At 60.7% G+C, this 115,343-nt stretch carries 96 protein-coding genes, 1 tRNA gene and 2 rRNA genes (2 of these 99 only partly in view); 60 read left to right on the plus strand and 39 right to left on the minus strand.

The window, feature by feature from the left end:
* From ACO6TG_RS15735 to hypF, 10 genes are all read left to right on the plus strand, one after another.
* Positions 1 to 1,230 (plus strand): 23S ribosomal RNA (locus ACO6TG_RS15735) (it extends 1,491 nt beyond the left edge of the window).
* A 179-nt stretch (positions 1,231 to 1,409) separates the two neighbouring features.
* Positions 1,410 to 1,524, plus strand: a 5S ribosomal RNA gene (gene rrf / locus ACO6TG_RS15740).
* Between the two features lie 207 nt (positions 1,525 to 1,731).
* A tRNA-Met gene (locus ACO6TG_RS15745) sits at positions 1,732 to 1,808 on the plus strand.
* A 796-nt stretch (positions 1,809 to 2,604) separates the two neighbouring features.
* Positions 2,605 to 2,946, plus strand: a complete 342-nt coding sequence (gene hypA / locus ACO6TG_RS15750) for a hydrogenase maturation nickel metallochaperone HypA (protein WP_422374062.1) — start codon at positions 2,605 to 2,607, stop codon at positions 2,944 to 2,946.
* The gene (gene hypB, locus ACO6TG_RS15755; RefSeq protein ID WP_422374063.1) at positions 2,946 to 3,803 is read left to right on the plus strand and encodes a hydrogenase nickel incorporation protein HypB; all 858 of its coding nucleotides are present in this window, start codon (positions 2,946 to 2,948) and stop codon (positions 3,801 to 3,803) included. Before hypA ends, hypB begins: the two co-directional genes overlap by 1 nt.
* Before the next feature lie 9 nt (positions 3,804 to 3,812).
* Positions 3,813 to 4,067 (plus strand): HypC/HybG/HupF family hydrogenase formation chaperone, encoded by a 255-nt coding sequence (locus ACO6TG_RS15760; RefSeq protein WP_422374064.1) that lies wholly within the window; start codon positions 3,813 to 3,815, stop codon positions 4,065 to 4,067.
* A complete protein-coding gene (gene hypD, locus ACO6TG_RS15765; protein WP_422374065.1) occupies positions 4,064 to 5,218 on the plus strand; it encodes a hydrogenase formation protein HypD in 1,155 nt (384 codons plus the stop codon). Before ACO6TG_RS15760 ends, hypD begins: the two co-directional genes overlap by 4 nt.
* Positions 5,215 to 6,252 (plus strand): hydrogenase expression/formation protein HypE, encoded by a 1,038-nt coding sequence (gene hypE, locus ACO6TG_RS15770; protein WP_422374066.1) that lies wholly within the window; start codon positions 5,215 to 5,217, stop codon positions 6,250 to 6,252. The genes hypD and hypE overlap by 4 nt, the downstream gene beginning before the upstream one ends.
* 2 nt (positions 6,253 to 6,254) lie before the next feature.
* Positions 6,255 to 7,949 (plus strand): hydrogenase maturation protein, encoded by a 1,695-nt coding sequence (locus ACO6TG_RS15775; protein ID WP_422374067.1) that lies wholly within the window; start codon positions 6,255 to 6,257, stop codon positions 7,947 to 7,949.
* Positions 7,946 to 10,276 carry a carbamoyltransferase HypF gene (gene hypF, locus ACO6TG_RS15780; protein ID WP_422374068.1) on the plus strand — a complete coding sequence of 777 codons (2,331 nt, stop codon included), beginning with the start codon at positions 7,946 to 7,948 and terminating at the stop codon, positions 10,274 to 10,276. Before ACO6TG_RS15775 ends, hypF begins: the two co-directional genes overlap by 4 nt.
* A gap of 15 nt (positions 10,277 to 10,291) precedes the next feature.
* Here hypF and maiA read toward each other — a convergent pair whose 3' ends face one another.
* The 6 genes from maiA to xdhA all read right to left on the minus strand — a co-directional run bounded on the left by maiA (position 10,292) and on the right by xdhA (position 19,200).
* Entirely contained in the window at positions 10,292 to 10,936 is a 645-nt protein-coding gene (maiA, locus tag ACO6TG_RS15785) for a maleylacetoacetate isomerase (protein ID WP_422374069.1), read from the minus strand.
* A gap of 494 nt (positions 10,937 to 11,430) precedes the next feature.
* Positions 11,431 to 12,804 (minus strand): guanine deaminase, encoded by a 1,374-nt coding sequence (gene guaD, locus ACO6TG_RS15790; protein ID WP_422374070.1) that lies wholly within the window; start codon positions 12,802 to 12,804, stop codon positions 11,431 to 11,433.
* A gap of 67 nt (positions 12,805 to 12,871) precedes the next feature.
* On the minus strand, positions 12,872 to 14,455 hold the full coding sequence (locus ACO6TG_RS15795) for a xanthine/uracil/vitamin C permease (RefSeq protein WP_422374071.1): 1,584 nt from the start codon (positions 14,453 to 14,455) through the stop codon (positions 12,872 to 12,874).
* Positions 14,456 to 14,521: 66 nt separating this feature from the next.
* Positions 14,522 to 15,376, minus strand: coding sequence for a xanthine dehydrogenase accessory protein XdhC (gene xdhC, locus ACO6TG_RS15800; RefSeq protein ID WP_422374072.1), 855 nt, complete (start codon positions 15,374 to 15,376; stop codon positions 14,522 to 14,524).
* 3 nt (positions 15,377 to 15,379) lie between these two features.
* A complete protein-coding gene (gene xdhB, locus ACO6TG_RS15805; protein WP_422374073.1) occupies positions 15,380 to 17,722 on the minus strand; it encodes a xanthine dehydrogenase molybdopterin binding subunit in 2,343 nt (780 codons plus the stop codon).
* A 14-nt stretch (positions 17,723 to 17,736) separates the two neighbouring features.
* Positions 17,737 to 19,200: a xanthine dehydrogenase small subunit gene (xdhA, locus tag ACO6TG_RS15810; protein ID WP_422374074.1), complete on the minus strand. Its 1,464-nt coding sequence runs from the start codon at positions 19,198 to 19,200 to the stop codon at positions 17,737 to 17,739.
* 201 nt (positions 19,201 to 19,401) lie between these two features.
* On the opposite strand from xdhA, the gene ACO6TG_RS15815 reads away from it, so the two are divergent.
* Positions 19,402 to 20,301, plus strand: a complete 900-nt coding sequence (locus ACO6TG_RS15815) for a LysR substrate-binding domain-containing protein (RefSeq protein WP_422374075.1) — start codon at positions 19,402 to 19,404, stop codon at positions 20,299 to 20,301.
* 693 nt (positions 20,302 to 20,994) lie between these two features.
* On the opposite strand, the gene ACO6TG_RS15820 is transcribed toward ACO6TG_RS15815, so the two are convergent.
* Positions 20,995 to 22,257 carry a urate hydroxylase PuuD gene (locus ACO6TG_RS15820; protein WP_422374076.1) on the minus strand — a complete coding sequence of 421 codons (1,263 nt, stop codon included), beginning with the start codon at positions 22,255 to 22,257 and terminating at the stop codon, positions 20,995 to 20,997.
* Positions 22,258 to 22,378: 121 nt separating this feature from the next.
* On the opposite strand from ACO6TG_RS15820, the gene ACO6TG_RS15825 reads away from it, so the two are divergent.
* The 4 genes from ACO6TG_RS15825 to ACO6TG_RS15840 all read left to right on the plus strand — a co-directional run bounded on the left by ACO6TG_RS15825 (position 22,379) and on the right by ACO6TG_RS15840 (position 26,328).
* Entirely contained in the window at positions 22,379 to 23,296 is a 918-nt protein-coding gene (locus ACO6TG_RS15825; RefSeq protein ID WP_422374077.1) for a LysR family transcriptional regulator, read from the plus strand.
* A 173-nt stretch (positions 23,297 to 23,469) separates the two neighbouring features.
* Positions 23,470 to 24,228, plus strand: a complete 759-nt coding sequence (locus tag ACO6TG_RS15830) for a DeoR/GlpR family DNA-binding transcription regulator (protein ID WP_422374078.1) — start codon at positions 23,470 to 23,472, stop codon at positions 24,226 to 24,228.
* Entirely contained in the window at positions 24,221 to 25,411 is a 1,191-nt protein-coding gene (locus tag ACO6TG_RS15835; protein ID WP_422374079.1) for an MFS transporter, read from the plus strand. Before ACO6TG_RS15830 ends, ACO6TG_RS15835 begins: the two co-directional genes overlap by 8 nt.
* Before the next feature lie 125 nt (positions 25,412 to 25,536).
* Entirely contained in the window at positions 25,537 to 26,328 is a 792-nt protein-coding gene (locus tag ACO6TG_RS15840; RefSeq protein ID WP_422374080.1) for a Stf0 family sulfotransferase, read from the plus strand.
* A 152-nt stretch (positions 26,329 to 26,480) separates the two neighbouring features.
* On the opposite strand, the gene uraH is transcribed toward ACO6TG_RS15840, so the two are convergent.
* Positions 26,481 to 26,834 (minus strand): hydroxyisourate hydrolase, encoded by a 354-nt coding sequence (gene uraH, locus ACO6TG_RS15845; RefSeq protein WP_422374081.1) that lies wholly within the window; start codon positions 26,832 to 26,834, stop codon positions 26,481 to 26,483.
* 226 nt (positions 26,835 to 27,060) lie between these two features.
* Between uraH and puuE the strand changes: the two genes are divergently transcribed.
* From puuE to ACO6TG_RS15860, 3 genes are all read left to right on the plus strand, one after another.
* Positions 27,061 to 28,455 carry an allantoinase PuuE gene (gene puuE, locus ACO6TG_RS15850; RefSeq protein WP_422378891.1) on the plus strand — a complete coding sequence of 465 codons (1,395 nt, stop codon included), beginning with the start codon at positions 27,061 to 27,063 and terminating at the stop codon, positions 28,453 to 28,455.
* Positions 28,452 to 28,949 (plus strand): ureidoglycolate lyase, encoded by a 498-nt coding sequence (locus tag ACO6TG_RS15855; RefSeq protein ID WP_422374082.1) that lies wholly within the window; start codon positions 28,452 to 28,454, stop codon positions 28,947 to 28,949. The genes puuE and ACO6TG_RS15855 overlap by 4 nt, the downstream gene beginning before the upstream one ends.
* Before the next feature lie 71 nt (positions 28,950 to 29,020).
* Entirely contained in the window at positions 29,021 to 30,457 is a 1,437-nt protein-coding gene (locus ACO6TG_RS15860) for a uracil-xanthine permease family protein (protein WP_422374083.1), read from the plus strand.
* A gap of 119 nt (positions 30,458 to 30,576) precedes the next feature.
* Here the strand turns inward: ACO6TG_RS15860 and ACO6TG_RS15865 are convergent, their stop codons facing one another.
* A complete protein-coding gene (locus tag ACO6TG_RS15865; RefSeq protein ID WP_422374084.1) occupies positions 30,577 to 31,791 on the minus strand; it encodes an ROK family transcriptional regulator in 1,215 nt (404 codons plus the stop codon).
* 97 nt (positions 31,792 to 31,888) lie between these two features.
* On the opposite strand from ACO6TG_RS15865, the gene ACO6TG_RS15870 reads away from it, so the two are divergent.
* Genes ACO6TG_RS15870 through ACO6TG_RS15890 form a run of 5 tightly spaced genes read left to right on the plus strand, consistent with a single transcriptional unit; the run spans position 31,889 to position 37,005 of the window.
* The gene (locus ACO6TG_RS15870) at positions 31,889 to 33,133 is read left to right on the plus strand and encodes an extracellular solute-binding protein (RefSeq protein ID WP_422374085.1); all 1,245 of its coding nucleotides are present in this window, start codon (positions 31,889 to 31,891) and stop codon (positions 33,131 to 33,133) included.
* Positions 33,134 to 33,161: 28 nt separating this feature from the next.
* Entirely contained in the window at positions 33,162 to 34,055 is an 894-nt protein-coding gene (locus ACO6TG_RS15875; protein WP_422374086.1) for a carbohydrate ABC transporter permease, read from the plus strand.
* Entirely contained in the window at positions 34,052 to 34,891 is an 840-nt protein-coding gene (locus ACO6TG_RS15880) for a carbohydrate ABC transporter permease (protein ID WP_422374087.1), read from the plus strand. Before ACO6TG_RS15875 ends, ACO6TG_RS15880 begins: the two co-directional genes overlap by 4 nt.
* A 30-nt stretch (positions 34,892 to 34,921) precedes the next feature.
* Positions 34,922 to 36,049, plus strand: a complete 1,128-nt coding sequence (locus ACO6TG_RS15885; protein WP_422374088.1) for an ABC transporter ATP-binding protein — start codon at positions 34,922 to 34,924, stop codon at positions 36,047 to 36,049.
* On the plus strand, positions 36,046 to 37,005 hold the full coding sequence (locus ACO6TG_RS15890; RefSeq protein ID WP_422374089.1) for an ROK family protein: 960 nt from the start codon (positions 36,046 to 36,048) through the stop codon (positions 37,003 to 37,005). Before ACO6TG_RS15885 ends, ACO6TG_RS15890 begins: the two co-directional genes overlap by 4 nt.
* A 3-nt stretch (positions 37,006 to 37,008) precedes the next feature.
* Here the strand turns inward: ACO6TG_RS15890 and pcaQ are convergent, their stop codons facing one another.
* The gene (gene pcaQ / locus ACO6TG_RS15895) at positions 37,009 to 37,929 is read right to left on the minus strand and encodes a pca operon transcription factor PcaQ (protein WP_422374090.1); all 921 of its coding nucleotides are present in this window, start codon (positions 37,927 to 37,929) and stop codon (positions 37,009 to 37,011) included.
* Positions 37,930 to 38,021: 92 nt separating this feature from the next.
* Here pcaQ and pobA point away from each other — a divergent pair, with 92 nt between their 5' ends.
* The 8 genes from pobA (at position 38,022) to ACO6TG_RS15935 (ending at position 45,186) form a co-directional block, all read left to right on the plus strand.
* Positions 38,022 to 39,191, plus strand: coding sequence for a 4-hydroxybenzoate 3-monooxygenase (pobA, locus tag ACO6TG_RS15900; protein WP_422374091.1), 1,170 nt, complete (start codon positions 38,022 to 38,024; stop codon positions 39,189 to 39,191).
* Positions 39,191 to 39,982, plus strand: a complete 792-nt coding sequence (pcaD, locus tag ACO6TG_RS15905; protein WP_422374092.1) for a 3-oxoadipate enol-lactonase — start codon at positions 39,191 to 39,193, stop codon at positions 39,980 to 39,982. Before pobA ends, pcaD begins: the two co-directional genes overlap by 1 nt.
* Positions 39,975 to 40,358 (plus strand): 4-carboxymuconolactone decarboxylase, encoded by a 384-nt coding sequence (gene pcaC, locus ACO6TG_RS15910; RefSeq protein WP_422374093.1) that lies wholly within the window; start codon positions 39,975 to 39,977, stop codon positions 40,356 to 40,358. Before pcaD ends, pcaC begins: the two co-directional genes overlap by 8 nt.
* A 40-nt stretch (positions 40,359 to 40,398) precedes the next feature.
* Positions 40,399 to 41,127, plus strand: a complete 729-nt coding sequence (pcaH, locus tag ACO6TG_RS15915) for a protocatechuate 3,4-dioxygenase subunit beta (RefSeq protein ID WP_422374094.1) — start codon at positions 40,399 to 40,401, stop codon at positions 41,125 to 41,127.
* Between the two features lie 3 nt (positions 41,128 to 41,130).
* Positions 41,131 to 41,751, plus strand: coding sequence for a protocatechuate 3,4-dioxygenase subunit alpha (gene pcaG / locus ACO6TG_RS15920; RefSeq protein ID WP_422374095.1), 621 nt, complete (start codon positions 41,131 to 41,133; stop codon positions 41,749 to 41,751).
* 172 nt (positions 41,752 to 41,923) lie between these two features.
* A complete protein-coding gene (locus tag ACO6TG_RS15925; RefSeq protein WP_422374096.1) occupies positions 41,924 to 42,760 on the plus strand; it encodes a 3-keto-5-aminohexanoate cleavage protein in 837 nt (278 codons plus the stop codon).
* A gap of 54 nt (positions 42,761 to 42,814) precedes the next feature.
* Complete coding sequence (locus ACO6TG_RS15930; RefSeq protein WP_422374097.1) at positions 42,815 to 44,128, plus strand: lyase family protein; 1,314 nt, start codon at positions 42,815 to 42,817, stop codon at positions 44,126 to 44,128.
* Positions 44,129 to 44,298: 170 nt separating this feature from the next.
* The gene (locus ACO6TG_RS15935) at positions 44,299 to 45,186 is read left to right on the plus strand and encodes a bifunctional allantoicase/(S)-ureidoglycine aminohydrolase (protein WP_422374098.1); all 888 of its coding nucleotides are present in this window, start codon (positions 44,299 to 44,301) and stop codon (positions 45,184 to 45,186) included.
* Positions 45,187 to 45,341: 155 nt separating this feature from the next.
* Here the strand turns inward: ACO6TG_RS15935 and bhcR are convergent, their stop codons facing one another.
* Positions 45,342 to 46,202: an HTH-type transcriptional regulator BhcR gene (bhcR, locus tag ACO6TG_RS15940; protein WP_422374099.1), complete on the minus strand. Its 861-nt coding sequence runs from the start codon at positions 46,200 to 46,202 to the stop codon at positions 45,342 to 45,344.
* 170 nt (positions 46,203 to 46,372) lie between these two features.
* On the opposite strand from bhcR, the gene bhcA reads away from it, so the two are divergent.
* The 5 genes from bhcA to ACO6TG_RS15965 all read left to right on the plus strand — a co-directional run bounded on the left by bhcA (position 46,373) and on the right by ACO6TG_RS15965 (position 51,984).
* A complete protein-coding gene (gene bhcA / locus ACO6TG_RS15945; protein WP_422374100.1) occupies positions 46,373 to 47,563 on the plus strand; it encodes an L-aspartate--glyoxylate aminotransferase BhcA in 1,191 nt (396 codons plus the stop codon).
* On the plus strand, positions 47,560 to 48,534 hold the full coding sequence (gene bhcB / locus ACO6TG_RS15950) for a beta-hydroxyaspartate dehydratase BhcB (RefSeq protein WP_422374101.1): 975 nt from the start codon (positions 47,560 to 47,562) through the stop codon (positions 48,532 to 48,534). The genes bhcA and bhcB overlap by 4 nt, the downstream gene beginning before the upstream one ends.
* A gap of 21 nt (positions 48,535 to 48,555) precedes the next feature.
* A complete protein-coding gene (bhcC, locus tag ACO6TG_RS15955; protein WP_422374102.1) occupies positions 48,556 to 49,719 on the plus strand; it encodes a 3-hydroxy-D-aspartate aldolase BhcC in 1,164 nt (387 codons plus the stop codon).
* A 299-nt stretch (positions 49,720 to 50,018) separates the two neighbouring features.
* Positions 50,019 to 50,984 (plus strand): iminosuccinate reductase BhcD, encoded by a 966-nt coding sequence (gene bhcD / locus ACO6TG_RS15960; RefSeq protein ID WP_422374103.1) that lies wholly within the window; start codon positions 50,019 to 50,021, stop codon positions 50,982 to 50,984.
* Positions 50,985 to 51,000: 16 nt separating this feature from the next.
* Positions 51,001 to 51,984 carry a type I glyceraldehyde-3-phosphate dehydrogenase gene (locus tag ACO6TG_RS15965; RefSeq protein WP_422374104.1) on the plus strand — a complete coding sequence of 328 codons (984 nt, stop codon included), beginning with the start codon at positions 51,001 to 51,003 and terminating at the stop codon, positions 51,982 to 51,984.
* A 153-nt stretch (positions 51,985 to 52,137) separates the two neighbouring features.
* Here the strand turns inward: ACO6TG_RS15965 and ACO6TG_RS15970 are convergent, their stop codons facing one another.
* The 8 genes from ACO6TG_RS15970 to ACO6TG_RS16005 all read right to left on the minus strand — a co-directional run bounded on the left by ACO6TG_RS15970 (position 52,138) and on the right by ACO6TG_RS16005 (position 60,483).
* A complete protein-coding gene (locus ACO6TG_RS15970; protein WP_422374105.1) occupies positions 52,138 to 53,193 on the minus strand; it encodes a sugar phosphate isomerase/epimerase family protein in 1,056 nt (351 codons plus the stop codon).
* Positions 53,194 to 53,227: 34 nt separating this feature from the next.
* A complete protein-coding gene (gene mgrA / locus ACO6TG_RS15975) occupies positions 53,228 to 54,280 on the minus strand; it encodes an L-glyceraldehyde 3-phosphate reductase (RefSeq protein WP_422374106.1) in 1,053 nt (350 codons plus the stop codon).
* Positions 54,281 to 54,292: 12 nt separating this feature from the next.
* Positions 54,293 to 55,414 carry a Gfo/Idh/MocA family protein gene (locus tag ACO6TG_RS15980; RefSeq protein ID WP_422374107.1) on the minus strand — a complete coding sequence of 374 codons (1,122 nt, stop codon included), beginning with the start codon at positions 55,412 to 55,414 and terminating at the stop codon, positions 54,293 to 54,295.
* Between the two features lie 9 nt (positions 55,415 to 55,423).
* A complete protein-coding gene (locus ACO6TG_RS15985) occupies positions 55,424 to 56,173 on the minus strand; it encodes a sugar phosphate isomerase/epimerase family protein (RefSeq protein ID WP_422374108.1) in 750 nt (249 codons plus the stop codon).
* A 26-nt stretch (positions 56,174 to 56,199) separates the two neighbouring features.
* On the minus strand, positions 56,200 to 57,291 hold the full coding sequence (locus tag ACO6TG_RS15990) for an ABC transporter ATP-binding protein (protein ID WP_422374109.1): 1,092 nt from the start codon (positions 57,289 to 57,291) through the stop codon (positions 56,200 to 56,202).
* 8 nt (positions 57,292 to 57,299) lie between these two features.
* Positions 57,300 to 58,202: a carbohydrate ABC transporter permease gene (locus ACO6TG_RS15995; RefSeq protein WP_422378892.1), complete on the minus strand. Its 903-nt coding sequence runs from the start codon at positions 58,200 to 58,202 to the stop codon at positions 57,300 to 57,302.
* 22 nt (positions 58,203 to 58,224) lie between these two features.
* Positions 58,225 to 59,115 (minus strand): carbohydrate ABC transporter permease, encoded by an 891-nt coding sequence (locus ACO6TG_RS16000; RefSeq protein WP_094073255.1) that lies wholly within the window; start codon positions 59,113 to 59,115, stop codon positions 58,225 to 58,227.
* Positions 59,116 to 59,250: 135 nt separating this feature from the next.
* On the minus strand, positions 59,251 to 60,483 hold the full coding sequence (locus ACO6TG_RS16005) for an ABC transporter substrate-binding protein (protein ID WP_422374110.1): 1,233 nt from the start codon (positions 60,481 to 60,483) through the stop codon (positions 59,251 to 59,253).
* A 222-nt stretch (positions 60,484 to 60,705) separates the two neighbouring features.
* Between ACO6TG_RS16005 and ACO6TG_RS16010 the strand changes: the two genes are divergently transcribed.
* The 3 genes from ACO6TG_RS16010 to ACO6TG_RS16020 all read left to right on the plus strand — a co-directional run bounded on the left by ACO6TG_RS16010 (position 60,706) and on the right by ACO6TG_RS16020 (position 65,825).
* Entirely contained in the window at positions 60,706 to 61,749 is a 1,044-nt protein-coding gene (locus ACO6TG_RS16010) for a LacI family DNA-binding transcriptional regulator (RefSeq protein ID WP_422374111.1), read from the plus strand.
* 367 nt (positions 61,750 to 62,116) lie between these two features.
* Positions 62,117 to 62,920 carry a PstS family phosphate ABC transporter substrate-binding protein gene (locus ACO6TG_RS16015; RefSeq protein WP_422374112.1) on the plus strand — a complete coding sequence of 268 codons (804 nt, stop codon included), beginning with the start codon at positions 62,117 to 62,119 and terminating at the stop codon, positions 62,918 to 62,920.
* A gap of 13 nt (positions 62,921 to 62,933) precedes the next feature.
* Positions 62,934 to 65,825, plus strand: a complete 2,892-nt coding sequence (locus ACO6TG_RS16020) for a bifunctional diguanylate cyclase/phosphodiesterase (RefSeq protein ID WP_422374113.1) — start codon at positions 62,934 to 62,936, stop codon at positions 65,823 to 65,825.
* A 7-nt stretch (positions 65,826 to 65,832) separates the two neighbouring features.
* Here ACO6TG_RS16020 and ACO6TG_RS16025 read toward each other — a convergent pair whose 3' ends face one another.
* The 3 genes from ACO6TG_RS16025 to ACO6TG_RS16035 form a co-directional block, all read right to left on the minus strand.
* A complete protein-coding gene (locus ACO6TG_RS16025) occupies positions 65,833 to 66,852 on the minus strand; it encodes a 2Fe-2S iron-sulfur cluster-binding protein (protein WP_422374114.1) in 1,020 nt (339 codons plus the stop codon).
* 33 nt (positions 66,853 to 66,885) lie between these two features.
* Positions 66,886 to 68,673, minus strand: a complete 1,788-nt coding sequence (locus ACO6TG_RS16030) for an ethylbenzene dehydrogenase-related protein (RefSeq protein ID WP_422374115.1) — start codon at positions 68,671 to 68,673, stop codon at positions 66,886 to 66,888.
* A gap of 400 nt (positions 68,674 to 69,073) precedes the next feature.
* Complete coding sequence (locus tag ACO6TG_RS16035; protein WP_422374116.1) at positions 69,074 to 70,186, minus strand: serine hydrolase domain-containing protein; 1,113 nt, start codon at positions 70,184 to 70,186, stop codon at positions 69,074 to 69,076.
* A gap of 286 nt (positions 70,187 to 70,472) precedes the next feature.
* Between ACO6TG_RS16035 and ACO6TG_RS16040 the strand changes: the two genes are divergently transcribed.
* The 7 genes from ACO6TG_RS16040 to ACO6TG_RS16070 are packed head-to-tail and all read left to right on the plus strand — an operon-like array spanning position 70,473 to position 77,994.
* The gene (locus tag ACO6TG_RS16040; protein ID WP_422374117.1) at positions 70,473 to 71,840 is read left to right on the plus strand and encodes a V-type ATP synthase subunit B; all 1,368 of its coding nucleotides are present in this window, start codon (positions 70,473 to 70,475) and stop codon (positions 71,838 to 71,840) included.
* Complete coding sequence (locus tag ACO6TG_RS16045; protein WP_422374118.1) at positions 71,840 to 72,466, plus strand: V-type ATP synthase subunit D; 627 nt, start codon at positions 71,840 to 71,842, stop codon at positions 72,464 to 72,466. The genes ACO6TG_RS16040 and ACO6TG_RS16045 overlap by 1 nt, the downstream gene beginning before the upstream one ends.
* Entirely contained in the window at positions 72,463 to 74,256 is a 1,794-nt protein-coding gene (locus ACO6TG_RS16050; protein WP_422374119.1) for a V-type ATP synthase subunit I, read from the plus strand. The genes ACO6TG_RS16045 and ACO6TG_RS16050 overlap by 4 nt, the downstream gene beginning before the upstream one ends.
* Complete coding sequence (locus ACO6TG_RS16055) at positions 74,253 to 74,702, plus strand: ATP synthase subunit C (protein ID WP_094073266.1); 450 nt, start codon at positions 74,253 to 74,255, stop codon at positions 74,700 to 74,702. The genes ACO6TG_RS16050 and ACO6TG_RS16055 overlap by 4 nt, the downstream gene beginning before the upstream one ends.
* Positions 74,703 to 74,711: 9 nt before the next feature.
* Positions 74,712 to 75,413, plus strand: coding sequence for a hypothetical protein (locus ACO6TG_RS16060; RefSeq protein ID WP_422374120.1), 702 nt, complete (start codon positions 74,712 to 74,714; stop codon positions 75,411 to 75,413).
* A gap of 2 nt (positions 75,414 to 75,415) precedes the next feature.
* Positions 75,416 to 76,162 (plus strand): hypothetical protein, encoded by a 747-nt coding sequence (locus ACO6TG_RS16065; protein WP_422374121.1) that lies wholly within the window; start codon positions 75,416 to 75,418, stop codon positions 76,160 to 76,162.
* Positions 76,159 to 77,994: a V-type ATP synthase subunit A gene (locus ACO6TG_RS16070; RefSeq protein WP_422374122.1), complete on the plus strand. Its 1,836-nt coding sequence runs from the start codon at positions 76,159 to 76,161 to the stop codon at positions 77,992 to 77,994. The genes ACO6TG_RS16065 and ACO6TG_RS16070 overlap by 4 nt, the downstream gene beginning before the upstream one ends.
* Before the next feature lie 212 nt (positions 77,995 to 78,206).
* Here the strand turns inward: ACO6TG_RS16070 and ACO6TG_RS16075 are convergent, their stop codons facing one another.
* Positions 78,207 to 78,902 carry a nitroreductase family protein gene (locus ACO6TG_RS16075; RefSeq protein WP_422374123.1) on the minus strand — a complete coding sequence of 232 codons (696 nt, stop codon included), beginning with the start codon at positions 78,900 to 78,902 and terminating at the stop codon, positions 78,207 to 78,209.
* 407 nt (positions 78,903 to 79,309) lie between these two features.
* Here ACO6TG_RS16075 and ACO6TG_RS16080 point away from each other — a divergent pair, with 407 nt between their 5' ends.
* From ACO6TG_RS16080 to ACO6TG_RS16105, 6 genes are all read left to right on the plus strand, one after another.
* Positions 79,310 to 80,305, plus strand: a complete 996-nt coding sequence (locus ACO6TG_RS16080; RefSeq protein ID WP_422374124.1) for an ABC transporter substrate-binding protein — start codon at positions 79,310 to 79,312, stop codon at positions 80,303 to 80,305.
* 391 nt (positions 80,306 to 80,696) lie between these two features.
* Positions 80,697 to 83,447 (plus strand): molybdopterin oxidoreductase family protein, encoded by a 2,751-nt coding sequence (locus ACO6TG_RS16085; protein ID WP_422378893.1) that lies wholly within the window; start codon positions 80,697 to 80,699, stop codon positions 83,445 to 83,447.
* Positions 83,444 to 84,190 carry a 4Fe-4S dicluster domain-containing protein gene (locus tag ACO6TG_RS16090; RefSeq protein ID WP_422374125.1) on the plus strand — a complete coding sequence of 249 codons (747 nt, stop codon included), beginning with the start codon at positions 83,444 to 83,446 and terminating at the stop codon, positions 84,188 to 84,190. The genes ACO6TG_RS16085 and ACO6TG_RS16090 overlap by 4 nt, the downstream gene beginning before the upstream one ends.
* Positions 84,190 to 85,065 (plus strand): dimethyl sulfoxide reductase anchor subunit family protein, encoded by an 876-nt coding sequence (locus ACO6TG_RS16095; protein WP_422374126.1) that lies wholly within the window; start codon positions 84,190 to 84,192, stop codon positions 85,063 to 85,065. Before ACO6TG_RS16090 ends, ACO6TG_RS16095 begins: the two co-directional genes overlap by 1 nt.
* 76 nt (positions 85,066 to 85,141) lie before the next feature.
* Positions 85,142 to 86,437, plus strand: a complete 1,296-nt coding sequence (locus tag ACO6TG_RS16100) for an SDR family oxidoreductase (RefSeq protein WP_422374127.1) — start codon at positions 85,142 to 85,144, stop codon at positions 86,435 to 86,437.
* Positions 86,437 to 86,910 (plus strand): DUF2269 family protein, encoded by a 474-nt coding sequence (locus ACO6TG_RS16105; RefSeq protein ID WP_422374128.1) that lies wholly within the window; start codon positions 86,437 to 86,439, stop codon positions 86,908 to 86,910. The genes ACO6TG_RS16100 and ACO6TG_RS16105 overlap by 1 nt, the downstream gene beginning before the upstream one ends.
* A 106-nt stretch (positions 86,911 to 87,016) precedes the next feature.
* Here ACO6TG_RS16105 and ACO6TG_RS16110 read toward each other — a convergent pair whose 3' ends face one another.
* Positions 87,017 to 88,528, minus strand: a complete 1,512-nt coding sequence (locus tag ACO6TG_RS16110) for a BCCT family transporter (RefSeq protein ID WP_422374129.1) — start codon at positions 88,526 to 88,528, stop codon at positions 87,017 to 87,019.
* Between the two features lie 177 nt (positions 88,529 to 88,705).
* On the opposite strand from ACO6TG_RS16110, the gene ACO6TG_RS16115 reads away from it, so the two are divergent.
* On the plus strand, positions 88,706 to 90,979 hold the full coding sequence (locus ACO6TG_RS16115) for a putative bifunctional diguanylate cyclase/phosphodiesterase (RefSeq protein ID WP_422374130.1): 2,274 nt from the start codon (positions 88,706 to 88,708) through the stop codon (positions 90,977 to 90,979).
* 76 nt (positions 90,980 to 91,055) lie between these two features.
* On the opposite strand, the gene preA is transcribed toward ACO6TG_RS16115, so the two are convergent.
* From preA to ACO6TG_RS16145, 6 genes are all read right to left on the minus strand, one after another.
* Positions 91,056 to 92,369, minus strand: a complete 1,314-nt coding sequence (preA, locus tag ACO6TG_RS16120; RefSeq protein ID WP_094073276.1) for an NAD-dependent dihydropyrimidine dehydrogenase subunit PreA — start codon at positions 92,367 to 92,369, stop codon at positions 91,056 to 91,058.
* Between the two features lie 36 nt (positions 92,370 to 92,405).
* Positions 92,406 to 93,752 carry an NAD(P)-dependent oxidoreductase gene (locus ACO6TG_RS16125; protein WP_422374131.1) on the minus strand — a complete coding sequence of 449 codons (1,347 nt, stop codon included), beginning with the start codon at positions 93,750 to 93,752 and terminating at the stop codon, positions 92,406 to 92,408.
* Between the two features lie 310 nt (positions 93,753 to 94,062).
* Positions 94,063 to 94,317: a hypothetical protein gene (locus tag ACO6TG_RS16130; protein WP_422374132.1), complete on the minus strand. Its 255-nt coding sequence runs from the start codon at positions 94,315 to 94,317 to the stop codon at positions 94,063 to 94,065.
* 222 nt (positions 94,318 to 94,539) lie between these two features.
* A complete protein-coding gene (locus ACO6TG_RS16135; protein WP_422374133.1) occupies positions 94,540 to 96,159 on the minus strand; it encodes a CRTAC1 family protein in 1,620 nt (539 codons plus the stop codon).
* 314 nt (positions 96,160 to 96,473) lie between these two features.
* On the minus strand, positions 96,474 to 97,901 hold the full coding sequence (locus ACO6TG_RS16140; protein ID WP_422374134.1) for a di-heme oxidoredictase family protein: 1,428 nt from the start codon (positions 97,899 to 97,901) through the stop codon (positions 96,474 to 96,476).
* On the minus strand, positions 97,898 to 99,073 hold the full coding sequence (locus tag ACO6TG_RS16145; protein ID WP_422374135.1) for an ROK family protein: 1,176 nt from the start codon (positions 99,071 to 99,073) through the stop codon (positions 97,898 to 97,900). The genes ACO6TG_RS16140 and ACO6TG_RS16145 overlap by 4 nt, the downstream gene beginning before the upstream one ends.
* A gap of 350 nt (positions 99,074 to 99,423) precedes the next feature.
* On the opposite strand from ACO6TG_RS16145, the gene xylF reads away from it, so the two are divergent.
* The 5 genes from xylF to xylA all read left to right on the plus strand — a co-directional run bounded on the left by xylF (position 99,424) and on the right by xylA (position 105,612).
* Complete coding sequence (xylF, locus tag ACO6TG_RS16150; RefSeq protein WP_094073280.1) at positions 99,424 to 100,455, plus strand: D-xylose ABC transporter substrate-binding protein; 1,032 nt, start codon at positions 99,424 to 99,426, stop codon at positions 100,453 to 100,455.
* Between the two features lie 134 nt (positions 100,456 to 100,589).
* A complete protein-coding gene (locus ACO6TG_RS16155) occupies positions 100,590 to 101,879 on the plus strand; it encodes a sugar ABC transporter permease (RefSeq protein ID WP_422374136.1) in 1,290 nt (429 codons plus the stop codon).
* Positions 101,880 to 101,903: 24 nt separating this feature from the next.
* Complete coding sequence (locus ACO6TG_RS16160) at positions 101,904 to 102,671, plus strand: ATP-binding cassette domain-containing protein (RefSeq protein WP_094073282.1); 768 nt, start codon at positions 101,904 to 101,906, stop codon at positions 102,669 to 102,671.
* Positions 102,672 to 102,818: 147 nt separating this feature from the next.
* The gene (xylB, locus tag ACO6TG_RS16165) at positions 102,819 to 104,270 is read left to right on the plus strand and encodes a xylulokinase (RefSeq protein WP_422374137.1); all 1,452 of its coding nucleotides are present in this window, start codon (positions 102,819 to 102,821) and stop codon (positions 104,268 to 104,270) included.
* Positions 104,271 to 104,292: 22 nt separating this feature from the next.
* On the plus strand, positions 104,293 to 105,612 hold the full coding sequence (gene xylA / locus ACO6TG_RS16170) for a xylose isomerase (RefSeq protein ID WP_422374138.1): 1,320 nt from the start codon (positions 104,293 to 104,295) through the stop codon (positions 105,610 to 105,612).
* Positions 105,613 to 106,213: 601 nt separating this feature from the next.
* Here the strand turns inward: xylA and ACO6TG_RS16175 are convergent.
* The 3 genes from ACO6TG_RS16175 to ACO6TG_RS16185 form a co-directional block, all read right to left on the minus strand.
* A complete protein-coding gene (locus tag ACO6TG_RS16175; protein WP_422378894.1) occupies positions 106,214 to 106,369 on the minus strand; it encodes a DUF2256 domain-containing protein in 156 nt (51 codons plus the stop codon).
* 2 nt (positions 106,370 to 106,371) lie between these two features.
* A complete protein-coding gene (locus ACO6TG_RS16180) occupies positions 106,372 to 107,925 on the minus strand; it encodes an FAD-binding domain-containing protein (RefSeq protein ID WP_422374139.1) in 1,554 nt (517 codons plus the stop codon).
* 323 nt (positions 107,926 to 108,248) lie between these two features.
* The gene (locus tag ACO6TG_RS16185) at positions 108,249 to 108,758 is read right to left on the minus strand and encodes an MmcB family DNA repair protein (protein ID WP_422374140.1); all 510 of its coding nucleotides are present in this window, start codon (positions 108,756 to 108,758) and stop codon (positions 108,249 to 108,251) included.
* A 171-nt stretch (positions 108,759 to 108,929) separates the two neighbouring features.
* Here ACO6TG_RS16185 and ACO6TG_RS16190 point away from each other — a divergent pair, with 171 nt between their 5' ends.
* Positions 108,930 to 109,361, plus strand: a complete 432-nt coding sequence (locus tag ACO6TG_RS16190; RefSeq protein ID WP_094074908.1) for a hypothetical protein — start codon at positions 108,930 to 108,932, stop codon at positions 109,359 to 109,361.
* Between the two features lie 33 nt (positions 109,362 to 109,394).
* Here the strand turns inward: ACO6TG_RS16190 and ACO6TG_RS16195 are convergent, their stop codons facing one another.
* The 5 genes from ACO6TG_RS16195 to ACO6TG_RS16215 all read right to left on the minus strand — a co-directional run bounded on the left by ACO6TG_RS16195 (position 109,395) and on the right by ACO6TG_RS16215 (position 113,600).
* Positions 109,395 to 111,179 (minus strand): SulP family inorganic anion transporter, encoded by a 1,785-nt coding sequence (locus tag ACO6TG_RS16195; protein WP_422374141.1) that lies wholly within the window; start codon positions 111,177 to 111,179, stop codon positions 109,395 to 109,397.
* Positions 111,180 to 111,305: 126 nt separating this feature from the next.
* The gene (locus ACO6TG_RS16200) at positions 111,306 to 111,716 is read right to left on the minus strand and encodes a TIGR01244 family sulfur transferase (RefSeq protein ID WP_422374142.1); all 411 of its coding nucleotides are present in this window, start codon (positions 111,714 to 111,716) and stop codon (positions 111,306 to 111,308) included.
* Positions 111,717 to 111,810: 94 nt separating this feature from the next.
* Complete coding sequence (locus tag ACO6TG_RS16205) at positions 111,811 to 112,704, minus strand: MBL fold metallo-hydrolase (protein WP_422374143.1); 894 nt, start codon at positions 112,702 to 112,704, stop codon at positions 111,811 to 111,813.
* A 28-nt stretch (positions 112,705 to 112,732) separates the two neighbouring features.
* Entirely contained in the window at positions 112,733 to 113,167 is a 435-nt protein-coding gene (locus tag ACO6TG_RS16210; protein ID WP_094073291.1) for a YeeE/YedE family protein, read from the minus strand.
* 4 nt (positions 113,168 to 113,171) lie between these two features.
* Entirely contained in the window at positions 113,172 to 113,600 is a 429-nt protein-coding gene (locus ACO6TG_RS16215; RefSeq protein WP_422374144.1) for a YeeE/YedE family protein, read from the minus strand.
* Positions 113,601 to 113,779: 179 nt separating this feature from the next.
* On the opposite strand from ACO6TG_RS16215, the gene ACO6TG_RS16220 reads away from it, so the two are divergent.
* Positions 113,780 to 114,844 (plus strand): DUF1176 domain-containing protein, encoded by a 1,065-nt coding sequence (locus tag ACO6TG_RS16220; protein ID WP_422374145.1) that lies wholly within the window; start codon positions 113,780 to 113,782, stop codon positions 114,842 to 114,844.
* On the opposite strand, the gene ACO6TG_RS16225 is transcribed toward ACO6TG_RS16220, so the two are convergent.
* A protein-coding gene (locus ACO6TG_RS16225; protein WP_422374146.1) for a VTT domain-containing protein crosses the window boundary here: on the minus strand, positions 114,825 to 115,343 show its final stretch. The gene runs 1,530 nt beyond the window's last position; the window shows 519 of its 2,049 coding nt (coding positions 1,531-2,049); the start codon falls outside the window, past its right edge; the stop codon is at positions 114,825 to 114,827. The genes ACO6TG_RS16220 and ACO6TG_RS16225 overlap by 20 nt on opposite strands.

The following is a 115,343-nucleotide window of genomic DNA, read 5'->3' on the forward strand; positions in this document are numbered from 1 at the left end:
TAGAGCATACCAAGGCGCTTGAGAGAACTATGCTGAAGGAACTCGGCAAAATGCTCCCGTAAGTTCGCGAGAAGGGAGACCTCAGTTCGGGCAACCGGATTGGGGTGGCACAGACCAGGGGGTGGCGACTGTTTATCAAAAACACAGGGCTCTGCGAAGTCGCAAGACGACGTATAGGGTCTGACGCCTGCCCGGTGCTGGAAGGTTAAGAGGAGGTGTGCAAGCACCGAATTGAAGCCCCAGTAAACGGCGGCCGTAACTATAACGGTCCTAAGGTAGCGAAATTCCTTGTCGGGTAAGTTCCGACCTGCACGAATGGCGTAACGACTTCCCCGCTGTCTCCAGCATAGACTCAGTGAAATTGAATTCCCCGTGAAGATGCGGGGTTCCTGCGGTCAGACGGAAAGACCCCGTGCACCTTTACTACAGCTTCACACTGGTATTCGTCACGACATGTGTAGGATAGGTGGTAGACGTCGAAGCAAGGGCGCCAGCTCTTGTGGAGTCACCCTTGAAATACCACCCTTGTCGTCATGGATATCTAACCGCGGTACAACAATATCCGGGACCGTGTGTGGCGGGTAGTTTGACTGGGGCGGTCGCCTCCCAAATGGTAACGGAGGCGCGCGAAGGTGGGCTCAGAGCGGTCGGAAATCGCTCGTTGAGTGCAATGGCATAAGCCTGCCTGACTGCGAGACTGACAAGTCGAGCAGAGTCGAAAGACGGCCATAGTGATCCGGTGGTCCCTCGTGGAAGGGCCATCGCTCAACGGATAAAAGGTACGCCGGGGATAACAGGCTGATGATGCCCAAGAGTCCATATCGACGGCATTGTTTGGCACCTCGATGTCGACTCATCACATCCTGGGGCTGGAGCAGGTCCCAAGGGTTTGGCTGTTCGCCAATTAAAGTGGTACGTGAGTTGGGTTCAGAACGTCGCGAGACAGTTCGGTCCCTATCTGCCGTGGGTGTAGGAGAATTGAGAGGATCTGTCCCTAGTACGAGAGGACCGGGATGGACGTACCTCTGGTGGACCTGTTGTGGCGCCAGCCGCATTGCAGGGTAGCTATGTACGGAAGGGATAACCGCTGAAAGCATCTAAGCGGGAAACCCACCTCAAAACCAGTTCTCCCTGAAGAGCCGTGGAAGACCACCACGTCGATAGGAAGCGTGTGGAAGTGTGGCAACACATGAAGCTTAGCTTTACTAATAGCTCGTTCGGCTTGATCGCTCTCATTAATCAATGTTCATCTGAAATCGTCCGGCATATCCGCCAAACCTTCGGTTTGGCCCTGCCGTACAATCCCAGATCATTTTAAGTGCGCTATCGTCCTTTGGACTACTTGAGCGCGTTTAAGATAATCAAAACCAAACAAGACCAGTTCACGAAAACAAACTGCGCTTCGCCGGCCTGGTGGCCACTGCGGGGAGCCCCCACCCGATCCCATCCCGAACTCGGCCGTGAAACTCCCCAGCGCCAATGGTACTGCATCTTAAGGTGTGGGAGAGTAGGTCGCCGCCAGGCCTGCAAATCGCAGTTTGTTGCTCAACGATGAAACCTCTTGCCGGTCAATCCGGATCCCAGCACCTCATAGCTCAACGCACCAGGGTGCCGGCACCATGGAGCAGCCCCGTTTGCCAGAAGGCGAAAGCCGAGGACAAACAAAGCAAAAATGTCCGGGCAAAAAAAAGCCCACCGAGGATACTTCGGTAACCCGGAACCAAAAAATAACGCGGGATGGAGCAGCCCGGTAGCTCGTCAGGCTCATAACCTGAAGGTCGCAGGTTCAAATCCTGCTCCCGCAACCAAATTCGATAACAGCCTCATCCCGTCAGGGGTGGGGCTGTTGTCGTATTCGGTCAGTGGAGACAGGAGGCGGACCTTGCAAAACGGGCCGAATAGGCCCGTTTTGCGGTTCACGACAAGGGCGAAGCCCGAAGGCGCAATGGAGCAACGCGAACATAAAATCCTGCTCCCGCAACCAACAAATAACCCGGCCACAAGCCGGGTTTTTTGTTGGAAGGGGTCGTCGATTTGCACCTGACGGGGGCCCCGCAAGGAGGACGCAAGTCCGACGCAACGGGGCAGAAAACTCCTCAAATCCTGCTCCCCCAACCAAATTCGATAACAGCCTCATCCCGTAAGGGGTGGGGCTGTTGTCGTATTCGCTCAGCGAAAAACACGAAGCGGACCTGGCAAAACGCGCCAAAAAGGCCTGATTGCCGGTTCACCACAAGCGACAAGCCCAAAGGCCCAATCAAGCAAAGCAAACAGAAAAGACTGCTCACAAAACCAACAAATAACCCGGCCAAGTGCCGGGTTTTTTGTTGCAAGGGGGCGGCGATTGGTACCTGACAGACCCTCGCAAGCAGCACAAAACCCGACGCAGAAGGCGAAAAAAGCCTGCTCGGTTCAGCACAGCCGACTTCTAGGCGTTAAACGGGAAAATCCCTGAAAACACGCCAGCTAATCTTTGCGCGGACCAAAAGTCATCAGGCTCCGTGCACCTGGTGGTTCACGCCAATGATAAATCTCAAAGCGTGCCTCACAGCTTCTGTCCTATCGTGATTGAAACGGTTTAAGAGCTTGTCCAGGAACCGCTTCATGCATGAAATGTCATTATGCGAAAACATCCTTGAAATCATAAACGCCCAGGCGGATCAGCAGGCCTTTTCCAAAGTGGATCTGGTGCGTCTTGAAGTCGGCCCCCTGTCCGGCGTTGAGGTTGAAGCGCTTCGTTTCGGGTTTGACGTTGTCATGCGCGGCAGTGTTGCGGAAAAGGCCAGGCTTGACATCATCTGCCCGGAAGTCGCCGCCTGGTGCGCGTCTTGCAACAAAACGGTTTCCATCGTCGAACGATACGATCCCTGCCCCGCTTGCGGGGCGGTCAACCTGCAGATCACCAGCGGCGGTGAATTGCGGATCAAGGAAATGGAGGTGTCCTGATGTGTACTGTCTGCGGATGCGGCGCCGGCGAAGCCAGGCTGGAAGGGTCCGAGAAGCCGGTGTCGGCGCATGAAGCCGGTCATCATCACCATGCGCCTGTGCATGGCGGCGCCCACCATCATCATTACGGAACCGGCGACGCCGGCGCCTCTGTTCCTGGCATGAGCCAAACCCGGATGATCCAGCTGGAACAGGACATATTGTCCAAGAATAATTCCTATGCCGATGCCAACCGCCGTTTTTTTGCCGAGCGGTCGATCTTCGCGCTCAATCTTGTGTCCAGTCCGGGCTCCGGCAAGACAGCCTTGCTGGTGGAAACGCTGAAGAGATTGAAAAAGGGCAGTGATTGCTATGTCATTGAGGGCGACCAGCAGACCAGCAATGACGCCGACCGGATCCGCGAGACGGGTGTCAGTGCAATCCAGATCAACACCGGCAAGGGTTGTCATCTCGATGGCCACATGATCGGACACGCGGTAGACGATCTGGCGCCGCGGGACGGAAGTCTGATCTTCATTGAAAACGTCGGCAATCTCGTGTGCCCGGCGGCATTCGATCTGGGCGAAGCCCACAAGGTCGCGATCCTTTCGGTCACGGAAGGAGAGGACAAGCCACTCAAATACCCGGACATGTTCGCTGCGGCCGATCTCATGTTGTTGAACAAGTCCGACCTTCTGCCGCATCTCGATTTCGACGTGGAAGCGGCCAGGGAAAATGCTCTCAGGATCAATCCGGACATCACCATCCTGACGGTCTCGGCCAAAACAGGCGAAGGCCTCGATCAGTGGCTTGGCTGGATCGAGGCGGCCCGCGCCATGCGACTGGCCGGGCATCCGGTCCTCGGCGCAGCGGAATAGGAGCGGTCCATGTGTCTGGCTATCCCGGCGAAAGTCACCGAGCTTCTTGACGACTCCATGGCCGTGGTTGCCCTGGAAGGGATCAAGAAGAAGATCTCGACCGCCCTGGTGGAGGACCTCTCGGTCGGCGACTATGTGCTCGTTCACGTGGGCTACGCGCTCCACAAGGTCAGTCCGGAAGAGGCAAGCCGGACCCTGTCGCTCATGGCCGAGGCCGGCGTGTTGCAGGAAGAGCTTCAGGAAATCGCGGAGACGTCCCAATGAAATATGTCGACGAGTTTCGCGACCGGGACCTTGCGAAAACGATTGCAGAGGCGATCCGGCAGGAGGCCGATCCCACTCGCAGCTACAACCTGATGGAATTTTGCGGCGGGCATACGCACGCCATTTTCCGCTATGGCGTCAAGGACTTGATGCCGGAAAACGTGCATTTCGTTCATGGGCCAGGGTGTCCCGTCTGCGTGTTGCCTGTCAGGCGCCTGGATGACGCTGTGGAGATTGCCGAACGCCACGATGTGATCCTGTGCACCTATGGGGACATGATGCGGGTGCCGGGCACCAGGCAGCGCAGCCTGATCAGGGCCAAGGCGGATGGCGCGGATATCCGCATGGTCTATTCGACCCTGGATGCACTCAACATTGCGCGGTCCAATCCCGATCGTCAGGTAGTGTTCTTTGCCATCGGTTTTGAAACGACGACACCGCCGACGGCGGTTGCCATCCGGCAGGCCTGGAAGGAAGGCCTCCGGAATTTCTCCGTCTTCTGCAACCACGTTCTGACGCCGTCCGCCATTGGCCATATTCTGGAATCGCCGGAAGTGCGGGACCTCGGCACAGTGCGGATCGACGGATTTCTGGGTCCCTCACATGTCAGTTCAGTCATCGGATCCGAGCCCTACGCGTTCTTTGCCGAAGAATTCGGCAAGCCGGTTGTCATTGCCGGGTTTGAACCCCTGGATGTGATGCAGTCTACCCTGATGCTGATCCGGCAGATCAACGAGGGCCGGCATGAGGTGGAAAATGAATACACCCGCGTGGTCACCCGCGACGGCAACCTGAAAGCCCAGGCGCTTGTCTCGAAGATTTTTGAACTGCGCAAGAGTTTCGAGTGGCGCGGGCTTGGAACGGTTCCTTATAGCGCCCTGAAGATCCGGGAGCGCTTTGAAGCTTTTGATGCCGAAAAACGCTTTGCCGTGACCGAAAAGCAGTCACGGGAAGTCAAGTCCTGCGAGTGCCCGGCCATCCTGCGCGGCGTCAAGAAACCGACAGATTGCAAGCTCTTTGGCACCGTCTGCACGCCGGACACGCCGATGGGATCCTGCATGGTGTCCTCAGAAGGGGCCTGCGCCGCTTACTGGACCTATGGCCGCCACCGGCAGGCAGCCAGCACGCGCCGGAAGGAGGCGGCTGCATGAATGCGGTGACACCGGAAATCGGCAAGCGCAAAGGCGCCGTCGATATGGCCCATGGTGGCGGCGGCCGTGCCATGGCGGATCTGATCCAGGACCTGTTTCAGCGGCATCTGGGCAATCCGATCCTGGATCAGGGCAATGATGCCGCCCTGCTGGCCGCGCCGACGGGCCGGCTTGTCATGTCAACCGATGGTCATGTCATCTCGCCGCTGTTCTTCCCGGGCGGCGACATCGGTTCCCTGTCGGTTCACGGCACCTTGAATGATGTGGCGATGGCCGGCGCAAGGCCGCTCTATCTGACGGCAGGCTTCATCCTGGAAGAAGGATATCCGCTGGCCGATCTGGAGCGCATCGTCGTTTCCATGGCACTTGCAGCCCGGGAAGCGGGTGTTCCCGTCGTCACCGGAGACACCAAGGTGGTCGAAAAGGGAAAGGGAGACGGGGTCTTCATCACGACGACCGGTCTTGGTGTCGTGCCTGACGGGGTTCATGTGTCTGCAGGAAATGCCCGTCCGGGCCAGGCCATCCTTCTCTCCGGTTCGATCGGCGACCATGGCGTCGCCATCCTTTCCAGGCGGGAAAACCTTGAATTCGAGACGGAACTTCTCTCCGACAGCGCCGCGCTGCACACGCTCGTGGCCGACATGATCGCCGAAGTGCCCGGGATCGCCGTCCTTCGCGACCCGACGCGCGGCGGCCTGGCAGCAACGCTGAACGAGATCACCCGCACCGCAGGTGTCGGCATGCATCTTCGCGAGCGCGCCATTCCCGTGAAGCGGGATGTCGCTGCGGCGTGTGAATTGCTTGGGCTTGATCCGCTCTATGTCGCCAATGAAGGCAAGCTGATCTGCCTGTGCGATCAGGGTGACGCGGAACGTCTGCTTGCCGTCATGAAGGCGCACCCGCTCGGCAAGGAGGCCGCAATTATCGGTGAGGTGACGGAAGACGCCGCCGGCCTTGTCGAGATGGAAACGGACATTGGCGGTCTGCGTGTCGTCGACTGGCTGTCCGGAGAACAGTTGCCGAGGATCTGCTGAGCGTGAGGATCCTGCTTCTCTGCCACGCGTTCAACGCACTGACGCAGCGATTGCATTGCGAGCTCCGTTCAAAGGGGCACGAGGTGTCGGTGGAATTCGACATCAACGATGCGGTGACAGAGGAAGCGGTCGATCTTTTCCAGCCTGACCTCCTGATTGCGCCCTTTCTGAAGCGTGCCATTCCGGCATCCGTGTTTGAGGCGCTTCCCTGCCTTGTCGTTCATCCGGGGCCTCTCGGAGACCGCGGGCCGGCAGCGCTCGATTGGGCCATACTCGAAGGTAAAAAGACATGGGGTGTCACCGTTCTGCAGGCGGTTGCCGAGCTGGACGCCGGACCGGTCTGGGCGAGCCGGTCTTTTGCACTCCGTCAGGCAAGCAAGTCCAGCCTGTACCGGCATGAAGTGACCGAGGCGGCGGTCTCTGCGGTGTTCGAGGCGCTGGATAAATATGTCGCGGGAGAAAGCCCGAGGCCGGTCGAAAGGGAAGCGTCCCTTTGGCGTTCTGCGCCGCAGCAGGCAGACCGGTCCCTCGACTGGGCCCGGGACCGTAGTGAGACCATCCTGCAAAAGATCCGCTCCGCAGACGGCATGCCGGGGCTCTTGAGCGAGCTTTTCGGAACAGAAACCTACCTCTTTGACGCCCGCCCCTGCAAAACCTCGTTCAGACCGGAGGCAGAACCGGGCACCGTCATTGGCCGGTCTGGCCCGGCGCTGGCGGTCAGGACCGTTGATGGCGTGGTCTGGATCGGTCACGTCAGGCGGAAATCCGCCAAGGCGATCAAGCTGCCGGCGACTGCGGTTTTCGCGGCAGAAGCTGACGAGCTTCAGGACGTTCCCGGTGCCTATCGGGAGATTGCCTTTGAAGAGATTGCAGGGGTCGGATACCTGCATTTCGATTTCTATAACGGCGCCATGGGCACGGACGCCTGCCGCCGGATGCTTGCCGCGTTTGAGGCGGCCACGCAAAGTTCCGTGCAGGTCCTTGTGCTTACCGGTGGGGGTGACCACTGGTCGAACGGCCTCAATCTCAACCTGATCGAGGCGGCGGACAGTCCGGCGGAAGAAAGCTGGAACAACATCCTGGCGATCGACGACCTTGCCGAGACGATCATCCGGACCACCGGCAAATGGGTCATTTCCGCCATGGGCGGCAACGCCGGTGCAGGCGGGGTCTTTCTCGCCAGAGCCGCGGATGAGGTCTGGATCCGGTCCGCGACCGTGCTCAACCCGCATTACAAGGACATGGGCAATCTCTATGGCTCAGAATACTGGACCTATCTTCTGCCGAAACATGCCGGCCCGGAAAATGCAGACCGGATTGCCAGGGCCCGCTGGCCGATGGGAGCGGCAGAAGCACTCGAACTTGGGCTCGCTAACCGGGTCTTTGAGGCCGACCAGGCGTCATTTGCCGATAAGGTCCGGGAGGCGGCCTCCGGACTGGCAGACCAGGACCTGACCGCACGACTGACCGCAAAGGCGGTGCAGCGTGAGCGGGACGAGCGTGCAAAACCGCTTGCAGATTACCGCGAGGCCGAACTTGCCCGCATGCGCCGGAATTTCTTCGGCTTTGATCCGAGCTATCATGTTGCCCGGTACAATTTTGTCCGCAAGGTTGCGAAATCGCGCACGCCGCTGACGCTTGCAACTCACCGTTCCGGCCGTAATGCTGTTCGGCAACGGACGGGTACTGTCTCATGACCGCGCCAATGCCGTCAGAGCAAGGCGCATTGCAGGTTCGGGTCAAGGGACAGGTCCAGGGGGTCGGGTTCCGGCCCTTTGTCTGGCGCCTGGCGCAGGAGGAACGGCTTGACGGTCATGTTCTGAACGACGCGGAAGGCGTGCTGATCGAGGTCCGGGGGACTGCCACAGCGATTGACCGGTTTTTGGACCGCCTGCGCGGTGAACAGCCACCACTGGCCCGCATCGATACAATCGCGAAGCGGATGATTGCCCAGCCTTCAGAGGCGCTGCCTGCGGGGTTTCACATCATTGCCAGTGCACCAGGCGAGATTACAACCGGCATCGTACCGGATGCGGCGACCTGCCCGGACTGCCTGCGGGAGATCCTTGACCCGTCCGACCGGCGCTTTGGCTACGCATTCACCAACTGTACCCATTGCGGGCCGAGGCTCTCGATTGTCACAGCCATTCCCTATGATCGCGCCACAACGTCGATGGCCGCCTTTGCCATGTGCGAGGCCTGTCAGGCCGAATACGACAATCCCGCCGATCGCAGGTTCCATGCCCAGCCCAATGCCTGTCCTGAGTGTGGCCCGACGGTCTGGGCCGAGCAGCAGGGCAGGCGTTTCGAAACCACCGATCCGATCGAGTGGGCCGCGCAGCAACTGACGGACGGCGTCATTCTGGCAATCAAGGGCATTGGCGGCTTTCATCTGGCCGTTGACGCGGGCGATGCGGCGGCTGTCGAAACGCTGCGCGCACGCAAGGCCAGGCCGTCCAAACCGCTTGCCCTGATGGCGCGGGACATCGCTCAGATCCGGGAGTTCTGCCGTGTCAGCGATGAGGAAGCGGTCCTTCTGGCAGATCGCGCGGCCCCCATTGTGCTTCTGGAGAAGATTTCGGCGACCGGCCTGCCGGAGCTCTTGGCACCCGGCATGGACCGACTGGGCGTGATGCTGCCCTATTCACCTCTGCATCATCTCCTGATGGCCAGGCTGGACGGACCGGTCGTGCTGACGTCCGGCAATCTTTCCGAAGAGCCGCAGGTGATCGACAACGAAGAGGCGCGACGGAAACTCAAGCCCATAGCCGACGGCTTTCTGATGCATGACCGGGCTATTGTGAACCGGCTCGACGACAGTGTTGTGCGGTTGTCTCGTGCGGGTCCGGTGGTCCTTCGCCGGGCCAGGGGATATGCGCCGACGCCGCTGCGCTTTCCGGCCTCCTTTGAGACGGCCCCACGTGTCCTGGCGATGGGTGGCGCGTTGAAATCGACCTTCTGTCTGCTGCGTTCAGGAGAGGCCGTTGTCTCACAGCACTTGGGCGACCTTGAAAACAGGCTGGCCCTGGAAGACCTGAAGAAAAACCTGGACCTTTACCGGCAGAGCCATGGTTTTGAACCCGAAGTGATCGCTGTCGATAGCCATCCGGACTACCTGTCGACACAGCTGGGGCGGCAATTGGCCAGCGCGTTGGACGCGGATCTCGTCGAGGTGCAGCATCACCACGCCCATCTGGCCGCATGCCTCGCAGAACACGGCGTTGAACGGGACGAGGAAGACTGCCTTGCAATCCTGCTCGACGGATCGGGCCTTGGAAGCGATGGCACGATCTGGGGCGGTGAACTGCTTGTCGGCGGTTACCGTGAATTCGAACGGGTTGGCCATTTCCTTCCGGTAGCCCTGCCGGGGGGAACCGCGGCGGTCCGCGAACCCTGGCGCAACCTGTTTGCGCATTTGCATGCTGCCTTTGGCCCTGAAAAGGCTAAGCGGCTTGCAAGGTCGATCCCGGGCTTTGAAGACAAAAACCTTGGCGTGATGGACCAGATGATCCGCAAGGGCTTGAATGCGCCTTTGTCTTCATCTGCAGGCCGGCTGTTTGACGCGGTTGCAGCTGCGCTTGGTATCTGCGCAGGAAAACAGAGCTATGAGGGGGAAACCGGTGCAAGGCTCGAGGCGTTTGCCCGGCCCTGTCTCAAATCCGAAAGCGGTTATCCGGTTCATGTCCTTGAGGAGGACGCCCTTGTCTTCTCCTGGGCCCCGCTCTGGAGCGCCCTGATTGCCGATTTGAGCCGGGGTGTCGAGCCGGAACGGATCGCCGCGCGGTTTCATCTGGCTCTCATCGAAACACTGACCCAAACAAGCCTGGATATTGCCAGACGCAGAGGTCTGAACCGGATCATCCTGTCCGGCGGTGTCATGCAGAACGCGATCCTGGCTGACGGGCTGGCCATGCAGCTAGGGGCGGCAGGGATGAAAGTCCTGCAGCCGCGGCAACTGCCTGTCAATGACGGCGGCCTTTGCCTCGGACAGGCAGCCATCGCCGCCGCATCCATGATGCTCTAGAGCCAGGACCGGGCGTCAGGCCGGTGGCGCGCCAACGGCGTCCGGATGAGCGTCCCTGAAGGCTTCGAGCGCCTGACAGGCCTCGGCCACGCGGCGGGTTTTCGTGAAATCTGAAAGGTCCACACCCCAGCGCTCGGCATTGTAGAGCTGCGGGATCAGGCAGCAGTCGGCCATGGTCGGGCTGTTGCCATGGCAGAAGGGACCGTTTTCATCCAGAAGATCTTCAAAGGCAGCGAGCCCTTTGCCGATGAAATGCCGCATCCAGGCCACCTTGGTCTCGTCACCGCCGCCTGTCAGGTCGCTGACATGCTTGACCACACTGAGATTGCAGACCGGGTGGATTTCCATGGCGATGGCGTAGGAGAGCTGTCGGACCCGGTACTGGCCGTCAATGTCATCCGGCAGCAGATCTGAATCCGGGACGATGGCGTCCAGATATTCGATGATGGCCAGCGACTGGGTCAGTGTCTTGCCGTCGATGATCACGGCCGGCAGCAGCCCTTGCGGATTGAGCTTCAGATAGTCGTCTTCCAGATGCGCGCGTGTCAGCAGGTTGACCGGGCGGTAATCGGCTTCAAGGCCAAGCAGGTTGAGCGCGATACGCACCCGGTAGCTCGCGGAAGACCGCCAGTAATCATAAAAAACAATGTCTTTTGCCATCAAACCCTCCCGGACACGCAATGCGCATAGATACACCTATTCGGCCCTGAATTGGCAAGGGGAGTATGTGCGATGCGAAGGAATGTTGAGGCATTAGCCTACGGCCGCGGAGAAAGGAGAGCGCTCAAACCCTTCCGTGTCACCCCGGACAAGCAGCGCGCAGATCCGGGGCCTACTCGCGGTTCAGCTGGCTGAAGCGGGGAGGAATTTGCCGAAACGCAGCTGTGCCGAATGGAGGCTCTGCAAACGAGTGGGTCCCGGGTCTCGCGTTGCTCGCCCGGGATGACACCAGTGGGTGGAGGGAGCATTGGTGTTCGCAAACAGCGCCTTTTTCCCCAGTCACCCCTCTTTTGTCATCCCGGTTTGGCGCGTAGCGGCAAGACCGGGACCCAGTAGGCCGCAGCGCTTTGTCTTTATCGCAGACGGCGGTGGTTACTGGATCCCGGGTCTGCGCTGCGCGTCGCCCGGGGTGACAACCGAGAGGTTGAATCTTCTCAGCTCAGAACCAGTTCTTTTTCCCGACTTGCACGCGACCGGGAAGAGGGTCTTTGTCCGGCCATCACAGGTGCCTTGCCTTTTTGCGCCTTGCCGGCCACGTAGACCTCGTCAATCGAGCGGTCGTCGCCAAGCATCTGCAGGACGAAGAGTTCTTCCGCCAGCGTCTCGGCCCGCTCCATGCGCAAGGCCATGGCCTCGGTGGCGCGCGCGTTCAGCACCACGATATCGGCTTCCGTGCCTTCGTCGAGCGTGCCGATCCTGTCTTCCAGGCCGAGCGCCACAGCGTTGCCGCGGGTGATCCAGTGGAAGGCGCGAAACGGGTGCAGCTTCTGGTCCTGCAGCTGCAGGATCTTGTAGCCCTCGTTCAGGGTCTGCAGCATGGAGTAGCTGGTGCCCGCACCGATATCGGTGGCAATCGCGTTGACGATGCCCCTGGATTTCAGGCCTGCATCATCGAACAGGCCGCTGCCAAGAAAGAGATTGGACGTCGGGCAGAAGACCGGCCGGGCGCCAGTCTCGGCGAGGGCATCGATCTCGCGCTGTTCCAGATGGATCGAGTGGCCGAGCAGCATCTTGTCCGACAAAAGGCCGTAGCTCTGGTAGACATCGAGATAGTCGCGAGCCTCCGGATAGAGTTCCAGCGTGTAGGCGATTTCGTTCCTGTTTTCAGACAGATGGGTCTGGACGAAACAATCGGGATGCTCAGTGACCAGCGCGCCGGCCATCTCCATCTGAGCCGGCGTCGAAGTGATCGCGAAACGCGGTGTGATCGCATAGTGCGCACGGCCGCGGCCATGCCATTTTTCAATCAGGGCCTTGGTGTCGTCATAACCGGATAACGGCGTGTCGCGCAGACCATCCGGTGCGTTGCGGTCCATCAGCACCTTGCCGCCGATCATGCGCATGTTGCGCTGTTCGGCTTCCTCGAAATAGGCTTCGGCCGAACCCTTGTGAACCGAGCAATAGGCGACAGCTGTCGTCGTGCCGTGATTTGTCAGGAGATCGAAGAAGCGACAGGCCATCGCGGCGGCGTGGTCTTCCTCGGCGAACCGGGTTTCTTCGGGAAACGTGTAGGTGTTGAGCCAGTCGAGCAGCTGCGCGCCCCAGGAGGCCACGATCTGCACTTGCGGGAAATGGATATGGGTGTCGATGAAACCGGCTGTCAGCAGATGCGGCCGATGGTCGATGATGTCCGCAGATCCGGCATCAGTCACCACGTCGGTGTAAGTGCCATGGCGCAGGATCAATCCGTTCTCGATCAGAAGCGCGCCGTCTTCGATATAGTCGAAGGCGGCCGTATCATCCGGCGTTTGCGGCTCGGCCTTGAAGGTCAACAGGCGTCCGCGCAGGAGCAGGCGGTCGGATTGCATCGGAAAAACTCCAGTTGGTCAGAGTTTCGGGGCGGAAGGTCCGCCCCGAAGGTGTTTCAAGTGTCTGTTATTCGCCCGGTGTCGGGTGTGCGTTTTCAACGTGTTCGGCTTCCGGAACGATTGCTTCCTCCCGGTGGAACACCGGATAGATGAAAAGGAACGCGGCCGCGATCAGGTAGCCGAGGCTGACGGTGGAGAAGTCCGGCCAGTGCAGCGTTGCCGAATGGATGATGCCGACGGAGGCCATCAGGAAGGCGGCGGCTGCAAACCCGCCTGCGATCCGGAACTTGCCGTCGATGACGCTGGCCACGATCGCCCCCCAGATCAGACCGGTCAGGATGGCGCCCTGGCTGAGCGCAAGGTGGCCCTCATAATGCGCGCCCTGCTGCAGCATGGCTGCGGTCAGCTTCGGGTCGCCGAGGGCCAGCATGCCGGCGGCCCCGGTTGCCCCGAGCGCACCGATCAGCGAGCCCCACTTGATGATCAGGAAGCTGGAGACATGCGGCATCATGGCGATGGTGACAGCTGCCATGTGATCGGTCTTGACCGCATGCGCCGTGTTGGTGATCAGGCTGAGCGCCACGAAGACCAGCACCGGCGCGGCCGCCGCCACGGGGATCAGGTTGTTGAGGAAGGCCAGAAGCCCCAGGAACGCGGCCAGCGGAATGACCAGACCGACGCCGATCACATATCCGGAATGGGCGCCCATGCGCTTGTAGGCCGGATGACCGATATAGGCGGTGGTCGGGAAAGGCGAGCCGAACAGCGCACCGATCATGGTGCCGGCACCGTCCGTGATCTGGCAGGTCGCGACCGGATAATGGTCGCCGGCGGCTTCCGCGCTCTCCACGTTGTTCATCGTTTCGATGAAGTTGTAGATCTGTACCGGCACCAGAACCAAGAACAGTTCCGGATTGGCGAAAAGGTGCTGGATGCCCGCGATCAGGTCGCCGAAATAGGGCACCGGCGGATAGAAACCGACCCCGTCGAAGCTGATCTTGGACTGGCCGATGGCGAGCGCCACCACGGTGCCGACGGCAAGCGCCAGAAGACCGGCCGGGATATTGAACGGCAGCCGGAACCGGCCGACCAAACCCCACAGGATGATGATCATCGAGGCAAAGCCGATGAACGGGTTTTCAAAGACAGTGGCCAGAGGCACGGTGCCGATGAAAACCAGGGCGATGCCGCAAAGCGTGCCGAGCATGCCGGCGCGCGGGGTCACCTTCTTCAGCCAGGGGCCGACAATGGCGCCAAGCCCGGCAACGATGCCGCCCATGAAACCGGCGCCGATGCCGACCTGCCAGGCGAGCACCGGATCGTTGGTTGCCCAGTAGATCGGACCGATCACGCCGAAGAGATAGACGAACATCACCGGCGTGGATATGCCGTAGGGCAGTGCGGTGACGTCCCGGCCGTGTTGCGCGGCAGCCCGCTTTGCCAGGAGAACATAGATCGCGACACCGGCCAGGATGGCAATGGCGGCGCCTGGAACGATCCGGCCATAGACGATCTCCGCCGGCATCTGGAACACGAATTGACAGATGCCCGAGAGCACCATGAGATTCACGAGATTGTCGGTGAACAGAGCCCAGAAAGCGCTGAAATCCCCTCTCGAGAACAGTTTGTAGTCGTACCTCCCAACCCGCATGTCGGGTCTCCTTTCAGGTAAAAAGGCCAGGTCGCACCCTCTCCCGCAGGCGGGACCGGCCGGTGTTTACTGCGCGGCTTGAAGCGGCGCAGTCTCCTCCCTGCCGCCGACCGCCCGGACCCCCGCCGTCAGGGCGGTGAGCACTTCGGACGCCACAAAGGCGGCAATGATTTCGGGGCGTTTATCGGGGCTGCCTGTTGCGCCGATCGGACAGGTGAGCTGGTCGATCGACAGGCCATTGCAATGGCTGTCGCACCAGGAGCGCAGCTTGGCGCGTTTGGTGGCAGAACCGATCATGCCGACATAGGCCGCATGACCGAGCTCGAGGGCCGCTGAGGTCAGCAGGAAATCGAGACCGTGATCATGGGTCAGCACCACGAAGGCGCTGCCTTCGGGGGCATTGTAGATTTCGACTTCGGGAATGGCGCGCAGGCGCATGTCGACTTCTGCCGAGCACTGGGCCAGTTCTTCCTTGCGCATGTCGACCAGAATGCAATTGACCGGGGCGTGCTGAAGCACATTGGCAATAGCCCGGCCGACATGGCCTGCCCCAAGTACATAGACATGCGGCAGGGTCTTTTCCTCGCGCCGGAGGCGGTAAAGCGCATCCTGCCGATCGGCACGGCGCATCCGCGTCAGCTGCAGTTCCACGCGCCCACCGCAGCATTGTCCGATTTCCGGTCCTAGCGGCAGATCGAGCTGGCCGGCGAGCGTGCCTTCCACCAGCATGGTGCGCGCCTGGGTAATGGCGATATGCTCCAGCTGACCGCCGCCAATCGTTCCGAAAAGCGTCTCAAGACCGACAAACATCTCGGTGCCGGCTTCCCGGGGAGACGACCCCCAAACGCGGGTCAGCTCGATCCGGATCAGCGGCTTTGAAGCGCTGAAGAAGGTTTCGGCCTGGCGGACGCTAAAGGACATGGGTCAGCCTCCGGCCCGCAGGCGCTCGATTGCCATCAGAACCCGCTCCGGCGTCGCCGGCGCGTCAAGACGCGGGCATTCGCGGTAGTCGGCGACACTGGCGACAGCCATGGAGAGGGCCTCGAAGACCGAAATGCCGAGCATGAAGGGCGGTTCGCCAACGGCCTTGGACCGTTTGATCGTGCGTTCCTTGTTTTCCGACCAGTCCGCGAGGTTGACGTTGAACTGCCGCGGCCGGTCCGAGGCAAGCGGGATCTTGTAGGTGGACGGGGCATGGGTCCGCAGCCGTCCGGCACCGTCCCACCAGAGTTCTTCGGTGGTCAGCCAGCCCATGCCCTGGATGAAGGCGCCTTCCACCTGGCCCTTGTCGAGGATCGGGTTCAGCGACTTGCCGACGTCATGCAGGATGTCCGTGCGTTCGATCCGGTATTCCCCGGTGAGCGTGTCGACCACGACCTCCGAACAGGCGGCGCCATAGGAATAATAATAGAAGGGCCGTCCCTTGCCGGCGGCGCGGTCCCAATGGATCTTCGGCGTCTTGTAGAAGCCGGCGGCCGACAGATGCACCCGCGCCATATAGGCCTGGCGCACCAGGTCGTTGAACGGGATCAGCTCCTGGCCGGCCTGAACCATGTTGTTTGCAAACCGGACATCATCCTGGGCAACGCCATAGGTCTCCGCGGCAAAAGCGGTCAGGCGTTCTTTCAGCTGCTCGGCAGCATTGAGCGCGGCCATGCCATTGAGATCCGTCCCGGAAGAGGCCGCGGTGGCCGAAGTGTTCGGCACTTTTTCCGTCGTGGTCTTCGTGATCTTGATGCGCTCGAAATCGACCTGAAATGCGTCGGCGACAACCTGCGCCACCTTGGTGTTGAGCCCCTGGCCCATTTCGGTGCCACCGTGGTTCAGGTGGATCGAGCCATCATTGTAGATGTGGATCAGTGCGCCGGCCTGATTGTACCAGGTGGCTGTAAAAGAAATGCCGAACTTGACCGGTGTCAGCGCAATGCCCCGCTTGAGAATTGAGGAACGGGCATTGAACTGAAGGATCGCCTCGCGGCGGGCCTGGTACTCGGAGGAGCTTTCGAGCTCACCGATCAGGCGCGGCAAGATGTTGTCCTCGACCTCCTGGTGATAGGGGGTGAGGCAGCGGCCGTCGGTGCGGTCGCCATAAAAATTGGCCTTGCGGATCTCCAGCGGGTCCTTGCCGAGCGCATAGGCGATCTCCTCGATCATGCGCTCCGCCGCAACCACACCCTGCGGTCCGCCGAAGCCGCGAAAGGCGGTGTTGGAGACCGTGTTGGTCTTCATCGGCCGGCTTTTGAGGCGGACATTCGGGTAGAAATAGGCATTGTCGGCGTGAAACAGCGCACGGTCCGTGACCGGGCCGGAGAGGTCCGAGGAATAGCCGCAACGCGCGGCAAACACGCTGTCGACCGCCTGGATGCGGCCGGCGTCGTCAAAGGCGACGTCATAGTCGACCACGAAATCGTGGCGTTTGCCGGTGGCGGTCATGTCCTGGTCGCGGTCCGGGCGGATCTTCACCGGGCGGTTCCACTTCTTCGCGGCCAGGGCGGCCACGGCGCAGAAGAGGTTCATCTGGCTTTCCTTGCCGCCGAAGCCTCCGCCCATGCGGCGCACATTGACGGTGACCGCATTCGACGGCACGCCCAGAACATGGGCCACCATATGCTGGGCTTCGCTTGGATGCTGGGTGGAGCAGTGAACGGCAACATCATCGTCTTCGCCCGGTATGGCAAAGGCGATCTGGCCTTCCAGATACATGTGATCCTGACCGCCAATGGTGATCCGGCCCTTGATCCGGTTGTCTGCCGTCTCAAATGCGGGCGCGATGTCGCCGCGTTCCAGTTTGAGAGGATCGGTGATCAGCGGGTATTCCGCTTCCTGCGCTGCAACCGGATCCAGCGCGTGCGGCAGCACGTCATAGCCGATCTTTGCCAATTCGGCGGCACGCCGTGCGGCGTCGCGGCTTTCGGCGACAACGGCAAACAGCGGCTGGCCGTGAAATTCGGTTTTTTCGGTTGGAAAGACCGGTTCGTCCTGTTTGCCGGTCGGGCTGATGTCGTTGTGGCCTGGAATGTCGTCGGCCGTCAGGACGCCGACAACGCCGGGCGCCGCCAGGACGTCGGCAAGGTCCATCGAGGTGATCAGGCCATGGGCAACGCTGGAAACGCCGAGATAAGCGTGCAGCGTGCCCTGCGGTTCGGCAATGTCGTCGCAATAATCGGCGCGGCCGGTGACGTGTTTTTCGGCGCTGTCATGGCGCCTGTCGGTGTGGACACCGCCGCTGATGGTCTTCTTCGCGTGCTGGATGACGTCGTGTTTCATCGTGTGTGCTCCAGTTACGCGGACAGAAGATCGACCGGCTCGGCGGACTGATCGTCATGGGTCAGGAAAAAACGTTGCAGCAGGTTACGGGCGACGGTCAGCCGGTAATCGGCCGAGGCGCGCCAGTCGCTGAGCGGCGTGAAGTCGGCGCCGAGGGCCAGAGCGGCAGCCTGGAACGATGCCTGGCACCAGGGCTGGCCACGCAGCGCGGCTTCTGCCTTTTCGGCGCGTTTCGGCGTTCCGGCCATGCCGCCGAAGGCCAGCCGGCAGTCGGTGATGCGTCCATCGGCCACCGAGACCGAAAACCCTGCGGCCACGGAGGAAATGTCTTCGTCACGGCGCTTGGAGATCTTGTAGGCGGCGTGCATCCGGCCCTTACGCGACAGAGGGATCAAAATGCTTTCCACGAACTCGCCCGGGGCCCGATCCTGTTTGCCATATTCGATGAAGAAGTCTTCAAGCGGCAGGCTGCGCTGGGCCGTGCCCTTGCGCAGGACAATCTGCGCGCCGAGCGCGATCAGGACGGGGGGCGTATCGCCGATGGGCGAGCCGTTGGCAATGTTGCCGCCGATGGTGCCCATGTTGCGCACCTGCTGCCCGGCGATCCGGTCCCAATAGGCTTTCAGGTGCGGGAAGGCCTCGCACAGGACGTGCTGGGCTTCCGAATAGGTGACACCGGCGCCGATTTCGAGGGCGGTGTCGGTAAGAGTGACCGATTTCAGCTCTTCCAGGTGGCTGATGAAGACGGCCGGGCCGATGGGGCGCATGAACTTGGTGACCCAGAGACCGACATCGGTCGATCCGGCGACAATCGTCGCGTTCGGCTGTTCTTCCAGAACGGTTGCAAAGTCTGCAACGCTCGCCGGCAGGATCGCCTGATTGTCCGCCGGGCCTGTAACCACCCGCTTGCCGTCCTGAAGCGCAGTCAAGCGCTCGGCAATGTCGACGCGTTCCAGTTCCAGGAAGTCGCGTGCCGGTGAGCCATACTGGTTGGCCGCCATGGCAGCTGCAACAATCGGCTGGTAGCCGGTGCAGCGGCAGAGGTTGCCCTGGATCGCGGTCTCGACTTCGGTTTCGCTCGGCTCCGGATTTTCCATCCACAGCGCATAGAGCGACATGACAAAGCCCGGTGTGCAGAAACCGCATTGGCTGCCGTGGTAATCGACCATCGCCTGCTGGATCGGATGCAGGCCGCCGTTTTCACCTCTGAGATGTTCGATGGTGACAACGTGGCAGCCGTCGAGCGATGCCAGAAACCGGATGCAGGCATTGACGGTTTCGTATTTGAGAACGCCATTAGCCAGACGGCCGACCATCACGGTGCAGGCGCCGCAATCCCCTTCGGCGCAGCCTTCCTTGGAGCCGGTCAGGCGGCGCTCCAGGCGCAGGAAGTCAAGCAGGGTCTTGTCAGCTTCAACGTTGCTGACGGAAATGTCGGCACCATTCAGCAGAAACCGGATGTCCGGGCGGTGGGTCATTGCGTCCTCGGGAAAGTTTTCTCTCTCAGCCCGGAACGCTACGCTGCGAGACCCTTGCGAAAAATCCGGTGATTCCGGAAATACTTTCAACAGATCATTGAAAATCGCTATGCGATACTGTCCAACGGGGAATGCGACGAAAGTCGGAGACCCAGTCAAGCTGCTGCAAAGGCACAGGAATTCAAATGAGGGAGCCGGTTCATGTCCTATCTGGAATCCTTGCGCGTGTTCACGCGCGTTGTCGAGCTGGGCAGCATCACCTCAGGCGGACGGGACCTGCGCCTGACGCCGGCGGTCGCCAGCAAACGCATCAAGGAGCTGGAAAAGCACCTGGGTGTGCGCCTCTTCAACCGCACCACGCGCTCTCTGACACCGACCGAGGTCGGCAAGGTGTTCTACGATTACGCGGTCAAGGCGCTGGAATCGATCGAGGACGCGGAGGCGGCCGTCGCCAGCTTTTCCGATACCCCGCGCGGCGTGATCAGAGTGACTGCACCGCTTGGCGCGGGGCGCCGCATCATTGCGCCTTTGGTGCCGCGTTTCGTCGAGCGGTTTCCGGCAACGGAAGTCCACATGCGACTTTCGGACCGCAAGGTCGACATACTCTCCGATGGGCTGGATGTCGCCTTTTTCATCGGCACGCCGCAGGATTCCAACCTGAAACTGCGCAAGATTTCCGATTGCCCGAGGGTTCTTTGCGCGGCACCGGACTATCTGAAACGGCACGGCACGCCGAAAACACCGGACGACCTTCTGTCCGACGACCACAATTGTCTTTTGCTGCGCTATCCGCGCTCGCCGGAATATTTCTGGGTTCTGGACACAGCTGATGGCCCGCGCAAGCTGCAGGTCTCCGGCAACATGGATGCCGACCACGGCGATGTCCTGACCGACTGGGCGCTTGCCGGCCACGGCATCGTCAACAAGCCGCGCTTCGACGTTGCCGCCCATCTGGAGAGCGGGCGCCTGGTCGAGATCCTGACTGAGACGCCGCCGCCGCCAACCATCTTCGGCTGCCTCTATCCCCACCGACGCCTGCAGGACCCGAAGATCCGCCATTTCGTGGATTTCGTGATCGAGAACGCGGATGTGGGCGGATAGGTGAAGTTGCAGAACCAGCCGTAGTCGTCATTGCAGGGCTCGACCCTGCAATCCATGCCGTGGCAGTGCCTGACGTAAGGCCTTTCTGCTTGGAAATGAAACGGCTTGGATCCCATGGTCGAGCCATGGGATGACGTTGATAGGTGCTTTTTTCTGGACGAATGAGGCGAAACGGCACGCGGATGTGGGCGGATAGGTGAAGTTGCAGAACCAGCCGTAGTCGTCATTGCAGGGCTCGACCCTGCAATCCATGCCGTGACAGTGCCTAACGTGAGGCCTTTCTGCTTGGAAAGGAAACGGCATGGATCCCAGGGTCGAGCCATGGGATGACGATGAAAGGTGCTGTTTTTTTTCGACAAGCGAGGCGAAGCGGGACGCGGATGTTGATAACGGAACAAAGCTGGCAGCCAAAACTCGGTGTCGCCCCGGGCGAACGGAAAGAGACCCGGGTCGCGCCCCAGCTTGCCGAACCAAGGTTTCGAGCACTACCTCTCGCTTGTCATCCCGGACGCAGCAAAGCGAAGATCCGGGACCCAGTAACCTCTTCCGCTGGCGAGCAAGTCTCGAAAGCTGCGGCGTACTGGATCCCGGTCTTGTCGCCTTGCGCCAAACCGGGATGACAAGCGAGAGGTTGCCAAACCAAAAAACGCTCCCCGCAAGGAGGAGCGTTTCCAATCACATCGGTGCCCGTGTTCACTGCGAGACGGCCACTCCGAACGGCAGCTGTGCCTGCGCATTCTTGTACCACTGGATGATCTTCTGCCGCTCCTCCTCCTCCATGTAGGAGACATTGGCCGGTGGCATGGCGTTGGTGACGCCGGACTGGAGATAGATCTCCTTGGCAGCCCGCACCACGTCGGCTTCGGTTTCCAGAAGAACGTTCTTCGGCGCCCAGCGAATGCCCTCGTAGAAGGGTTCGCGGGCATGGCACATGCCGCAGCGGCCCGGGACAATGGCCATCACGTCCTCAAACCCGTCGGCCTTGGCAAAGACCTGTTCGGTCGGTGTCAGCTCCCGCGCCTCGGAGGCTTCCCAGCTGCTTTGCTGCAGCGGCGCCATGGAAAGCTGGATGATCGCGACGAAGAGAATCGCGGTGGCGAGCCAGGTCCAGGTCGGGGCCGGTGCGCCGGTGTGCTTGGTGTTGAAATAGTGCCGGATGGTGACACCCATCAGGAACACCAGCGCAGCAATCAGCCAGTTGTATTCGGACGCAAAGGCGAGCGGATAGTGGTTGCTCAGCATCAGGAACACGACCGGCAGGGTCAGGTAGTTGTTGTGGGTGGAGCGCAGCTTGGCGATCTTGCCGTATTTGGCGTCCGGCGTGCGCCCGGCCTTCAAGTCCGCAACAACGATCTTCTGGTTCGGAATGATGATGAAAAACACATTCGCGGTCATGATCGTGGCGGTGAAGGCGCCCAGATGCAGCATCGTCGCCCGGCCGGTGAAGATCTCGTTGTAGCCGTAGCCCATGGCCACCAGCAGAACGAAGAGCAGTACCATCAGAACGGTCGGGCTTTCGCCGAGCCTGGACTTGCACAGCCGGTCATAGATGACCCAGCCAATCGCAAGGGAGCCGCCAGAAATCAGGATGCCCTGCCACAGGGAGAGATCGGCCTTGGTCGGATCGATCAGGTAGAGTTCGCCGCCCACCCAGTAGACGATCATCAGCAGCGCCGCGCCGGAGAGCCAGGTCGTGTAGCTCTCCCATTTGAACCAGACCAGGTGTTCCGGCATGTTTTCCGGGGCGACCAGGAACTTGCGGATATGATAGAAACCGCCGCCATGCACCTGCCATTCCTCGCCATGGGCGCCCTTGGGCAGGTCGGGGGCCTTCTTCAGGCCAAGGTCCAGCGCGACAAAATAAAAGGACGACCCGATCCAGGCCATCGCCGTGATCACGTGCAGCCAGCGCACGGCAAAGGCGATCCAGTCCCAAATGATGGCAATGTCCAGCATTGCAACTCCTCCAAAAACGTTTCGCCCAACCTAGCGCAGGACCGGATTATCTGGTATCTCGGGATAATTCCGAGCAGTTTCAAAAAAAACCGAACAATAAACCGGCTAGAGTGGCCCTCGCATGGCTTACTTAGAAAACATTCGCACCTTTCTGCGCGTCTATGAACTCGGCAACATGTCGGCTGCCGCCCGTGACTTGCGGATCTCATCGGCCGTGGCCTCGTCCCGTGTGTCGCAGCTGGAAGAGCACCTGAATGTGCGCCTGTTCCAGCGCACCACGCGTGCGCTCAGCCCGACCGAACATGGCAATTTGTTCTATCGCGGTGCAACAAAAATCATCGAGGCCGTGGAAGAGGCCGAAGCGGAGATCAGCAATGTTACCCGATCGCCGCGCGGCACGCTGTTCGTGGCCGCGCCGATCGGCATGGGCCAGCGCCTGATCGCGCCGGCAATCCCAACCTTCAAGAAGGCCAATCCGCTGATCGATATCCGCCTGCGCCTTTCGGACCGCAAGGTGGACCTGACCGGGGAAGGCCTGGATGCGGCCTTCTTTCTGGGGACGCCGGAAGACTCCAACCTGAAGATCCGCAAGATCGCGGATTGCAGCCGTATCCTGTGTGCCTCTCCGGACTATCTTGCCCGCAAGGGCATGCCGCAAACCAGCGAGGATCTGGCTTCCGGCCGGCATGACTGTCTCAACATGCGTTATCCCGGCGCACCAGAATTCCAGTGGCCGCTGCAGACCGAAGCCGGTGTCAAGCGCGTCGCGGTTTCGGGGCCGTTTGAATCCGACCATGGCGACGTTCTGACCGGCTGGGCGCTGGAGGGCCACGGGATTGTCTTGAAGCCGGTGTTCGAAGTCGCCGATCATCTCGCCAATGGCCGGTTGGTCCCCGTCCTTGAAAACGAGCCGCCCATCCCTGTCCAGATGGCGTGCCTTTACACCCACCGCCGCCGTCAGGATCCGAAGGTGCGCCTGTTTCTGGATTTCATGGTTGCCCAGATTCAGAGGGCGCTGTCTGAGATGCCAGGGCGGTAGGCAAAGCTGCTGGTCCGACGCTTTTACAAAACAGTCAAAGACAATTGAAACCAGATGCTTGATGCGTTTGCCGGCATGAAGACAGGTGCGTCGTTTCGGCCGCGCTAGGTAATCTATTTTGCAAATTGATGCAGGAATTTGCAATTTTCTGCAGAATCATGCAATCTAAAGCAATGCTAGATCTGAACAATCCCCATACCCGCCAAAAAATGCTGCGCGAGCGCCTCGATCTGGGAACACCACTCGTCGCGGCCGCGCTTGCGGAAGAGCTCGGCATCTCGGTCGATACGATCCGCAGGGACCTGATCGCCATGGAAGAGACCGGACTGGTGCGACGCGTGCGCGGCGGGGCGATCCCGGTCACCCGTTCCTCGCCGTCATATGCCGAACGGGCAGAGGCACCGGATCCCGGTATCACGCAGCTTGCTGCGAAGGCGGCTGGGCTGATCGAAAACGAAGCGACTCTCTTTCTCGACGCGGGAACGACCATGAATGCCGTTGCGGTGCAGTTGCCGGAGGCGTTTTCAGGGCTTGTGGTGACACCGGCGCCTTCCGTTGCGTTGGCGGCGCTCAACCGCGGCGCCAGAGTGCAGCTCATCGGGGGAGAGCTTTGCCCGGAAGGTGCAATGGCGACCGGCGGAGCGGCGGAACGGGCCGTCAGCGCATTTTCAGCCGATCTCTGTCTGCTCGGCGCCTGCGGATTGTGGCCGGATTTCGGGCTAAGCGCGGAAAACGGCGCGGAAGCCGGTGTCAAACGGGCCATGGCAATGGCAGCCGCCCGCGCGATTGTTGTGACGTCGTCTGCGAAGCTGGAACGGCGCGGCCGGTATCGGGTTCTGGAATTGAACGAGATCGACGGTCTCGTCACAAACGGTTCTTCCGACAAGCTGGATGCATTCCGGGCCGCTGGTGTCGAGGTGACCTGTGTCTGATTTTGTTACCGGCCGGACAACCGGGTTCGGGCCTCTTCGTGCGGATGCCGAGTGGCGGGCAGTTGTTGCCGCTTTCGCATTCAACGGCCTTCTGTTCGGCGCCTGGGCGGCCAGAGTTCCGACATTCAAAGCTCACTTTGAGCTCAGCGCGGGAACGCTCGGCCTGTTGCTGCTGGCGCTTGCCGCCGGGGCGATTGTGTCTTTCCCATTTGCCGGCAGCCTGTCGGAACGTTGGGGGGCGGACCGGCTCACCGTGCGCAGTGCTTTGGCATACGGGCCTGCGCTCATCGGCATTGCGCTTGCGCCCGACGTGTTTCTCCTTGGCGCGGCACTGTTTCTGTTCGGTGCGCTTCACGGTGCCATGGATGTTGCGATGAACGGCTGGGGCGCCCGGGTCGAGACCCGCTTGCGGCGAAGCACGATGTCCGTGTTTCACGCAATGTTCAGTCTCGGGGCCGGGCTCGGTGCAGCGAGCGGCTTTATGGCGGTGAATTTCGGTTTCGGTCCCCTGGCGCATTTCACCGCCATTGCCGCCTTTGGCGGCGGTGCGGCGCTGCTCTTCATGGTTCCGGTACAGACCAAGGCGCCGCCGGCTGGTCCAGAGGGTGGTTCGAAATCCCTGCTGTCCTTACCTTCGGGCGCCTTATGCCTGGTTGGGCTGATCGCCTTTTCCGTGGCGATCGGCGAAGGCGCCATGGCCGACTGGAGCGCGGTTTTTCTGCATGCCGTCATCGATGCGTTGGAAGCACAGGCGGCGCTCGGCTACGCAGCGTTCAGTGCCGCGATGGTGCTGACCCGGTTCAGCGGCGGTGTTCTCGTGGAGCGCCTCGGGTCGGTGGTGACGACCCGCCTCAGCGGTGCCACGGCATTTGCAGGTCTGATGATCATTGTCGTCACCCAGTCCTTTTGGATTGCGCTGTCGGGATTTGCCCTCGTGGGCGTCGGATATGCCGTGGTGATGCCGCTCGTCTTTTCCCGCGCCGCCGCCGATCCGGTCATTCGCCCGGGGCCGGCCATCGCGAGCGTCGCGACCCTGAGTTATGGCGGCATGCTGCTCGGCCCGCCAGTCGTCGGCTTCATTGCTCAGATTTCGAGCCTGCGGGTGTCTTTCATGGCCCTTGCGCTGCTGGCGCTGCTAGCAGTTCTGCTGGCAAGCCAGCTTCGGGTGAAGGCACGTCCCTGACCCTATGCGGCAAAAACCTGAGGCCTTAGCACGGACTTAAAACCGTCTTGCGACCGGGATATACCATTGCAGCCAAATGATACTGATTGCTGTTGTCTCGATCCCGTAGAGCTGTCTCCCGGTCCATGTCTACCTACCGTTCCTATATCCTCTGCACGTCCCCTCGAAGCGGCAGCACGCTGCTTTGCAAGCTGCTGTCGGCGACCGGTGTCGCCGGTCATCCGGGCTCTCATTTCCACGAACCTTCTCTGGAGGCCTGGCTGGCATATTTCGGGCTGCCGGTTGTTGCCGGGGAAGCGGAGCCGGTCACTCTGCGACGCGTTTTTGCCGCGGCGATCCATAAGGGGCGCAACGGGACGGATCTCTATGGTCTGCGGTTGCAGCGGCACAGCTTTGATTTTTTCATGAAGAAGCTGGCCGTTCTTTTTAGTGGTTCGGCGACAGACCTTGAGCGTCTGGACAAGGCCTTTGGCAAAACCCTGTTCATTCACCTCACCCGGCAGGACAAGGTGGAACAGGCGGTGTCTTATGTGAAGGCCGAACAATCCGGGCTTTGGCACAAGGCGCCGGATGGCACCGAGCTGGAACGTCTCTCCGAACCGAAAGAGCCGGAATATGACTTTAAGGCGATCGAAGCCTCCTATGACCGTTTTATCGCGTTTGATCGGGATTGGCTGACCTGGTTCGAACACCAGCGCATTCAACCGCTTCGGATCACCTACGAGGACCTGTCTGGGCATCCGCAACGGGAGTTGGCAAGGGTTCTGACGAGGCTCGGCCTTGATGCGGAAAAAGCCGCTGGGGTGACACCGGGTGTCGCCAAACTGGCGGACGCCGTCAGCGCGGAGTGGGCCGACAGATTTCGGCAGACGCTGGACGAGGCTGAAAACTCAGCTCAACCAGCGACGTCATCCTGAGGAGCCGAGTAGCGGCGTCTCGAAGGATCGGGTGCGTGCACCGAGGTGCTGTTGTCGATCCTTCGAGACGGGCCTCTGGCCCTCCTGAGGATGAAGCTGAGTGTGTCGTGAGCGCCTGTGGTGTGTGATGGAAGAGCTCCAAGGCACTCCCACTAACTCCCCCGATAGGTCGAGAAGCTGTAGGGCGAAACCAGCAGCGGCACGTGGTAATGCGCCTCTTCCGACATGCCGAAGCGCAGGGGCACCGTGTCGAGGAACTTCGGCTCCGGCAGGTCGATGCCTGCGGCATCAAAATAGGCGCCGACATGAAAGACCAGCTCGTAGCTGCCGGTCTTGAACTCGTCCTGCGGCAGGATGTGGCTGTCGGTGCGGCCGTCGTCATTGGTCACGAGGCTGCGCAGATAGGTGCGGGTGTCGCCCGAAATTGCATAGAGATCGATCTTGATGCCCTTGCCAGGACAGCCCTGGGCCGTGTCAAGGACGTGGGTCGTCAGAAATCCGGCCATGTGGGCCTCCTTCCAGAAAATATGTTTGGCACATGATGAGCCGAGCCGAAGGGGCAGGGCACCCGTGGTTCTCCGAAAGCACTTTCTAAAAAGTCAAGAAAGTCATCGGGATTGTTCTGATTTATAAGAAGACAGCATACCAATCGTTGAATAGGGCATAGTCTCAGCCTGTTTCAAATCATTGGTATCACGAGGAGGTCCCGTCTTGAATCGTTATTCCCGGAACATGCGTGGCTATGGCCAGACCCCACCGGACCCGCAATGGCCGGACGGGGCGAAGGTCGCGGTTCAGTTTGTGCTCAACTACGAAGAAGGCGGCGAGAATTGCGTTCTCCATGGGGATGCCGCCTCCGAGGCGTTTCTGTCCGACATTCCAGGTGCCGCCCAGTGGCAGGGCCAGCGCCACTGGAACATGGAGTCCATCTATGAATATGGCGCGCGGGCCGGTTTCTGGCGCCTTCATCGCCTGTTCACCCGGGCAAATATTCCGCTGACAATCTACGGAGTTGCGACCTCCCTGGCGCGCAGCCCGGAGCAGGTCCAGGCCATGAAGGACGCGGGTTGGGAAATCGCCAGCCACGGCCTGAAATGGGTCGAGCACAAGGACATGCCCGAAGCGGAAGAACGCGCTGTCATCGCCGAGACAATCCGCCTGCACACCGAAGTGGTCGGAGAACGTCCGCGCGGCTGGTACACAGGGCGCTGCTCGGAAAACACGGTGCGGCTCATTGCTGAAGAAGGCGGGTTTGCCTATGTCTCCGACACCTATGACGACGACCTGCCCTATTGGCTGGAAGTGGGCGATCGTGATCAGCTGATCATTCCCTATACGCTTGAAGCCAACGACATGCGTTTCGCGGTGGCGCCCGGCTGGAGCGACGGCGAGGATTTCTACAATTACCTGCGCAACGCCTTTGACGCCCTTTACGAGGAAGGCACGGCGGACACGCCGAAAATGATGTCCATCGGCCTCCATTGCCGACTGGTCGGCCGGCCCGGCAAGATCGCGGCGCTGAAGAAATTCATCGAGCATATCCAGACACATGAGGGTGTCTGGTGCCCGCGCCGGATCGAGATCGCGGAGCATTGGGCAAAAACCCATCCGCCTCAGAAGGGCATGCGGCCAAGCCGAATGGACAAGGCGGAATTCGTCGAGACCTTTGGCGGCATTTTCGAACACTCGCCGTGGATTGCCGAGCGGGCCTTCGAGCTGGAACTCGGCCCGGCCCATGACTGTGCCGCCGGTGTCCATAATGCGCTGTGCCGCATGTTCCGGTCCGCCAGCGAGGAAGAACGTCTCAGCGTTCTGACCGCACACCCGGACCTCGCCGGAAAACTGGCAGCCGCCGGTCGTCTGACGGCCGAAAGCACCAGCGAACAGGCGAGCGCCGGGCTCGACATGCTGACCGACGAGGAGCGGGAGACCTTCACGCAGCTCAACACGGCCTATGTCGACAAGCACGGTTTTCCCTTCATCATTGCCGTGCGCGACCATAACAAGGCGTCGATCATGGAGGCGTTTCATCGCCGGATCGACAATGACCGGGCCACCGAATTTGATGAGGCCTGCCGTCAGGTGGAGCGGATCGCCCAGTTCCGGCTGAAGGATCTGCTGCCGTGAGCCGGATCCTGACCCCGTTGCCGCTGACGTCAGAGGCCTTCGCGGCTTACGGCGATGTGCTTGAGGTTGCAGGAAGTCCGGACAAGATCATCAATCAGGGCATGTGCGGCCGGCATCATGACCTGGCAAAACTCGATTTCGGCACCGGCCGCGCCGGCATCAGCCTGTTTGACGCCAAGGCACGGGCGTTTCCCTATGTGGTCGACATGGTCGAACGCCATCCGGAGGGAAGCCAGGCCTTCATTCCGCTTGATGGTGTGCCGATGATCGTGGTGGTCGCGGACGATCAGGACGGCGCACCGGTCAACCTGGCGGCGTTCATCAGCCAGCCCGGCCAGTCGATCAATCTTCACCGTGGCACCTGGCACGGTGTTTTGGCCCCGCTTGGCAAGGCGGGCCGCTACGCGGTCGTGGACCGCATTGGGGACGGTTCCAATCTTGAGGAACATTGGTTTTCCGACCCCTGGACTGTGGAGGCTCCCGCACCGGACTGAGCCTCCCTTTTCGGACGATCGCTGCCCGCGAAATGAGGCGGCGGCGTCCCTCGACCTTCAGAGGAGCAAAAATGTCTAACGCATCGATCGGGTCGCCGGAGCAGCTCCGCGATCCCAACTACACGCCGCCTTTGATGAAGGCGATCCCCCTGGGCATCCAGCACGTTCTGGCGATGTTCGTCTCAAATGTGACCCCGGCCATCATCGTGGCCGGTGCTGCCGGCTTCGGTTTCGGGTCCAATTCGCCGGACTTTCCCGAACTTCTCTATCTCATCCAGATGTCGATGGTGTTTGCAGGTGTTGCGACCCTGTTTCAGACCATGACGCTTGGTCCGGTCGGGGCAGGTCTGCCAATCGTGCAGGGCACATCCTTTGCCTTTCTGCCGATCATGATCCCGCTTGTTGCCGGCAAGGGGGTCGACGGTCTGGCGGCGCTCTTTGGCGGCGTCATCATCGGCGGCCTGTTTCATGCCGTTCTGGGACTTTTCATCGGCAAGATCCGCTTTGCCCTGCCACCTCTGGTCACCGGCCTCGTCGTCACCCTGATCGGCCTGTTGCTGGTCAAGGTCGGCATTCAGTATGCCGCCGGCGGCGTGCCGGCCATCGGCACAGAAGAATTCGGCTCGCTCCTGAACTGGTCGGCCGCGCTTGTCGTGATCGTCGTGACCCTCGGGCTCAAATTCTTCGCACGCGGCATGCTTTCCGTCTCCGCGGTGCTCCTGGGACTGATCGCAGGTTACATTTTCGCGCTGGCCACCGGCATGCTGTCCTTCGGTGCGATTGCCGGATCCTGGGACAAGGCCGCCGCCTTCGCGCTGCCGCAGCCGTTCAAATACGGGTTCGAGTTCTCCCTCGCGGCCGTGATCGGCTTCTGTCTCATGGCCTTCGTTTCTGCGGTTGAAACCGTTGGTGACGTGTCCGGGATCGCCAAGGGCGGCGCAGGTCGCGAGGCGACCGACAAGGAAATCGCCGGAGCCACCTATGCCGACGGTGTCGGGTCTGCCATTGCCGGTTTTTTTGGAGGGTTCCCCAATACTTCCTTCAGCCAGAATGTCGGCCTGATTGCCATGACCGGTGTCATGAGCCGCCACGTCGTGACCATCGGTGCGATTTTCCTGATCGTCTGCGGCCTGATCCCGAAAGTCGGTGCCATCATCCGTACGGTTCCGATTGAAGTGCTCGGCGGTGGTGTGATCGTGATGTTCGGCATGGTGGTGGCCGCAGGCATTTCGATGTTGTCCGACGTCAACTGGAACCGGCGCAATATGGTGATCTTCGCCGTCTCGCTGTCCATCGGCCTCGGCCTGCAGCAGGTGCCGGACGCCCTGCAGCATCTGGGCGACACGGCGCGGATCCTGCTGACCAGTGGTCTCTTGCCGGCAGCTGCGATTGCGATCGTGCTGAACCTGGTTTTGCCGGACGAGCTCACCGAGGAATCCACCGAAGAAGTGTCTGGCGGATTGTCAGGACATGGCCACGGTTCTCTGCCCAAGGAAGAGACGGCCTGATCAGCTCCAGGCAGAACGAGACAGAAGGGCCGCGCAAGCGGCCCTTTTTGTCATATGCCAGCCAGCGATTTCATGACTGCGGGGATTTGCCGGCCCGATCGTGGCGGCTGGAGAACCGGTTACAGCAACAAATGCGACACAGAGGGCGCATAGAGCGCGTCCACGGCGGCGGCTGTTGCGCCGAGGGCAACTGTGGTGGCACCCGATGTGCCAATGTGGATCCGTTCCGTCAGCGGTGAACCGTCGAGGCGGCGTGGCAGGGGGGCCGCCCGTTCGAGCAGTGCCGCCAGAAAGTCCGGCTGGATGATGCCACCCAGCACGATCGCTTCCGGGTCCAGCATCATGTCGACCAGATTGATCATCTGGCGCATGTAGGGGGCTACCTCTTCCATCCATCCCAGGACATCGCGGTCACCCGCCTCGAACAGGGTTTCGATCCGGCTGACGGAGGCATGCGCGGTCGGCTCAAGCTCCAGACGCGCGCATAAAGCGTGGAGCGAAAGATAGCGCTCTAGGCAGCCGGGGTTGCCACAGCTGCAGCGGGGTCCATCCGGGTTGATGATCACGTGACCGATTTCGCCCGCGTTTTTGGAGGCGCCCGGATAGAGGGCTCCATTCAGGACAAAGCCGGCACCAAGCCCCATGCCGAACTGGACAAAGGCAAAATTGTTGAAGCTGCGTCCGATGCCATAGACATGTTCCCCGAGTGCCGCGGCAGACGCATCGTTCTGCAGGACGACCGGCAGCCCGAGGGCCTTCTGCAATGCGTCCAGATTGGCCGTTGACCCGAATTCGGAGAAGGTTGTGGCATCGGCGCGGGCGTCTGGCGCTTCGGTGCTGTCAAAGGGGCCGGGCGCCGCGAGTCCGACGCCGAAAAGGCGCGCCGAAAGAACTGGTTCCGCTGCCCGGAAGTCATCGGTCATGGTGATGATCCTGGCATTCGCGGAGGCCGGTGTCGCTGCCTCTAGAGTGCCGGTCGATTGCCAGACGATCTGACCCAGCAGATCACAGGCGGTGGCCGTTACCGACAGTCGGTCGACATGAAAGCCGAGGCTGAAAGCGTGATCCGCCTTGAGCTGCACCGTCATGCCGGGGTGACCCCGGCCACGGGCCTTCTGGGCCTTCATTTCCACGACGCCGCGGCTTTGCAACTCGCCAACGATGTTCTGAACCGTTTGCCTGGAAAGCGACGTGATTTCAGATATTTCCGTCCGGCCGATCGGCCCTCTTGTTCGTATGACCTCGAGCACGACCCGGTGATTGTGGGTCTTGGCGCGCGTCAGGTTCGTTCCGCTGGTTCGGAAGGACGTGGGGATCGGTGTGCTGTCGTTCATGCATCGAATACAGCAGATTTTATTTTTTCTATCAATTTGACAAAATAAAAAAACCACGCTTAGGATGCGCTCGCTCACACAAGAACCGGAGGGCAGAATGAATACGTTTGGAAAACTGATTATGGGGTCCGCCATCGCGACCTTGGCCATGGCGTCCACCGCGCTGGCCGACACCACACTCAATGCACTTTTCATGAGCCAGGCGGCCTATAGCGAGGACGACATCAAGTCGATGACCGCCAAGTTCGAGGCGGCCAATCCAGGCGTCACGGTCGACCTGGAATTCGTCCCCTACGAGGCTTTGCATGACAAGATCGTCGCGGCCGCCGGCGCGGGCGACGACGGATATGACGTCGTGCTCTTCGACGTCATCTGGCCGGCGGAATTCGCAACACGCGGCTTTCTGACCGATGTTACGGACCGTATCCCGGCCGACTATACCGATCAGGTTTTCGACGGTGCCTGGACCACGGTCGAATATGGCGGCAAGCGCTACGGCATGCCCTGGATCCTCGATACCAAGTATCTGTTCTACAACGCGGAAATGCTCGAAGAAGCCGGCATTTCAGAGCCGCCAAAGACCTGGGGCGAGCTGGTTGCCCAGGCCAAACAGATCAAGGACAAGGGCATTGTCGAATACCCGCTGGTCTGGAGCTGGTCCCAGTCCGAGGCCATGATCTGCGACTTCACCACGCTGACGGCTGCCAATAACGGCGCCTTCTTCGAGGAAGGGCAACCGGCCTTCACCGTTGGCGGCGCCAAGGATGCCGTGACCTTCATGAAGGCAAGCCTCGACGACGGTCTGACCAACCCGTCTTCGCGGGAATATTTTGAAGAAGATGTCCGCCGGGTGTTCTCCAATGGCGAGGCAGCTTTTGCCCTCAACTGGACCTACATGAACGCACTCGCCAATGATCCGGCCGAAAGCAAGGTTGCCGGCAAGGTGAAGGTTGCCCCGGCTCCGGGTGTTGCCGGCAAGACCACGGCCTCCAGCGTCAATGGCTCCATGGGTCTCGGCATTCCCGCCAACAGCCCGCATGCGGACGAAGCCTGGGCCTATATCTCTTTCCTGACCCAGAAGGACATTCAGGAAGATTACGCCAAGCTCAGCCTGCCGATCTGGAAAGCGTCCTATGACAGCCCGAAAGTGGCCGAAGGTCAGGAGGACCTGATCGCGGCGGCCAAGCAGTCGATCGCCGTCATGTATCCGCGTCCGCTGGTGCCGTCCTACACGGAAGTCTCCGACATTCTTCAGAAAAACATCCACCAGGTCCTGCTCGACCAGGTCGGGGTGGAAGAAGGCCTTCAGGCAGCCGCTGACCGCGTCAAGCGGATCCGCTGATCCGGCCTGACCTGAAGGAGACAGACTTATGCATGGCCGACGCCAGACAAGAGAAAAATGGACCCTCCTGGCGCCGGCCATGCTCGTGCTTGCGCTGATCACCCTGATCCCGCTGGCCAATACACTGTGGCTGAGTTTCACCGACACCAAGATCTCGGCCCTGCCCGTGCCGGTCAATTTCATCGGCCTTGAGAATTACGTCTATGCGCTGACCGATCCGGACTTTCAGTCTGCGCTCCATCGCACGCTCTATTTCACGATCGTCTCGGTTGGGCTTGAAGGCATTCTGGGGGTCGCTGTCGCCGTTCTCCTGAACCAGGAATTCAAGGGACGGCTTGTGCTGCGGGCGCTGATCATCCTGCCCTGGGCCGTGCCGACTATCGTCAATGCAGTCGCCTGGCGGCTGATCTACCATCCGGATTACGGCGCGCTGAATTCGCTCCTCTTCCAGCTCGGGTTGATCTCCGACTACCGAAGCTGGATCGGTGATCCGGCAACGGCCATGAACATGGTCATCCTCGCCGATGTCTGGAAGAACTTCCCGCTGGTTGCCTATGTGGCCCTGGCCGCACTGCAGACCGTTCCCGGTGACCTCACCAGGGCGGCGGCCGTCGAGGGCGCCGGACCCTGGAAACGCTTTGTCTCCATCACGCTGCCCTGGATCGCCGGCCCGCTGATGGTGGTCATGGTGCTGCGGACCATCGAGGCCTTCCGGGTTTTCGACATCGTCTACGTGATGACCGGCGGTGGTCCCGCCGACAGCACCAAGACAGCAAGTTTCTATGTCTACCAGGAGTATTTCAACTACCTGAGAAGCGGCAGCGGTGCGTCTTATGCCGTACTTGTTGCCGGCATCAGCGCGGTCCTGATCCTGGTCTATTACTCCGCTTCCAGGCGGCAAGCGCAGGGAGCGGTCGCATGAGGCGGTCTTTTTCACAGAGCCTGATTGTTTATGGCTGCGCCCTGCTGCTGGCCGCCTTTACGGCGGGTCCGCTGCTGTGGCTGGTGGTGATGAGTATCAGCGCCCCGACCGATCTCACCGAAGTGCCCCTGCGCTGGATCCCTTCGGAGGTCGATTTCAGCCGGTATGCCAGTCTGCTCAGCCTGGAGGGTGGCAACGGCGAGCGTTTCCTGAGCGCGCTCCGGAACTCCATCCTGACGGCAGGCGGCGCGACGACAGCCGCGCTTCTCCTGGCCATTCCGGCGGCCTACGCCTTTTCCAGGCGGCGCGCCTCCATGGTGCTGCTCTTTGCCTTTCTGGCGACCATCATGATGCCGCCGATCACCTATATCCTGCCGCTTTATTCCACCTTCAGCGCCTTTGGTCTGCTCAATCACACAGTCACGCTGGTGATCGTCTATACCGCCATGCTGCTGCCGTTTGCGACCTGGCTGATGAAGGCCAATATCGACGTTCTGCCGCTGGAAGTGGAGCAGGCCGCCTTCATGGAGGGCGCCGGAACAGCCTACACCATCCGCGAGGTGGTCCTGCCTCTTGCCCTGCCGGCGATTGCGGCGACCGCAATGCTGTCCTTCCTCGTTGCCTGGGACGAATTCTTCTATGCGCTGATCTTCACCAACGATCTCAGCTCGAAGACCCTACCCGTCGCCATTGCCGACTTCTCCGCAGGCCGTGTCACCGACTACGGCGTCATTGCCTCGGTCGGTGTGCTGGCCACTCTGCCGCCGGCCATCCTCGCCATTGCTTTTCAGAAATTCATCGTCTCCGGACTGGTTGCCGGTTCGGTCAAGGGCTGAACCTGCCGGAGAGAACAAGGATCCCGCTTCATGTCGCAAGACCCCATCCTGACAGTCAGCAGCCTTCAGAAGCGCTATGGCGACGTTCATGTCCTGAAAGACATTGACCTTGCCATGGACCCCGGCGAATTCCTGGTGCTTGTCGGTCCGTCCGGCTGCGGAAAATCGACGCTTTTGAGCTGTATCTCCGGCCTGACCGAAGTCTCCTCCGGCGCCATTCACATTGCCGGCAAGGATCGCACCCATGACGAGCCGGCCGACCGGGACATCGCCATGGTGTTCCAGTCCTACGCGTTGTTTCCGAACATGAGTGTCGCCCGCAACATCGGGTTCGGCCTGGAAGTGCGCAAGGTCGCAGAGGCGGAGAAGACCCGGAAGGTGGCCGAAGTCGCAGAGCTCCTGAAGATCAGTCACTTGCTTGACCGGAGACCGGCTGAACTGTCCGGCGGCCAGCGTCAGCGCGTCGCCATGGGACGGGCGCTCGTGCGTGATCCGAAACTGTTCCTGTTCGACGAGCCGCTGTCCAATCTGGACGCCAAGCTCCGCGTTACCATGCGCACCGAGATCAAGCGCATCCACCAGACGACGGGCGCTTCCATTGTTTATGTTACCCATGACCAGATCGAGGCCATGACGCTCGCAAGCCGGATCGTCGTCATGAAGGACGGCGTGGTACAGCAGATCGGCACGCCGCAGGACATCTACAACGCGCCGGTCAACGCATTTGTCGCCGATTTTATGGGGTCGCCCGCCATGAACCTGATGACGGCAAAGGCAGCGCGGGACGGAGATCGAATCCGCATCGAGATCCCGGTCGCCAATGGCGCGCCCGTGGAGCTGTTCGACTATGGCACGGCGCCGGACCGTTTGCCCGCCGATCCAGGCGATGTGCTGGTCGGATTGCGCCCGGAGGCCATGAAGGATGCCGCCCACATGAACGGAGCGCTCAACGATCGCGCCGTCCAGACCGCCGATTGCCTGCTCGACGTGGTCGAACCGGCCGGTGCCGACACCTATGCAGTTATCAACCTGGGTGGAACAGAAGCCGTCGCCCGGCTCTCTGCCGATGCACAGGTGACGGCCGGCGACATCACCCGGATTGCCTTCGACCTCTCCAGGATCTCCTATTTCGACATTGCCTCAGGAACCCGTTTATGACTTTTTCTCAAGGCCTTGCGGCGGATATCGGCGGCACGAACACGCGTCTTGCGCTGGTGGAAAACGGCCGGGTGCGCGAGGAAACCATCGCGCGTTATCGAAACCGCGAATTCGGCAGCCCGGAAGAAGCGATCGACAGCTATCTTGCCGATACCGGCCGCCCCAGATGCAAATCGGCCGTCATTGCAATTGCGGCCCCCATCGAGGGCAAGGCCATTCGCATGACCAACCATCCCTGGATGTTTGACGCCGAAGGCATCGGCAAGGTGCTGGGAGGGGTTCCGGTCACGTTTCTCAATGATTTCGAGGCGCTGGGCTATTCCCTCGACCGCATCGCGCCGAACCGCCTCACGAACGTATACGACCCTGGCCTGCCGGTTCGGGAGAAAGCCACACGCCTTGTTGTCGGGGCCGGAACAGGCTTCAACGCGGCCGCCCTTTATCAGAACCTGCACGGCCTTCAGGTCGGCACAGGGGAATGCGGTCACAGCACGCTGGCCGTGGAAACCGAAGCCGAACTGCGGCTCTGGTCCTACCTTGCGCGAAACCGGGGCCGGGCCTCCATCGAGCGCGCGCTGTCCGGCAACGGTCTGCGGGAAATCTACGAATGGACCTGTCTGGAGGATGGGCGGGCTCCGGACACGCTGGGGCCGGCGGAGATCGCGTCGCTGGCCAATTCCGGCGGTGACCGGTGCTGCGAGAGCGCCGCGCGGCAATGGGTGACCTTTCTCGGCCGGGTCATCGGCGACCTCGCCCTTGTCTTCCTGTCACTGGGCGGCATCGTTCTGACCGGTGGCGTGACCCGGAGCCTGGCGAAATTCCTGCAGGAGCCTGAATTCCTGAGTGCTTTCTGTGCCAAGGGTCGTCAGCGGCAACTTGTGTCCGGCATTCCGGTGCAATTGCTCGACGATGATTTCGCGGCCCTCAGCGGCTGTGCTGCGCGAATGTCAGCCTAGGGATCAGGACGTCAGCCCCTGGTCTTCAATCACCGACTGGACAGCAAGGCGGAACAGTTGCTCGGCCGCACCTGGCTGCGTGTCCGGGCGGGTCATCAGGCCCACTGGTCCCTTCGTGATGTCGGTCTCAAAGGGCAGCCGCACCAGATGACCGTCGGCGGTTTCGTTCTGCACCACACCGGAAGAGATGATCCAGACCGCATCCGTGTTGCGCGTATAGATCCGCCCGAAAGCACCGGAAACCGTCTCGATCTTGTTGGGAATTTCGCCGACGCCGTTGGCAATCATCAACCGTTCGACCAGCGGCCGGATCGCGGCGCCTTCGGGGGGATAGATCACCGGCCAGTCGATGACTTTCTTGATGTCCGGATTATCAAGAAGCGGATGACCGGCGCGCACGATCAGGTCAACCTGTTCGGAATAGAGCTGGGTAAAGGACACGCCCTCCATGGCGTCCGGGCGCCCGAGCCGGCCAATGACGAGATCAAGCTCGCCGAGTTTCAGCCGTTCGATCAGGTAGCCATGCGGCCCGTCCATGATCTGCAGCATCACATCTGGCGCCATGGCGGCGAATTCCCGGACAACAGGCGGCATGAAACTGGCTGCGACCGTCGGCAGCGCCCCGACCTTCAGCGTCTCCCGGGCACTTCCTCCCTCGCGCTCCACCCCGTCGAGCCCCTGCTGCAGGCTGGCCAATGAGATCTGCGCGAAGTGCAGGAACACCTTGCCCTGCCGGGTGAGCTGAATTCCCGCGCGGTTCCGGCTCATCAGGCTGGCGCCGATGATCTCCTCCAGCTCCTTCAGGGTCTTTGAAATGGCAGGCTGGGTCAGGTGCAGCTTGTCTGCCGCCAGTTTCAGGCTGCGCTCCCTGGCAATCTCTACGAAACACTGGATATGCCTGAACTTGATACGCCGGTCGATCATTTACTTATTCTTTTTGGAAAGAAAGAGGCCTCATATCTCATTTTACTTCCCGATTTTGATCATTCAATATCAAATCAATCAGGGAGGACAGGATGCGCACTCAGGTTGTCATTGTCGGCGGCGGGCCGTCGGGGCTGTTGCTCGGCCAGCTGCTGCACTTGAAAGGCATCGAAACGATCATTCTGGAGCGCAAGACGCGCGACTACGTGCTTGGCCGCATTCGTGCCGGCATCCTGGAGACCGGACTGGTCAACATGATGCGCGAGGCCGGTGTGGCAAGGCGCATGGACAAGGAGTGCTTTGTCCACCATGGCACCTGCATCTCCTATGAAAACGAGATGTTCGACATCAATTTCCAGAAGTTGATCGGCGAAAATGTCGTCGTCTACGGCCAGACCGAGGTCACGCGAGATCTCTATGACGCCCGCGATGCGACTGGTGCCCGGACCATTTTTGAAGTCGAGGGCGTGGAGATCCGCGATGCCGACACGGATGCGCCTTATGTGACTTTCCTGGAAGACGGCAGCGCCAGGCGGATCGATTGCGACTTCGTGGCCGGCTGCGACGGATTTCACGGCGTCAGCCGGAAGACGATCCCGGACACGGTTCTGAAGGAATATGAAAAGGTCTATCCCTTCGGCTGGCTCGGCGTCCTTTCCGAAACACCGCCTGTCCACGAGGAGCTGATCTATGCCAATTCCTCGCGCGGATTTGCGCTTTGTTCGATGCGCAACGAAAATCTGTCGCGCTACTACGTCCAGTGCAATCTCGACGACGACATCCACGAATGGACGGATGACCGGTTCTGGGACGAGTTAAAACGACGTCTGCCGGAGGCAGTCGCGGCCCGACTGGTGACCGGCGCCTCCATCGAGAAGTCCATCGCACCCCTGCGGTCCTTTGTCTGTGAGCCGATGCGCTGGGGACGGCTGTTTCTGTGCGGTGACGCTGCTCACATCGTCCCGCCCACCGGCGCCAAGGGGCTCAATACGGCGGCTTCGGATGTCCATTACCTCTTTGAAGGCCTTGTGCAGTTCTATCAGGACAAGGACAGCGAAGGCATCGACCGCTATTCGGAGAAGGCCCTGGCCCGGATCTGGAAAGCCGAACGCTTCAGCTGGGCGACCACCAACATGCTGCACCGGTTCCCGGACCAGACCGACTTTGACCTGAAGATGCAGCGCGCGGAGATCGAGTCCCTGCACTACAATGAAATCGCGCAGAAATGGTTCGCGCAGAACTATGTCGGGTTGCCTTACTGATGAACATCGCTCGTCTTGATGGTGCAGACATTCACTGGCGCGCGGATGGCGACCCGACTGGTGCGACCGTTGTTTTCGCCAATTCCCTCGGCACCGACCTGCGTCTCTGGGACAAGGTGGTCAATCGGGTCTCGGGACTGGGGCTCCATCTGGTCCGCTTCGACAAGCGCGGCCATGGCCTCTCCTCTTGTTCACCGGCTCCGTATTCGCTGGAAGCCCTGGTCCAGGACACGGAGCAGCTCTTGGACATTCTCGAGGTTCGGTCCTGCGTTTTTGTCGGGCTTTCCATCGGCGGCATGATCGGCCAGTTGCTGGCCAGCCGGCAGCCGGAGCGGGTCAAGGCCCTCGTCCTGTCCAACACCGCGGTGAAGATGGGAGAGCCTGCCATGTGGCAAAGCCGGATCTTAAAGATCCGCGCAAATGGCATGGACAGTATCGCCGACGCCGTTCTGGAGCGATGGTTCGCTGAAAGGTTCCGCCAGAGCCCGGAAAGCCTCGGCTGGCGGCACATGCTGACCCGGACGCCGGCCGAGGGTTATATCGGTTGCTGTGAAGCCATTGCAGCGGCCGACCTGACGGCCTCCACCTCGGAGTTGGAGCTGCCTGTGCTCGGGATTGGCGGCTCGGACGACCTGGCCAGCCCGTCGGACCTTGTCCGGGCGACCACGGATCTTGTGGGCGGGAGCCGGTTTGTCGAAATCGAAAAGGCCGGTCATCTCCCCTGTGTCGAACAGCCGGATGTCTTTGCCGGTCATCTGGTCCCGTTTCTAAAGGAGCATCTCCATGTCTGACCGGTTTGAGACTGGCATGAAGGTTCGCCGGGCGGTCCTGGGCGATGCCCATGTTGATCGTGCCGAAGACGCCAAGACCGCACTGGACGAACCGTTCCAGACCCTGATCACCGAGACCGCCTGGGGCAATGTCTGGGCCTCGGATGGCATCAGCGACCGGGAGCGGTCGATGCTGACGCTTGCGCTGCTGGCCGCCCTCGGCAATTTCGAGGAAATTCCGATGCATATCCGGGCAACCGCCAATACGGGCGCCAGCAAGCAGGATGTGCTGGAAGCGTTTCAGCACGTGGCCATCTATGCCGGCGTTCCCCGCGCCAACCAGGCGCTGAAGCTGGCGAAACAGACCTATGCGGAAATGGAGGCCGGCAAGGCCTGACGGCGCTTAACCCCCATCTGTGCCGGGGAGGAGAGGAAACATGCTCAAACAGGGTGAATATTATCAGCGCGACCGGGAACGTCAGCCGCCTGCCTTGTCCCGCGACTACAAGACTAGCGTGTCGCGATCACCGCAATACTCGCTGATCAGCCTGCAGAACTCGGTGTCCGAAGTCACCGGGCCTGTTTTCGGGCAGAACGACATCGACCCGCTCGACCGCGACCTTCTGCACAACTACGCCAAGCCGGGTGAAAGCGCGATTGGTGAGCGCATCATCCTGCATGGCAGGGTGCTGGAAGAAAATGCAAGACCGGTACCCAACACGCTGGTGGAGATCTGGCAAGCCAATGCGGGCGGCCGCTACCGGCACAAGAAAGACACTTATCTTGCACCGATCGATCCGAATTTCGGCGGCTGTGGCCGCACGCTGACCGACGTGAACGGCTACTACTATTTCCGCACCGTAAAACCCGGGGCCTATCCCTGGCGCAATTGGGTCAACAACTGGCGGCCGGCTCATATCCACATGTCGGTCTTCGGCTCGGCTTTTTGCCAGCGCCTGATCACCCAGTGTTATTTCGAAGGCGATCCGCTGATCCCGAAATGCCCGATCGTCAACACCATTCCGGATCCGGAGGCCATCCAGCAGCTGGTCGCAGCGCTCGATCTCAATGCAACGATCCCGCTCGACACGATTGCCTACAAGTTCGACATTGTCCTGCGTGGACGCCGCTCGACGCTGTTCGAAAACCGTCTGGAAGGAAACTGAGTCATGCCGCAGAAACTCGATTATCTGCAGGAAACAGCGTCCCAGACGGCCGGGCCTTACGTCCATATCGGCCTGGCGCCGGGTGCGGCCGGGTTCGACATCTACAAGCAGGAACTCGGCTGGGACATTGCAGGCCCGAACGCCAAGGGAGAACGCATCCGCGTCGAAGGCATTGTCATGGATGGCACCGGGTCTCCGATCAAGGATGTTCTCCTGGAAGTCTGGCAGGCCAATGCGGACGGTCACTATGCCCATCCGGAAGGTGGCGGCCCTGTCGAGGACGGTTTTCGCGGCTGGGGTCGGGTGATCACCGATTTCGAGACCGGCGAGTGGGGGTTCGACACCGTCAAGCCGGGCTCCTGTCCCGGCCGCAATGTCGGTCCGCAGGCGCCTCATCTCAACCTCTGGATCGTCGCGCGCGGCATCAATATCGGCCTCAACACACGCATGTATTTCGAGGACGAAAGCGAGGCCAATGCCAAGGACCCGGTCCTGAACCTGATCGAATGGGAGCGCCGCCGCGCGACCCTGATCGCCAAACGGACAGAACGCGACGGCCAGACGGTCTACCGGTTCGACATCAAGCTTCAGGGGCAGGATGAAACGGTCTTTTTTGATGTTTGATAGGATCACATCCACACCTGCACCCTCATCCTGAGGAGCCTGGCAACGCCAGGCGTCTCGAAGGATCGGCCACTTGTCTTCTTGATGTTGCCGGTCCTTCGAGACGGGCCTGCCGGCCCTCCTCAGGATGAGGTCTTGGTAAAAGCAACGTCTTGAAACACTCGAGAAACCTATGACAAAACCCTGCATCATCTGCGTCGCGATCACCGGGTCGTTGCCGAAAAAGGAAAACAATCCGGCGGTCCCCGTGACGGTTGCCGAGCAGGTTGAAAGCACGCAGGAAGCCTTCGAGGCCGGCGCCACCATCTGTCATGCCCATGTGCGCAACGACGACCAGTCCCCGTCTTCTGATCCGGAAAAGTTCGCAAGGCTCAAGGAAGGCCTGGAAAAACACTGCCCCGGCATGATCATCCAGTTCTCGACCGGTGGCCGGTCCGGTGCCGGTCAGGAACGCGGCGGCATGCTGCCGCTGCAACCGGACATGGCGTCGCTGTCCGTCGGTTCGAATAATTTCCCGACACGGGTCTACGAGAACCCGCCGGATCTGGTCGACTGGCTGGCGAGCGAGATGCGGACCCACCAGGTCAAGCCGGAGATCGAGGCGTTCGATCTCAGCCACATCCATCAGGCCGTGGCCATGAACAGGGACGGCCGCATCCCCGGCAAACTCTATGTCCAGTTCGTCATGGGCGTGAAAAACGCCATGCCCGTCGACCGGGATGTCTTCGACTATTACATCCAAACCGTTAAACGGCTGGCGCCGGAGGCTGAATGGTGTGCAGCCGGCATCGGGCGCCATCAGCTGACCTTGAACGAGTGGTGCATTTCCTCAGGCGGTCACACCCGCACGGGCCTCGAGGACAATATCCGCCTCGACCGTGACACGCTGGCCCCCTCCAATGCCGCGCTGGTCCGGCGGGCGGCTGAGCTTTGTGACAAATACGAGCGCCGCGTCGCCACCTGGCAAGAGGCGCGCGAGATCCTGGACCTTCCGGTGAAGGCCGCTTGACCCAGGCAGGATCCTGCCCCTCAATGGCAAGATCCTGCCAGAACACTGAGTCCCATGCCCGTTTCCCTTTTTTCCAGCTCGATCCACTCTCCGCTTTTTGCCGACGACGACCTTGCCCGTCTGTTTGGCGACGCCAGCGACGTGGCGCATATGGTCCAGGTCGAGCGCGCCCTGGCGATTGTTGAAGGGAACCTGGAGATCATCCCGGCTGACGCAGCACACGCGATTGCCGAGACGCTTCAGAACCTGCGGATCGAGCCGACCGATCTGGCCGAAGGCACCAGATCCGCAGGTGTTCCGGTGCCGGCACTTGTTTCTGAGCTGCGCAAGCGGGTCGGTGGCACGGCCGCGAACTGGATTCATTGGGGCGCAACCAGCCAGGACATCATCGACACGGCGATGATCCTGCAGGTGAAGGCGGCCCTAGGTCTCCAGTCCGCAAGACTTGAAAAATTGATCGACACGCTGGAACGGCAAAGCGAACGGTTGGCGACGCGCCTCATGGCCGGACGCACCCGCAGCCAGGTCTCGACCCCGATCACACTCGGCTACCGGATTGCGCAATGGGCCCACCCGTTGATCGATGCGGAGGCCGCTCTCCCCGAGCTTCGGCGCACGGCGTTGCGCGTCCAGTTCGGCGGGGCCTCCGGCATCAATACGGCCATCGCTCCGAACGGACCGGCCGTCGCAGAGGCGCTTGCCAGGGAACTGGATCTCGAGGCAGGCCCCTCCTGGCATGTCAATCGCACACCGGTGCTGGCGATAGCGGCCTGGCTGCAGCAGGTCTCCAGCGGGCTTGCCAAGATGGCCGGGGACCTGGTTCTGCTCGGCCGGTCCGAGATCGCAGAACTCTCCAGCGGCACGGGCGGTGGGTCCTCGACCATGCCGCAAAAGGCCAATCCCGTGCAGTCCGAGACCATATTGGCGCTCAATAGGATTGTTATTGCGGCACAGGCAGGCCTGGTCTCGGCTGGAAGTCCGCTGGAAGAACGCGACGGGTCGGTCTGGCCCCTGGAGTGGCACTTCCTGCCACAGATAATGATTGCGGTCGGGGCGGCGCTGACCCATGCGCAATTGCTTGCAGAGACACTTGTTTCCAACGAAACGGGTCTCGACAGGACACTGGAGGCTCATCCGGAACTGATGGCGGAAACGGCCAGTTTCGTTCTGGCAAGACACGGCGTTCCACGCGCCGAAGCCAAGAAACTGGTAGGCGATGCGGCTTCGGGATCCAGTCCTTTCCTGGAGAGCTTGAAATCCGCCTCGAATCTCGACGTTGACTGGGATGAGGAACTCAGTCTTCAAAGCGCGATTGCGCCCGCCAGCGAGATGTCAAAAGAGATCTTTGCACGGCGTCTTCGGCGGTAGGGCCTGCCATCGAGCCGTCATAACCGGGTGCTGATTGCCTCGAGAAGCCTGAAAATCAAGGGCTGATTATCTTGTTTTTCCAAAAGGTGCTCTTGTAACAGTCGGCTGGTGCAAAACCGGAAGCCGGGGCATAGTCTTGGGAAACGTGTCTTGATCGAGAAAGGTTTCCCGTGAGCAAACCCAACGGACCCCGCTCCTATTACGCGCCGACCGGAGGCCACCCGGGCCAGGAAACGCTTTTGACCGACCGCGCTGTCTTCACCGAGGCCTATGCGGTCATTCCGAAGGGCACGGTGCGGGACATCGTCACCAGTTTCCTGCCGTTCTGGGAGAAAACCCGGCTCTGGGTATTGTCCAGGCCGCTTTCCGGATTTGCCGAAACCTTTTCGCAATACATCATGGAAGTGCAACCCGGTGGTGGATCGGAGCGGCCGGAGACCGACCCGATGGCCGAAGGCGTGCTTTTTGTGGTCGAAGGCGAGGCGACGCTTATCGCCAACGGTGAAAGCCATGACCTGCGACCCGGCAGCTATGCGTTTCTGCCGCCGCAGAGCGACTGGACGTTCAGGAACACCGGCAGCGCGCCGGTGCGTTTTCATTGGGTCCGCAAGGCCTATGAGCCGGTCGACGGCCTCGACTGGCCCGAGCTGTTCGTTACCCATGAAGACGAGATCGATCCACGGCCGATGCCGGGCACGGACGGCAAATGGGCGACCACCCGCTTTGTCGATCCGGAAGACGTGCGCCATGACATGCATGTCAACATCGTCACCTTCCAGCCGGGAGCGGTCATTCCCTTTGCCGAAACCCATGTCATGGAACACGGTCTTTATGTGCTGGAGGGCAAGGCGGTCTACCGGCTCAACCAGGACTGGGTGGAGGTGGAAGCCGGCGACTACATGTGGCTGCGCGCCTTCTGCCCGCAGGCCTGTTATGCCGGAGGCCCCGGTCCGTTCCGCTATCTGCTCTACAAGGACGTCAACCGGCACATGAAACTGCAGCCGGCGGGCCGGTTCGAGGCAGGGATCCAGCAGGGCTTCAAACGCGCGGCTGAGTGATGTTTCTGACCATGCTTCAACCTACTACTACGTCATCCTGAGGAGCGCGCTAGCGCGCGTCTCGAAGGATCGGCTACTTGCTCCAATGTGTGTGGCCTATCCTTCGAGACGGACCTGGCGGTCCTCCTCAGGATGAGGTTTTCTGGTGGGGAAAGTCAGGTTGGAGGTTGTGCCTGCAGAAGCGCCGTCTCTCCCCCCAACGCCGCCGTCAGATTGGCGGCTGCAATCTTCACTGCTTTCGCCAGTGTCTCCACCTTGTCCGAACTGACCCGGCTGGTCGGCCCCGAGACCGACACGCCGGCGACCGCCTCGCCGTAATGGTCGAAAACGGGCGCCGCGATACAGCGCATGCCGAGGTTCTTTTCTTCGCCGTCAATCGAAAAGCCGCGCGCGCGGATCAGATCCAGGTTCTCTTTCAAAAGACCTGCATCGCAAAGCGTGTGCTCCGTGAACCGCTCCCGGCCCGTCTGTGCCAGTATGCGCACGCACTGGGCCGGGTCCATGAAGGCGAGCAACGCCTTGCCGATGCCGGAAGCATGCAGCGGCGACAGTGTGCCGGGAGGAAAGAACGCCCGGATGCTTTCATGGGTTTCCACCTGACTGACAAACAGCACCTGGTCAGCCCGGGCAACACCCAGGTTCGCGGTTTCTCCGGTCTCTTCCATCAGCGACCGGAGGATCGGCCGCGCCCGTTCAACCAGGCTCGTGCGCCTCAAGAATCGCGCCCCGACGATGAACGCGCCCGGCCCGATGTGCCAGAGCTGTTGCGCCTGGTCGAATTCCACCAGTCCACGTGTTTCCAGCGTGAACAGGATCCGGTAAAGCGTCGCGGTCGACTCGCCCAGCTGCTCGGAGAGGGCGGACAGCGAGACGCCCGACTGGGTGCTCAGGTGCTCGAACACGGCCATCGCCCGATCGAGCGACTTGATGGTGTTCTGTTCGCTCTTGTCGTCCCAGGCACGAGGGCGTCCACGGGCGCGACGGGAGGTGGCGGGATCGGTTTTTGGCGCTGCCATGAATTGCTCTTCTGTTTTTTTGAAAAACGAGTTCATCATATGAAAAATACAAGATACTGACAAGTCAGCACTTTTTACCAATCTTAGGTTTTGAAAAAATATTTTAAAAAAATTGCGAGTCCTGATGCCCCTCCGGTACGGTTTCCTCAAATCGATAAGAGGAAACGGCCATGAGCTTCCAGAACCCTGTTTTCATTCCGGGCCCCACCAACATGCCGGAGCATCTGCGCCGGGCTTGCGACATGCCGACCCTGGACCACCGGTCTCCGCTGTTCGGCGAGATCCTGCAGCCGGCGCTCGCGGGCGTCAAAAAAGTACTGAAGAGCGAAACGGCTGAGGTCTTCGTGTTCCCGTCCACGGGCACCGGCGGCTGGGAAACCACGATCACCAACACATTGAGCCCAGGCGACAAGATCCTGGCGGCACGCAACGGCATGTTCAGCCATCGCTGGATCGACATGTGCCAGCGCCACGGCCTGAAGGTCGAGGTTGTCGAAGCTGCCTGGGGCACCGGCCTGCCGGCGGACCGCTATGAGGAGATCCTGGCAAGGGACACGGGCCACGAGATCAAGGCGGTTCTGGCGACCCACAACGAGACGGCAACCGGCGTCAAGTCCGATATTGCCGCGGTTCGCCGCGCGCTCAATGCCGCAAATCACCCGGCGATGCTGTTTGTTGACGGTGTCAGCTCGATCGCTTCCATGGATTTCCGCATGGAAGAATGGGGCGTTGACGCGGCGGTCACCGGTTCCCAGAAGGGCTTCATGTTGCCGCCAGGTCTTGCCATCGTCGCCCTGTCGCCAAAGGCGCAGGCTGCCATGGAGACGGCGAAGCTGCCGCGCACCTTCTTCGACGTACGCGACATGATGAAGGCCTATGCCGGCAACGCCTATCCCTATACGCCGGCTGTCGGTCTTCTGAACGGGCTCAAGCAAAGCTGCGACATGCTGCTCGCCGAAGGGCTTGAGAACGTTTTTGCCCGTCACCACCGCATCGCCGAAGGTGTCCGTGCCGCCGTCCGTGCCTGGGGCCTGGAGCTCTGCGCTCAGACGCCGGATGTCTATTCGGACAGCGTCAGCGCGATCCGCACCCCCGAGGGTTTCAACGCCACCGACATCGTCACCCATGCAGCCGGGAAATACGGCGTCGCGTTTGGTGTTGGCCTCGGGGAGGTTGCGGGCAAGGTGTTCCGCATCGGTCATTTGGGCAGCCTCACGGACGTCATGGCCCTGTCGGGGCTTGCGACCGCCGAAATGGTCATGGCCGATCTTGGCCTTCCCATCCAGCTCGGCTCCGGCGTCGCCGCCGCACAAGAGCATTACCGCCGTGAAACCGCCGTCGCTGCAAAGGAAGCCGCATGAAAACCGACGCCCTGACCCAGTATATCCCGACGCTGGAAGACATGCTGGTCGCGCATGAGCGCATCAAGCCTCATATTCACCGCACGCCTGTGCTGACCTCCTCGTTTCTCAACGAGCTGACCGGCGCGGAGCTGTTCTTCAAGTGCGAGAACTTCCAGAAGGCCGGCGCCTTCAAGGTGCGCGGGGCGTCCAACGCCGTCTTCGGTCTCGACGAGGAGACCGCCAGGGCGGGTGTCGCGACGCACTCCTCCGGCAACCACGCGCTGAGCCTCTCCTATGCGGCCGGCCGCCGTGGCATTCCCTGTCACGTGGTCATGCCGAAAACGGCCCCGCAGGCCAAGAAGGACGCCGTGCGCGGTTATGGCGGGATCATCACCGAGTGCGAACCGTCAACCTCCAGCCGCGAAGCCGTTTTTGCGGAAGTCCAGCAGAAGACCGGTGCGGAATTCGTGCATCCCTACAACGATCCGCGCGTCATAGCCGGCCAGGGCACCTGCTCCAAGGAATTGATGGAACAGACGGACGGGCTCGATGCCGTCATTGCGCCGATCGGCGGCGGCGGCATGGTCTCCGGCACCTGCCTGACGCTCAGCAGTCTGGCGCCGGAAGTCAGGATCTACGCGGCCGAGCCGGAGCAGGCAGACGATGCGGCGCGCAGCTTCCGGGCCGGCCACATCATTGCAGACGATGCGCCGGTGACCGTGGCCGATGGGCTGAAGGTGCCGCTCAAGGAACTGACCTGGCATTTCGTCTCCAACCACGTCACCGACATCCTGACCGCGTCGGAACAGGAAATCGTTGACGCCATGCGCCTGATCTGGGCGCGGCTGAAGATCGTGATGGAGCCGTCCTCGGCCGTGCCTCTGGCCACCATCTTGAAGAACAGGGACGTCTTCGCGGGCAAACGCGTCGGCGTGATCATCACCGGCGGCAATGTCGATCTCGGCAAACTGCCCTGGAACAACAGTTAAAGAGCCACTTGGAGACCAACAATGAACGCACAAACCGGATTTGAAAAACTCGAAGTCGGCTACGATGTCCCGGCCCTTCCCGGCATGGACGAGGCCGATATCCAGACCCCGTGCCTGGTGCTCGATCTCGATGCACTGGAGCGCAACATCAAGAAGATGGGCGATTATGCCAAGGCCCACGGCATGCGCCACCGGGTGCACGGCAAGATGCACAAGTCGGTTGATGTCGCCAAATTGCAGGAACGCCTCGGCGGCGCCGTCGGTGTATGCTGCCAGAAAGTGTCCGAAGCCGAGGTTTTCGCAAGAGGCGGCATCAAGGATGTTCTGGTCTCCAACCAGGTGCGCGATCCGCAAAAGATCGACCGGCTGGCGCGGCTGCCGAAATTCGGCGCGCGCACCCTTGTCTGCGTCGACGACATTGAGAATGTTGCCGATCTGTCGGCGGCGGCGGTCAAGCATGGCACCGAGCTGGAAGTCTTTGTCGAAATCGATTGCGGTGCCGGGCGCTGCGGGGTCACCACCAGCGACGATGTCGTTTCCATTGCCAAAGCGGTTGACGCGGCAGACAACCTGAAATTCACCGGCATTCAGGCCTATCAGGGCGCCATGCAGCATCTCGACAGCTTTGAAGCGCGCAAGGAGAAGCTCGACATTGCCATTGCCATGGTCCAGGACGCGGTCGAGGCCCTGAAAGCAGCCGGCCTGGAGCCGGAGCTCGTCTCCGGCGGTGGCACGGGCTCCTATTATTTTGAATCCAATTCCGGCGTCTACAACGAACTGCAATGCGGTTCCTACGCCTTCATGGACGCCGATTACGGCCGGATTCTTGATCAGGACGGCAAACGGATCGATCAGGGCGAGTGGGAAAACGCGTTTTTCATCCTCACCCAGGTGATGAGCCACGCCAAGGCTGACAAGGCGATTTGCGATGCAGGCCTGAAGGCCCAGTCGGTCGACAGCGGCCTGCCGTTCATCTACGGCCGTGACGATGTCGAATATGTCAAATGCTCCGACGAACACGGCGTCATCGCCGACCCGGAGGGCGTCCTCAACGTGGGTGAGAAACTCAAGCTGGTTCCGGGCCATTGCGACCCGACCGCCAATGTTCACGACTGGTACGTCGGCGTACGAAACGGCAAGGTCGAAACCGTCTGGCCGGTCTCTGCCCGCGGCAAGGCTTACTGATACGCAGCTCCCTGCTGTTCGTCATTGCCGGGCTTGTCCCGGCAATCCATGCCGCGACCTCTCTGCTCGGATCTCATTCGCGCTGATGGGAAACGGCATGGATGCCATGGTCAAGCCATGGCATGACGACGGTAGAGCTGTGTCACACCGTTTTACTCCAGCCTCATCCTGAGGAGGCGCGCCAGTGCCGTCTCGAAGGGTCGGCATCCACTTCAAAGTGCGCGTCGATCCTTCGAGACGGGCCATTGGCCCTCTTCAGGATGAGGTCTGAAATTGAGACAACTTCTCAGGAGACCCTCATGATCATCGTTCCTGAAAGGGAAATTGCCGGCCTGATCGGCAGACAGGACGCCTTTGACGCGGTTGAAAGAACCTTCGCCGCCATGTCGAGCGGGGCAGCCTATAATTTTCCGGTGATCCGCGAGGCCATCGGCCACGCAGATGCACTTTACGGCTTCAAGTCCGGCTTCGACCGTTCTTCCCTGGCCCTCGGTCTGAAGTCCGGCGGGTACTGGCCCGGCAACATGGCCAAGGGACTGACAAACCACCAGTCGACCGTGTTCCTGTTCGATGCCGATACCGGCCAGGCGAAAGCCGTTGTCGGCGGCAATCTCCTGACGGCGCTTCGCACCGCTGCCGCATCTGCCGTTTCGATCAAGCATCTCGCCCGCAAGGACGCCAAGGTGCTCGGCATGATCGGTGCCGGCCATCAATCCGCCTTCCAGATGCGCGCCGCTGTCGAACAGCGTGACTTTGAAAAAGTGATCGGCTGGAACCTGCATCCGGAAATGCTGGTGCGGCTGGAGGAGACCGCCAACGAGCTTGGCCTTCCTTACGAATCCGTCGATCTCGACCGGCTCGGGGCCGAAGCCGATGTGATCATCTCGATCACCTCCAGTTTCGAGCCGATCCTCAAGGCCGCACAGGTCACCCCGGGCACGCATATTGCCTGCATGGGCACCGACACCAAGGGCAAGCAGGAGGTCGAAACGGACCTGGTCGGCAAGGCCAGACTGTTTACCGACGAGGTCGCCCAGTCCGCCACGATTGGTGAATGCCAGCATGCCGTTGCTGCCGGAATTGTCTCTGAGGACAATATAATTGAGATCGGTGCCGTGATTAATGCTACGCATCAAGGCCGGACCTCGGACGACGACATCACGCTGTTCGACGGGACGGGCGTCGGCCTTCAGGATCTCGCGGTGGCCTCTGCCGCCGTTGAGCTTGCAGTTCAGAAGGGTGTCGCCGTTCAGGTGGACTTCTAAACCCGGACCTTGAGGAATGCGGATAGTCATCAACGGGTTCGGCCGCATCGGCCGGACCGTCCTGCGCCAGGTGCTGGCCCTCCCGGCGTCGGAGGCGATTGAAGTGGTGCGCATCAACGACATCGCGCCCCTGGAAACCTGCGCCTATCTCTTCAAGTATGACAGCGTCTTCGGTCCCTGGCCCGGCGAGGTGAGCGCTGACGAGACCTCACTGACGATCGATGGGCAAAGGATCCCCTTTTCGGCAGAAGCCGATCTTTCGCAGCTAGATCTCAGCAATGTCGATGTCGTCATGGAATGTACCGGGCGCGCAGACACACGGGACGTCGCCGAACGCGGCCTGAAGGCCGGGGCCGCCAATGTGCTGATCTCCGGCCCGTCCAAGGCTGCGGATATCACGCTGGTCCTGGGTGCCAACGAGGAAAAACTCGGCGATTTCAGGATCGTCTCCAACGGCTCTTGCACGACCAACGCGCTTGCTCCGCTGCTGCGTGGGCTAGACGATGCAATCGGCATCCAGAGTGGCCACATGACCACGATCCACTGTTACACCGGCAGCCAGCCCATGGTGGATGCCCCGCGCGGTCCGCTGGAACGCAGCCGGGCCGGTGGCGTCTCCATGGTCCCGACGACGACCAGCGCGACCAAGCTGGTGGGCACCGTGCTGCCCCAGCTTGCCGGCAAGGTCAGTGGCGCAGCCGTGCGCGTGCCGACCATCAGCGTCTCCGCCGTCGACCTGACGGTAACGCTGACGGAGCCTGTCGAGGCGCCCTTTAACGCCCGACTTCTGGAAATATTCAAAGACAGTCCGGTGATCGGCTTCGTCCGAGACCGCGTGGTCTCGACCGACATGCGCACGCGTCCGGAATCGCTGGTCCTGCATCTGCCTGAAACGCTGGAGGCCAATGCCCGCCAGGTGCGTCTCTTCGGCTGGTACGATAATGAATGGGGCTTTTCCGCCCGCATGATCGACATGGCCCGGTTGATGGCGGCGCGATAGCGCCCCCGCTTCGAGCGCACCGTCAGATGCGCTGACAGATGTTTTCTTTACAGGCGAGGGAATGGGGGAGTTTCGCCATCCCCTAGCCTTTTCTGCTTATCTCAGAGGGCGGACCTTCCGAAAGCGGTTTCAACCTGCGCACAGACCAGGCTGCTACAGTCCCAGCATCTTCCGGATCTGGTCCTGGTCGGTGTCACCGCCGGCGAAGTCGTCAAAGGCCTTGTCGGTGACTTCGATGATGTGACTTTCGATGAAGGGAGCGCCTTCTGCGGCACCCTGCTCCGGGGACTTCAGGCAGCATTCCCATTCCAGCACCGCCCAGCTGTCATAGCCATATTGGGCGAGCTTGGAAAAGATGCCGGAAAAATCGACCTGCCCGTCGCCGAGGGACCGGAAGCGCCCGGCCCGGTTGACCCAGCCCTGATATCCGGAATAGACGCCCTGGCGGCCGTCCGGATTGAACTCGGCATCCTTCACGTGATAGGCGCAGATGCGCTCGTGATAGATGTCGATGAAGCTGAGATAGTCGAGCTGTTGCAGCAGGAAATGCGACGGGTCGTAGTTGATCTGGCAGCGCTTGTGCCCGCCAAGGGCCTCCAGGAACATCTCGAAGGTTGCGCCGTCAAAGACATCTTCGCCCGGGTGGATTTCGTAGCCGACATCGACGCCGTTGTCCTCATAGACGTCGAGGATCGGTTTCCAGCGTTTGGCGAGCTCCTTGAAGGCTTCGTCGATCAAGCCTGCCGGGCGTTGCGGCCACGGATAAAGATAGGGGAAAGCCAGGGAGCCGGTGAAGCTCACAGAAGCGGTCAGGCCGAGATTGCGGCTAGCGATGGCGGCCTTTTTCATCTGATCGACCGCCCAGTCCTGCCGGGCCTGCGGGTTGCCATGCACTTCCGGTGGTGCAAAGCCGTCAAAGGCAAGATCATAGGCCGGATGCACGGCCACAAGCTGACCTTGCAAGTGGGTGGAGAGCTCCGTGATCTCGACACCGGCATCGGAACAGATGCCCTTGACCTCGTCGCAATAGGTCTGGCTTTCAGCTGCCTTGTTCAGGTCGAACAGACGGCCGTCAAAGGTCGGGATCTGGATACCCTTGTAGCCAAGGTCGGCAGCCCAGTTTGCAATGGCTGGCAACGAGTTGAACGGGGCGTCGTCCCCGCCGAATTGTGCCAGGAAAATTGCAGGTCCCTTGATCAGTCCGGCCATGGCTTCCTCCTTCTGTATCAGCGCCGGGTGCGCGCTATTTCTTCTTGCGGGCCGGCCCTTTGCGTTCCGCCGAGGCGGCCCAGAGATTGATATCTGCTTCCCGCGTGGTCTCTTCGATCTCGCGAAGCTCCGCGTCCGTGAACTCCAGATTGGCCACCGCACCGACGCAGTCCTCCACCTGACCGGGACGGCTTGCACCGATCAGCGCGGTGGTGACACGTCCCTTGCGGAGCACCCAGGCAAGCGCCATCTGGGCGAGGCTCTGTCCGCGCCGTTCGGCGATGGCATTGAGCGCCCGGATCGTTGCCAGGTTGTCCTCGCTCAGGAACTGGTCCCGAAGCGACTTGCCCTGGGTGGCCCGGCTGCCTTCCGGTATGCCCTTCAGGTATTTGTTCGTCAGCATGCCCTGCGCAAGCGGCGAAAAGGCGATGGAACCGATGCCGAGATCGTCCAGCGTGTCGAGCAGACCGTCTTCCTCGACCCATCGGTTGATCATGGAATAGCTCGGCTGGTGGATAAGGCACGGCGTGCCGAGATCCTTCAGGATGGCGGCGGCTTCCCGTGTCCTTTTTGAGTTGTAGGACGAGATGCCGACATAGAGCGCCCGGCCGGACCGGACGATATGGTCGAGCGCCATCATGGTTTCTTCAAGCGGCGTGTCCGGATCGAAGCGATGGGAGTAGAAGATATCGACATAGTCGAGACCCATCCGTTTCAGCGACTGGTCGCAGGACGCAATCAGGTATTTCCGGCTGCCCCATTCGCCATAGGGGCCGGGCCACATTTCATAGCCCGCCTTGGACGAGATGATCATCTCGTCCCGGTAAGGCGCGAAATCCGTCCGCAGCAGTTCGCCGAACGCTTGTTCCGCCGCGCCCGGCCTCGGGCCGTAATTGTTGGCGAGATCGAAATGGGTGATGCCGAGATCAAAAGCGGCCCGGGCAATGTCCCGTTTCAACTGATGTGGCGTGTCCTCGCCGAAATTATGCCAGAGGCCGAGCGAGATCACCGGCAGTTTCAGGCCGGATCTCCCGCAGCGGCGGTATTCCATGGTGTCGTAGCGCGTTGCCGCAGCCGTCCAGGTCATTCTGTCTCCAAATCAGGTCAAAAGCGCCTGCGCAGCTTGCGGATCCAGGGCGGCCGGTCGCTCGCAGGTCGTGCCGATATCGATGAATTGACCGGTCTCGCCGGAGGCGAGAATCGATGTCATCACGTCGACAGCATGCAGAGAGAATTCCAAAGAGCAACGGTGCGGACGGTTTTCCAGGATCGCCTGCGCCATATCGGCAAGGCCCGCGGTGCGGTAATTCGCATTGCCGCCGTCATTGGCCCTGGAGAACGGATGGTCCCAGGCTTCCGACAGGCTGACGAAGCTGCCCTTGTCGGTCATGCGGACTTCACCACCGAAGAAGTTCGGATCCGGCACATGCAACGTACCGCCCTGGCCATAGAGTTCCATGTTGGAATGGCCGTGCTGCCAGACATCCCAGCTGGCGCAATAGGTGATCTGGGCGCCTGAGTGGAACTGCATCACGGCATGGATCGTGGTCGGGGTCTCGACCTTGATCTTGTCGCCATGGCGCGGCTGCGAGGTGATGGTGCGATATTCGGACCCGGACGAGCTCATTGCGCAGACCCGCTTTACCGGGCCGAGCAGCTGCACCAGATTGGAAATGTAGTAGGGGCCGAGATCGAGGATCGGCCCACCCCCCGGCTGGAAGAAGAAGTCCGGGTTCGGATGCCACATTTCCATGCCCGGGCTCTGCACGAAGCAGGTGCCGGACGTCACCTTGCCGACGGCGCCTTCATCGACCAGGTGCCGGGCAAGCTGATGAGCCCCGCCCATGAACGTGTCCGGTGCGGAACCGACGCGGAGGCCTTTTGACGCGGCGATGTCCGCGAGGGTCTTGCCCTCTTCGACGCTGAGCACAAAGGGCTTTTCCGAGTAGACATGTTTGCCGGCTTCCAGAACCTTCCTGGACACCTCGAAATGGGCGGCGGGTACGGTCAGGTTGACGATGATGTCGATGTCATCGGCACCGAGCAATCCGTCAATGCTTTCTGCGCGCAGGCCGAACTCCTCTGCCCTGGCCTTTGCGGCGGCCTCGTTGAGATCTGCGCAGGCCCGGACTTCAATGCCCTTGAAGAGCGGGGCAAGGCGCATGTAGGCGGCCGAAATGTTTCCGCATCCGAGGATGCCGATTCCAAGTGTCTTAGTCATGTCAAATCCTCAAAAAGTGCGGAAGGCGTCGATCGAACGGCTGGCAAAACGGTCGAAGTCGGAGGGCTTGTCGTGCTCCATTACGAAAAGGTCGACACCGACGCCGCGCAAGGCGGCCATGATGCCTTTCCAGTCCATGGTGCCCTGACCGACATCGGCCCAGCCGTCCTCATCCTCGCACTCGCCATCCGGAGCGATGTCCTTGACATGGGCCGTCGTGATGCGATCTGCGTATTTCTCGATCCAGGCCAGCGGGTCCTGTCCGCCCCGCACGATCCAGGCAATGTCCGCTTCCCATTCGATGGAGGGAGCGGCTTCCAGCAGGATGTCCATCGGCAGCCGGCCATCGGCGCAGGGAACGAACTCGAAATCGTGGTTGTGCCAGCCGAAGCGCAGACCTGCGTCGCGGATGCCTTCGCCGATGGTTTCCAGGCGAGCGCCGACCGACTGCCAGTGTGCAGCATCAGGTCCGCGCTGTTCCGGCGGCAGGGCCGGCACGAACAGCCGTTTCATGCCAAGCGTGTGCGCGGTCTCGATGACCTTGCCGAGATCACTCTCGAACTGTTCCATCGGAAAGAAATGCCCGGACGGCATGGCAAGGCCGTTGGCGTCGAGCAGGGCACGGAAGGCGGCCGGGTCGTCGTAGTTGCCGCCGAAGCCCTCAACCTGGGTGTAGCCGAGTTCGGCAAGGCGCTTCAGCACACCGTCAAAAGGTGTGAATTCGCGCGCGGAATAGAGCTGGAAAGAAACATCCATCATCATCGTCCTGAATATGAGAGGCCGGATCAGATCCGGTTTTCGGTTGATTTGTCGAAAAGATTGGCGCGCGCGGGGTCGAAACCGACCTTGATGGCGTCGCCGTGAGCGATTGCCGCCTGGCCGTCCAGGCGCACCCACAAGGTGCGATCCGAGATCGACACGCGGGCAAGCGTGTCTGAGCCGAGCGGTTCCACCAGTTCCACCTGGCCCTCAAGCTGAACCGGCGCAGAGGCGGTGTCCGCCCCGCTGACCATATGTTCCGGCCGGATGCCGAACCAGGCCGCGCCCCCTGCCGGGGGACCGTCCTGAAAGGCATAACCATCGAGCGGAAAGGCGGTCTCACCGGTCTTGAAGCTGTAGCTGCCACCGGCCTCGACGATCTCGCCTTCGAAGAAGTTCATCGTTGGAGAGCCAATGAATTCCGCCACGTATTTGCTGGCCGGGCGATTGTAGATCTCGTGTGGTGAGGCCAGCTGCAGGATCCTGCCTCCGCGCATGATCGCGATCCGGTCGGCAAGCGTCATCGCCTCGATCTGGTCGTGTGTGACGTAGATCATCGTGTTGTGCAGCTTCTGGTGAAGCTGCTTGATCTCGACCCTGAGGTCGGCCCGGAGTTTGGCGTCCAGATTGGAGAGCGGCTCGTCGAACAGGAAAACATCTGCATCCCGCACCAAGGCGCGTCCGATGGCGGCGCGCTGGCGCTGACCGCCGGACAGGGCGGCGGGTTTGCGTTTCAGAAGCGGTTCGATCTGCAGGATTTTTGCGGCCCGGTTGACCCGTTCCTCGATCTCCGCCTTCGGCAGACCGGCATTTTTCAGGCCGAAGCTGAGGTTGCCCGCAACGGTCATCTGCGGATAGAGCGCATAGGACTGGAACACCATGCCGATGCCGCGTTTGGACGGTTCTTCCCAGGTCACGTTGTTGCCGCCGATGAAGATCTGGCCGCCCGTGACATCCAGAAGCCCGGCGATGCAGTTGAGCAGCGTTGACTTGCCGCAGCCCGATGAGCCGAGCAGGACCAGGAATTCGCCCTTTCCGACATCCAGATTGAGGTCCTTCAGGACTTCAAGGTTTCCGAAGCTCAGGGAAAGGTTGTTGATTGAGATGCTTGTTTCCATTGTTGTTCTCAGCCTTTCACCGCACCTGCGGCAATGCCGCGGACGAAGAGTTTTCCGGAAATGAAGTAGATGGTCAGAGGAACGAGGCCGGTCAGGATCGTGGCGGCCATGTTGACGTTGTATTCCTTCACTCCTTGGGTGGAGTTGACGATGTTGTTCAGCTGGACCGTCATCGGATAAAGGTCAGGCTTGGTGTAGATCACGCCGAACAGGAAGTCGTTCCAGATGCCGGTCACCTGGAGGATCATCGCAACCACAAAGATCGGCAGGCTCATAGGCACCATGATCTGGAAATAGATGCCCCAGAAACCGGCCCCATCGACCCGGGCCGCCTTGAACAGCTCCTGAGGGACCGACGCAAAGTAGTTGCGGAAGAGCAGCGTCAGGATCGGCATGCCGAAGATCGTGTGCACGATGACAAGGCCCGTCAGGCTGCCGTAAAGACCGACCTCACGCAGCATGATCACGATCGGATAGATCATCACCTGGTAGGGAATGAAAGCCCCGACAATCAGGATGGTGAAGAAGGTTTCCGACCCCTTGAAACGCCAGTTCGCCAGCGCGTAGCCATTGATCGACGCGATGATGATCGAGAGGATCACCGAGGGCACGAGGATCTTTACCGAGTTGAAGAAGCCGCGGGAGAGGCCGTCGCAATTGAGACCGGTACAGGCTTCTGCCCACGCCTTGACCCAGGGCTGGAACGTGACCTCGACCGGCGGCGAAAAGATGTTGCCGAGCCGGATTTCCGGCATGCCTTTGAGCGACGTCACGATCATCACGTAGAGCGGCAGCAGATAGTAGAGACAGACGACGATCAGCGTGCCGTAGATCATGATGTTCCGGCGCGAGAGCATCTTGCGCGGCTTGCGGCCGGCAGGGCCTTCAACTATCCGGTTGCCGGACGGCATGGCGGTGGAGTTGGCAGACAGGTCAGCCACGGCGCTTGCCTCCGAATTCGAGATAGGCCCAGGGCACGACGATGATCGCAACCGTCAGCAGCATCATGGTGGAGGCGGCAAAGCCCTGGCCGAGATTCTGCGACAGGAACATCGCGTCATAAACGTATTTGGCGGGAACTTCGGAGGCGATCCCGGGACCGCCGCCGGTCTGGGCAACCACAAGGTCATAGACCTTGATAATGCCGGAGGCGATCAGGACGATTGCGGTGATGAAGATACCGCGCATCATCGGAATGACGATGAAGAGATAGGTCTTCCACATCGGGATACCGTCGACCCGCGCCGCCTTCCAGATGTCTTCGTCGATCCCGCGCAGGCCGGCCAGCATCAGGCACATGATCAGCCCTGTACCTTGCCAGAGACCGGCGATCAGGATGCCGTAGATCACGATGTCCGGGTTGTAGAGCGGGTCGAAGGTGAAGCTTTCCCAGCCGAGATTGCGCACCACCTGCTGGACGCCGAAATCGGGGTTGAGGATCCATTGCCAGGCAAGACCGGTCACGATGAAGCTGAGTGCGAACGGATAGAGCAGAATGGTCCGGAACGTGTCCTCGAAACGGATTTTCTGATCGAGCAACGCCGCCAGAACAAATCCGATGAGCAGGGAAAAAACCAGCGAAAATCCGCCATATATGGCTAGGTTCTCGATCGAGATCAGCCACTTGTTGCTGTTCCAGAGCCGCTCGTACTGGTCGAAGCCGACGAATTTTTCACGCGGCAGCAGCTTGGAATTGGTGAAGGAGTAAACCACCGTCCAGGCGGTGCCGCCGATAAACACCACCAGAGCGGTGACGATCATCGGAATGGCGGCCACCTTTGCATTCAGGTTGCGGTGCCAGAGAGCCGGGCGCGTTGCGGCCATGCCAGTCTTCCTCATCGCAGTCAGGGGTCCGGAAAGGATCAAAGGACCCTGCGCGCAGTGCCGCGCGCAGGGCTGGAGGACGCCGCCCTTCAGGCATGCTCCCTTAACGAAGGGCGGCGGAGCTCAACGGCCGGATCAGTCGGCGTTCGCGATGATCGAGGCAAACAGCTTCTGGGCGTCTTCGGCCGACATTGACGGGTTGTTGAAGAACTCGACAAAGAGGTCGTTGACCTGCTGGTTGCTGTCTGCCGACATCAGCTGGTCGGTGCCCGGGATGATGTTGCCCTTGGCAAGGATCGCGAGACCCTTCTTCATGCAGTCATTGGCGGCCGACAGATCGACATCGCCGCGCACCGGCAGAGAGCCTTTTTTCAGGTTGAAGGCCACCTGGGTCGCAGGAGCCATCATAACCTTGGCCAGTTCACCCTGCGCAGCGGTGATGGCTTCATCATCTACTTTCGGGAAATAGAAGGCATCACCACCGGTCTGGATGACTTCATTGACGCCAAGACCCGGCAGACAGGTGTAGTCCTCACCGGCAACCTGATTGGCGACCTGGAATTCACCCTGGGCCCAGTCGCCCATGATCTGGCCGCCGGCCTTGCCGGTGATGACCATGTTGGTGGCGTCGTTCCAGTTCTGCACGTTGGAATCCTTGGCGAGGTCACGGGCAACCGCTGCGGCTTCGAAGACCTTGGCCAGTTCCGGACCGGCCGCGAGATCGCTGTCCTTGTCGCCGAATACCTTGGTATAGGTCTCCGGGCCGGCCAGTGCTGTCAGTAGCGTCTGGAAGGCAAGCGTTGTCTGCCAGGGCTGCTGGCCCATGGCGAGCGGCACAATTCCGGCTTCCTGGAGCTTCGGAGCGGCGGCAACGAATTCGTCCCAGTTGGTCGGTACGGCAAGGCCGTTGTCGGTGAAGACGGCATTGTTGAGCCACAGCCATTGCGGAGAGTGGATGTTCACCGGAACGCAGTAGATCTTGCCATCCAGCGTGCAGCTTTCAAGCAGGGAAGGCGGGAACACGACTTCGGCCCAGTTTCCTTCCTCGGCGATGTCTGTCAGGTCCCGCATCAGGCCCGCTTCGACCAGCTCTTCGGCCTGGCGGCCGTGGTTGAACTGTGTGGCTCCCATCGGGTCACCGCCGGTGATGCGGCTGATCATGATCGGGCGGGCTGTGCCACCGGAGCCTGCAATGGCGCCATCGACCCACTTGTTGCCTGTTGCGTCAAAGGCCTTGGCAAACTCGGCAACGGCAGCGGCTTCACCGCCGGATGTCCACCAATGCGTCACTTCAAGATCGGTTGCGTTGGCGGCGCCGGCTGCACAAAGAGCAGTGGTTGCCACGAATACTGCGCGTAGTGATTTCATTCTGTCCTCCCATCGAACGGAATGTTCGGGTGTCCTCACGATGCGGCCTCCACCGCATTAGCTGTAATCGATTACATCTTGTTGTAATCTGCGTGTAATCGATTACATTGATCATCATTCTCGTGAAACGGACTTGTGTCAACCCGGAATGTTGGTGCAGTGCAGTTCGTGGCCGGTGCCGCGCCAAAAACATGATAACTATCAGGATCTTCGGAGACGACCTTGGCTCAAAAAAACGCACGTATCCGGGATGTCGCTAGGGAAGCAGGCGTATCAACGGCGACCGTCAGTCGCGCTCTGAGCAATCCGGAGTTGCTGTCAGAGAGCACCCGGGAACAGGTCTTTGCGGCGATCCGGGCGACAGGTTACCGGGTTAACAGGGCGGCGCGAAGTTTGCGAACACGCAAGGCCGGTGCTGTGCTCGTCCTGGTGCCAAATCTCGGCAATCCGTTCTTCTCCAAGATCCTGGCCGGCATCAGCGAGACCTTTGGCGATCAGGACACATCTGTTCTGATTGCCGACACAAGGGACAATCGCCTGTCCGGCAAGCGGCTGGTCGACTATTTCCTCGATTCCCAGATTGACGGTCTGATCTGCCTCGATGGTGCCCTGCCGGACGAGGAGTTGCAATTGCTTGAGGAAAATGATGTCTCGGGACGGCTGGTTTTTGCCTGTGAATGGAAGCAGGGCGTTGCTCTTCCGTCCGTGCGCAGCGACAACGGACAAGGCGCGCGCCTGGCCATCCGTCACCTTTATGAACTTGGTCATCGCAAGATTGCCCATGTGACCGGTCCGCAGGACAATGTTCTGACCCATGTCCGGCGGGAAGGCATGGTTGCAGAGCGCGCCGCGCTTGGTCTGCCTGTCCGCAACGAATGGATCGTTCGTGGCGATTTTTCGCTGGAATCCGGCCGCGCGGCGGGGGTGCGCCTCCTGGAGATGCAGGACCGGCCGACTGCGGTTTTCTGTGCATCGGACCAGGTGGCGTTTGGCCTGATGTCGACACTGACGGCCCATGGAATGCGCGTGCCGGAAGATATGTCGGTGATCGGTTTTGACGACATTGAGTTGTCTGAATTCTATGTGCCCGCGCTGACAACCATCCGCCAGGATCGACACGCCCTGGGAACAAACGCTTCGACATTGCTCCTGGATTGCATGCAATCGGGGCCGTTGCCGCAATCAAACGGGCCTGAACCTGTCATGGTTGATGTCGAGCTGGTTGTGCGGGCCAGCGCTGGTCCGCCACCTCGAACACAAGTGTAATTCAGCAGGTCACTCACCAGAGATCTACACGTTTTGATCTTCCCATAAGGTAAAGCGCAGCTAATCTTAGAGAGAGGCTGATCGAATTTTGGAATAACGCAAATTCAAATGTATATTCTCAAAAAATTTCAACAAATACAGAAATAGATCCAATTTTACAACCTTCACTCAACCGAGGGGCGGCAAAATTTGCCCTACAGGTAAATATTGCCTATCTACTTTTTTGCGATAAATTAGAGGAATTGTTTCTTTTTATTTCAAAGAAAAATCTTGAATACATATTTATTGTAATTTGTTCCAGTACATTAGTGTTTAGTTAACTTGAATATGCCATTCTAGATCATACAGTCAAATATTGGTGGTAAAAATGCGTGTTTTGGCCTCTGGCTTGGCATTGTTCCTCTGCTCTCTCTTCGTTCAAAGCGTTCCCCTGTCGGCACAAACGGGTCTCAAGGTCGTCGGGACCGGGGACGGTCTGGAAATGCTTCGTGAAATCGGGGCCGGTTTTTCCAGGACGCATCCGGACATAGCGCTGGACATACCACCTAGCATCGGGTCGGGCGGGGGCATTGCCGCCGTCGGAACGGGGGCGGAGCGCATGGGCAGGGTTGCCCGCCCGCTCACGGACAGCGAAGTGGAATACGGACTTGTTTATCTGCCCTTCGCCAAGATCCCGAGCGCGGTTTTCACGCATCCGTCGACTGGTGTGGACGGTCTGACCAGTGAAGACCTTGTCAAACTCTATTCCGGTGAGATCACAAACTGGGCGGACGTGGGCGGCGCCGACCTGCGGGTGCGGCTGGTCCGGCGGGAAGATGCCGACAGTACGCTGCAGGTCCTGAAAGCGACGATGCCGGGTTGGGATGCGCTGACGTTTTCGCCAAGATCTAAAACAGCCCTGACGACACAGGAAGCGATCGAGACGGCCCGGGACGTCGAGGGCGCGATTGCCTTCGGCCCCTACTCCAGCTCGCTGGAAAACGGCTTGTCCGTTTTGAAAATCGACGGCCATCACCCGACGGATGACAGCTATCCGAGCGCGGTGACACTGGCCCTGATCTACAAGGACGGAACGCTTGAGGACGACATGCAGGCCTTCATTGCCTACAGCCAGTCGGACCAGGCGCGGGACTTGATCCGAAACTTCGGCGGTGTGCCCGTCGGCAACTAGCGTTCTCGGCCCCATGATACGTCATTCCTCCCTTCTTTGGCATTACACATACGGCGCGGTCTTCACCGCCGTATGTGCCTTTGCCGGCCTGATCGGCCTGGTGGCGTATCAGCTTGAAAACAGCATGACGCGGCAGGAAACGGAGTTGTTGCAACTCTCGCATGCCCGTTTGCTTGAAACGCTGACAGCGGATGTCGAACTGGCCGGGACCCGGCTGGACTATCTGCTTGAGGACAGGCTGCGGCGCGTCAGAGCCATATCGGAACGCGTCGACACGGTAAAAGCCATTGAATCGCGCAACAATGTCGCCATGTCGGAACTCCTCGGGCCTGCGGCCAGGCAGGCGGATGTCGACAGCCTGGTGGTTCTTGACGACAAGGGCCGTGTCATTGGCGCGTCCTCCTACTCGGCGGATCTTGTCGGGCTCAACAACACCATCCGCCGGTTCAGTTTCTATGAGGATATCGACCAGTCGCTGAAAAGCAGCTATCCGGGACAGCGGCTGACCTATTCAAGCCTGCTTCCGCTTAGGGAGACCAGCATATTCGTCCCCGGTGACAATCTGAATTCTGTCTCGCAGGTGATCTTTGTCCCGGTATTCGACGACTTCGGATATGTGATCGGCGGACTTCTGGCGCAGCGCTGGTTGCGCTCTGAAGAGCCGCTGCTTGCAGATCTCGCCGAAATTAATTCCTTTGAACTGGCCATCCTCGTCGATAACAAGGTGATATCCAGGGCCAACTTCGAAGGTGGTCTTGCGGACCTCGAAATCTCGCCGACGGAACCGAACATTAGCTACAACGGCGCCCGGGTGATTGCGTGCGGCGGGCCGATCTCGCCCATCACCATCTGCGCCATGCTTCCAATCGAGGAGCTGACGTCGATCCAGGCCAAACTGACCAGGATCGGTACCGAAGAAGAGACCAAGTTGCTCAAGTGGCTGTTCCTGTTCGGATTGCTGGCGCTGGTTGCGTTTGCTACCGTTGCCTATCTGCTGTCCAGGCAGATCACCCGGCCCTTGACCAAGATCACCCGGGTGCTGAGCGGTATTGCCGCGGGCGACTTTGAAAGCCAGGTGGCCGGCACCGAGCGGCTCGACGAGGTTGGCGACATTGCCCGTTCGGTTGTGTCCCTGCAGCGGTCGGTGAAAGAGCGCGACGCCCTGCGCACGCGGGTTCATGAAAAGAACACGATATTGCGCTCCCAGGAAGCGCAGCTGCGCGAACAGAACATCCTGTTCGACGCCGCGCTCAACAACATGTCCCACGGGCTGTGCATGTTCGACCGCAATGGCTGCCTGATTGTGTCCAACCAGCGGTTTGCCGAGCTCTTCGGGCTGAAGGCCGACACGCTCAAGTCCGGGCTCAGGGAGGAACAGCTTTCTGCGCTATTGAACGCCGAGTTGCTCGAATCCGACAGTTTGACCCGTGCCGACGGCCGTACCGTCGGGCAGCGGGCCGGAGCCCCGGTCCAAAGCACCAAAATGGAAAAAACCGGCACGGGCCGAATTGTTCTGACCACGCGACAACCTCTGGCAGATGGCGGTTATGTCGCCATTTCGGAAGATATTACCGAACGCCAGGAAGCGCGTGACCGGCTGGCCTTCCTCGCGCGCCACGATATTCTGACCCAATTGCCGAACCGGATCGAATTCCGGGATGAGATGGACAATCGCCTGCGCCGTCAGCAGGAGGTGGGAGGCGAATTCGCCATCCTTTGCCTGGATCTGGACGAGTTCAAGACGGTCAACGATTCCCTGGGTCATCCGATCGGTGACGAGTTGCTGCGCCAGGTGGCGGATCGGCTGCGCGACCTCTGCGATGTTGGCGATTTGGTCGTGCGGCTCGGCGGTGATGAATTTGCCATCTTGACGCGCATGCCTGTCCGGATCGCACAGATTGAAGAGCTGGCCGAGCTGGTGACCTGGAAACTGTCCCAGCCTTTCCTGATCGCCGACCATGAGATCGTCATCGGTGTCAGCATCGGCATTTCAGTCGCAAAAGGCGACGACATCGCCGGAGACGAGTTGTTCAAGCAGGCCGATCTCGCCCTCTACCGGGCCAAGGAAGAAGGGCGCAACACGCACCGGTTCTTCCAGACGGATATGGGCATCGCCGTCAACGATCGCCGCGAATTGATTACGGATCTGCGCAGCGCGGTCGCAAATGGCGAGCTGGAGCTCTATTTCCAACCTCAATATGCGATGCAAGACCTGCGGATTTCCGGGTTCGAGGCTTTGCTGCGCTGGAAACACCCGAAGCGCGGCATGGTGCCGCCGGGCGATTTCATCCCAATCGCCGAGGACACCGGCCTGATCCTGCAGGTGGGCGAGTGGGTCTTGAACGAAGCCTGCCGGATTGCCGCGGGCTGGCCTGACGATCTGCGCATCGCGGTCAATCTGTCACCCCGCCAGTTGCGTGGGCACGCTTTTGGACCAGTTCTGATCAATGCGCTGACGAGTTCGGGCCTTCGCGCGGACCGGCTGGAGCTGGAAGTGACCGAAACGGTGCTTCTGACCGATTCAGAAGAAGTTCTGGACGCGCTTCACCAGGCCAAGACCCTGGGTGTGAAGGTCTCCATGGACGACTTCGGCACGGGATATTCCTCGCTCAGTTACCTGCGCCGCTTCCCGTTTGACAAGATCAAGATCGATCAGTCTTTCGTGCGGTCCATGGCCTATTCTGAGGAATCCGTGTCAATCGTGAAGGCCGTGATCGAACTGGCCAAGAACCTGAAGATGACCACCACGGCAGAGGGTGTCGAAACGCGAGAGCTGCTCGACATGCTCGCTGACATCGGTTGTACGGACGCTCAAGGGTATTATCTGGGTCGCCCGATGCCGGTTGATGGCGCGGCTGAACTGATCCTGTCCGGCCAGGAAGCCATCACCACCGCGGCTCAATAGATCCCTGTCAGCGACCGGCCGATGCCGTTCCGAACGGCGCCACCGCCTTTCGCAGCAGATTGCCGGCAAAGGCCGTCAGTCCCTTGTCTTCTTCCGCGACATAAAACGGATCGGCGTAAAAGGTTGCGCCCGAACTGAGCGCGATCTCCCGCATGGCTTCGACATGGGCCGGGGCGCCGGCGGAATACACCACATGATCCGCCGTCAGCGGGCCGACCAGGTCCTGGGGGCGGTCGCGCAGAACGGTTTCACTGTCGCCATCGCTCGCAGTCAGCGTGATCGGAATTCCATGGTTCTGCAGCCAGCGCACGGCATCTCGCATATAAAGGCCGTCCCGGGTGCGGGCGCCGGCAATCACCCGGATCTCGCGGCCCGGTTGACCCATGCTCGCGGCAACGGCGATCGACCAGATTGGTGCAAACCCCGTTCCGGTCGAGGTCAGCAGGATCGGTTCGGGTTGACGGCGCAGGAAGGCATTGCCGAACGGGCCGCGCAGCTTCACCGCATGGCCGACTGAGATTTCCTTGCCGAGTTTCGACGAGACGATGCTGTTTTCATAGACCTTGATGTGGAAGACGATGACGCCCTCCTCGGCATCGAGATTGAGTGGCGTCGTCGGGCTGTAGTCTCGCGGCGGATAGCCGGTAAAAGTCGCTCTCAGATATTGGCCCGCGAGCCAGGTCACCGGGCGGACGGTCCGGACGCGGACTTCAAGATAGTCTTCCTTGATGGTCCGGATGCTTTCAACGGTTCCCTTGATCGTCTTCACGATAGGCACCGGATCATAGGAAATCTCGGCATCGCCTTCCAGAACGGCAAGGCAGCCCAGCACCGTGTCCTTTTCCCGCGTGCCCAGATCGTCGACCGCACCACTGAGAACCCTGACGCGGCAGGTTTCGCACTGGCCGGAACAGCAATCATGCGGAATGACGAGACGCCCCCCCAGACCCGCATCGATCAGGGTGTCGCCGACATTCGCCTTGATCTTCTTGCCGTTGATTGTGACGGTGCAGCTGCTTTTCGACATGGCCGGGTCCGTTTTCTTGAAACGCTAGAAGGGTCAGTTGAAGGTCAGACGCACGGGCCGCGAATGGCGCGTGTGCCGGGTCTGGTTGTGATCGAACACGGATACCCAGACAAAAAGACCGTCCGTCATGGCCAGGTCCTGGTCGTTGCCGGTGTCCATGTCGCGGATGATTTCGAGCGTCCAGTAACCGTCCTCCCATTTGGAACCACCCAGAAGGTCGGCGCGGCTGCCGGTGTATTCGCCCTGGATCAGAACGCCGGGAATGATCGCACCGACCGGGTATTCAGCGTCCTTCTCGGGCGAATATGGAACGCTTTCAGCTTCAAACAGCCACCACTGGGAGCCAGGATCGTCGGTCGCTTCAATGGCAAGATCGATCGCACCCATTTTGGCGGAGATGTCGCTGTAGTCGACGGGAAGGCGCCGGACATCGACGGTACCGTGATAATCGGACCCTGCCTTTTTCTTGTAATTGTAGACGTAGAATGACGTGCCCTCATCGGCGGCATAGCCGGCGCTGTAGCGCCCCTTGCCGGCAGCCTGGGCCTCATTCGGTGCCTTCGGTGTGCTGAAATACATGTCGTCCACACGGCCGAGCATTCCGCCGCGCGAGGCTTTCCATTGCCAGACGTCGATCAGGCTGCCATCGGTGGTGTAATGCAGGCCGCGCCCGTGAAAGGCTGCCGGTTTGTCGCCAAGCGGCTTCGGGCCCATATGGGTCGAATCGCCGCCACCGAAGGCATCCGTTGCCGAAAACGCCACGGAAAACTTGTCTTCGTAATAGGCGGTTTCGTCGGAGAGATCGGCCCGGTTGTTGAGCATGTACCAGCCGTCTTCCCGCTTGATCAGCGGGTGGCGCTTGAGCGACCGGTTTGGATCTTCCCAGCGAAAGGCAAAGGCGATTTTGTCGCCGATCTGGGCCGCGCGTACCTCCACGGTCGAGGCGCCGGTGCCATCAAGGCCGGTTCCCTGCTGTGTTTCCACGAAAACCGGCCGCGCGGCCTGCCACGCGGCATCCGACAGTTCGCCGTCCAGAACGGGCAAATCGGTCGCCTGGGATACCACCAGGTCTTCCCGAGTGATGGAATCGAGCGCCACCGCGCCGGCAAGAACAACCGCACCGATGCCAAGAGAAATGGCGAGAGGGTGCGCCGCCATGCCGGAAAACCGGCGCAATTTCTGCGGCCGGAATAACCGCAGCAGCTGTGCGACACCGCCATAGGCATAATGCAGGACCACATGGGCAACGATGTAGCCCAGCACGACCAGGGCAGAGGTATAGTGAACCGTCACCCAGATGCCGCCATGGCCGAGATAGAGCCAGACCCCGGTGGCAGTCAGTGTCAGCACGGCTGCAAACAGGATCCAGTAGGCAATCACATTGACAGCCGACAGGCGCAGCTTGGTGCTGGCCGGCAGGGTCAGAACCACCATTTTCTTGGAAGAAACCCGCCGCTTCAGACGGGCCAGGGACATATACGCCGCATAGGCGAAGATCAGCGCCAGGACGAAGATTGCGGAAAGATAGTGCCAGGTCCAGATCTCGCCCTGTGGCAGGATCGGTTCAAACAGCTTGGAGAACCAGGCATGTTCGGCGTCGGTCGACAGTCTCAGGCCGGTCACCAGGCTGGCGACAATGGCAACAACGAGTGTCCAGTGCAGCAGGATCGTTCCGATATCGCTGCGGACCAGCGGGGCCTTGTCATCCGGCCTTCGCGCCGAAGCCCGTGTTTGCTTGTCTGGTTGCCGTTTTGCAGAACCGTCGGCGGATTTGGGAGCAGGCGTCAGCTCGAGTGCGTGCTCAGTCACTTGGTCCGTCAACTTCCCCTCCAGGATCAGGATTCGCGAACAGGTTTGCGCAACGGGCGTTGCAACCAGATGTTAATATAACGCGAAAAGGCGAGGCTAAAAAAACCCATTTTTCATCAAAAGTGAAGCAAATTTAAGCAATACAACTTAGATTAAACCTATCCTTGCGTAATAATGCATGCATTAATGCATTACGTAGCGTAATAATCAAAGAAGATTTGGTAGTGGTATTTTGTCAGGCAACGATTCGAATAGCGCGTTCGTGGCTTTCGAAGGCGATTAACTGCCGATTAAACGAGCGAAACTGTCCAGGGTTCGCAAATGGCCGAAGGTTCGGCGAATACATTTGCGGCAGGCTGGAAAATATCGCCTTCTGCCTATGTCGATCACCGGAAATGGTGCGTCCCTTGGTTCAGCGGAGCTGGATGGCGCTGACCTGATCCATCACGATATCCATGGCATCGCCTGCTTCGTCTCCCAGACCGGCAATGAAGATGTTCAATCCCGAGTTCGGGTCGTATCGCCAATCGACCGAAAAGACGATGTTCGCACCGGAATGGGTGTAGACAATCGTTCCGTCGGAAGACTGAAGCCGGACGACGCCAAAGCCGTAAGACTTGGGTGTTGGAACCTCGCCGCCATGCGTAAAGCCCCCCTGCCACAGCGCCGGGTCGACGATGCGGCCGCCAACCAGATCTTCATAAAAGGTCATGGCGTCGGGCGGTGTGGCGACGGCGCCGCCATTACCCAGAAGATTCCATCCAACTGTTGGACCGCCCCAACTGGCCCGGTGAATGGGCAGTTTGCGATAAAGGGTCAGCCAGACCCGGCCGCTGATGGCCGAGGCGTCTTCGCGATAGGTCGTTTCATAACCGATTGCGGGAATTTCTGCGTCCGGGAAGAGTGTCTTTGCCATCAGGGGCTCGAAGGCCTCGCCGGTTTTTCTTTCCAGGATCGCCGCCAGCAGGGCATAGCCGACATTCGAATAGGCATAGGACGTGCCGGGCCGGTTCAGCAGAGGCGTTCGAAACACGCGGGCCAGATAATCTTCGCGCCCGATCCTTTCCTCGTCCGAACCAACGGCATCCGGCAATCCGGCCCTGTGTGTCAGCAGCTGACGAAGTGTGATGGACTTCTTGTCCTCCGGAACGCCGTCCAGCAGAGTATCAAGCGTGTCATCCAGCCTGAGCGTTCTGTTTTCGACATGTTTCAGAACCACGGCCGCAGTTGCCGCCTTGGTGTTCGACCCCAGGTCGACCAACGTCTCTTCAGGCGCCAGGCTGTCGTCCCTGAAGGCGCCGAACTCGCGAAAATGCCGCGTCTCGCCGATCCGACCAAGGCCGACGATGACCGAAAGGCCAGAGGCCTCGAGTTTTCCGGAAATTGCATCGACCAGCCGGTCGGTAGCCGCAACGTGGTTGCTGTCGCCGGACGCGGCCAGCGTGGCGCTTCCTCCGGTAGAGAACACGGCAAAGCAGGTGGCGGCGCCCAGCAAAAAAGCGCGAAACTTGGATGAAAAAGTCATGTCAACCGGAACAATCGAAGGCTTGTGCGATGCACCCTAGCTCTGCAGACTTTGCTTGCCAAGGAGCGATTGAAACCGATCCCTTGATCCAGGTCATACGCGCGTAATGGTTTCTCTCTTAACTTCTTTCCAGTTCAGTCTTGAGGGGTTCAACGCAACGGTCTGAACAGTTGTGCGCAGCCGTAAAACCCGCCTAAGATGATTTATCGGCGTTTTCGCTCGACCCGATTTTTTCGAGCATGGAAAGCGCATTGAAGCGATTTGGTCCATTGCCTAGGGGGCGTTGATGCTGGTCTCCCACACAAGAATTGTCGACATCGTCGGAGATATCATCCGCATTCAGGTGTCTTCGACGAAATCGGAATCCGAAGGGCGTCCGTGTCTGGGCGATCTGGCCCTGGTCGAGGCTGGCGACGGCATGACCTCGCTGGCGCAGGTCATCAATATCGACCATGACATGGTATCGCTGCAGGTGAATTCCGGGACCAAGGGCCTGGCGAATAACGCATCGGTCCGGTTTCTCGGCGAACCGGCCAAAGTGACCTATTCCGATAATATTCTCGGCCGCGTCTTTGACGGCGCCGGCCACCCGATCGACCAGGGACCGGACCTGTCCAGCGATCCGGATGTGCCGATCGGTGGTCCGTCGGCAAACCCGATGAAACGCGTTCTGGCCTCGCGCATGATCCGCACCGACGTGCCGATGATCGATATCTTCAATTGCCTGGTGGAGAGCCAGAAGATCCCGATCTTTTCGGTCTCGGGCGAACCTTACAATCCGTTCCTCGCCCGTATCGGCATTCAGGCGGATGCCGACATCGTGGTCTTTGGCGGGCTTGGTCTGATCTTCGACGATTATGCATTCTTCAGGAAGCAGTTCGAGGATGCCGGCGTCTTTCCGCGCACGGTGATGTTCATCAACCAGGCGTCGGACCCGGTGGTCGAACGGCTGCAGGTGCCGGACATGGCCCTCGCGGTTGCCGAAAAATTCGCCGTTGAAGAAGGCAAACGCGTGCTCGTGCTCCTCACCGACATGACCGCTTTCGCCGATGCCATGAAGGAGGTCTCCATTGCCATGGAACGGGTACCCGCCAACCGCGGCTATCCGGGGGATCTCTATTCGCAACTGGCGCGTCGCTACGAAAAGGCCTGCGACTTCAAAGGTTCCGGCTCGGTCACCATTCTGACGGTCACCACCATGCCCGGCAATGATGTGACCCACCCGGTGCCGGACAACACCGGCTACATCACGGAAGGCCAGTTCTACCTGCATTCCGGTGTTCTGGACCCGTTCGGTTCGCTGTCGCGCCTGAAGCAGCATGTCATCGGCAAGGTGACACGCGAGGATCACAACCAGATCATGAACACCATGATCCGGTTTTATTCCGGAGCGCGCGACGCCGAACAGAAACAGTCCATGGCGTTCGAGCTGTCGGACTATGACCGTCAGCTCCTGAAATTCGGCGCCCTGTTCCGGGAACGGTTCATGGACATCGAAGTGTCGAAACCGCTGGAGGAGGCGCTCGACCTGTGCTGGCAGACCCTGGCGGAGTGTTTCGAGCCGGAGCAGCTGCTGATGAAACAGGGGCTGATCGACAAGTATTTCCCGAAACAGAAACAGCCCGCCAAATCCTCTGACGAGGAGGCCGCCTGATGGCTGCCAAGCTGGCCCTCAACAAGTCTTCATTGGCGAAAGAGAGCGCGCAGCTGGCCGAATACAAGCGCTTTCTGCCCTCACTGGAGCTGAAGCGCCTGCAGATCATGGCGGAGCGCGCCAAGGCCAGGGAGACCGCCTCGCGCCTGGATCGCGAATATGCCGAAGAGTTCAGGGGGCTTGCACATGCCTTGCCGATGCTGGCCAACAAGCAGGTGCCGCTGGACGGACTGGTCAGCCTGAAGGATGTCGTCCGGGGAGAACAGAATCTCTCCGGGACCAGACTGCCTACTCTGGAAGACATCGAGGTTGAGACGGAACCTTATTCGCTTCTGGCGCGCCCGCACTGGGTGGATGCCTATGTTGAGGGCATGCAGAAGCTGTTGCGGCTCAATCTGGAGCGCGACGTTGCCCGTGAACGCATCGATCGTCTGGTCGAGGCGGAGGCCGTGATCTCGCGCCGGGTCAATCTCTTCGAGAAGGTTCTGATTCCGCAGGCGGAACGCAACATCAAGAAGATCCGCATGGCGTTGGCCGACGCGGAGCGCGATGCCGTTGTCCGGGCCAAGATCTCCAAGCGCAAGACGGCCGCCCGCGGCGCCGAGACAAGGGTGGCCGAGATATGAGCATCGTACCGCTCGTCAAGGTCAACCTTGTCGGCATTCTGGACGACAAGGACAAGGTTCTGCAGGCAACCCAGGAATTCGGAGCCCTTCACCTTATTCCCCTGACCTCGGCGCAAAAGGAACTGGAAGCGGTTCCGGCCGGGCGCGGCCGCGAAGCAACGGAAGCCCTGCGCTGGCTGGTCAACAGTGCTGCGCAGCGCCGGCCGATGACCCACCCGGACGGCTTTCAGCTGGATCAGGTTGTGGCCAGCGCGCTGGAAAACAAGAAAGCCTTGAAGGAATGCGAAGACCGCCTTGCCCGGCTGGACAGGCGGATCCGCGATGTCGAGCCCTGGGGCGAGTTCAACTTTTCGGATCTGGCCGAGATCGGCGACTACCGCCTCTGGTTCTATGTGGTTCCGGCGGGAAAACTGTCTCAGGTCAACCCCGATGGCAAGATCCTGGAAGTGGTGCATCGGGACAAGTACCGCAGCTACATCGTGCTTTTGTCGCCCGACGAGCCGCCTGCCGATGCAATGCCGGTGCCGCGGACCCATGTCGGGACCGAGGCGCTGTCAAAGCTGAAGCATCAATACGAGCTTGCCGCGATCGAGCTTGAGGAGCTTGAGCTGCAACGCCAGGTCCTGACCAAGTGGCGTTTCGTGCTGGCGCAGAACCTGGCGGCCGCGCGCGACCTCTCCGCCCGCCATCGCGCGTCCCTGGAAACCGCAGACGCCGATCGCGTTTTTGTCCTGCAGGCCTGGGCGCGGACCGACCAGGTGGCCGAGATAGAGGAACTGGCGGCAGGTCTTGGTGTTGCAACCCTGTTTGACGAGGTATCCGACAAGGACCGGCCGCCGACGCTTCTGGAAAACCGGAAGGCGATGGAAGCGGGAGAAGATCTGGTCGAATTCTACCAGACACCCGGCTATCGGGACTGGGACCCGTCGGCCATCGTTTATGTGTCCTTCGTGATCTTCTTCGGCATGATCATGACCGATGCCGGCTATGGGCTCTTGATGCTGCTGCTTCTGTTCCTGTTCCGCAAGCGGTTTGAAGGGTCGGCGCTGGGCCGCCGGATGTTCCGCATGTCGGTCTGGCTGATGGTGTCGACCACGGCTTTCGGCGTGGCCACCGGCAGCTATTTCGGCGTGGCGCCGCCGGAAGACAGTTTCCTTGGACATCTCAAGGTGCTGCATCTGAAGGATGTCGACACCATGATGAAGATCACGCTGACGATTGGCGTTGTCCATATCGTGCTCGCCAACCTGATGCGGGCCTGGCACGAAAAGACCCCAAGCGGACGGTTTCAGCCCATCGGCTGGTGTCTGGTGGCGCTGGGCGGTTTGGCGACCTTCCTCGGTCAGGGGACCCTGTTCGGCACGGCGGGACCCGTCAGCGTCGTGCTCGGGCTGCTGACCGTCGGTTTCTTCGGCAGCGACCGCAAGGTCGACAGCGTCACGTCCGGCGGCATGCGCATCTTCGACGGTCTTGCCGCGCTGGCCCGCATCGTCAACATCTTCTCCGATGTGCTCAGCTACATGCGGCTGTTTGCACTGGGCCTTGCGGCAGCTTCGCTGGCGGAAACCATCAACTCGCTCTCCGGTCAGCTCAACCATGCAGTGCCGGGGGTCGGGCTTCTGATCGCGATCACCGTTCTGGTCATTGGCCATGCCATCAATATCGGCCTTGGTCTGATTGCGGGCTGCGTGCATGGCCTGCGTCTGAATGTCATTGAATTTTTTAATTGGGGTTTGAAAGACGAGGGCACGCCCTTCCGTCCGTTCAAGAAAGAGGAGACACGCCTGTGAACGAATTCGTTGTGGCTCTCGGTTGGTTTGGACTTTACGCGCCGGTTGCGCTTGGTGCCATCGGCAGCGCCTGGGGCTGTGCGCTGGGCGGCAGCGCCGCGATTGGTGCGATGCTGGACAGTGACGGCGGCTATGGCCGTTTCATCGGTGTGTCGCTGATGCCGTCTTCCCAGGTGATCTACGGCATCGTGATCATGTTCTCGCTGCAGCAGGCCCAGGTCGATGCGGCCAATGGTGCAGCCCTGTTCGGTATTGGTGTCCTGTCCGGCTTCACCATGCTCTTCACCGGCATCCGCCAGGGCGAGGTGCTGGCCTCGGCCATTCACGCCTCCAAGGCCAAGCCTGAAATCTTCGGTATCTCGCTGGCTCCAGCGGCCGTGCTTGAAGGTTTCTCGGTGTTCGCGCTTGTCTTCGCGCTGGTCCTGGCCGGCTCCATTCCGAGCTAGGAGGCTGAGATGTCGAAGCACGATTCCTCGAATGAGCTCGAGAATGCCGCCGGTGCAGGTGTTCAGGCGCTGATTGAACGTCTGAAATCGGAAGGTGTCACTGCTGGCCAGGCGGAAGGCGAGGAGATCCTCGCCAAGGCCAGGGCCAAGGCGGATGACATTCTGGCCGAGGCGCAGTCGAAGGCGGACGCGATGCTTGCGAATGCGCGCGCCGAAGCAGCCAGGGAAAAGGCGGCTACCGAAGACGGGCTCAAGGTCGCCGCACGGGACCTGGTTCTCAGCATGCGCAACGAACTGGGTGACCGTATCCAGCAGGAGGCGGGGCGTCTGGTGGCAACCACTCTGGCCGACGAGGCTTTCCTGCAGAAGCTGATCCTGGCCATGGCCGCCAACGCCAAGGACAACGCTTCCGTCAATGACGCAGAGCCGATGGAAGTCGTGCTGCCGGAAAAGGTCGTCACTTTCGAAGAGCTGAAGCAGTCGCCGGAAGCGGTTGAGCCGGGCACATTGACCCATTTTGTCATTGCGCTGGCGGGACAGGCTTTGCGGGACGGCGTGACCTTCTCCACTGCGCCGGGGTTTGACGGCATCAAGATCAAGCTGACCGACCGGAATGTCTCCATCGACCTCACCGAAGAAGCGATTGCAACGCTCCTGAAGCGTCACCTGCAGCCGCGTCTGCGGGCCGTGATGGAAGGGGTTCTGCGCTGATCATGAGCCGGCCGCACCAATATATCGCCCTGGTGACCAGTCTGCCCCATCTGGGCAAGCTGTTCACGCGCAAGGAGGTGCCGATTTCCGAGTACCGGTTGAAGCAGCGCCTGTCGATGCTGGAACCGGAACATCGCAACGTGCTCAAGGAGATCGTCGAAATCACCGCCTGGGCAGGTGTGGCCAAATATAGCAACGACAAGGATGTGATCCGCCGGGCCAACCAGGTGATTGCGGATCTGAAAGACTATCCGGACCTGCAGCATCTGGTCGGCGCGCGCATGGAAACGCGCACACTGATCGCCGCATTGCGTCGACGCCGTGCTGGTCAGGAAACAGCCGGCGATATCCAGACCTGGGGATTTGGCCGCTGGTGCGGCCAGATCCAGGCGAACTGGAGCGACCCTGCCTTCGGACTTGGCCATTTCATGCCCTGGATCGCCGACGCTCACAGACTGATGCAGACCGGCGACGAGATCGCCATGGAACGGCTGGCGCTGACCCAGGTGTTTCAGCAGCTGGATCACTACAACGCCTTACACGAGTTCGATTTCGAAGCCGTCGCCATCTATGTGCTGCGCTGGGTGATCGTCGAACGCTGGTCGCGCTACAACGCGGATGATGCCGCGGCGCGGCTGGAACGTCTGGTCGCCTCGGCCCTGGGACAGACACAGGACGTTGATCCTGAATCCGTGCCCGGGGACATACTCACCGATACCAATTCTGCTCTTGAGGGAGCCCTTTCATGACGAGCCATGTCCAGCTTCCGGAACCGACGGCTGAAATCATTGCCGTTCAGGACGATCTAGTCACACTGTCGCCTCTCGGGACCGCTCCACTGATCAAGAACGAGGTGGTCTATATCATTCCGCATGGGCCGGAGCGGGAAGGCAAGCCGCGGGAATATCTGAAAGCAGAGGTTCTGCGCGTGCGCGGCACATCCGCCGAAGCCCAGGTGTTTGAAAGCACCCATGGCGTTCGGGTCGGTGACAAGGTGATCCAGAGCGGCGAGATGCTGTCTGTGGCGCTTGGCCCCGGATTGCTGAGCACGGTGTTTGACGGGCTGCAGAACCCGCTCGCCGATATTGCCGCCGAGCACGGCTTTTTCCTGCCGCGCGGCGTTCTGACCAACGCGCTCGACCAGAACCGGAAATGGTCCTTTGAACCCAAAGTCAAATCCGGAGACACACTGAAAGCGGGCGAGACCCTCGGCACCGTTCCGGAAGGCCGGTTCGAACACAAGATCATGGCGCCATTCTCAATGACCGGCACCTGGACGGTCGACCGGATCCGCGAAGGCACTTTCACCATCAACGAAGTCGTTGCGACGCTGAAAAACGATCGCGGTGAAACGCGCGATCTCACCATGGTGCAGCACTGGCCCGTGCGCCGGGCAATCCCCGAGGGCCTGGTCAAGACCGGCCAGAGCGAGCGGCTCTATCCGAGCGAGCCGCTGATCACGACGCTTCGCCTGATCGATACGTTTTTTCCGATTGCCCGCGGTGGCATGGGCTGCATTCCCGGGCCCTTCGGCGCCGGCAAGACGGTCCTGCAATCGCTGATCTCGCGTTTTTCGGCGGTCAACATCGTGATCGTGGTCGCCTGCGGCGAACGCGCCGGCGAGGTGGTGGAGACCATCACCGAATTCCCGCACCAGCCGGACCCCTCCGGTGACGGCACGCTGATGGACCGCACGGTGATCATCTGCAACACCTCGTCGATGCCGGTCGCGGCCCGCGAGGCCTCGATCTATACCGGCATCACGCTTGGCGAATATTACCGCCAGATGGGCTATGACGTGCTGCTGATCGCGGACAGCACGTCCCGCTGGGCCCAGGCCATGCGGGAAACCTCCGGACGGCTTGAGGAAATTCCGGGCGAAGAAGCCTTTCCGGCCTATCTGGATTCGGCGATCAAGGGCGTTTACGAGCGGGCCGGCGTGCTTCGTACGGCCACCGGCGACACCGGCAGCCTCACCATGATCGGCACCGTGTCTCCTGCCGGCGGCAATTTCGAGGAACCTGTCACCCAGTCCACTCTCGGCACGGTCAAGACCTTCCTCGGTCTCTCCTCCGAGCGGGCCTACAAGCGTTTTTATCCGGCGGTTGATCCGCTTCTGTCCTGGTCGCGTTATCACACCCAGCTCGGTGACTGGTACGCGGACAATATCGGCCCCAACTGGGTGCCGCGCGTCGAGGAGATGATTGATCTGCTCGCCAAGGGCGACGAGATCACGCGCATGATGCAGGTCACCGGCGAGGAAGGGGTGTCGACCGAGGACTTTGTGCTTCAGCAAAAGGCGCTCTTTCTCGACATGGTCTATCTGCAGCAGGACGCCTTTGACGATGTCGACGTGTCGGCGCCACTTGCCCGCCAGCAGGAGACCTTCGATCTTGTCTACAAGATCGCCAACACGGATTTCGCCTTCGAGGACAAGGACGCAGTACGGAAGTTCTTCACCGAGCAGACCTCGCTCTTCAAGAACCTCAACTATTCCGCCGATGGCAGTCAGGACCGCAAGGACCTCCTGGCGAAGATTTCCGCCAATGTTGGCGCCGCACCGACGCATGTGACGGGCTGAGGCGTCTCGGCCAGAGGCCGAGCCACAACTCTAGGCCTCGTCGAGACAGCCTGTCTCCAAACTCCAGCCTCATCCTGAGGAGCGCGCTTGCGCGCGTCTCGAAGGATCGGCTGCATGCTCCGGAACAGGGGACCGATCCTTCGAGACGGACCTGACGGTCCTCCTCAGGATGACGCTATTTTTGTTGCGCCGGTTCGTCGAACGACGCCCAGTTATCCCTCAAAAACGCTCAGGATCTCTTCCAGCGGCTTCTTCTTCTTGGCCACTGCCGGAACCGTTGCGTCTTCGGCCGGGTGCCCCACCGCCAGGATCATGATCGGTTTTTCCGCCTCCGGCCGGTCCAGGATCTCGTTCAGGAATTTCATCGGATTCGGCGTATGGGTCAGTGTGGACAGGCCCGCATGGTGCAGGGCGGTGATCAGAAGCCCGGTGGCGATGCCAACGCTTTCAGGCACATAATAGTGCTTGTATCGGCTGCCGTCGTCATAGGTGCCCCAGCGCTGAGCGAAAATCACGATCAACCAGGGCGCAATGTCGAGATGCGGCTTCTCGGCATCCGTTCCGATCGGTTCGAGCGCCTTGATCCATTCGTCGCCGGCGCCGCCATCATAAAAACGCTGTTCTTCTTCTTCGGCAGCCAGCCGGATCCGGTTCTTGAGTTTCGGTTCGGAAATGGCGACAAAATGCCAGGGCTGCTGGTTGGCGCCGCTCGGCGCCGTGCCGGCCGCACGAATACAAGCCTCGATGACAGACCGGTCCACCGGCTGATCCGAGAATTGACGCACGGTGTGGCGTGTGCGCACGTCTTCATAGAACTCTTCTGCCCGTGCCAGCATCTCCTTCGTGTCGAAGTCGCGCCGATCGGGAAGCGGCAGCGGTTGATAGGTCAGGGCCGATTTCGAAATCATCTGTTTTCCCTTCTTCACTGACGGGCGGAAGCTGAGGTCACAACTCCACCGGTCCTCCTCCCAGGTCGCGAAAGTATGCGCTGAATAACGGTGCGGCAGGCAACCAAAAATCTAGAATAGAGGATTTGCAACCTCAAGGCGGTCGCATAAGCTGCTGCAACAGCTTCATTTCGGCTTGCTGAAAAAATAACCTTGACCAGTGACAGGGCAGCTTTCTAGATTTTCTTGACCAATTGGTCAGTGTGGTGCGTCAGGAAGGCAAACATGCCCCGGTGCCCTGCTGTGGCCAAATTGCCAAGGTGCTGTGGACGTGTGGGAGCCGTCCTGTTGCGGTCACCCTGGCAACCGGTATCAAAGTTCCAGAGACGGGTTTTGCCACAGGTGCAAGATCCATAACCAGTAGGGGAATGGCAATGAAGGCATTGAAACGTCTGGCGCTCGCATCCGTTTTGGGTGCAGGCCTTGCCTCCGGCGCGGCTCAGGCCGCCGACGAGCTGACACTCCAGTTGAAATGGGTCACCCAGGGCCAGTTCGCTGGCTATTACGTGGCCAAGGACAAGGGCTTTTACGAAGAAGAAGACCTGGACGTCACCATCAAGCCGGGTGGTCCGGACATTGCTCCGCCACAGGTGATCGCCGGTGGCGGTGCAGACGTGATCATCGACTGGATGCCGTCCGCCCTTGCCTCCCGCGAAAAGGGCGTGCCGCTGGTCAACATTGCCCAGCCGTTCAAGAAGTCCGGCATGATGCTGACCTGCCGCAAGGAAACCGGCATTTCCATTCCGCCGGATCTCAAGGGCAAGACCCTCGGTGTCTGGTTCTTCGGCAACGAATATCCGTTCCTGTCCTGGATGAGCCAGCTCGGCATTCCGACCGAAGGCGGCGCTGATGGCGTCACGGTTCTGAAGCAGGGCTTCAACGTCGATCCGCTGCTGCAGAAACAGGCCGACTGCATCTCCACCATGACCTATAACGAATACTGGCAGGTCATCGATGCCGGTATTCCGGAAGAGGACCTCGTCGTCTTCAAATATGAGGACCAGGGCGTTGCAACGCTCGAGGATGGTCTTTACGTGCTGGAATCCAGCCTGGAAGATCCGGCGATGGTCGACAAGCTGGCGCGTTTCGTCAGGGCTTCCATGAAGGGCTGGGCCTATGCAGCCGAGAACCCGGAAGAAGCTGCCGAGATCGTTCTGGAAAACGACGCCACCGGCGCCCAGACCGAAAAGCACCAGATCCGCATGGTCGGTGAAATCGTCAAGCTGGTCGACGGCTCTGACGGCAAGCTGGACTTGGACGCTTATGAGCGGACGGTGAAGTCGCTTTTGAGCGGCGGCTCCGCACCGGTCATCACCAAGTTCCCGGAAGGAGCAACTTCCACGGCGGTGACCGACAAGCTCTGAGTCAGGCAATCGCACAGGCAATTGAGAAGGGCCGCCCGCCGGGCGGCCCTTTTCATTTGTGCCCAGGCACCAAGTTGGCTGCGCGTTAGCCCTCGCGCACCTCCCCGAGAATGAAGTTGGTGGGTTGCCAGGTGGAGGGATATCAAGCGCCCAATTTCCAGCCAATTGCTGTTTGGCGCCGAATTTCCGATACGAACTGCCGTACCGGCATCGTGTATTGACGACAACTGATCCTATAAATACAAATTCAGAAGAACAATGTTTGCTGAGATTGTGGAAATTGTGGAATCAATTTCTAACAATGCGAGGAGGGGACGTGGGCAAACACCAGCAGCCGGACGTGGAGACGTCTCCGCCTGTCTCTGACGAAATACGCCGGACAACCTGTTACATGTGCGCCTGCCGCTGTGGCATCAACGTGCATCTGAAAGACGGCAAGGTTGCCTATATCGAGGGCAATCGCGACCACCCGGTCAACAAGGGCGTGCTCTGCGCCAAGGGATCGGCCGGCATCATGCAGGTGAATGCGCCCTCAAGGCTCCGCGCACCTTTGAAACGGGTCGGGCCGCGCGGGTCCGGTGAGTTTCAGGAAATCAGCTGGGACGAGGCGCTGGAGATTGCCACCGGTTGGCTGGCGCCGATCCGCAAATCCGCGCCCGAAAAGCTTGCCTTCTTCACCGGCCGCGACCAGTCGCAAAGCTTCACAAGCTTCTGGGCGCAGAATTTCGGCACTCCGAACTACGCCGCGCATGGTGGTTTCTGCTCCGTCAACATGGCAGCCGGCGGCATCTACACGATGGGGGGCGCCTTCTGGGAGTTCGGTCAGCCGGATTGGGAACGCACCAGACTGTTCCTGCTCTTCGGCGTGGCGGAAGACCACGATTCCAATCCGATCAAGATGGGATTGGGCAAGCTGAAGGCCAAGGGCGGCAAGGTCATCGGCATCAATCCCATCCGCTCCGGCTACAACGCCATTGCGGACGAATGGGTCGGCATCACGCCGGGCACCGATGGCCTGTTCATCCTGGCCTTGGTGCATGTGCTTCTGAAGGCCGGCAAGATCGATCTCAATTATCTTGCCCGCTTCACCAATGCACCCTGCCTGGTCAACAATGATCCGGCTTCGGCCGACTTCGGCCTGTTGCTGCGTGACACTGACGGCAAGCTGCTGGTGATCGACCGGGCCAGCGGCAAACCGGTGCCTTTCGATCAGAAGGGCGTCCAGCCGGATCTTGCGGCCCGCTTCGACCAGCACGGCTACACGCATCGCACCGTGTTCCAGATCCTGGCTGAACGCTACCTGGATGAAAGCCACAGCCCGGAGGCTGTTGCCGAAAAATGCGGCGTTACAGCCGGTCGCATTCGGGCGGTTGCTGCGGAAATCGCCCGTGTAGCCTTTGACGAAGCCTTCGAACTGGACCAGCCCTGGACCGATTTCCGGGGAGACCGGCACGACAAGATGCCCGGGCGCCCGGTCAGCTTTCATGCCATGCGCGGCATTTCGGCTCATTCCAACGGATTCCAGACCTGTCGATCCCTGCATCTTTTGCAGATCCTGCTGGGCACGGTGGAGGTTCCGGGGGGCTTTCGTTTCAAACCGCCCTATCCGAAGCCTGTTTCAGCCCACCCGACGCCGCATTGTCACTCCAAGCCGGACTGCCCGCTGGACGGGCCGAATCTCGGCTTTGTGCGTGGTCCGCAGGATCTGGCGCTCAAGGACGACGGCACGCCGGCGCGCATCGACAAGGCCTTTTCCTGGGAAAACCCGATGTCGGCCCACGGCCTGATGCATATGGTGATTTCGAACGCTCATGCTGGTGATCCCTACAGGATCGACACGCTGTTTCTCTACATGGCCAACATGTCCTGGAACTCCTCCATGAACACTCGTGGGGTCATGGAGATGCTGACGGACAAGGATGAGAACGGTGACTATGTCATCCCGCGGATCATTTATTCCGATGCCTATTCTTCCGAGATGGTCGCCTATGCCGATCTGATCCTGCCGGATGCCACCTATCTGGAGCGTCATGATTGTATCAGCCTGCTCGACCGGCCGATCTGCGAGGCCGATGCGGCTGCCGACGCCATTCGCTGGCCGGTGATCGAGCCGGATCGCGACGTGCGCGGTTTTCAATCCGTGCTGGTGGATCTCGGCGCGCGTCTGGATCTGCCCGGATTCATCAACGAAGACGGCAGCGCAAAATACAAGGATTACGCAGACTATATGGTTCGCCACGAGCGCCGGCCGGGTATCGGTCCGCTGGCCGGGTTCAGGGGCAATGGCACGGAAACAGGCCGTGGAGCGGCCAATCCGGATCAGCTTGGCCGCTATATCGAAAACGGCGGTTTCTTCGTCGAACATGTGCCGGAAGAAGCCGCTTTCTACAAACCCTGGAACACGGCCTATCAGGATTGGGCGGTCGGTCTCGGCTTTTTCGACAAGCCCCAGCCCTATCTCTTCGAACTCTATTCAGAACCCCTGCGCCGGTTTCAGCTGGCGGCGGAGGGACAGGGAGAACGGCAACCGCCGGAACATCTTCGGGAGCGCATCAGAAAAACCTTCGATCCCCTGCCGATCTGGTATCCGCCGCTGGAAGAGACGGAAGTCGACACAAAAACCTATCCCGTGCGGGCGCTGACCCAACGGCCGATGGCCATGTATCATTCCTGGGGCAGCCAGAATGCCTGGTTGCGCCAGATCCATGGCCGCAATCCGCTCTATCTGCCGACGCGGATCTGGCAGACGCATGGTTTTGCGGAAGGTGACTGGGCCAGGGTGACGTCGCCGCACGGCGAGATCATCGTACCTGTGGCGCATATGGCGGGATTGAACGAAAACACAGTCTGGACCTGGAACGCCATCGGCAAGCGCAAAGGCGCCTGGGCCCTTGAGGAAGATGCGCCGGAAGCCACCAAAGGCTTCCTTCTGAACCACCTGATCCACGAGTTGCTGCCACCCAAGGGGGACGGCTTGCGCTGGTCGAATTCCGACCCGGTCACCGGGCAGGCTGCCTGGTTCGATCTGCGTGTGCGCATTGAAAAAAGCCCGCCACCGGATGAAGCCCAACCCTCCATTGACCCGCAGCAGTCACCGGTCGGCCAGGGACCCGACAAGGTGCTTCAAAAGGTGCGTCCATGACCCAGTTGCCTGATCGCACCGAAAAAAAGCTTGGCCTTGCCATCGATCTCGACACCTGTGTCGGCTGCCACGCCTGTGTCATTTCCTGCAAGGGCTGGAACACCGAGAATTATGGTGCGCCGCTCAGCGACATCGATGCCTATGGCGGTGACCCGGTCGGAACCTTTCTCAACCGGGTTCATTCCTACGAGGTTCAGCCCGCCGGTGGCACGTCCCAGACGATCCATTTCCCGAAATCCTGCCTGCATTGCGACAACGCCCCTTGCGTTACGGTCTGTCCGACAGGAGCCAGCTACAAGCGCTCTGAAGACGGCATTGTCCTGGTCAACGAGGACGCCTGTATCGGCTGCGGACTGTGCGCCTGGGCCTGTCCTTATGGGGCCAGGGAGCTGGATCAGACCGCCGGTGTCATGAAGAAGTGCACGCTTTGCATCGACCGCATTTACAACGAGAACCTGGAAGAGGTGGACCGGGTGCCGGCCTGCGTCCGGACCTGCCCGGCCGGCGCACGCCATTTCGGTGACTTTGCTGATCCTGACAGCAATGTTTCCAGGCTTGTGGCCGAACGGGGAGGCATTGACCTGATGCCGGAGCAGGGCACGCAGCCGGTCAACAAGTATCTGCCACCCCGGCCCAAGGACCGTCTGGTGGACATGATGGAATCAGACCCGCAAATGAAACCGGTGGCCGAGACACCCAAGGGCTTCCTGGCCTGGCTCGACAAGACCCTGGAGGCACTCTGATGCATCCGGCGCCTTCCGTCATCGTCTTTACAGTTCTGTCCGGCCTCGGCTTCGGCTATCTCGCCTGGCTCGGCATTGGCTTGCCTGCGGCCACTGGTTGGACCGCGTTTTTTGCGTACCTGGTGGCATTCGCCCTAGCCGTTGGCGGATTGCTCGCGTCGACATTTCACCTTGGAAACCCGCAACGGGCCCTGAAGGCCTTTACACAGTGGCGAACGAGCTGGCTGTCGCGGGAAGGCTGGCTGTCCGTTCTGGCGCTCTGCGTGATGGCGGTTTACGGCTTTGCCGCTGTCTTCTTCGACACCTTGCTGGCGCCGGTCGGCTATCTCGGCGCCGTGCTCAGCGTCGCAACCGTCTTTGCCACCAGCATGATCTATGCCCAGCTGGCAACCGTGCCGCGCTGGAACCACTGGCTGACGCCGGCGCATTTGCTGTCGCTGGCGCTGGCCGGCGGCGCTGTCCTTGCCGGGCAGGTGCTCGCCGCCTTGCTGTTGCTGGCCGTGGCCGGTGGATTGCAGGTTCTCTATTGGGTCCTTGGCGATCGGCGGTTCGGCGAACGCGGCCACACGATCGAAACGGCAACGGGTCTCGGGGACAGGGGCAGCGTGCGTCTCTTCGAACCACCGCATACGGGCACCAACTATCTCTTGAAGGAAATGGTCTATGTCGTCGGCCGCAAACACGCACAAAAACTGCGTGTGATCGCCTTTCTCATGAACTGCCTGTTTCCGATCCTGATCCTCGCTGTGTTGCCGGCCGGCATTGTGACCATTGGTCTCGCCGCCCTTGTCTACCTGGCTGGCACATTTGCCTCCCGCTGGCTGTTTTTTGCCGAAGCCGAACATGTTGTCGGTCTTTATTACGGCAAGCGCTGAACAGACCGCCGCTTTTCGGTTGTGCGAGCCCTTCCCCAGGGCCTAAAACGCGCAGCAGGATTGAAAAGGCATTGGCATGAAGAAGGCGGTCGTCCTCGGCGCATACGGATTTATCGGTGCGGCCTGCGTGCGCGCGCTGCAAGCAGGTGGCTTTGCCGTTCTCGGCGTCGGACGCTCGCTGGAGACCGCGCAACGGACCTTTCCCGATTTGGTCTGGATCATCCGGGACATTGCCGCGACGCAGGTCGAAGACTGGAAGGACATCCTTGCGGATGCGGATGTGGTGGTGAACGCCTCCGGGGCGCTGCAGGACGGCGCCCGGGACAATCTGACGGCCATCCACGAGACCGCGCTCACACAGATGCTTGAAGCGCTGAAGGGTACGCGCGCCAGGTTTATCCAGATATCGGCGGCTGGTGTCTCGGAAGACGCGCCAACGGCCTTCTTCCGCACCAAGGCCAGAGGCGACGCGCTGGTCACGGCGTCTTCCATCGACTGGGTCGTGCTGCGCCCGGCGCTGGTACTGGGGTCGGACGCTTATGGTGGATCGGCCCTGCTGCGCGCGGCAGCGGCCACGCCCTGGATCGGCGCACGCGCCTTTCCGCAAGCGCAGATTCAGACCATCCATGTCGCGGATCTGGCTCAGGCGGTCGTGCAAAGCGCCAGAGGGGAGATCGGCTCGCAATTTGTTGCTGATCTGACAGAAGACAACAGTCATTCCTTCCACGCCCTGACCCGTCATCTGAGAACCTGGCTGGGCTACCCCGACTGGACCTTCGAAATCCCTCTTCCTGGCTGGTTGCTGAAAACCGTCGGCAGGGGAGCGGATCTGCTCGGATGGCTTGGGTGGCGCTCTCCCTTGCGCATCAATGCGCTGGTGTCGCTCGAAAACGGCATCAAGGGCGATCCCGCCCCGTGGCGGGAGCGCGGCGGCATTGAAATCAAAAGTCTCGATGCAACGTTGGCCGCGATGCCGGCAACGGCCCAGGAGCGGGCCTTTGCCCGCCTCTATCTGCTTCTGCCTCTCGCCATCGCCACCCTGTCGCTGTTCTGGCTTCTGTCCGGGGTAATCGGTCTCCTGTCCTTCTCCGAGGCCAAAGCGGTGCTGACCGACCGCGGCGGCTCTGCAGCCTTTGCCTCGGTGGCGGTGATTGGCGGAGCAGCTGTCGATATGGTTCTCGGGGCTGGGGTCCTGGTCCGGCGCTGGACGCGTCTGGCCTGTCTCGGCATGATCGCCGTCTCCGCGGCCTATCTCGCTTTTGGAACCTTGCTGGCGGCAGACCTTTGGGCAGATCCGCTTGGACCTTTCGTCAAGGTTCTGCCGGCAATCGTTCTGGCTTTGCTGGTCTCCCTGCTTCTGGAGAAGCGCTGATGTGGTATGAGTTTCTGCGCTTTGCTCATGTGATCGGCGCTTGTGTTCTTCTCGGCACGGGCGCCGGGATCGCCTTTTTCATGGTAATCTCGAACCGTTCCAAGGACCCGCGTCTGATCGCCCATGTTGCGGGCATTGTCGTCCTGGCCGACACGGTGTTTACGGCAACAGCGGCAATTGCCCAGCCGGTGACGGGCTACCTCCTGACGCGGGAAGTCGGCTGGCCGCTGCTGGAAGGCTGGGTTCTGGTTTCGCTTTGTCTTTATGTGTTTGTCGGTCTGTTCTGGCTGCCGGTGGTCTGGATTCAGATCCGGATGCGCCGGTTGGCGCTTGCGGCCGCAGAGGCCGGCACGGCATTACCTGACGCTTATCACCGGCTCTACCGGATCTGGTTTGCCTTTGGGTTCCCGGCATTTTTTGCAGTACTTGCCATCATCTGGCTGATGCTGACCAAACCCGACCTGCCGCTCTAGGGCCTTATTTCAGTCATCAGACCCGCCCGGTTCCTTGCGCATCACGATCCAGACCACAAAGCCGATAAAGGCGAAGGTGCCGATATTCATGAGTGTGTCGACGGGATCACCGATCAGCATGGCTCGGCTCCTTTCTGGCATCCTGCAACAAGGCCCGGATGAGACAGGCCAGCAGGATCACGGTGATGAAGACAAAGGGCAGTGCGCCGAGTGCGATAAGCGTTCTGACGGCTGACATCGAGCCGGACAGGATCATCGCCGCGCCGAGCACACCCAGAAGGCCACCCCAGACGACCCGGATCTTCGCGCTTGGGTTGGGGTTGCCGCCAGTCGAAAAAGTGCCGAGTACAAAAGCGGCACTGACGACACTGGTGACAATGAACAGGAACGCCGCCAGCACGGTTGCCAGAGTTGTCAGCGTCGACAGCGGCAGCCGGTCAAGAAGCGCAAAGGTCATGCGTTCGACATTGGTCTGGGTCAGGGCCAGAAGGTCGCCATTACCGTTGAGGGCGTCGAATATACCGATGCCGCCAAAGGCCCCGAACCAGATGGTGGAGAACAGCGTCGGTCCGATCAGGACGCCAAGCACGAACTCCCGGATCGTGCGGCCTTTCGAGATGCGGGCGACAAAGACACCGACAAACGGGCCCCAGGCGATCCACCAGACCATGTAGGTCAGGGTCCAGTCGCGGAACCATTTCGTGGCTTCGTCGCCATAGAAGGTGAAGGTTTCAAGCCCTCTTGGAATGACGACCGCGACGTAACTGCCGATGCCGCTGACGATGGAATTGAGCAGATATTCCGACGGCCCGAGGATGATCGTGTAGACGACCAGCCCGATCGCCAGCGCCATGGCGAGATTGGAGAGTTTCGCCATACCGGCGCCGAGATCGACCAGCAGCGGCGGGATATAGGCGGCGATCATCAGCGCGAAGACAATGCCAATCAGCAAGGAAGTGGTTTCCTCGTTGCCCAGCAGCACCGTGACGCCGTCAGCCACCTGGAAAACCCCCATGGCGACGGACCCGGCAACCCCGATGGCGATGGCGGCAATTGCCATGAAATCGGAGAACCAGCCAATGACACTGGCCCAGGTCTCACCCGGAAACAGGTTCTTCAAGGGGGCACTGACCAGCATCGGCGTGCCGCGCCGGTAGCTGAAATAGGCAATTGCCAGCGCCGTGGTGCCATAGATCGCCCAGGCGTGGATGCCCCAGTTGAAATTGGCGCCCAGAAGGGCCTGCTCCGCGGCAATCGGGGCCGGCAGGAACTGGCTCGCAAAATGATAGTGCGTCAGCGGTTCTGCAACGGCCCAGAACAGGAGGCCAACCCCCATGCCGGCCGCAAACAGCATCGCGATCCAGGTCGGTGTGGAATATTCGGGCCTGTCGGTGTCGGCGCCGAGGCGGATATCGCCGAATTTCGTCAGGGTCAGGCCCAGGCAGAACAAGAGCATGATGGTGACCGACAGCATGACCGCCCAGCCACGGCTGATGAAATACTGATCGACAATGGCGCTGGCGAAGGCCTGAAGGCCGGCCGGGTCGGCGACACCCCATATGCCGATCACGGCACAGAGGCCGATTGAGGTCGCCAGCAAAACCTTCGAACCCTGCATGAAATCAAACCCTCCACGGTCAATCCTGATCTGGAGCATAGACCGCTTCCCGAGGACATTGACAGCCGATTCTGCCAAGGCCGAACCGGTGTGACGCCTTCCGGCCTCTCTTGTAGAAAATATTAAGCGTTTCAATGCAGGATTGTTGGCTGACGAACCGATGGGAATGGCCGGCACATGCGCGATCTGTCAGATATCCGCAGCGAACCCGAAACTGTGAATACGACCGGCGAACCGGGCGCAACGGATCTGCGCCCCACCAGATCAACGATCCTGGGTGTCCCGTCCGGTATCCTGATCCTGTTGATGTTCTGCGCCGTCATCTTTGCCTTCGGCGCTGTATTGTCGAAAATCCTGATTGCGGAACGCCAGGCCGCGCAGCGCGAAATCGGCTCCGTGACCCGCGTGTTCGACAATCACAAGCTTTTCCTGCTCAAGGAAATGGAGCGCTACGCCGCATCGAACGCCGCCTATCAGAACATCGAGACAGACAGGTCGGACGACTGGATCAAGCGCCGCTTCGGTGTCGATATGGCACTGAGCTTTGAACATGATTTCACCGCCCTGATCGGTCGAAACCAGGATCTGCTTCTGGCCCTGGAAATTGGCGTAAAAAACACCGACAGTCACTTTGAAGAGGACGTCGAGCCGCAGATTGCCGGAACCCTTCAAAGAATACGCCGAAATTACATCAACGCCCTGACGATAACGGACACCGGCGCTATTCGCTTCGCCGGCAGGATTGACGACGTGTCCGGCGTCGAAGTCGTTGATCTGGATGGCGAACCGCATATTGCCGCCGCCATGGCCATCGTCCCCGATCCCGGCGGCATTGACATGGTGAATGCGCCGCCCAGTATTCTCGTCACCACATATGCCGTCGACGACAACCACCTTCGTGGCCTGCTGGCCAGTCTGTCGCTGGACAATCTGACCTTCGCAGGCAAGGTGCCGGACGGCATGATCGGTGTGCCCCTGAAGACTGAAACAGGAACCGTGCTTGGCTACCTGACATGGCATCCGATGAGCCGCGCGTCGTCGATCATCTTGTCTTCCCTGCCGATCCTGTCGATCGCATTGTTGATCATCCTTGTCGTCGCGCTGATTGCGCTACGCCAGAACGCGAAAGTGAAGCGTGACCTCGCGCGTCAGGAGCAGGAAGCGCGCTTTGCCGCAAGCCACGATTCAATGACGGGCTGTTTCACGCGAGGCTACTTTCATGCGGTCGCGGCCGAGCGCCTGAAGGTCCTGGCGGCCCAGAACAAGCGCGCCTGTCTCATTTATCTCGATCTGGACAATCTGAAGCAGGTCAACGACATCCATGGGCACACGGTCGGAGACAGCCTGATCGGCTGCCAGGCCGGCCGGGTTCGGGAGCTGTTGGGCCGGGCTGACCTCATCGGGCGGATCGGTGGCGACGAATTCCTGATTCTGGCCGAAGACTGGCAGACAGAAGACGAGTTGCACCATCAGATAGACCGTCTGCGCGAGGAGGTGCTGCAACCCGTCGAGTGTGACGGCAAGCGACTTGAAACATCGGTGAGCGCCGGAATTGCGCATTTCCCGGACCACGGCCAGGCATTGCCTGCGCTTGTTCGCGCAGCGGACATTGCCTTGCAGGAAAGCAAGCGCGAGCGCAAGGCGGTGTTTCGTCTCTACGACGAACAAATGGACCAGAGCCTGCGTGAAAAACGGGAGATACGCATCGAGCTTGACCAGGCGCTGCAGGATGAGGAACTCGAGGTCTTCTACCAACCCGTTATCGAGGCGCGGTCTCAGAAAATTGCCTTCTACGAGGCGCTTGTGCGCTGGCGCCATCCCAAGCGTGGCCTCGTTTCACCCGGCCTGTTTCTGCCGGTCGCCCAGGACGCGGGCCTGATGCCGCAAATCGGACATTGGGTCCTTGAACGATCCTTGCGGGATGCCAGCAACTGGGAGACCGCCGGTGTCTCGGTCAACGTCTGCACGAGCCAGATCGAAAAGCCGGGTTTTGCCCAGCAGGTCGATGCGCTTTTGCGAAAGTACAATTACCCGCCGCATCGTCTGATCCTGGAGATCACCGAAGAGCTGATGCTGGATGCCAATCCGGTCACACAGGAAGTTTTTGATCAGTTGCGCGGGCTCGGGATTGAGCTCGCGATTGATGATTTCGGCACCGGTTATTCCAGCCTGAGTTATCTGCACAAGTTTCGCTTCGACAAGATGAAGATCGACCGGAGTTTCATCTGGCGCATCGGCCAGGATGCAGAAGCCGACGTTCTTGTGCGTTCCCTGATCGGTCTTGCCAAGGTGATGGGCATGGAGACCGTCGCTGAAGGGGTCGAGACGAAGGAGCAGAGAGATTTTCTCGTCAGGGCCGGTTGCGGTCACTTGCAAGGGTTCCTGTATGGCAAACCGGAGCCTTTGGAATCCACTCAAAGTGCGCAATCGAAAAAGTCGGGTACCGGGTAGGCTCGCCACGTCCTGAAAAAGAAAAACGCAGGCAAGGGAGGATCTTGCCTGCGTCTTTTTGCCTTCAGGGAGTGGCTTATTCAGCGGCTTCCTTGACGGCCATCGGATTGTTCGGGTGCGTCGTCCAGTTGGCGTAGTCCTTTTCGACCGGCTTCTTGGTGCGCGGGTCGGTGCTGCCGGGTTCCATGGCTTCCATGGTGATGCAGTTCTCCACCGGGCAGACATTGACGCACAGGTTGCAGCCGACGCATTCCTCGTCGATCACCTCGAACTTGCGCTCGCCATTGACCATGTTGGTGATCGCCTGGTGGGATGTGTCCTCACAGGCGATGTGGCAGCGGCCACACTGGATGCAGAGATCCTGGTCGATCTTGGCCTTGGCGATGTAGTTGAGGTTCAGATACTGCCAGTCGGAGACGTTCGGCACGGCGCTGCCGACGAACTGGTCGACAGAGGTGTAACCCTTCTGGTCCATCCAGTCGCTGAGGCCGTCGATCATGTCCTCGACCACTTTAAAGCCATAGGTCATGGCTGCCGTACAGACCTGCACCGATCCGGCGCCGAGCGCCATGAACTCGGCCGCGTCGCGCCAGGTGGTCACGCCGCCGATGCCAGAGATCGGCAGGCCATGGGTTGCCGGATCGCGGGCGATTTCGGCGACCATGTTCAGCGCAATCGGCTTCACCGCCGGGCCGCAATAGCCGCCATGGGCCCCCTTGCCGTCCACCGAAGGCGATGGCGACATGATGTCGAGATCGACGCCCATGATCGAGTTGATCGTGTTGATCAGGGAGACCGCATCCGCACCGCCCGCCTTGGCGGCCTGGGCCGGCTTGCGCACGTCGGTGATGTTCGGGGTCAGCTTGACGATGCAGGGCATGCGCGAATGCTGCTTCACCCAGCGGGTGACCATCTCGATATATTCCGGCACCTGACCGACGGCGGAGCCCATGCCGCGTTCGCTCATGCCATGCGGGCAGCCGAAATTGAGTTCGACACCATCGGCTTCGGTCTCTTCGACACGGCGGAGGATGTCGATCCAGTTCTGCTCTTCACACGGCACCATCAACGAAACGACGAGAGCCCGGTCGGGCCAGTCACGCTTGACCTGCTTGATTTCACGCAGGTTCACTTCCAGCGGCCGGTCGGTGATCAGTTCGATATTGTTAAGACCGATCAGTTGCCGGTCCTTGCCATGGATCGCGCCGTAGCGCGGGCCGTTGACATTGACGACGGCCGGGTCTTCCCCGAGCGTCTTCCAGACAACGCCGCCCCAGCCGGCCTTGAAGGCGCGGACAACGTTGTATTCCTTGTCGGTTGGCGGCGCGGAGGCCAGCCAGAACGGGTTCGGCGATTTGATGCCGATGAAATCTGTACGCAAGTCAGCCATGGGACCTCTCCCTCAAATTGGTGACGCCGGGCGCCCTCAGGCGCTCAGGGCGGCGTTGATGCTTTCAGCGGCGATCTTGCCGTCTTCCACGGCGGTGACCGTCAGGTCCTCGCCGCCAAGCACGCAGTCGCCGCCGGCCCAGACATCGGCAAGGCTGGTCTTGCGGTCCGCGTCGACCACGATCCGGCCCTTCTCCAGGCTGAGGCCGTCACCAAGGTCGGCCTGAACCAGTGTCTGGCCAACGGCCTTGAACACCATGTCGGCAGGCAAGGTGACGGTTTCACCTGTGCCGGTCAGGGACCCGTTGTTGTCCTCGGTGCGTTCCAGCTCGATGCCGGTGATCGCACCATTGGCACCGACCAGGGACTTGGGCTGGGCCCAGGTCATGATCTTCACGCCGGAGGTCTGTGCCAGGTGCTGCTCGTATTCCGAAGCGTTCATCCGCTCCTGGCTGCGCCGATAGGCAATGGTGACATCTTCTGCGCCCAGAAGCTTGGTCTGGACGGCGATATCGACCGCGGTCATGCCGCCGCCAATCACCACGACCCGCCGGCCGACCGGCAGTTTGGACAGGTCCTGTGCCTGGCGCAGATCGGCAATGTAGTCGACCGCGTCGAGCGAGCCGCTCTTGTCTTCGCCGTCAAGCCCGAGGGCATTGACGCCGCCAAGGCCGATGCTGAGGAAGACCGCGTCGAAATCCGCACGCAGGGAGGACAGGTCCAGATTGTCGCCGAGACGCATGCCGGTCTTCAGCTCGATGCCGCCAATCGACAGGATGAACTCGACCTCGCGGGCCGCAAAATTGTCGACCGACTTATAGGAGGCAATGCCGAACTCGTTGAGGCCGCCTGCCTTTTCCTTGGCATCGAACAGCGTGACGTCGTGCCCGTGGACGGCGAGCCGGTGGGCGCAGGACAGGCCGGCCGGGCCTGCGCCGACAACGGCAATCTTCATGCCGGTGGAAGCGGCCCGGGTGAACGGTGTCGTGTCATTTTCCGACATGTAGTGGTCGGTTGCGTAGCGCTGCAGCTGGCCGATCTTCACCGGCTTGCCTTCAGCGACTTCACGCACACAGACCTGCTCGCACAAGGTCTCGGTCGGGCAGACTCGGGCGCACATGCCGCCCAGGATGTTCTGCTCGAAGATGGTCTTGGCAGATCCGGTCGGGTTGCCGGTCGAGATCTGGCGGATGAATTGCGGTATGTCGATGCTGGTCGGGCAGGCCTGCATGCAGGGCGCGTCATAGCAGAAGTAGCAGCGGTCAGCTTCGACCTGCGCCTCATGCGGTTCCAGCAGCGGATGCAGGTCGCTGAAATTCTCGGCGTATACGTCCTCAGGCAAGCGCCCGGCGGCAATATCCGGGCCGGCTTTCGTCTGGGTCATGGAGATCTCCGGAAGGTTGGCGATCGTTTTCAAACGCGGCCTCCTTCATTCGGCGAGGAAGCTCACCATGACATTGGAAGAAAATTTGAACAGTTAGTCAAATTTTTTTTGGAACGATTATAAACTTGAGGAAAAATATCAGCAATTAAATTGCCGATATTCCAGCAATTTAGCTCGAAAATTCGCATGTGATGAAATTTTTTGCATGGCGCTGATTCCGGCTCAAAATCCGGTTTTAAGCGGCGCAACAACGGGCAACCGGGACGGCGCAACCCGAATTGACGTGCCGAGCAGACCCTGGGCCGCCGGATCAGTTGGAGCGATAAACCAGTCTGGGAGCAGGCGCACCACGCTCGCGCGTCAAGGTGAACAACCGGCTTCGGAACAGGACCAGCAGGCTGAGAGCAATCAGCGTCACAGGCCAGAAGACGGAAGTCAGCAAGACGCTGGCAAGGCCCGAAGCGGTGCTGAGGCCACTGTCCAGAAGCTCAGCTGAAGAGACGATCAGAAACACAAGCGTAACGGCGCCGTAGAGCACGACCCCGACGAAGAACGCAATAACCATGCTGCTTGCCCACCTTTGACTACCCGACATCGCATCCCGAGCCCAACCGCGATGACCTACCGACACCATCTCAGGTCATGTTTTTGGTGTAAATAAGGCCAGTGCGATTTCAGGTAGCTAAAGGTGGCGGCCGGTTTTCATCTGTGGAGGGACAGGGGATATCTCGACAAAACTCGCGGCAAGGCTTGAAACCGGCCGGTTTTTGCCTGCCGCATCCTGGCGCTACTCCGGGTACCAGAGTCGCGCTTTTTCAGACCCACGCTCGATGATGACGTGGCTGTTGGCGAAGACCCGGTAGGAGTGACTCCAGTCGCCATCCGGCCACTTGATCCGGATATTGGCCCGTTCGGCAACGCCAAGACCGAAATGGACAAAACCCATCTGGCCGGAAGCGTGTCCTGCTCCGATCTGGATGTCCTTGACGCGGGTGTGGTTGCCGGTCTTGACGCTGATCTTTGCACCGACTGCGCGGCTGTTCGGCTGGCCCGGCTGACGGATATCGACTGCAATCCAGTTGCCGAGCGGCTTTGGAATGACGGCGCTGCCCTGCCCAAGGTTGCGAAACAGGCTGACCGGGGCCGCGCGATTGACGACCACCAGGTCCAGAAGGCCATCCGAATTGAAGTCGGCCAGCCCTGCGCCCCGGCCACGGCGGTCAAGACCGATCCCGGCCGTGCCGCCGGCTTCGGAAAAGCTGCCGTTCCATTGCCCGATCAGAAGGTTGTCCGGATCGAATGCCGCAAAATCCGGCATGGCTTCGACGTTGCCCTTGGCGATGTAGAGATCCCAGAGACCGTCATTGTTGACGTCCTGAAACTCCGAGTGCCAACCGGTGGACGGTTTCAGGTCCTCGCCCTGGTAGGGACGGTGGGCCGTCACGCCAAGGTCGAAGGCAATGTCCTGATAGACCGGCACGGTTTCATCCGTTTCGATATCCAGCTTCTGCAGCTTGGTGTCGCCCATCGAGGTCAGAGCATATTCGGGAAAACCATCGACATCGAGATCGATCGACGCAATGCCCATGCCCCAGATCTTCAGATGTTGCCAGCCGTCGGACTTGCGATAGGGCCGGGGTGGGCGTCCGGGAGGCACGGCCCAAAGCTGCTCCTGGCCACCCCGGTAGTAGTGGCGGTCGTTGGAGACCCGCAGTGCAGCCTCGCCCGACCGGTTCCAGTCGGTAAACAGGATCGACAGCGCGCAATAGCCGGGCGACAGCCGGCTGGCTTCGGGATAGGTCACGCCGCTGTCGGTTTTTTCCGGCCGGAACAGGAAATTGTCGTGGCAGGTGCCCCAGGGAGAGCCGGGCGCGGAGCGATCGACATAGTTGCCAAAGGCCAGCGTGGGGTAGTCAAGGTCAGGTTCGAAAGTTGCCGAAAAGGCGGTGGTCCATTCGCGGCCGCCGTCAAATCCGAGCGTCCGGTTGGCGACATCGAAGGTGCAGTCGCCCTTTCCCTTTAAAAGCAGGTTCTCGCCCAGACGCAGGATTGCCAGATCCAGCACATCGTCGTTGTCGAAGTCGAGCGGATAGGCTCCCAGAACGCGTGTTGCCTGCTTGTCGGTGAGCCCGGTATCGACCGGCTGAAAAGCCAGGGCGCCGCCGGTCGGGCTGATGTTGCGATAGAGCTGCGCGGGGTTCTTTCCCCCCGCCAGGAAAAGATCGGGCCGCCTGTCGCCGTTGCAATCGAAGATGGCCGCACCACCGCCAACAAAAAACTCCCAGGCTCCGTCATAGCTGTGGTTGAGCCCGGCTGCCTGCGCTTCCTCGGCAAACGAGGGCACTGGTGCGAAAGAATTTGGCGCTTCGTCCTGCGCCGTTGCCAAAGCCGGCGTGAACAGGCTCAAGACCGCTGCACTTAGCAGGCTCCAGACTTTACTCCGGGAAGTTGCGCCGCCTCCAGGGAGCTGTGCAGGTTCGGTTGTGAGCTCTTTCCGGCGTGTGCCCCACGCGGTGTCACCCCGGACAAGCGCAGCGCAGATCCGGCGCCTACTCGCAGGGCCACTTGCTGACGTGACGTTTGTCTCGACTTCGGTCAGGGTAAAAGAATCCGGCCCTCTGGAAGCGAGTGGGCCCCGGTTCTCCCTGCGGTCGACCGGAGTGACAACGTCGCCAGCAATGGCTTTCCTGCCAAGTGCTGCGTTTCTTTGACGAGAACGCATCATTCCGCAATCTCCAGGCTGCGCAGGAAGGCTATGATGGACTGGCGCTCGGTCTCGGGAAGCCCTTCGTAGGCCTTGCGGCTGTCCGCGGCCTCGCCGCCATGAGCCAGGATGACCTCGTTCAGCGTGGTCAGATCGCCGCGATGACCATAAGGCGCCGTGCTGCCGATGCCCCAGAGTTCCGCGGTGATGAAGACATCTCTGGCTACAAAGCGTTGTGCCAGCAGCTCATTGCCGAACGTGTCGTTCTGTGCGTCGGCGATCTTGTGGCGTTTGAGATCACCAAAGAGCGGCACCAGCACACGGCCCTGGTCATCGCGTGGCAAGGCCTTCACCCAGTCGAGTGTGCCGAGGTCATAAACCAGCGGCGTGTCCACATCGCTCTGGCGCAACGTTCCGGCCGTGTCGAACGGTCCCGGATCCTGGAACAGGAGGCTTTCAAGTGGCAGAGACGGGACATGGCAGGTACTGCAGCCGATTTCCGAAAACAGGGTTTCGCCCGCCTCGGCGGCCGCCTGCCAGACCTCTGGCAGGTCCTGTTTGCGTGTCGGTGCCGGCAGCGTAGCCTGGAAGGCGACGAGGGCGGAAACCTGCCCGGGGCTCATTTCATCGACATGTCCATCGCCATCAAAATCGTCACTGCCGCTCCAAACGGAACCAAACCGTTCACTTGGCTGGATACCGTGATGGGCGTTCATGGCGTTGACCGTGAACTGGCGCAGCGAGGCGAAGACACCCTTCTGGCTGAAGGGTCGAAGCGTCAGGTCATCGTCGATGCCGTCGAGCTTCGAGACATCGAGCGTGCCGTCGGGAGCTGCCGTCAGCGACCCGAAGGAGACCCCCTTGCTTTCAAGGGTTGCCTTTTCGGGCTGGCCGTTGGCACGGGCTTTTTTCAGAAGGGCCTTCCGCTGTGCGCGCAAGTCCGTGGTCATTTCACGGGCAAGCAATTCGATCAGGCCGGCGCCTTGAAGGGCATTGGTGTTGCGTTCGTTGGAAAACTGCGGATCGATCGTGTCGAAATCCGCGCTTTCAAAACCCTCGGAGACGAACACGTTCGCGGTAAAGGATCCTGCACCGCCGGTCACCGGTTCGTTGTGGCAGGACGCGCAGGCATTGGCATCGAGGCCGGCCAGCCGCTGAAACGTCAGATGAGATTTCCGGCGTACCTTGGTCGGCACGATGGCCCCGGTCGCGTCGGGGCGGCCCGCGCCGTCCAGCGTGGTGAATTTTGCCTTGAACAGCTCTTCGCCAAGCGGCTGAAGTCTGGCAATCGGATCGTCGCTGGAGGCGGCAAGCGCTTCAAGATCAACATCTTCGGTCAGAACACGTTCGCTCCAGGGCGGAAGATCCGGATCGGCCACTGCCGTGCCGGGAAACAGCAACAGGGCCAGGAGGAGAGAGGGGCGCAAAAAAAATTGCCTGGTCATACCGTCTCCTTCTCTGGCCCGGGCTTTGGCGACGCCTCGGAGGCTGCCCCGAGAAAGTCCTTGTCCAGCCGTTCCATGGACTGGGCGATCAGGCCGCTTCGGATAAAATTCTCGTTCCAGGGCATCACGTCGAGCGAGAAATTGTTTCTGAGATCGGCGACGAGTGCCTCTTCGAGGCCTTCCCACATGCCCTTTTCCATGAAGGCAAAGGCACGCATGGCAGCACCCGTCAGGACAACACGCTTCGGGTCGATCATGGCAATGACACGGGCAAGACCGTAGCCGAGCACCCGTCCGGCGTCGTGAAAGGCCTTGCAGGCGGCGTCGTCCCCCGAGCCCGCAAGCTCGATCAATCGGCCGAGACCGCTGACCCCGGCCCGGATCGTGATCGGATTGGTGTCTTCCGGCAGGTGTGAGGCCGCGCGGACCAGCGCGTAGTCGGCAAGATAGGCTTCCAGACAACCGCGTTTGCCGCAACGACACAAGGCGCCGCCAGGAATGTGATTGGCGTGTCCGAATTCGGCTGCGGTGCCGCTGGCGCCGGAAAACAGCTGGTTGTTGAGATAGAGCCCCATGCCGACACCATAATCGAGCATGATCACCGCGAAGGTGCCGCTGTAGCGGTTCGGGTCCGACCAGTGCAGGGCCTCGGTGATCATGTTGGTGTCGTTGGAGATGTAGCACTCGGCCCCGAAGGCATCGTGCAGCGGTCCGACGATCGGTATCTTGCGCCCCGCAAAGGCAGGGCTCCAGGCAACCATACCGGTTTCCGTCTCCACGACACCCTGTGCAGCGACACCGATCTCGCGCACGCGGCTGACGCTGACACCCGCCTCCTGGAGAAACTCCCGGATCGCATTGATCAACGTAGCCGGAAAACTTGTTGCATCCGCGGTTGCTGTATCGAACCGGCTGCGCGCTTCCTTGATGACCTCGCCTGCGAAATTCACCAGCGACAGGTCGATTGCATTCACCGCGAGGCGCACGCCAATGGTGTAGACCGCCTCCGGATTGAGCTTCAGGAGGGTGCGTGGACGCCCGCGTGCCTGAGGCGCTTTGGGCTCTTCGCTTTCCAGGCTGATGATCAACCCCTGGTCGAGCAGATCGGACGTGATTGCCGTCACGGTTGCCGGACTGAGCCGGGTGATCTGGCCGAGATCGATCCGTGCCATCGGACCGCTCCGGCGCAGGGCCTGTAGAACAATACTTCTGTTTTGCCGCCGGATCTGATCCCGGTCCGCCTTGCGTGTCATGCTCGCGAAGCTCTTCCCAAGGTGTTTCCTCTGTCCCGGGTTTCTCCCGGTTTTTCCGCCCTCGTTCCGGATTTTTGAACCCGTCGGAGCAGAGTTTTGCAAAACCATGTTGACAGGAGCTGCGCTTTCCTGCAACTTTTTTTCGGACACCAAAAAAAATAACAATAAGGCTGTCCTTTCTGAAAGCACCTCAAGAAGGCGCTTCACCATAGACGCATTTTAGGCACTGCCGTTCGACGTGGGTTGTGCCAACTGGAGGAAACATCGCAATGCGTAAGATCACCACTTTGCTGGCCGGCGCCCTGCTGTCCGCAACTGCCATCACCGCCGCTCAGGCGGAAGACATCGTTGTCGGCGTCAGCTGGTCCAACTTCCAGGAAGAGCGCTGGAAAACCGACGAAGCCGCCATCAAGGGCGCTCTCGAAGCTGCCGGTGCAAAATACATCTCCGCTGACGCGCAGAGCTCGTCCGCCAAGCAGCTTTCCGATGTGGAAGCGCTGATCGCGCAAGGCGCAACGGCCCTGATCATCCTGGCTCAGGACGCCCAGGCCATCGGTCCGGCTGTGCAGGCTGCCGCTGACGAAGGCATCCCGGTTGTTGGCTACGACCGTCTGATCGACGATCCGCGCGCCTTCTACCTGACCTTCGACAACGTCGAAGTCGGCCGCATGCAGGCTGCTGCCGTGCTGGCTGCCCAGCCGACCGGCAACTATGTGATGATCAAGGGCTCACCGACCGACCCGAATGCAGACTTCCTGCGCGGCGGTCAGCAGGAAGTCCTGCAGGAAGCGCTCGACAGCGGGGCGATCAAGATCGTTGGCGAAGCCTACACCGATGGCTGGCTGCCGGCGAACGCACAGCGCAACATGGAACAGATCCTGACGGCCAACGACAACAAGGTTGACGCCGTTGTAGCGTCCAACGACGGCACTGCCGGCGGTGTTGTCGCTGCCCTGACCGCTCAGGGCATGGACGGCATCCCGGTTTCCGGTCAGGACGGTGATCACGCCGCTCTGAACCGCGTTGCCAAGGGCACGCAGACCGTGTCCGTCTGGAAGGACGCTCGTGAGCTCGGCAAGGCAGCCGGTGAAATCGCCGTTGCCCTGGCCAATGGCGACGAGATGTCCGCTGTTGACGGCGCTGCGGCCTGGACGTCTCCGGGCGGCACCGAGCTGACCGCCAAGTTCCTGGCGCCGCTCCCGGTCACCAAGGACAACCTGTCTGCCGTCGTTGACGCCGGCTGGATCTCCAAGGAAGACCTGTGCCAGGGCGTCGAAAACGGCCCGGCTCCCTGTAACTAATACCAATACGCGATAAGCGCGGCCCCGGTTACTGTTAACCGGGGCCTTAAAACAGGGACCGCTTGCCAAAGCCGTTCCCCGGGATGGGCCACCCGATGCGAAAGCATGCTGGTCTCCAAGCAGGAGTAACCTCTATGTCCGACACGGCACTGTCAGGGTCGAAAAACCCGACAGCACGAAATCTCTTTGCCGCACTGCAGCTCGATACGCGGCTTTTGGGCATGATCGGGGCGTTTGTCGTTCTGTGCCTGATCTTCAATGTGTTCACCGATGGCCGGTTCCTGACACCGCGCAACATCTTCAACCTGACGATCCAGACCGTGTCTGTCGCGATCATGGCAACCGGCATGGTCTTCGTCATCGTCACCCGCCATATCGATCTGTCGGTGGGGTCCGTTCTGGCAACGGTTGCCGCCGTCATGGCGGTGGTTCAAACCGACATCCTGCCGCAATTCATGGGCCTCGGGCATCCCGGCATCTGGCTGATTGCGATTCTCGCTGGCGTTGTTGTCGGCGTGACCATTGGCGCCTTTCAGGGCTGGATGATCGGCTATCTCGGCATTCCGGCTTTCATCGTGACCCTCGGTGGCCTGCTGGTCTGGCGAAACGTCGCCTGGTTCATCACCAGCGGTCAGACGATCGGTCCGCTCGACGAAACCTTCACAAAGATCGGCGGTATCGGTGGCACGATGGGCGAAACCGGTTCCTGGGTCTTCGGCGTCCTGGCCGTTGCAGCAGCGCTCTGGATGCAGGTCGCCTCCCGCAGGCGCAAGTCGTCCCATGGCTTTCCAGTCAAGCCGGCATGGGCAGAAGCCACGATGGCTGCCATCACCACGGTTGCGATCCTTGGTTTTGTCTGGATCCTGAACTCCTATGACATTCCGAAGGCGCGGCTGAAGCGGATCTTCGAAGCCAGCGGTGAAACCCTGCCGGAAGGCCTGACCATGGGCTACGGCATTCCCTATTCCGTGCTGCTCTTGATCGTTGTTGCCGTCATCATGACCCTGGTGGCCCAGCGGACACGCCTTGGCCGCTACATCTTCGCAACCGGCGGCAATCCGGATGCGGCGGAGCTTTCGGGCATCAACACCCGCTTCCTGACGGTCAAGGTGTTTGCGATCATGGGTGGCCTGTCCGCGCTCGCCGCCGCCGTCGCTGCAGCCCGTCTCGGCTTTTCCACCAACGACATCGGCACGCTCGACGAACTTCGGGTTATTGCGGCTGCCGTCATCGGCGGAACGGCACTGGCCGGTGGTGTCGGCACGATCTACGGCGCCATCCTGGGGGCCCTGATCATGCAGTCGCTGCAGTCCGGCATGGCCATGGTTGGCGTGGACGCGCCGCTCCAGAACATTGTCGTCGGTACGGTTCTCGTACTCGCCGTTCTGGTCGACATCATCTATCGCAAGCGCACGGGAGACTGAGTGATGGACGCGCCTCTCGTAGAAATGAAAGACATGTGCATCTCCTTTGGCGGGGTGCAGGCCGTGGATCACGTCACTGTCGATCTTTACCCGGGTGAAGTGGTCGGTCTTCTGGGCCACAACGGGGCCGGCAAGTCGACTTTGATCAAGATCCTGTCGGGTGCCTACAAGTCCGACAGCGGTGAAATCCGCATCAATGGCGAGGAAGTCCACATTCACTCGCCGCGCGATGCCCGGGCCTACAACATCGAGACCATCTACCAGACACTCGCGCTGGCCGATAATCTCGATGCAGCCTCCAACCTGTTTCTCGGCAGGGAACTGACCACGCCGCTCGGCTTTGTCGATGACGATGCCATGGAAGCGGAAACCCGCAAGATCATGGGCCGGCTCAATCCGAACTTCAAGAAGTTCCACGCGCCGGTGAAAGCCCTGTCGGGTGGTCAGCGCCAGTCGGTCGCCATTGCACGTGCGGTCTATTTCAACGCCAAGATCCTGATCATGGATGAGCCCACGGCCGCGCTCGGGGTCCACGAGACCCAGATGGTGGCGGAGCTGATCCAGGAGTTGAAGAAGCAGGGCCTTGGCATCTTCCTGATCAGCCACGACATCCATGATGTCTTCCAGCTTTGTGACCGGATTGCCGTGATGAAGAACGGCCAGCTGGTCGGCACGGCCAAGACCACCGACGTCACGGATGACGATGTGCTCGGCATGATCATTCTGGGCAAGTGCCCGGAAGGTGCAACGCCCGGACCGGGCGCGCTGGTCGACGATACCGTCGTCGGCTGACCCATTCGCGTCCGCGGGCCCTTGTCCGCGGACGCGCTTCATGATTTGAACGGACAGTCATCGCTGCGTCCTGGTCATGAGTGTTTTGCCGGACCTTGAAAACGGGGCGTCGGCATTCTTTTTGGATTTTTTTGAGGAACGCACCTCATGTATATCGGTCTCGATATCGGCACAAGTTCGGTCAAAGCCATATTGTTGGGAGACGACCAGTCCCTGATCGCATCAGCCTCGGCGGATCTGAGCGTTGAACGCCCGCATCCGGGCTGGTCGGAGCAGGACCCGGACAGCTGGTGGACGGCCTGCGAGACCGTGCTGGATGCGTTGAAGGCGAAGGCCCCGGCTGAGCTTGCGGCCGTCAAGGGCATCGGCCTCTCCGGCCATATGCATGGCGCTACCTTGCTGGATGATGCCGGCCGGCCGCTGCGGCCCTGCATCCTCTGGAACGACGGGCGCTCGGGCAAACAGTGCCGGGACCTGGAAGCAGCCGAGCCAAAGTTTCTGAAGCTGGGCGGCAACCGCGTCATGCCGGGTTTCACGGCCCCCAAACTGCAATGGGTCCGCGAAAACGAGCCTGAGATCTTTGCAAAAACCAGGATGGTTCTGCTGCCGAAGGATTACGTCCGCTTCTGCCTGACCGGTGACTATGTCGGCGACATGTCCGACAGCGCCGGCACGCTCTGGCTGGATGTGGCAAAGCGGGACTGGAGCGACGATCTCCTGGTGGCGACCGGCCTTACCCGCGAGCACATGCCACGCCTTGTCGAAGGCTCTGCGGCCTCCGGGTTCTTGAAATCCGACCTCTGTGCCCGCTGGGGCTTTGACACGGCGCCGGTCGTTGCCGGCGGTGGCGGTGACAATGCGGCGTCAGCCTGTGGCGTCGGCGCGGTGGATCCGGGCTCCGCCTTTGTCTCGCTCGGCACGTCGGGCGTGTTGTTTGTGACCAACGACCGATTTTCGCCCAATGTCGACAGTGCCGTGCATGCTTTCTGCCATGCCGTGCCGGACACCTGGCACCAGATGGGCGTGATGCTTTCGGCCTCGGACTGTCTCAACTGGCTCGGCCGCACCTTGAAGGCGTCCCCCGGCGATCTGACGGCGGCACTCGGGCGCGTCGACGGCCCGTCCCCTGTCTCGTTCCTGCCTTATCTCGGCGGCGAACGCACACCGCACAATGATGTCGAAATCCGTGCCGCCTTCGCCGGCATCTCACACGAAACCGACGACCGCGTGCTCACACATGCCGTGCTCGATGGAGTGGCCTTTGCCCTGAAGGACTGTCTTGAAGCCCTCAGCGTTGCCGGCACGCGCATCGATCGGGTGCTTGCGGTCGGAGGCGGTTCGCGCTCAACGACCTGGCTTGAGATCATTGCCAGCCTTCTGAACGTCACCGTCGATGTTCCTGTCGACGGCGATTTCGGTGCATCGCTCGGCGCTGCGCGTCTCGGCCAGGCGGCGGCCCAGGGCTCCACTGACGGCATCTTTACCAGACCCGCGCTGAAGACCAGCATCGATCCCGTTCCCCAACTCATCGCACCCTATGCCGAGGCCTATGGCCGCTGGCGCAACCTCTATCCGGCGCTGAAGCAGGCCGGTTTCTGATTTTCCTTAAGGAGACAAATTCATGAGCACAGGCTTTTTTGGCGAGCTGCAGCCGATCCCGTTCGCAGGCCCCGACAGCACCGATCCGCTCACCTATCGCCATTACAACAAGGACGAAGTGGTGCTGGGCAAGCGGATGGAAGACCATCTGCGGCTTGCTGTCTGTTACTGGCACAATTTCTGCTGGCCGGGGTCCGATCCGTTCGGCGGCGAGACCTTCATGCGCTCCTGGATGGCCGAAGGCGGCGACCCGATGGACCAGGCCCGGTTGAAGGCCGACGTTGCCTTCGAAATGTTCCAGATCCTGGGCATGCCCTTTTTCACCTTCCACGACCGGGACATCGCCCCGGAGGGCAAGACACTGGCAGAGAGCAACGCCAATGTGAACGCCATCGCCGATATCTTCGAGAAGAAGATGGCGGACACCGGCATCAAGCTGCTCTGGGGCACGGCCAACATGTTCTCCAACCGGCGCTTCATGTCGGGCGCGGCCACCAATCCGGACCCGGATGTCTTTGCCTACGCCGCGGCCCAGGTGAAAAACGCTATGGACGCCACTCACCGCCTTGGCGGAGCCAACTATGTGCTCTGGGGTGGCCGCGAAGGCTATGAGACCCTGCTCAACACCAACGTCAAACAGGAACTCGACCAGCTCGGGCGTTTCCTCAACATGGTGGTCGAATACAAGCACAAGATCGGTTTCCCGGGCACGATCCTGATCGAGCCGAAGCCGCAGGAACCGTCCAAGCACCAGTATGACTACGACGTCGGCACCGTTTACGGGTTCCTGAAGGCTTACGGTCTTGAGAACGACGTCAAGATGAACATCGAGCAGGGCCACGCGATCCTGGCCGGCCATTCGTTCGAGCACGAACTGCACATGGCCCGGTCCTTCGGCATCCTCGGTTCGGTCGACATGAACCGCAACGACTATCAGTGCGGTTGGGACACGGATCACTTCGGCATGAACGTGCCGGAACTGGCCCTGGCCTACTACGAGATCCTGATGGATGGCGGTTTCACCACCGGCGGTACCAATTTCGACGCCAAGCTCCGCCGTCAGTCGCTGGATCCGGTCGACCTGATCCAGGCGCATGTCGGCTCTGCCGACGCCATCGCCCGGGGCTTGAAGGCTGCTGCTGCCATGATCGAGGACGGCCGCCTGAAGGGCTTTGTCGACGATCGGTATGCCGGATGGCAGAAACCGGAAAACGCCGCGATCCTGCAGGGCGGGTCGTCGCTGGAGGAACTGGCCGAGCGTGTCCACGGCGCCGACCTTGAGCCGCAGCCGAAATCCGGCAAGCAGGAATACCTGGAAAGCCTGGTCAACCTGTTTGTGTGAGAGGGTCTCGCAAACTGACGTGCCGGCCCGGTAATGCCGGGCCGGCTTTTTCGCGAATTCAGATGTTCGCCCAACGAGAGGTACCAATCTCTCATTTGTCTTCCCCGCATAGGCGGGCACCCAGTAACCATCTGACAAGGGTGGGTGTTCCCACTCCAGCCACAGGGAGTCAGGGGTCCCGGCTCTCCGCTGCGCTGCGGCCGGGATGACAAACAGAAGGCGCTGAACGTCAGGGCGCAAGAGTAACGCTCGCCCACACTTCTCGTCGTCATCCCATGGCTTGACCATGGGATCCATACCATGGGCTTTCCGCGAACAGGGCTGCGCTTGAGGCGACGGAACGGCATGGATTGCAGGGTCGAGCCCTGCAATGACGACAATGGAGGAAAGGAGCCCCTGTCCGGACCTCAAGGCATTCGCCGATCGCATCACTCAAAATGTGAAGGCTCGAAAAACTGCGCTCGTTGCAGCAGTACGAAAACTCCTCGTTCGCCTGAACGCTGTACTCAGGAACAAAACCGAATACAAATTTCAATGACACAGCTGCCGGCTCTCCGCTGCGCTGCGGCCGGGATGACAAGGAGAGATTTAGGCAAGGTTCTCAGGTTGTTACGGCTTTAGCCCCGTCGCGCTGCCGCCTGCACTTGTCCGAGCAATAGCGGACCTGGTCCCAGTCTCTCTCCCACTTCCTGCGCCAGGTGAAGGGCCGGCCGCAGCCTTTGCAGGTCTTTTGCGGCAAGTCGGCCTTCTTGCACATCCTCATGACGGGCTCCTGAAGAGATCAGACTGATTCGGATCGACGGCCTTACCGCCACGACGCCGTTTTTCCCGCCCACGCATCGGAAGGCCGCTCTTGCGGCTGCCGTGTTTCGACTGGATGTCGGCGGCCGTGCCGCGAAAGGCTTGCCCCTTGCGCACCGCCCATACCTTTTCCCGGGCCTCTTTTGCGGCACCCAGGTGGTCGACGATGGGAAAGGGATAGACCTTGCCGAGCACCTTGCCGGCACTGTCCGCTTTCCAGGGCTCATGGAGATGCGCGTCGTCAATCGCTGTCAGCTCCGGCACCCAGCGGCGCACGAACGCTCCGTAAGGGTCCTGATCGAGACCCTGTTTGACCGGATTGTAGATCCGGACCGTGTTGATCCCGGTGGTGCCCGATTGCATCTGGACCTGCGGCCAGTGGATGCCCGGCTCATAATCGGTGAACTGCCGGGCGAGATGCAGGCCGGGAGCCCGCCAGTCCAGCCAGAAATGATAGCTGGCGACGGCCATCAGCATGGCGCGCATCCGGAAATTCATCCAGCCCGTGGCCTTGAGCGCCCGCATGCAGGCATCGACGAAGGGAAGGCCGGTTTCGCCGTTCTGCCAGGCCTGAAGGCGCATTTTGTCAGGGTCTCTCGGTCTGAGCCCGTCATAGGCCCGGTGCAGGTTTTCAAACTCCAGCCTTGGTTCATCCTCCAGCTTCTGCATGAAATGGCAGTGCCAGTGAAGACGTCCGGAAAAGGAACGTATTGCCCCCTGCCAGGTGGTTCGGCCCTGAAAGTCCTGGTCCTTGAGTTCGCGCTGGCGGGCCCAGGTGGCCTGGGCCACCTCGCGCAGGGACAACGCGCCGAAGGCAAGATGCGGCGACAGCCGCGAGCAGGCATCGAAGGCCCTGACCGGCGTTGCCATCGCCGCCCGATACGGTTTGCCACGCCGGAACAGGAAACTCTGAAGCGTCTCCATTGCTGCCTTCCGGCCGCCGCGCTGCCGGTCGGGACAGGGATCCGGCGCAATCGCGAGTTCTTTCGCCGTGGGAATAACGTCATTCTCCAACCCGCCTAGCGGGGGCAAACGCGGCGGATCTATGCCTGGCTTTGCCATGAAGCGGTCCCATTGCCCGGCCCAGCCGTCCCGGGATGTCAGCTGGCGGATCACGCCGGTCTGACGGCACTCGGTCCAGGCAATGCCCCTCTCGCGGCACCAGGCGGCGACGGCACGGTCTCGCCGATAGGTCCAGTCGTTGCCGGTTTCCTCGTGCGACCACAGACCGCCGATCACAAAACGGCCGGCAAGCTCGGCGAGGATTTCCGTAACCCGGCCGGTCCGGACGATCAGGGGTTGGCCAAGCACCGCCAGGTCCTGTCGCAAGGATGCCAGACATTCGGTGAGAAACTCGAAGTGCCTGCCCGACATGTCCGGCTGCTGCCACAGCTCCGGTTCGACCACATAAAGCGGCAAAACCGGGCCATGCAACGAAGCGCGTTTCAGCGGTGCATGATCCTGGACCCGCAAGTCCTTCTTGAACCAGACGATGTGTAAGGGGTCTTGCACCCGAGCCTAGCTCCTTCCTGTGGGCGACGGCTCTTTTTACGTCCAGGGACCGATTTGGATTGCTTCAGCAGGTGTCGCAGCATCGCGTTTGGGCAAGGATGAGAGCAAAGAGGGACAACGGCATCTCAGTTGCCATACTCGCGAAAGCAGAGAGCCGGGAACCTTGTGCCGGGAACCTTGTGCCGGAAACCTTGTGCCAGAAACCTTGTGAATGCGCGGGAGTTCCGGAGCGGCCAAACGGTGCCCTGGGTTGCAGCTCACGCACCGCTTCGCCGAGAAAACAAGCAATTGAAACTCGGAAAGAGGGCCGGGAGTGGGACTGGTCAGAACCGATCGAACAGCTGCATACCGTCCGGGTCGGCCAGATTGTGCAGCCGGTGGGCGGCGTGGCGGGCAAAGCGCAGGGTGACCGCCTTGCGGGTGGCCGCGCTCAGCTTGTGTTCCGGCGCATTGCGCAGGATTTCCGCGCCGAACCCGTCCGAGACAATCAGGCCGGCCTCTTCGGGAAAGATATCCAGCGGCACATCCGGGTGGGTGGCGAAATAGAGCCGGTCGCAGTGCTGACGATAGTCCGGCCACTTGTTGTCAGCGCGAAAGTCGGCCACCGAAGACTTCACCTCGACAATCCAGAGCTCGTGCTTGGGTCCGATGGCCAGAAGATCGGCCCGCCGCGCTGATGCAAGCGTGACTTCCGACAGGCAGGCAAAGTCGAACTGGCGCAAGAGCCGCGCCGTTCCGCGCCAGACTTTCAGCGCCGTGTCCGACTGGCGGCCGTCCTTCAGCGGGTCATCCAGCTGAATACGTCCCGACGATTGCTGACTATCGTTATTCATTCCAGTTTTGTTCCATCTTTGTTCGAAAAATGCAAGCAGCCGAATCGTGAAGGTTGTAAAAACTTGCTGAATTGCCTTTTTCGCCGCAGATTGCATAATCCAGGGAGCATCATGTCAATCGGCAAGGGGGAACGGTTGCGCATTTTCAGTCAAACAGCTCTGGCAGCAGCAATGCTGGCAGTCGCATGCAGCACCGCCGGTGCAGGCAAGGGCGACCTGATGTTCGAGGTTCCCAAATCCGCTCCCCTGCTTCAGGGCAAGATGCTGGATCTGAGATTTGCCGAATTCGCACAAGGGATCTGGGTTAAGGACCTGAACCAATGTCCGGCAGCCCGGATCGACCGCAGCAGCCCGGGGTCGACGCTGGCCATTTACCGGGGCCTCTTCGAGACGCCAGGCCGGATCTGCCAGGTCTATGGGGCGGAAAAGGCGGGCAAGCAAACGCAGCGGGCGGCGCTCAATTGCCTGCTGACGGATGGCGGTGAAGCGATCGAACTGGTCACTGTCATGCCCCGCGGCACGCAGGGACTTGTTGTCCAGGAAGGGGAAAAGCCGCCGGTTCATTTCCGCTTTTGCGAAAAGATCACGCCGATCCTGCAATAGGACAGCGCTGCCAGTCGTTATTGAGTCCTGACCCTAGATCTCCGGCCCTGACCATACATCGGAGCGCGCGGCCTTTTTCGGCGTCCGGCTTTCCGAAATATGCGCCGTCAGCGGATCGAGCGTGCACAGGGCGTCATATTGGCTGAGGAAGATCTGCCCGGTCAGATGCTTCAGGAAGTCGGTCCTCTTCAACCGATCCATCACCGGTCCCTTCACCTCCGACAAGTGAAACAGGACACCGCTGTCTTCCAGGCGGTGGTTGATTTCTTCAAGGCTCTCCAGAGCGCTGGCATCGATCTCGTTGACCGCCGGGCACATCAGGACCACATGCTCGATGTCGGTCTTGTCCGCGACCAAAGCGTAGATCCTGTCTTCCAGGAAACGGGAATTGGCGAAAAACAGGCTTTCGTCGACCCTGAGCGTCAGCACCCGGTCACCGGTCACCACCTTGTGGCGGTCGATGTTCCGGAAATGCTCCGTGCCCGGAACGATGCCGACAATGGCCGTATGGGGGCGGCTGCTGCGGAAAAGATAAAGCGCGATGGACAGCGCAACCCCGGTCACGACACCCGGCTCGACCCCGAAAAACAGGGTGACCAGGATGGTGGCCGCCATGGCGGCGAAATCGCTCCTGGAATAGTTGAAGGTGCGTTTGATTGCGCCAAGATCCACCAGGGAGAGAACCGCAACAATGATCGTCGCCGCCAGCGTTGCCTGGGGCAAAAAGGTCAGAAGCGGTGTCAGGAACAAGGTGGCGAGGGCGATGCCGACGGCGGTAAAGGCGCCGGCGGCAGGTGTTGCCGCGCCGGCATCAAAATTCACGACGGACCGGGCAAAGCCACCGGTCACCGGATAACCGCCGGAGATTGCCGAGGCGACGTTCGAGGCTCCGAGCCCGATCAGTTCCTGGTCCGGTTCGATCCGCTGCCGTTTCTTGGCTGCCAGCGTCTGGGCGACGGACACCGATTCCACAAAGCCGATCACCGAGATCAGCAGTGCCGGGCCGGCCAGAGCCAGCCAGAGCTCGCTGTCGAAGGCGGGCAGGTGTGGCATCGGCAGGCCCGAGGGGATGTCACCGACGAGCCTGACGCCCTCGTCGCCAAGGTTGAACGCTGCGGCGAGGAACGTGGTGACCGCAACGGCTGCCACCGGACCCGCCTTGGTCAGGATATCGGCCAGAAACGGTTTCAGTCCCAATCCGAGCAGCTGTTTCTTCAGGCCCTTGCGTGTCCAGAATAAAAACCCGGTTGCGGCAACGCCGATCGTCAGCGTGATCCAGTTGATGTCGCCTAGGTGGCCGGCAATGGACAGGAGAATGTCGTAGAGCGTGTGACCCTGGGCCGGTACGCCAAGAATGTGTTTCAGCTGGCTGGAAGCGATCAACAGGCCGGAGGCGGTGATGAAACCCGAAATCACCGGATGGCTGAGCAGGTTGGCCAAAAAGCCGAGTCGAAAGAGCCCCATGGTGATCAGCATCAGTCCGGACAGCAGGGCCAGCACGATTGCGGCCCCCAGATATTCCGGTGTTCCCTGCTGGGCCAGTTCGCCGACAGCCGAAGCCGTCATCAATGAGACGACAGCCACCGGGCCGACGGCCAGCGCCCGGCTGGTGCCGAACAGCGCATAGGCGACCAGCGGCAGGATCGAGGCATAAAGTCCGACTTCGGGCGGCAGGCCGGCAAGCAGCGCATAGGCCAGCGACTGGGGGATCAGCATGATGGTGACGATCACCGCGGCCACAAGGTCGCTGGTGGCCGTTTCCGTGTCATAGCGTTTGCCCCAGTCGAGGATGGGCAGATAGCGCTGCAACCGCTTCATCGTGTTCTATCCGGCTTCCGTCACCGCGCGGCAGGCTGCAAGCGGGACAAGGTCATTGTGGCCGCAACACCGGGCAGTGTTGCGGTTCGTTTCAGGCGTTCGAGGGCCCGAACGAGTTCGGTGGCCTCAGGAACCGGGCTGCGGCGGAAACAGGCCGGCGATGTTGTAGCCAGCGGCGCTGGTATCGGCCAGGACGTCTGCGACAGGCCGGCTTCGCGCTTCAGAAAGGGCCCAGAGCGCGATCGAACGGGTGCCGCTCCGGCAATAGGCAAGCACCGGTTTCGGCAGGTCCGTCATCATTTGTGTAAAGGTCTCGATGTCATCGGCGCCGAAATTGCCCCCGACAATCGGCAGATAGCGAATTTCCAGGCCCTGCTCCGCCGCTGCCGTCTTCATGGCTTCGAATTCAGGCTGGTCCGGGGCTTCTCCGTCCGGGCGGTTGCAGATCAGGGATTTGAAGCCCTGTGCGGCAAGCACGGCGACATCTTCCGGCTGGATCTGTGGGGCAACCGACAGGTCTGGATTGACTGCTTTCATGAGAACTCTCAACTGGTCTGAGCAAAAAGAGACAGTTTCAGGCTGGTACGCGGACCGTCAAATTGAAACTGCAGACTGACTTTTTCCTCAATGATCAAAGGGCGTTGACCGGCACTTTCAAAAAGATCTTGCCGTCATCGTCTGCCGGCGGCAGCTTGCCTGCACGCATGTTGACCTGCAGGGAGGGTATGATCAGCTTCGGCATGTCCAGCTGGGCGTCGCGTTCGGTGCGGAACTTGACGAACTCTGCCTTGGTCTTGCCGCCGCCGACATGGATATTGTGTTCCTTTTCAGCGCCGACCGTGGTTTCCCATTCGATGTTGCGGCCGTTCGGACCATAGTCATGGCACATGAACAGGCGCATGTCGTCGGGCAGCGCGAGCACCTTCTGGATGCTGTCGTAAAGGGTTGCCGCATCGCCGCCCGGAAAGTCCGCGCGGGCAGAGCCGCCATCCGGCATGAACAGCGTGTCGCCTGCGAAAGCCGAATTGCCCATGACATGCGCCATGCAGGCCGGCGTATGACCGGGCGTGTACATGGCAAAGGCGGTCATTTCGCCGATCTGGTAGGTATCGCCATCCTGGAACAGCTTGTCGAACTGGCTGCCGTCCCGCTGGAATTCCGTGCCTTCATTGAAGATCTTGCCGAAGGTCTCCTGGATCACGGTGATCTTGTCGCCAATGCCGAGCTTGCCGCCAAGCTGCTGCTGGATATAGGGCGCGGCCGACAGATGGTCGGCATGAACATGGGTCTCGATCAGCCATTCCAGGTCCAGGTCGTTGTCCCGGATATGGGCAATGATCTCGTCGGCGTGATCATAGGTGATCCGGCCGGCCGCATAATCGATGTCCATCACGCTGTCGACGACCGCACAGGCCTTCGAGGCAGGGTCCTTGACGACGTAGCTGATCGTATTGGTCGCCGGATCGAAAAAGCCCGTGACCTCCGGCGCAACGGCCATGTCGACCGGATAGTTCGAGTTGCTCATCTCAATCTCCCAATTCCTGCCTGCACCGTCAGGCTTTTGCCGGTTTGTGACGGTGGCCCTGTGTGTTCATCCAGCGGGCGGTCACGATGCCAGCCGCGATGGCAAGGGCCGTTATAACGGGTTCGATGCCAAGACCGATCACCGGAATCAATCCACCCGGACAGAATCCGCTAAGGCCCCAGCCTATCCCAAAAACCGCAGAGCCGCCGATCAGTTTCCTGTCGAGATCGGTTTTGGTCGGCAGGCTGAAAGCCTGGCCAAGCAGCGGCTTCTGCATCCGGAAGGCCAGACGGTAGCCGATGGCTGTGACCAGAAGCGCGCCGCCCATCACGAAGGCCAGGCTCGGATCCCAGGTTCCTGCAAAGTCGAAGAAGTTCAGAACCTTGGCCGGGTTGCCCATGCCGGAAATCAGAATACCGCAACCAAAGAGGAGGCCAAAGCCGAAAGCCGTCAGAAGTCTCATGATCTTAGCCTCCAAACACGTGCCGGGTCAGGAAAACGGTGAGCACCGCAGTGGCCATGAAGGTCATGGTCGCGGCGATTGACCGCGCGGACAGGCGGGACATGCCGCATACGCCATGACCGCTGGTGCAGCCCGACCCGAAGGTCGTTCCGACCCCGGTCAGAAAGCCGCCCGCCACCAGAAACAAGGGGGAAGACGGTACGGAGATTTCCGGCAGCTGGCCGGTGAACCCCAACAGGACCAGCGGACTGACGACCATACCGGCCAGAAAGGCCGCGCGCCAGGACCAGTCCTGGCTGAGCTCAGTCGTCAGGAAACCGCTGACGATGCCGTTGATGCCTGCGATACGTCCGTGAACCGCCATCAGGGCCACGGCGGCCAGACCGATCATGGTTCCGCCAAGAAAACTTAGAAACGGTGTGAAGTCAGTCATGTTGCGCTCATTCTTTCGATATATTCGAATATATGAATATAATGGACAAAGATCAAGAGGCCCGGGATCGAATGACGGCAGGTTTGGTCAAAAACAACAGGCTGGCACCAGGGCCTCTTTTGCGGCACTTTCTGGAAGACAGGGCAGCCGTCATGTGCGCCTGGATGTTGGGGGGACATATGAAAGCATTGACTGCACTTGCCGGGCTGATCGGGGCGATGGCTCTTTTGCTCGGCGGCAACCCGGCGGTGCGCGCCGCGGAAGATGACACGAAAATAGCCCTGAAACTGTTCGGCAAACAGGACATTGAACGCGACCTCGGCACCTGCCGGTTCTCGCTTTGGCAGGACGACCGTGACCCCGAGACGGATCGCTATGCCTATCTGTTTCACGTCAATTCCGGCGATCGGGGCTATGCCGGTCCGGCGCGGGTGAAGATTGGCGACACCGTGCATCAGCTCTTTGAACTCGCTGCCGGCGGCGCGGCCTCGAACGAAGTCGCCGGCCATTATCTTTATGCAAGCGATGACCGGGAGGTGCGGGTTCACATTGAAATCCGGAGCGCTGACCAGAGCGGAGAAGACAATCTGATTGAAGACGCGGTGATGACCGTGATCCAGAAGGGCAAAGTGCCGTTTGTGGCGGTGGCCAAGGGCGTTCTCGGTTGTGGGGGGCAGCAAACGGCGTCAGCGGCACCGGCCTATCAGCCTGATGCGCGAGCCCCCGGCCTGCCCAACGGCATTCCGATCGGGCGGCAAACGCTTCTGAACGACGTGTCCGAACTGCCGCCCGTTCTGGTTCAGCTGATGCGCGAACAGACCGGCGATGAATGCGATGTCGACGGCTACCATGCCTGGGGCGGCGCGCGGTATGTCATCAACGACTATTATCTGCTTTGGGAAGTGCCCTGCATCTCGGCGGCCTATCAGGCGGCCAGCGTCCTGGCCGTCACCGAGAACCCGCCACGGGGTTGGGGCAACCTTCTCACCCTGCCGAACCCACCCGGCATTTCCGGTGAAGACTACCAGGCCATGAATGCCGATATACTCGGTCCCAAGGGACTGATCCGCACCACCGCGCTCAGCCGCGGTGTCGGAGATTGTGGCCGGTACCGGGTTCACCGGCTGATCGACGGACCCGGAGAGGTTCTGGAGCTGGAACTCCTGGAATACCGGGAAAAAACCGACTGTGACGGGATCGAAATGGCCCCCAAGGAGTGGCCTCTTATCTACCAGTCTTATTAAGCTGGTCGGCGCCGCCGGTCTGGACCTTTACTTCCGGCCCGATGGCAAGCACCACCTTTATGCCGTCGGCGCGCTGACGGGTTTCCGCCCCGGGCAGCAACAGGGCCGGGTTGTCGGCGGGGTCGGGCACATGCACATCTGTTCGCGGACCCGAGAATTCGCCCATGGGTCTCAGAATATCCTCATGAACGACGCTGCCGAGATAGAGCGCTCGAAGGTTGCCGCCCTCCAGGATCTCGTAACGGCTTGGCCAGAGCCTCAGCACCCAGCGGCCACCGGCTTCGTCGGTGTCCTTGCGGATCAGCACCAGATCGGGTTGGCGGCCATTCTGGCTGCGCGGCAGGATCGGCAGGGAATCGGGCGGGGTCTTGCCTTCCACAAAACCGCCCGCTGTCGTCAGCGACCATTTCGGCGGCAACTGCCAGCCGGCTTTTTCGGCCGTGTGGGCAAAGTGCTCGAGCGAACCGGAATACTGGATGACCAGGGGCTCCTCGCGGTC

It is taken from the genome of Roseibium sp. (genome assembly GCF_965233565.1).
GTDB lineage: Bacteria > Pseudomonadota > Alphaproteobacteria > Rhizobiales > Stappiaceae > Roseibium.

Bases quoted from the DNA above. Each gene is read 5' to 3' on its own strand.
- hypA (WP_422374062.1), top strand. From the start codon at position 2,605: ATGCATGAAATGTCATTATGCGAAAACATCCTTGAAATCATAAACGCC.
- hypB (WP_422374063.1), top strand. From the start codon at position 2,946: ATGTGTACTGTCTGCGGATGCGGCGCCGGCGAAGCCAGGCTGGAAGGG.
- ACO6TG_RS15760 (WP_422374064.1), top strand. From the start codon at position 3,813: ATGTGTCTGGCTATCCCGGCGAAAGTCACCGAGCTTCTTGACGACTCC.
- hypD (WP_422374065.1), top strand. From the start codon at position 4,064: ATGAAATATGTCGACGAGTTTCGCGACCGGGACCTTGCGAAAACGATT.
- hypE (WP_422374066.1), top strand. From the start codon at position 5,215: ATGAATGCGGTGACACCGGAAATCGGCAAGCGCAAAGGCGCCGTCGAT.
- hypF (WP_422374068.1), top strand. From the start codon at position 7,946: ATGACCGCGCCAATGCCGTCAGAGCAAGGCGCATTGCAGGTTCGGGTC.
- maiA (WP_422374069.1), bottom strand. From the start codon at position 10,936: ATGGCAAAAGACATTGTTTTTTATGATTACTGGCGGTCTTCCGCGAGC.
- guaD (WP_422374070.1), bottom strand. From the start codon at position 12,804: ATGCAATCCGACCGCCTGCTCCTGCGCGGACGCCTGTTGACCTTCAAG.
- ACO6TG_RS15795 (WP_422374071.1), bottom strand. From the start codon at position 14,455: ATGCGGGTTGGGAGGTACGACTACAAACTGTTCTCGAGAGGGGATTTC.
- xdhC (WP_422374072.1), bottom strand. From the start codon at position 15,376: ATGTCCTTTAGCGTCCGCCAGGCCGAAACCTTCTTCAGCGCTTCAAAG.
- xdhB (WP_422374073.1), bottom strand. From the start codon at position 17,722: ATGAAACACGACGTCATCCAGCACGCGAAGAAGACCATCAGCGGCGGT.
- xdhA (WP_422374074.1), bottom strand. From the start codon at position 19,200: ATGACCCACCGCCCGGACATCCGGTTTCTGCTGAATGGTGCCGACATT.
- ACO6TG_RS15815 (WP_422374075.1), top strand. From the start codon at position 19,402: ATGTCCTATCTGGAATCCTTGCGCGTGTTCACGCGCGTTGTCGAGCTG.
- ACO6TG_RS15820 (WP_422374076.1), bottom strand. From the start codon at position 22,257: ATGCTGGACATTGCCATCATTTGGGACTGGATCGCCTTTGCCGTGCGC.
- ACO6TG_RS15825 (WP_422374077.1), top strand. From the start codon at position 22,379: ATGGCTTACTTAGAAAACATTCGCACCTTTCTGCGCGTCTATGAACTC.
- ACO6TG_RS15830 (WP_422374078.1), top strand. From the start codon at position 23,470: ATGCTAGATCTGAACAATCCCCATACCCGCCAAAAAATGCTGCGCGAG.
- ACO6TG_RS15840 (WP_422374080.1), top strand. From the start codon at position 25,537: ATGTCTACCTACCGTTCCTATATCCTCTGCACGTCCCCTCGAAGCGGC.
- uraH (WP_422374081.1), bottom strand. From the start codon at position 26,834: ATGGCCGGATTTCTGACGACCCACGTCCTTGACACGGCCCAGGGCTGT.
- puuE (WP_422378891.1), top strand. From the start codon at position 27,061: ATGCGTGGCTATGGCCAGACCCCACCGGACCCGCAATGGCCGGACGGG.
- ACO6TG_RS15860 (WP_422374083.1), top strand. From the start codon at position 29,021: ATGTCTAACGCATCGATCGGGTCGCCGGAGCAGCTCCGCGATCCCAAC.
- ACO6TG_RS15865 (WP_422374084.1), bottom strand. From the start codon at position 31,791: ATGAACGACAGCACACCGATCCCCACGTCCTTCCGAACCAGCGGAACG.
- ACO6TG_RS15870 (WP_422374085.1), top strand. From the start codon at position 31,889: ATGAATACGTTTGGAAAACTGATTATGGGGTCCGCCATCGCGACCTTG.
- ACO6TG_RS15875 (WP_422374086.1), top strand. From the start codon at position 33,162: ATGCATGGCCGACGCCAGACAAGAGAAAAATGGACCCTCCTGGCGCCG.
- ACO6TG_RS15880 (WP_422374087.1), top strand. From the start codon at position 34,052: ATGAGGCGGTCTTTTTCACAGAGCCTGATTGTTTATGGCTGCGCCCTG.
- ACO6TG_RS15885 (WP_422374088.1), top strand. From the start codon at position 34,922: ATGTCGCAAGACCCCATCCTGACAGTCAGCAGCCTTCAGAAGCGCTAT.
- ACO6TG_RS15890 (WP_422374089.1), top strand. From the start codon at position 36,046: ATGACTTTTTCTCAAGGCCTTGCGGCGGATATCGGCGGCACGAACACG.
- pcaQ (WP_422374090.1), bottom strand. From the start codon at position 37,929: ATGATCGACCGGCGTATCAAGTTCAGGCATATCCAGTGTTTCGTAGAG.
- pobA (WP_422374091.1), top strand. From the start codon at position 38,022: ATGCGCACTCAGGTTGTCATTGTCGGCGGCGGGCCGTCGGGGCTGTTG.
- pcaD (WP_422374092.1), top strand. From the start codon at position 39,191: ATGAACATCGCTCGTCTTGATGGTGCAGACATTCACTGGCGCGCGGAT.
- pcaC (WP_422374093.1), top strand. From the start codon at position 39,975: ATGTCTGACCGGTTTGAGACTGGCATGAAGGTTCGCCGGGCGGTCCTG.
- pcaH (WP_422374094.1), top strand. From the start codon at position 40,399: ATGCTCAAACAGGGTGAATATTATCAGCGCGACCGGGAACGTCAGCCG.
- pcaG (WP_422374095.1), top strand. From the start codon at position 41,131: ATGCCGCAGAAACTCGATTATCTGCAGGAAACAGCGTCCCAGACGGCC.
- ACO6TG_RS15925 (WP_422374096.1), top strand. From the start codon at position 41,924: ATGACAAAACCCTGCATCATCTGCGTCGCGATCACCGGGTCGTTGCCG.
- ACO6TG_RS15930 (WP_422374097.1), top strand. From the start codon at position 42,815: ATGCCCGTTTCCCTTTTTTCCAGCTCGATCCACTCTCCGCTTTTTGCC.
- bhcR (WP_422374099.1), bottom strand. From the start codon at position 46,202: ATGGCAGCGCCAAAAACCGATCCCGCCACCTCCCGTCGCGCCCGTGGA.
- bhcA (WP_422374100.1), top strand. From the start codon at position 46,373: ATGAGCTTCCAGAACCCTGTTTTCATTCCGGGCCCCACCAACATGCCG.
- bhcB (WP_422374101.1), top strand. From the start codon at position 47,560: ATGAAAACCGACGCCCTGACCCAGTATATCCCGACGCTGGAAGACATG.
- bhcC (WP_422374102.1), top strand. From the start codon at position 48,556: ATGAACGCACAAACCGGATTTGAAAAACTCGAAGTCGGCTACGATGTC.
- bhcD (WP_422374103.1), top strand. From the start codon at position 50,019: ATGATCATCGTTCCTGAAAGGGAAATTGCCGGCCTGATCGGCAGACAG.
- ACO6TG_RS15965 (WP_422374104.1), top strand. From the start codon at position 51,001: ATGCGGATAGTCATCAACGGGTTCGGCCGCATCGGCCGGACCGTCCTG.
- ACO6TG_RS15970 (WP_422374105.1), bottom strand. From the start codon at position 53,193: ATGGCCGGACTGATCAAGGGACCTGCAATTTTCCTGGCACAATTCGGC.
- mgrA (WP_422374106.1), bottom strand. From the start codon at position 54,280: ATGACCTGGACGGCTGCGGCAACGCGCTACGACACCATGGAATACCGC.
- ACO6TG_RS15980 (WP_422374107.1), bottom strand. From the start codon at position 55,414: ATGACTAAGACACTTGGAATCGGCATCCTCGGATGCGGAAACATTTCG.
- ACO6TG_RS15985 (WP_422374108.1), bottom strand. From the start codon at position 56,173: ATGATGGATGTTTCTTTCCAGCTCTATTCCGCGCGCGAATTCACACCT.
- ACO6TG_RS15990 (WP_422374109.1), bottom strand. From the start codon at position 57,291: ATGGAAACAAGCATCTCAATCAACAACCTTTCCCTGAGCTTCGGAAAC.
- ACO6TG_RS15995 (WP_422378892.1), bottom strand. From the start codon at position 58,202: ATGCCGTCCGGCAACCGGATAGTTGAAGGCCCTGCCGGCCGCAAGCCG.
- ACO6TG_RS16000 (WP_094073255.1), bottom strand. From the start codon at position 59,115: ATGGCCGCAACGCGCCCGGCTCTCTGGCACCGCAACCTGAATGCAAAG.
- ACO6TG_RS16005 (WP_422374110.1), bottom strand. From the start codon at position 60,483: ATGAAATCACTACGCGCAGTATTCGTGGCAACCACTGCTCTTTGTGCA.
- ACO6TG_RS16015 (WP_422374112.1), top strand. From the start codon at position 62,117: ATGCGTGTTTTGGCCTCTGGCTTGGCATTGTTCCTCTGCTCTCTCTTC.
- ACO6TG_RS16020 (WP_422374113.1), top strand. From the start codon at position 62,934: ATGATACGTCATTCCTCCCTTCTTTGGCATTACACATACGGCGCGGTC.
- ACO6TG_RS16025 (WP_422374114.1), bottom strand. From the start codon at position 66,852: ATGTCGAAAAGCAGCTGCACCGTCACAATCAACGGCAAGAAGATCAAG.
- ACO6TG_RS16035 (WP_422374116.1), bottom strand. From the start codon at position 70,186: ATGACTTTTTCATCCAAGTTTCGCGCTTTTTTGCTGGGCGCCGCCACC.
- ACO6TG_RS16040 (WP_422374117.1), top strand. From the start codon at position 70,473: ATGCTGGTCTCCCACACAAGAATTGTCGACATCGTCGGAGATATCATC.
- ACO6TG_RS16045 (WP_422374118.1), top strand. From the start codon at position 71,840: ATGGCTGCCAAGCTGGCCCTCAACAAGTCTTCATTGGCGAAAGAGAGC.
- ACO6TG_RS16050 (WP_422374119.1), top strand. From the start codon at position 72,463: ATGAGCATCGTACCGCTCGTCAAGGTCAACCTTGTCGGCATTCTGGAC.
- ACO6TG_RS16060 (WP_422374120.1), top strand. From the start codon at position 74,712: ATGTCGAAGCACGATTCCTCGAATGAGCTCGAGAATGCCGCCGGTGCA.
- ACO6TG_RS16065 (WP_422374121.1), top strand. From the start codon at position 75,416: ATGAGCCGGCCGCACCAATATATCGCCCTGGTGACCAGTCTGCCCCAT.
- ACO6TG_RS16070 (WP_422374122.1), top strand. From the start codon at position 76,159: ATGACGAGCCATGTCCAGCTTCCGGAACCGACGGCTGAAATCATTGCC.
- ACO6TG_RS16075 (WP_422374123.1), bottom strand. From the start codon at position 78,902: ATGATTTCGAAATCGGCCCTGACCTATCAACCGCTGCCGCTTCCCGAT.
- ACO6TG_RS16080 (WP_422374124.1), top strand. From the start codon at position 79,310: ATGGCAATGAAGGCATTGAAACGTCTGGCGCTCGCATCCGTTTTGGGT.
- ACO6TG_RS16085 (WP_422378893.1), top strand. From the start codon at position 80,697: ATGTGCGCCTGCCGCTGTGGCATCAACGTGCATCTGAAAGACGGCAAG.
- ACO6TG_RS16090 (WP_422374125.1), top strand. From the start codon at position 83,444: ATGACCCAGTTGCCTGATCGCACCGAAAAAAAGCTTGGCCTTGCCATC.
- ACO6TG_RS16095 (WP_422374126.1), top strand. From the start codon at position 84,190: ATGCATCCGGCGCCTTCCGTCATCGTCTTTACAGTTCTGTCCGGCCTC.
- ACO6TG_RS16100 (WP_422374127.1), top strand. From the start codon at position 85,142: ATGAAGAAGGCGGTCGTCCTCGGCGCATACGGATTTATCGGTGCGGCC.
- ACO6TG_RS16105 (WP_422374128.1), top strand. From the start codon at position 86,437: ATGTGGTATGAGTTTCTGCGCTTTGCTCATGTGATCGGCGCTTGTGTT.
- ACO6TG_RS16110 (WP_422374129.1), bottom strand. From the start codon at position 88,528: ATGCAGGGTTCGAAGGTTTTGCTGGCGACCTCAATCGGCCTCTGTGCC.
- ACO6TG_RS16115 (WP_422374130.1), top strand. From the start codon at position 88,706: ATGCGCGATCTGTCAGATATCCGCAGCGAACCCGAAACTGTGAATACG.
- preA (WP_094073276.1), bottom strand. From the start codon at position 92,369: ATGGCTGACTTGCGTACAGATTTCATCGGCATCAAATCGCCGAACCCG.
- ACO6TG_RS16125 (WP_422374131.1), bottom strand. From the start codon at position 93,752: ATGACCCAGACGAAAGCCGGCCCGGATATTGCCGCCGGGCGCTTGCCT.
- ACO6TG_RS16130 (WP_422374132.1), bottom strand. From the start codon at position 94,317: ATGGTTATTGCGTTCTTCGTCGGGGTCGTGCTCTACGGCGCCGTTACG.
- ACO6TG_RS16140 (WP_422374134.1), bottom strand. From the start codon at position 97,901: ATGACCAGGCAATTTTTTTTGCGCCCCTCTCTCCTCCTGGCCCTGTTG.
- ACO6TG_RS16145 (WP_422374135.1), bottom strand. From the start codon at position 99,073: ATGGCACGGATCGATCTCGGCCAGATCACCCGGCTCAGTCCGGCAACC.
- xylF (WP_094073280.1), top strand. From the start codon at position 99,424: ATGCGTAAGATCACCACTTTGCTGGCCGGCGCCCTGCTGTCCGCAACT.
- ACO6TG_RS16155 (WP_422374136.1), top strand. From the start codon at position 100,590: ATGTCCGACACGGCACTGTCAGGGTCGAAAAACCCGACAGCACGAAAT.
- ACO6TG_RS16160 (WP_094073282.1), top strand. From the start codon at position 101,904: ATGAAAGACATGTGCATCTCCTTTGGCGGGGTGCAGGCCGTGGATCAC.
- xylB (WP_422374137.1), top strand. From the start codon at position 102,819: ATGTATATCGGTCTCGATATCGGCACAAGTTCGGTCAAAGCCATATTG.
- xylA (WP_422374138.1), top strand. From the start codon at position 104,293: ATGAGCACAGGCTTTTTTGGCGAGCTGCAGCCGATCCCGTTCGCAGGC.
- ACO6TG_RS16175 (WP_422378894.1), bottom strand. From the start codon at position 106,369: ATGTGCAAGAAGGCCGACTTGCCGCAAAAGACCTGCAAAGGCTGCGGC.
- ACO6TG_RS16185 (WP_422374140.1), bottom strand. From the start codon at position 108,758: ATGAATAACGATAGTCAGCAATCGTCGGGACGTATTCAGCTGGATGAC.
- ACO6TG_RS16190 (WP_094074908.1), top strand. From the start codon at position 108,930: ATGCTGGCAGTCGCATGCAGCACCGCCGGTGCAGGCAAGGGCGACCTG.
- ACO6TG_RS16195 (WP_422374141.1), bottom strand. From the start codon at position 111,179: ATGAAGCGGTTGCAGCGCTATCTGCCCATCCTCGACTGGGGCAAACGC.
- ACO6TG_RS16200 (WP_422374142.1), bottom strand. From the start codon at position 111,716: ATGAAAGCAGTCAATCCAGACCTGTCGGTTGCCCCACAGATCCAGCCG.
- ACO6TG_RS16205 (WP_422374143.1), bottom strand. From the start codon at position 112,704: ATGAGCAACTCGAACTATCCGGTCGACATGGCCGTTGCGCCGGAGGTC.
- ACO6TG_RS16210 (WP_094073291.1), bottom strand. From the start codon at position 113,167: ATGAGACTTCTGACGGCTTTCGGCTTTGGCCTCCTCTTTGGTTGCGGT.
- ACO6TG_RS16215 (WP_422374144.1), bottom strand. From the start codon at position 113,600: ATGACTGACTTCACACCGTTTCTAAGTTTTCTTGGCGGAACCATGATC.
- ACO6TG_RS16220 (WP_422374145.1), top strand. From the start codon at position 113,780: ATGAAAGCATTGACTGCACTTGCCGGGCTGATCGGGGCGATGGCTCTT.